Origin of the sequence: Nocardioides sp. Root190, assembly GCF_001428565.1 — a bacterium.
Classification (GTDB): Bacteria; Actinomycetota; Actinomycetes; order Propionibacteriales; family Nocardioidaceae; genus Nocardioides.
In genome coordinates this window covers 570,542-685,198 of sequence record NZ_LMIA01000010.1, presented here as the reverse complement: position 1 = coordinate 685,198, position 114,657 = coordinate 570,542, and the positions used below count along the sequence as shown (strand labels likewise).

Genomic DNA, 114,657 nt, shown 5'->3' with positions numbered 1-114,657 from the left:
AGGAGCCGCACGCCGATGGAGAGCTGGTTGCTCGCCACGAGGTACGTCGTGCCCCGCAACCGCAGCACGCCGAGGGCCTGCAGGGTGGCGATGTCATCGGCCCCGAGCTCGCGCCCGCAGCGCGCTTCGAGCTGGGCGCGGTCCATCTCGACGGGGAGGTCGGACTGCCAGGGCGCCAGCATGGTGCGGGCCAGGGCGATGTCCTCGGGCGATGCGTCGTCGGGGATCCCGGCGACGTACCTCTCGATCGCCGACAGCGTGAAACCGTGGCTCTGCAGCTCGAGGACGAGGTCGATCCGGGCGACGTGCTCGGCGGAGTAGTAGCCGGAGCGCCCGCGCCTGATGGGCGGCGGCACCAGGCCGCGTGAGGTGTAGAAACGCACCGTCCGCACGCTGAGCCCGACGCGCGCCGTGAGCTGGTCCAGGGTGAGCAGCGAGCCGGTCGGTGCGGCGTGCGTCACACCGCTGGTGGGACCCTCGCTCTTGACCATGACAGTAATAGTGTCACAATCGGTGGGTGGGGACAGAGTTCCCCCGTGGCGCGCCCTGCGATCGGACGCACCTCATCGCCACTGCAACCAGGCAAGAAACAAGGACGGTCATGGCAGAAGCATTCGTGTACGACCACCTCCGCACCCCCCGCGGTCGCGGCAAGGCCAGCGGCTCCCTCCACGAGTCGAAGCCGGTCGACCTCGTGGTCGGACTGCTCGACGCCCTCCAGGAGCGCAACCCGGGCCTCGACACCAACCGCGTCGACGACGTGGTGCTCGGCGTCGTCTCCCCGGTCGGCGACCAGGGCGGTGACATCGCCAAGACCGCTGCCATCGCAGCCGGTCTGCCCGACACCGTGGCCGGAGTCCAGCTCAACCGCTTCTGCGCCTCGGGCCTCGAGGCCGTCAACCAGGCCGCCAGTCGCGTCCGCGGCGGGTTCGAGGACCTGATCATCGCCGGTGGCGTCGAGTCGATGAGCCGCGTCGCCATGGGTTCCGACGGTGGCGCCTGGGCGTCCGACCCCGCCACCGCGTTCAAGGCCGGCTTCGTGCCGCAGGGCATCGGTGCCGACCTGATCGCCACCATCGAGGGCTGGAGCCGCGAGGACGTCGACGCGTACGCCGCCGAGTCGCACCACCGCGCCGCCAAGGCATGGGCCAACGGCTACTACGACAAGCCCGTCGTGCCCGTGAAGGACATCAGCGGCCTGGTCCTGCTCGACCGTGACGAGACCGTGCGCCCCGACACCTCCGTCGAGGGCCTGGCCGGCCTCAAGCCGTCCTTCGCCCAGCTCGGTGCCGACGCCGGCTTCGACGACGTGGCGCTGGAGAAGTACCACTGGCTCGAGAAGATCAACCACGTCCACCACGCCGGCAACTCCTCGGGCATCGTCGATGGCTCCGCGCTCACCCTGATCGGCAACGAGCAGGTCGGCAAGGACCTCGGTCTGACCCCGCGGGCCAAGATCATCGCGACCGCCGTGTCCGGCGCGGACCCGATCATCATGCTCACCGGTCCCGCCCCGGCCGCCCACAAGGCGCTGGCCAAGGCCGGTCTCGAGGTCGGCGACATCGACCTGTTCGAGATCAACGAGGCGTTCGCCGCCGTCGCGATGCGCTTCATGCGCGACATGGGCATCAGCCACGACATCACCAACGTCAACGGCGGCGCGATCGCGATGGGCCACCCGCTGGGTGCGACCGGCGCGATCATCCTCGGCACCCTCATCGACGAGCTCGAGCGCCGCGACCTGCGCCGCGGCCTGGCCACGCTCTGCGTGGGCGGCGGCATGGGCATCGCGACGATCGTCGAGCTGGTCTGAGCGCTCGCGCTCAGGACCAGCTCGCCATCGTCAATGGTGGTTGAGCAAGCGATCGCGACTGAGGAACGAAGGCGCGAAGAGCGCGTCGAAACCCGGTCGCTGACGCACCCAGATCTCTCCGAAACACGGACTTGAAGGAACAACATTGAGCACCGACACGCAGACCGCGGTCCGCTACGACCGTGACGCCGACGGCATCGTCACCCTCACGCTCGACGACCCGAACGCCAGCGCCAACACGATGAACGAGCTGTACATCTCCTCGATGGCCGACGCCGTCGAGCGCCTGTACGCCGAGCAGGACGACGTCACCGGCGTCGTCATCGCCTCGGCGAAGAAGACCTTCTTCGCCGGTGGCAACCTCAAGGGCATGGTCGTCGCGACCAAGGAGAACGCCCCCGAGGTCTTCGCGATGGCCGAGGGAGTCAAGAAGGCGCTGCGGCGCCTCGAGCTCTTCCCGAAGCCCGTCGTCGCGGCGATCAACGGCGCCGCCCTCGGTGGTGGCTACGAGATCACCCTCGCCGCCCAGCACCGGATCCTGGTGAACGACCCGAAGATCAAGGTCGGCCTGCCCGAGGCGACCCTCGGCCTGCTCCCCGGCGGCGGCGGCGTGACCCGCGCCGTGCGCAAGTGGGGCCTGCAGAACGCGCTGATGGACGTGCTGCTCCAGGGCACGCAGTTCAACCCGGCGTCTGCTCTCAAGAAGGGTGTCGTCGACGAGCTCGTCGAGACCCAGGACGAGCTGATCCCCGCCGCCAAGGCGTGGCTGAAGGCGAACCCCGAGGCTGCCCTCAACCCGTGGGACGCTCCCGGCTACAAGATGCCCGGTGGCAGCCCGAAGTCGCCGGCCCTCGCCGGCTTCCTCCCGGCCTTCCCGGCGCTCCTGCGCAAGCAGGTCAAGGGTGCCGACTACCCGGCTCCGCGCGCCATCCTCTCGGCTGCCGTCGAGGGAGCGCTCGTCGACTTCGACACAGCCTCGCGCATCGAGTCGCGCTACCTGGCCAACCTGGTCGTCAACCAGGGCTCGAAGAACATGATCCAGGCGTTCTTCTTCGACCTGCAGGCGATCAACTCCGGTTCGCTTCGCCCGAAGGGCATCGAGCCCTACAAGGCCAGCAAGGCCGTCGTCCTGGGCGCCGGCATGATGGGCGCGGGCATTGCCTACGTCCTGGCGAAGTCGGGTGTGGAGGTCGTCCTCAAGGACATCTCCGTCGAGGCCGCCGAGAAGGGCAAGGCGTACTCCGAGGCCCTGCTCGACAAGGCGATCAGCCGTGGCAAGTCCACGGAGGAGAAGAAGGCCGAGCTGCTCGGCCGGATCACCGCTTCCGCCGACCCGGCCGCCGCTGCTGGTGCCGACATCGTGATCGAGGCGGTCTTCGAGGACCCGGCCCTCAAGGCCAAGGTCTTCGCCGAGATCCTCCCGCACCTCGCGCCGAACGCCCTGCTGTGCTCGAACACCTCGACGCTGCCCATCACCGAGCTCGCCGCCGGCCTGGAGAATGACGCCGACCGCTCGCGGTTCGTCGGCCTGCACTTCTTCTCGCCCGTCGACAAGATGCCGCTCGTCGAGATCATCTCCGGCAAGGAGACCTCCGACGAGGCGCTGGCCAAGGCGTACGACGTCGTCCAGCAGATCCGCAAGACGCCGATCGTCGTCAACGACAGCCGCGGTTTCTACACCTCGCGGGTCATCGGCTTCATGGTCAACGAGGGCATGGCCATGCTCGCGGAGGGCGTGGCGCCGTACTCCATCGAGCGCGGCACCACCTCGGCCGGCTACCCGGCTCCGGTGCTGCAGCTGTCCGACGAGCTCAACCTCGAGCTCATGGGCAAGATCGCCAAGGCCACCAAGGACGCCGCCGAGCGCGACGGCTCGGACTACGTGGAGCACCCGGGCATCGCGGTCGTGCAGAAGATGCTCGACGCGGGTCGTTCCGGTCGCCTCCGCGGCGCTGGCTTCTACGACTACACCGACGGCAAGCGCGGCTCGATCTCGGCCGAGCTCGCCACGCTGTTCCCGGTCGCGGAGGAGCAGCCGCCGATCCAGGACATCCGGGACCGGATGCTCTTCGCCGAGGCGCTCGAGACCGCGAAGACCTTCGAGGAGGGCGTCATCACCTCGGCGGCCGCCGCGAACATCGGCTCGATCATGGGCATCGGCTTCCCCCCGAACACCGGTGGTGCCGCGCAGTTCATGACCGGCTACGAGAACAAGGTCACCGGCGAGATCGGCCTCTCGGCCTTCATCGCCCGCGCCGACGAGCTCGCCGCCACCTACGGCGAGCGGTTCTCCGCCACGCCGTGGCTGCGTGAGCTCGCCGCGTCCGGCAAGGGCTTCCCCGCCTGATCACCGCCTGACGCACCTGTTCCACAGCACCGGCCCGACTCGCTCGCGAGTCGGGCCGGTGTCATTTCCCGCGAAGTGCGTGGGTTTCTCCACCGAGGTGCCTGGTTTTCTCCGTCCAGTACGGACACCTCGGCGGAGAGAACGGCGCACTTCGGCGGAGAGAACGGCGCACTTCGCGGATCACCCGGCGCGGACGGCCTCGGCCAGTGCAGCCGCCACCTCACTCGCGTCGTCGGGCGAGACGAGGCCGGTCGTGACGCGGATGTAGGCGGTGCCGTCGCGCTCGCCGGCGAGGAACGGGTCGCCGCCGGCGACGCGGATGCCGGCGGCGGAGAGGTGGACCAGTGCCGCGCGCTCGTCGCGGACCGGGAGCCAGAGGTTGATGCCGTCGGGTGCAGGGACGTCGATGCCGTGGGTGGCGAGGGCGGCGACGAGGGTGCGCTGGCGGGCGAAGTACTGGCGTCGGGCCTCGCCGACCTCGTCGAGGGACGGCGAGGAGGTGAGCAGGTCGAGCAGGATGGTCTGCACCATCCGGGAGGTCCAGGCGGGCCCGAGCATCCGGCGCGCCACGATCCGGTCGACGAGCTCGGAGGGGCCCGAGAGGGCGGCGATCCGCAGGTCGGGGCCGTGCGACTTCGAGAACGAGCGGATGTGGATGACGCGCTCGGGGAGCCAGGTGGCGAGGGTGACGTCGGGCGAGGTGCTGATGCCAGCCGAGTGGTCGTCCTCGATCACCCACGGGACCTCGGTGCCGGCGCGGCGCAGTGTCCGGACCAGCTGCTGGGCGCGGGCGGAGTCGACCGCGACGCCCGTCGGGTTGTGCGCCCGGGGCTGGACCAGGACGGCGCGGGGTCGGGTGGCGAGGGCGCGGCGCAGGGAGTCCGGCCGCATCCCGCTGCCGTCCAGCTCGACCGGGACGACCTCGCCGCCGAGGGTCTCGACCAGGTCGAAGAAGGGAGGGAAGCCGGGGGACTCGAGGACCACGCGGTCGCCGTACCCGATGATCTGCTCGAGGGTGCGGGCCACGCCGTCGGTGGCGCCGTCGACGACGGTGAGGGCCTCGGCGGCGTACGGCCACGACGCCGTCAGCACCTCGCGGAGCTCGGGCAGGACGGGTTCGTCCTGGTAGGTCAGCGTGCCGGCCCGTTGCGAGACCCGGTGCAGGGCGGGGCCCAGGGACGGCAGGAGCTGCGGGTCGGGGGTGCCGCGGGACAGGTCGAGACGCAGCCCGTCAGGGCCTGCGCCGACCAGCCCGCGCTGGCGTGGCGAGAGCCACGGGGTGGGGCTGTCCTTGACGAAGGTACCGGCGCGGCCGCGCGACACGACCACGCCCGTACGACGCAACGCCTGCCAGGCCGCGGACACGGTGGCGGGGGAGACCCCGAGCTCGGCAGCGACCTCGCGCACCGTCGGCAACCGGTCGCCGGGAGCGAGCTCCCCGGACCGGATGGCGCGGCTGAACACGCCCGCAATGCCGGCCGGCGAGCGGTCCTCGAGGTCACCGAACATGCGACACCTCTTGACAACGGAGAAATCGGAGCGAAATGTTCAGCCTGAAAGATAACAGTTCTTCGAGGAGCCCCATCACCACCTGAAGCAACCCCCCCGGGAGGGATCCGTGACGATCGTTCGCGCCGCCATCAGCCAGACCACCTGGACCGGCGACAAGGAATCCATGCTGGACCGGCACGAGAAGTTCGCGCGGGACGCGGCCGCCCAGGGAGCCCAGGTGATGTGCTTCCAGGAGCTCTTCTACGGGCCCTACTTCGGCATCACCCAGGACCAGAAGTACTACCGCTACGCCGAGCCGGCCGACGGTCCGATCGTGCAGCGGTTCGCCTCCCTGGCCAAGGAGCTCGGCCAGGTCATGGTGCTCCCGATCTACGAGGAGGAGCAGACCGGCGTCTACTACAACACCACCGTCGTGGTCGACGCCGACGGCACGATCCTCGGCAAGTACCGCAAGAACCACATCCCGCACGTGGAGAAGTTCTGGGAGAAGTTCTACTTCCGCCCCGGCAACCTGGGCTACCCCGTCTTCGAGACCGCGGTCGGCCGCGTCGGCACCTACATCTGCTACGACCGGCACTTCCCCGAGGGCTGGCGCGAGCTCGGCCTGGCCGGCGCGCACATCGTCTTCAACCCGAACGCGACCAAGCCGGGTCTCTCCAACCGGCTGTGGGAGGTCGAGGGTCCCTGCGCCGCCGTCGCCAACGGCTACTTCGTGCTGCAGCCCAACCGGGTCGGGCGCGAGGACAACGAGTACGGCGACGAGGCGGTGACCTTCTACGGCACCAGCCAGGTGATCGATCCCCGCGGCAACTTCGTCGGCGACGTCGGCTCCAGCGAGGGCGAGGAGCTGCTGGTGCGCGACCTCGACCTCGACATGGTCCAGCAGATGCGCGACGACTGGCAGTTCTACCGGGACCGCCGCCCCGACTCGTACACCGCGATCGCGAAGCCCTGAGGGGAGGCACGATGACCATCCTGATCAAGGGCGGCACGGTCGTGAACGCGACCGGGACCGTCGAGGCGGACGTCCTGGTCGACGGCGAGCGGATCGTCGCGCTGCTCGCTCCCGGCGACGCGGCGCTCGGCCCGATCAACGCCGACAAGGTGATCGACGCGACCGGGAAGTACGTCATCCCCGGCGGGATCGACGCGCACACCCACATGCAGCTGCCCTTCGGAGGTACGCAGGCCAGCGACACCTTCGAGACCGGGACGACCGCTGCCGCGTGGGGCGGCACGACCTCGATCATCGACTTCGCCGTGCAGAAGTACGGCGAGCGGGTCGAGGACGGGTTGGCCCACTGGCACGAGCTCGCGGCCGGCAACTGCGCGGTCGACTACGGGTTCCACCAGATCGTCGGCGGCGTCGACGAGGAGTCGCTGAAGGCGATGGAGAACCTCGTCGACGAGGGCATCACGTCGTACAAGCTCTTCATGGCCTACCCCGGCGTCTTCTACAGCGACGACGCGCAGATCCTGCGAGCGATGCAGAAGGCCCGAGAATTGGGCCTCCTGACGATGATGCACGCCGAGAACGGACCGGCGATCGACGTCCTCGCGGCGCAGCTCGCCGAGTCCGGCAAGACCGCGCCGTACTACCACGGCATCGCGCGGGCCTGGCAGATGGAGGAGGAGGCCACGCACCGGGCGATCATGCTCAGCGACCTCACCGACGCGCCGCTCTACATCGTCCACATGAGTGCGAAGCAGGCGGTCGAGCAGGTCGCCTGGGCGCGGGACAAGGGCAAGAACGTCTTCGGCGAGACCTGTCCGCAGTACCTCTACCTCTCGCTGGAGAAGCAGCTCGCAGCGATCAGCGAGGAGTGGGGCGACTTCGAGGGCGCCAAGTGGGTCTGCTCGACACCACTGCGCTCCGAGGAGGAGGGCCACCTCGACGCGATGTGGCAGGGCCTGCGCACCAACGACCTGCAGATGGTCTCGACCGACCACTGCCCGTTCTGCATGAAGGACCAGAAGACCCTCGGCAAGGACGACTTCCGCGCGATCCCCAACGGGATCGGGTCGATCGAGCACCGCGTCGACCTGCTCTACCAAGGTGTCGTCGACGGCCGGATCTCGCTGTCGCGCTGGGTGGAGCTCATCTCCACCACGCCCGCCCGGATGTTCGGGTTGTACGGCCGCAAGGGCGTCATCCAGCCTGGCGCGGATGCCGACATCGTCGTGTACGACCCCCGCGGGCACACCTCGATCGGCATCGGCGAGGGCCGTTCGCACCACATGAACATGGACCACTCCGCGTGGGAGGGGTTCGAGATCGACGGACACGTCGACGTGACCATCTCGCGCGGCACGGTGCTGGTCGAGGACGGCCAGTTCCACGGGACCAAGGGTCACGGCCGGTTCCTCAAGCGCGATCTCACGCAATACCTCGTCTAGGAGAGACAGATGGATTTCGGCGTCGTACTGCAGACCAATCCGCCCGCCTGGCGCACCGTCGGCCTCGCCAAGCAGGCCGAGGAGCACGGGTTCGACTACGTGTGGACCTTCGACTCGCACCTGCTCTGGCAGGAGCCCTACGTCATCTACTCGGCGATCCTCGCCGCCACCCAGCGCGTGATCGTCGGACCGATGGTGACCAACCCGGCCACCCGCGACTGGACCGTGAGCGCCTCGGTGTTCGCGACGCTCAACGAGATGTACGGCAACCGCACTGTCGTCGGCATGGGCCGCGGTGACTCCGCGGTCCGCGTGCTCAACGGCAAGCCGTGCACGCTCAAGGAGGTCCGCGACGCGACCCACGTGATCCGCGAGCTCGGCAACTGCCGCCCGGTCGAGCACAACGGCGCCACCCTGCAGTTCCCCTGGGCGCGCACCTCCTCGCTCGAGGTCTGGATCGCCGCCTACGGACCGCTCGCGCTCAAGACGGCTGGCGAGGTCGGTGACGGCTTCATCCTCCAGCTCGGCGACGTCGACGTCACCCGCTGGATGATCGAGCAGGTCAAGACCGCGGCGTCCAACGCCGGCCGCGACCCCGAGTCGCTGACGTTCTGCGTCGCCGCTCCGGCGTACGTCGGCGCGGACACCCCGGAGTCGTGGGAGCACATGCGCGGCCAGACCCGGTGGTTCGGCGGGATGGTCGGCAACCACATCGCCGACATCGTCACCAAGTACGGATCGTCGCCGGACCCGAGTGGGAAGGCTCCCTTCCCCGAGGTGTTGACGGACTACATCAAGGGGCGCACCGGCTATGACTACAACACCCACGGCAAGGCCGACAACGACCACGTCGACTTCGTGCCCGACGAGATCGTCGACCGCTTCTGCATCCTCGGCACCCCCGAGCAGCACGTCGAGAAGCTGAAGGAGCTCAAGGACGTCGGTGTCGACCAGTTCGCCGTCTACCTCCAGCACGACAACAAGGAGGAGACCCTGCGTGTCTACGGCGAGTCGATCATCCCGGTGATGCGCGAGCACGTCGTCGCGAAGGCCTGACGTTGGCCCTCGTCAACGTCGTCCTCACCCGGTCCCGCGCCATCGTGCTGGGGCTGCTCGGAGTCGCGGCCGTCGTCGCCACCTGGGACGTCTACAAGGCCCTGGGGCCCGAGCAGGGCGTGCTGATCGGCACGACCCGCGTGCTGCCCCGCACCACCGACCTCGCGATGCCGCACTCGTGGGAGATGCTGCAGCGCTTCGGTGAACCGGTGACCGCGCGGATCGGTGCGCCCGATGCGTTCTCCGCCGTCTTCGACGCGAGCATGTTCTCGCTCGGTCTGGCGGCGCGCGGCTGGCTGATCGGTGTGGTCGTCGGGCTGCTGCTCGCGCTGGCGATGAGTCGCTTCCGGATCGTCGAGTCCGCGCTGCTGCCCTGGGTCGTGCTGAGCCAGACCGTCCCGCTGATCGCGATCGCTCCGCTCGTACGCCGCTGGGGCTCCGAGATCGAGATCGGCTCCTACGTCTGGACCAGCCAGGACTCGGTGGCGGTGATCGCGGCGTACCTCGCCTTCTTCCCGGTCGCCGTCGGCGCACTTCGTGGACTGAAGTCACCCGACACCACCCACCTCGACCTCATGCACGCCCTCGGCGTCGGATGGTGGCGCACGTTGCTCACCCTGCGCCTCCCGGCGAGCGTGCCGTTCGTGCTGCCGGCGTTGCGGCTGGCCGCCGCCAGCGCGGTGATCGGCGCGGTCGTCGCCGAGGTCTCGATCGGCCTCAAGGGCGGTCTGGGCCGGATGGTCATCGACTACGCGGTCGCCGCCAGCGGCGACCCCGCCAAGCCGTGGGCACCGATCTTCGGCGCCGTTGCGATCGGGCTCCTGGCCGCCGGCGCCGTCGGCCTCCTCGGTCTTGCGCTGCGCCCCTTCCGACTGACTGGAGTTCCACGATGAATCACCCCACCCGATTCTTCACCTCCTCCGCTTCGCTCCCCCGGCAAACAATCGATCGGGGACCCCGATGACGAACCCCCTGATCCAGCCTGAACCGCTGGGCCAGCCAGCGATCCAGGTCCGCGGCGCCCACCGGGTCTTCGGCAAGGGCCGCAAGCAGGTCGACGCGTTGAGTGCGGTCGACCTGACGGTCGCCGACGGGGAGTTCGTCTCCCTGATCGGACCGAGCGGATGCGGCAAGAGCACCCTGCTGCGGCTGGTCGCCGACCTCGACAGCCCGACCTCCGGTGAGGTGTTGGTGTTCGGCAAGTCCGCTCGCCAGGCCCGGCTCGACCAGGAGTACGGCATCGCGTTCCAGCAGTCCGGCCTCCTGCCGTGGCGCACGGTCGCGGGCAACGTGGAGCTCCCGCTCAAGCTGCACGGCATCAACTCCGAGATCCGGCGGCGCCGGGTCGCCGAGCTGCTGGAGCTGGTCGGTCTGACCGACTTCGCCAGGAGCCACCCCGACCAGCTCTCGGGCGGGATGCAGCAGCGGGTCGCGATCGCCCGAGCGCTCGCAGAGAGCCCGCGCCTGCTGCTGATGGACGAGCCCTTCGGGGCGCTCGACGAGATCACCCGCGAGCGGATGCAGAACGAGCTGGTCCGGATCTGCGCCGAGACCGGTGCTGCGGTCCTGTTCGTCACCCACTCCATCCCCGAGGCGGTGTTCCTGTCCGACCGCGTCGTCGTGATGTCGCCGCGACCCGGCCGGATCGCCGGTGTGGTCGACATCCGTGCCGACGGCCTGGCCGCTGCGCACGACCGCTCGGCCGGCGTACGCGAGGAGGAGGGCTTCTTTCGCGCCGTCGGCGAGGTCCGCTCCCTCCTGCACGGCACGCCCGAGACCGCTGCCGTCGCCCGGGGGGTCGACCACAGATGACCACCGTCGCCGACGCCGGCCCGGCCAAGGACACCCGCGCCCGGCTCCCCATCGCCGAGGTCCGGTGGAGCACCGTGCTCGCCCCGCTGGTCGTCGGCGTGGTGGCGATCGCGGCCTGGGAGAGCGTCGTCGAGGCCTTCGACATCGAGCCCTTCGTCCTGCCGGCGCCGAGCGCGATCTGGGAACAGGTGCGCCTCCACGGCGACAGCATCGCCAGTGGAGCGTCCGTGACCGGGCGCAACGCCCTGATCGGCACCCTGCTCGGAGCGGTGCTCGGCGTGGCCGGGGCGATGCTCGCCGGGTCCTTCCGCGTCGTCGACCAGATGGCGGCGCCCGTCGTGGCCGCCCTCGCCGTGATCCCGATCGTCGCGCTGGCGCCGGTGCTCTACTCGATGTTCGGTGCGGCGGTCGACACCGGCCGGATCATCGTCGCGGCCGTCTCGGTCACGATCCCGGTCTACCTCAACACCCTGCGCGGGTTGCGCCAGGTGCGTCAGGTCCACCTCGACCTGATGACGGCGTGTGCGGCCAAGCGCTGGCAGGTGGTGCGCACCGTGACGCTGCCGACCGCGACGCCGTACGTCTTCACGGGCCTGCGCGTGGCGTCCTCGCTGGCCGTCATCGCTGCGCTGATCGCGGAGTACTTCGGCGGCCCGATCGGCGGTCTCGGCAAGTCGATCACCTCGTCGGCCGCGAGCAGCAACTACCCGCTGGCATGGGCCTACGTCAGCGGAGCGATCGTGCTCGGCCTGCTGTTCTACATCGTCACCCTGCTGGTCGAGCTGTGGTTCTCGCGCCACCTCCGGCCCACCTGATCCGTTCTGGACCACCCGATCTCGGACACCCACCCCCGAGGAAAACAGGAGAATCGAATGAAGAGAACACTGAAGCTGGGCGCCGCCGCTGCCGCCCTCGCACTGGTCGCTTCCGGATGTGGGAGCGAGGACGACGGCAACGACTCGGAGGTCGACGTCGCCGCCAACGAGGACTGCGCAGCACGCACGACAGAAGCACGGGACGCCGGTGACCTCACCGAGGTGTCCCTCCAGCTCCAGTGGGTCTCCCAGGCCCAGTTCGCCGGCTACTACGCCGCCGTCGCGGAGTGCTTCTACGTCGACGAGGGCCTGGACGTGAAGATCGTCGAGGGTGGTGTCGACATCGTGCCGCAGGACGTCCTCGCCTCCGGCGACGTCGACTACGCCATCTCGTGGGTGCCGAAGGTGCTCGGATCGATCGAGCAGGGCGCCAAGATCACCGACGTCGCGCAGATCTTCGAGCGCAGCGCCACCACGCAGATCTCCTTCAAGGACAAGAACATCACCTCGCCCGCCGACCTCAAGGGCAAGGCCGTCGGCAGCTGGGGCTTCGGCAACGAGTGGGAGCTGTTCGCCGGCATGCAGGAGGCCGGTGTCGGGGTGGGCGACATCAACCTGGTCCAGCAGGCGTTCGACATGAACGCCTTCCTGGCCGGTGACATCGACGCCGCCCAGGCGATGACCTACAACGAGTACGCCCAGGTCCTCGAGACCGTCAACCCGGAGACGGGCGAGCTCTTCACGCCCGACGACCTCAACGTCATCGACTGGAACGACGCCGGCTCGGCGATGCTCCAGGACGCCATCTGGGCGCAGACCGAGAAGCTGTCCGACGCGGCGTACGAGGAGCAGACCGTGGCCTTCATCAAGGCCTCGATCAAGGGCTGGGCGTTCGTCCGCGACAACCCGGAGGAGGCCGCGACGATCGTGGCGGAGTCCGGCTCGGAGCTCGGCACCAGCCACCAGCTCTGGATGACCAACGAGGTCAACAAGCTGCTGTGGCCCTCCACCAACGGCGTCGGCCTGATCGACGAGGCCGCGTGGAAGCAGACCGTCGACATCGCTCTCAACACCAAGAACGAGACCGGCGCGTCGATCATCAGCAAGGAGCCGCCGGCCACGGCGTACAGCAACGAGTACGTCGAGAAGGCGCTCGCCGAGCTCGAGGCCGACGGTGTCGACACCCTCGGCAAGGACTACGAGCCGATCACGGTCGAGCTCAAGGAAGGCGGCAAGTAGCTCATGGACCAGGACCGGGACACCCTCGCGGCGCAGCTCGACAGAGAGCACGTCTTCCATTCGTGGAGTGCCCAGGCGGCGCTCGCGCCACTGGTCGTCGCGGGGGGTCTCGGTTCCCGGGTCTGGGACCACTCCGGGCGCACCTACCTGGACTTCTCCAGCCAGCTGGTCAACGTCAACATCGGCCACCAGCACCCGTCGGTGGTGGCCGCGATCCAGGAGCAGTCCGCCATCCTGGCCACGATCGGGCCGGCCACGGCGAACCTCACCCGCGGTGAGGCCGCGAAGCGGATCGCGGCGCGTGCGCCGGCCGGTCTGAACAAGGTGTTCTTCACCAACGGCGGCGCCGATGCCAACGAGAACGCCATCCGGATGGCGCGGCTGCACACCGGTCGCGACAAGGTGCTCTCGACGTACCGCTCCTACCACGGGAACACGGGAGCGGCGATCGTCTCGACCGGCGACTGGCGCCGGATGCCCAACGAGTACGCCCGCGGCCACGTGCACTTCTTCGGGCCCTACCTCTACCGCTCGGAGTTCTGGGCGAGCTCGCCCGAGCAGGAGGGGGAGCGGGCCCTGCAGCACCTGCGCCGGATCATCGAGAGCGAGGGACCGTCCACGATCGCGGCGATCCTGCTCGAGACCGTGCCCGGGACCGCCGGCATCCTCGTGCCCCCGCCGGGCTACCTCGCGGGGGTGCGTGCCCTGGCCGACGAGCACGGGATCGTGCTGATCCTCGACGAGGTGATGGCAGGTTTCGGCCGCACCGGCGAGTGGTTCGCCTTCGATGCCCACGACGTCACGCCGGACCTGATCGTCTTCGCCAAGGGTGTGAACTCCGGCTACGTGCCGGTCGGCGGTGTCGTGATCAGCGATGCGATCGCCACGACGTTCGACGACCGGGTGTTCCCGGGCGGCCTGACCTACAGCGGGCATCCGCTCGCGGCCGCCTCCATCGTCGCCTCCATCGACGCGATGGCCGGCGAGGGGATCATCGACAACGCGAAGAAGATCGGCGCCGAGGTGATCGGGCCCGGCCTGAGCGAGCTCGCCGAGAAGCATCCTGTCATCGGCGAGGTGCGCGGCACGGGCGTCTTCTGGGCGCTCGAGCTGGTCGCCGATCGCGCCACCCGGGCGCACCTACCCGCGGCGCTGATGGGCAGGGCCAAGGCCGAGATGCTCGGCCGTGGCCTGATCCCCTTCATCTCCGACAACCGGATCCATGTCGTCCCGCCCTGTGTCGTGACCGCCGACGAGGTGGCCGAGGCCCTGGCGACGTACGAAGCCGTACTCACCCTGCTCGACGAGGAGCTCTAGAGATGACCACCGAAACACTCGACCACTGGATCGCCGGCGCCACCAACCCCGGCACGTCGACCCGCACCGCACCGGTCCACGACCCCGCCCTCGGCGTGGTCACCAAGCAGGTCCGGCTGGCGTCGGCCGCCGACGTCGACACCGCCGTGGCGGCCGCGACGGCCGCCTTCGCCGACTGGGGCCGCTCCTCGATCGCGCGTCGTCAGCAGGTGCTGTTCAAGTTCCGCGAGCTGCTGAACGCCCGCAGCGGCGAGCTCGCCGAGATCCTCACCTCCGAGCACGGCAAGGTGCTCTCCGACGCGGCCGGCGAGATCGCCCGTGGCCTGGAGGTCGTGGAGTTCGCGTGCGGGATGCCGCACCTGGCCAAGGGCAGCTACTCCCTCGGCGTCTCGACCGACGTCGACGTCTACTCGCTGCGTGAGCCCATCGGTGTCGTCGGGGTGATCACGCCGTTCAACTTCCCGGCGATGGTGCCGCTGTGGTTCCTGCCGATCGCGATCGCTACCGGCAACTGCGTGGTCCTCAAGCCGAGCGAGAAGGACCCGTCGTCGTCGAACTGGCTGGCCGAGCTGTTCCACGAGGCGGGCCTGCCCGCCGGCGTGCTCAACGTCGTCCACGGTGACAAGGAGGCCGTCGACGCCCTGCTGACCCACGACGACATCGCCTCCATCTCCTTCGTCGGGTCGACCCCGATCGCGCGCTACATCTACGAGACCGGAACGGCCCACGGCAAGCGGGTCCAGGCCCTCGGGGGCGCCAAGAACCACATGCTGGTGCTGCCCGATGCCGACCTCGACCTGGTCGCCGACTCCGCCGTCAATGCAGGGTTCGGCTCCGCCGGCGAACGGTGCATGGCGATCTCCGTCGTCGTGGCGGTCGAGCCGATCGCCGACGACCTGATCGCCAAGATCAGTGACCGGATGGGCAAGCTGGTCACCGGGGACGGCCGCCGCTCCTGCGACATGGGACCGCTGATCACCCGCGAGCACCGCGACAAGGTCGCGGGCTACCTCGACGTCGCCGAGGCCGACGGAGCGACGGTCGTGGTCGACGGCCGGGAGGTCGAGGTCGACGGTGCTGCCGAGGGCTTCTGGCTCGGCCCGACACTGCTCGACAAGGTGCCGACCACCTCGACGGTCTACACCGACGAGATCTTCGGCCCGGTGCTGTCGGTGGTGCGCGTGGCGTCGTACGAGGACGGGGTCGAGCTGGTCAACAGCGGTCCCTACGGCAACGGCACCGCGATCTTCACCAACGACGGCGGCGCGGCGCGGCGCTTCGTGCTCGACGTCGAGGTCGGGATGGTCGGCGTCAACGTCCCGATCCCGGTGCCCGTCGCCTACCACTCCTTCGGAGGCTGGAAGGCGTCGCTGTTCGGGGACGCGAAGGCGTACGGCCCGCAGGGTGTCGACTTCTTCACCCGCGAGAAGGCCGTCACCTCGCGCTGGCTCGACCCGTCGCACGGCGGGATCAACCTGGGCTTCCCGCAGAACAGCTGACGCGGCCCGTTGGTCGAGGAGGTCGCGCAGCGACCGGCGGCCCGTTGGTCGAGGAGGTCGCGCAGCGACCGGCGCCGGAGGTCTCGAGACGGCCGCGGGCGGCCTCCTCGACCAACGGGTGCACCGTGCCCGGAGGTCTCGAGACGGCCGCGGGCGGCCTCCTCGACCAACGGGTGCACCGTGCCCGGAGGTCTCGAGACGGCCGCGGACGGCCTCCTCGACCAACGGGTGCACCGTGCCCGGAGGTCTCGAGACGGCCGCGGGCGGCCTCCTCGACCAACGGGGGTCCTGGTCCCAACGGACTACCCGATCGTGGCGGTCCGGCGGTGTCGTGCGGCCGGCGCGCCGACCACGATGGACCGATGACGGGGGATCATTCGTTCCGGGGCGTCCTGGTGGACGACCTGAGGGTGCAGTTCGGCACGGTCGAAGCCGTGGCCGGGGTCGACCTGCGCGTCGACCAGGGCCAGGCGATGGCGTTGCTCGGGCGCAACGGTGCGGGCAAGTCGACCACGATGCGAGTCCTGGCGGGCGTCGTACCTCCGAGCGGCGGCTACGCCGTCGTCGGCGGGCACGACGTGCGCGAGGAGAGCCTCGACGCGAAGCGGGTCGTCGGCTACTGCCCCGACGTCGGCGGGCTGGTGCCCCGCGCGACGCCGTGGGAGCACCTGCAGCTCAACGCCCGCCTCCGCGGCCTCGTCGACTGGGAGGCGCGGGGTCGGGCCCTGCTGGAGCGATTCGACCTCGGTGACGTCGCGCACCGGGTGACCGCCGGCTTCAGCCATGGCATGTCGCGACGGTTGAGTGTGGTCCTCGCCGCCTTGCACGAGCCCGCGGTCCTGCTGCTGGACGAGCCGTTCGACGGCGTCGACCCGGTCGGCGTCGAGGCGACGTTCGAGGTGATCCAGGACGCCCGCGCCGGTGGTGCGGCCGTGATCGTCTCGACCCATTTGCGCGACCTCGCGGTCGAGGTCTGCTCCGAGGTGGCGGTGCTGCGCGGAGGAACCCGCATGGCCACCATCTCGTCGGGCTTCATGGCCGGTGACGAGGGTGCCCGTGCCTACCGCGCACTCCTCGCCGGCTGAGTTGTCGGCTGAGGCGGGACCGTCCGAGTTGCGCCGGGCGGTTCGCGACGTCCGGCACCTGCTGTGGTTCCGCGCCGCGACGGTACGACGCCCGCGGGCTGCGCTTGCTGCGCTGGTCGCCATGGCCGCACTCACCGTGCTCGCCGCCCTCGCCCCCGCCTGGATCCACCTCGACCGTGACCTCGCACCGCTGCTGCCGGCCGGGCTGGCCGCGCTGGTCGTGGTGGGCGTCGGTGGCGCAGTCGCAGGGGCCGGTGGTCGCGAGCTCCTGGCCCGCGACCCGGCCTCGATCCACCCGATCAGTCCGATGACCGACCACCTCGGGGCCCTGCTGCTGGCGCCGCTGAACACGGGCTGGCTGATCCAGACCTGGGCGTTGCTCGGCCTGAGCGCGAGCATCGCCGGACCTGGCCGGCTGCTGGCCGCCCAGGCCGTCACCCTGGCCTGGATCCTCGCCGCGACGACGCTCGGCCAGGCCGTGGCGTGGGCGGTGGAGTGCGTGCGCCGCGGGCCGCGCGGGCTGGCGATCGTGCGCGGCGTCGTGGGTGGCCTGGTCGCCCTCCTCGCCCTGGCCGGAGCCCTGCCTGAGGGCCGGCGCCTGCTCGTCGGCGGACCTGCCGGTGCGGTGGCGGACGTGGTCGCGTCGCCGCGCGGCCTGCCCGTCGCTCTCGCCCTGGTGCTCCTCGTGGGCGCGGCGGTCGGCTGGACCGTGATCGGCGGCAGGTTCGCCCAACTGGCGTCCCGGCGCATGCCCCGTGACGAGGGCCGACTCGAGACCCGGACCCATGAGGCGCGCCCCGACCCGCGCTCCGACCTCGCCGTGCTCCGCCGGATCGACCGCGCCTCGGTGTGGCGCAGCGTCCCGCTGCGCCGCGGGACCTGGCTCCTCGCGATCGCTCCGGGGGCGGTGGCCCTCGCCGGGGGACTGGACTGGAGCGGACTCGTGCTCCTCCCGGGCCTGGTCGCCTCGGGCTGCGTGCTGCTGTTCGGCGTCAACCTCTGGTGTCTCGACGGTCGCGGGATGCTCTGGCGCGAGACCCTGCCGGTCGCACCGCGCACGGTCCTCCTCGCCCGGGCCTGCGTGCTCGGTGAGGTGCTGCTCGGCGCGGGCCTCGTCACGGTGGTGCTGGGGGCCGTGCGCGCGGGAGTACCGTCGTTCGCGGAGCTGGCGGGCGTCGTGCTCGCGCTGCTGGTGGTGGTCGGCCAGGCCGTCTCGGCCGGTCTGCGCTGGTCCGCCGCGCGCCCGCACGCGGTCGACCTGCGCTCGGCCCGGGCCACGCCGGCGCCACCGCTGGTCATGGTCGGCTACTCGCTGCGTCTCGCGATGGCCACCACGTTCACCAGCCTGCTGCTCGGTGCGCTCGCCGCTGGCGGGCGGACCGACCTCCTTCTCGCCGCGACTGCGGCGTTCCTGCTCGTGTCGGGGCTCCGGGTCGCTCGTGCGGTGCGCCGCTGGGAGGATCCGGTGCGTCGGGCGGTGGTCGTCGCGGTGGTCGCGGCGTAGTCGCACCCCAGTCGCTAGTCTCGGCCGGGTGAACGATCGATCGGTTCGAGTCCTGATCACTGGCGCCGGCTCCGGCCTCGGCGCCGCCCTCGCCCGCGCCTGGGAGGTGCGGGGGGCGACGGTGCTGCGCACCGACCGCACGCCGGGGGAGGGCATCCATCCCCTCGACATCACCAGCGACGCCGACTGGGCCGCGGTGCGCGATCACGTCGCGCAGACCTGGGGTGGGCTGGACGTGCTCGTCAACAACGCCGGCATCGCCGGCGGCGGGCGCCTCGACGTGGCCGGCATCGACGAGTGGCAGCGGCTGGTCGACATCAACCTCCTCGGCGCGGTGCGGGGTACGGCGACCTTCACTCCGGTCTTCAAGCAGCAGGGCAGCGGCCGGATCGTCAACGTCGCCTCCCTCGCGGGACTCGTGCACCCGGCCGGGATGGCCGGCTACAACGCCACCAAGGCCGCCGTCGTCGCACTGACCGAGACCACCGGCCACGAGCTCGCCGCCCACGGGGTGAGCGCGCACGTCGTGTGCCCCTCCTACTTCCGCACCAACCTGATGGCCGGGGTCGAGGGCCGCGACGCGGCGCTGCAGTCGGTGATGAGCAAGCTCGTCGAGGACAGCCCGATCAGCGCCGACGACATCGCCGCTGCGGTGCTCGACGCGATCGACGTCGGCACCGAGGTGATCATCCCGGACGACGCGGCTCGCGGAGCGGTCCAGCTCAAGCAGACCGACCGGGCGTCGTACGACGCCGTCATGCGGGCCCAGGCGCGCAAGCTCGACAAGATCGCGGAGCAGGCATGAGCGACGAGTCCCGTCCGGTCCGCGGTGAGGACGCCTTCGACGTGGCCGCGGTGGCCGCCTGGCTGGACCGCGGCCCGATCGCCGAGGTGCGCCAGTTCCCCGGCGGCGCATCGAACCTGACCTACCTGTTGCGGATGGCCGAGGGTCCGGAGCTGATCCTGCGCCGCCCGCCTGCGGGCACGAAGGCGAAGGGCGCCCACGACATGGGCCGGGAGTTCCGGATCCAGGACGCGCTCAAGCCGGTCTTCTCCCAGGTGCCGACGATGGTCGCGTACGCCGACGAGGCGAGCAGCCCGATCGGCAGCGAGCTCTACGTGATGGAGCGCCTCGAGGGGCTGATCCCGCGTCGCGGCTTCGGGTTCGCGATCACCCCCGAACAGGCCGGCGACCTCTGCGACGCCGCGGTCGACACCCTCGTCGCGCTGCACTCCGTCGACGTCAGTGCCGCGACCGGGGTGCCCGGACTGGCCGCGCTCGACAAGGGCCAGGGGTACGTCGCCCGGCAGGTCGGCGGGTGGATCACCCGGCTGGCCAACGCGCGCACCGACGACACGGGCGACTGGTCGGACATCACCGGGTGGCTGGACGCGAACCAGCCGGCCGACGTGCGCTCGGCGATGATCCACAACGACTACCGACTCGACAACATGGTCCTCGCGCCCGACGACCCGACCCGGATCATCGGCGTCCTGGACTGGGAGCTCTCGACGGTCGGCGACCCGCTGATGGACCTCGGCTGCACGCTGGCCTACTGGGTCCAGGCTGACGACGACGAGTTCTTCCAGATGACGCGGCGCCAGCCCACCGCCGACCCCGGCATGTGGACCCGCCAGCAGGTCATCGACGCCTACCTCGAACGCAGCGGCCTGGCCCTCACCCCCGAGGAATGGCGCTTCTACGAGGTCTTCGGGCTGTTCCGCTTCGCCGTGATCGCCCAGCAGATCTGGTACCGCTACGTCCACGGCCAGACGACCAACGAGGCCTACGCCGCCTTCGGCCCGGCCGTCGCCGGCTTCGAGGCGCGCTGCCGCCGCATCCTCGCGGGGATCGACGGCTGATGGGGATCCTGCTGCTGGTCCGCCACGGCCAGGCGTCCTTCGGGACCGACGACTACGACGTGCTCTCCGAGACCGGTTGGGAGCAGGGCAGGGTGCTCGGCCGCTGGCTCGCCGAGCACGGTCCGGTGCCCGCCTCGGTGGTGCACGGCGGGATGCGTCGGCACCGCGAGACGTGGGAGGCCCTCGCCGAGGGCGCCGGCCTCGATGCCGCTCCGGGCATCGACCCGGGCATCGACGAGGACTGGGCTGAGTTCGACCACCTCGCGATCCTGGCCCGTCACTCCGAGATCACCGGTGTCCCCCTCGACCACGGCATCGACCGCCGGGCGTTCCAGGAGCAGTTCGAGGTGTCCACCGAGCACTGGGCCGCGGCCGGGGCGGAGAGCGGCTACCCGGAGCCGTACGACGGATTCGTCGCCCGGTCGAGGGCCGCCCTGGAGCGGCTCGCCGCACTCCCCGGGCCCGCGCTCGTCGTCACCTCGGGTGGCGTGATCGCAGCGCTGGCCGCCGCGCTCGTCGTACCCGACGGGGCAGAGCTCGGACCCGTGTGGGCCCGCTTCAACACCGTCATCGCCAACTCCTCGGTGACCCGGGTGATCGTCGGCGCGACCGGTGCGCGGCTGCTGACCTTCAACGAGCACCCGCACCTGCCGCGCGAGCTGGTCACCTACCGCTGAGCGGGCGTTACGGGCAACAACTGGGTAAAGAACGAGTCCTCCTGTCGCAAGAGCCTTGACGCGGTGGATCTTCGTGGGTTGGCTGAGCCTGGCGGAATGATCTTCCGCCACGGCGCGGTCGCTCGGGCCCGCCGCCTTCTCGGACCGGAGGACCATCCATGCACGTCCTTTCCGCGGGCGCAGATCGCGCCCGTCGTCTCTCCTCGATGCTGATGGTGGCCCTCGCCGCCGTCCTCGGGATCACCCTCACCCTCGCGGCACCAGCGCTCGCCGACCCCGACCCGGGTCCCGGAGCAGCGGACGGTGCGGGCCTGTCGGCCGACAAGGCCGACCTGACCCGCTACAAGGCGGGTCGCTACGTCGTGATGCTGGCGGCTCCGCCCGCCTCCACGGCCGACGCGACGCGGGCCGACGCGGGCCAGCAGTTCGACGCGAAGAAGGCCGGGGTGGCGTCGTACACGACCAAGCTGCGGGCCTCGCACGACCGCCTCGGCAAGGACCTGGGCTTCAAGGTGACCAAGCACTACACGATCTCGGCCAACGGCTTCGTCGCGGACCTGACCGCGAAGCAGGCCACCGAGCTGGCCACGGACCGCAGCGTGCTGACCGTCCAGAAGGACTCGCTGGTCTACGCCGACACGTGGAACACCCCCGACTTCCTCGGCCTCAGCGGCAAGAAGGGCGTCTGGAAGCAGGTCGGCGGCCAGAGCAGGGCAGGCGACGGCATCGTCGTCGGCATCATCGACTCCGGCATCTGGCCCGAGTCGAAGTCCTTCAAGGGCAGCAAGCTGACCAGCGACCCGCAGGGGAGGTGGAAGGTCAAGATCAGCGGCTCCATCACCTCGATGAAGAAGTCCGACGGCAACCTCTTCCGCGGTGAGTGCGAGACCGGCGAGGAGTTCACCCTCGCCAACTGCAACAGCAAGCTGATCTCGGCCCGTTCGTTCGTCGACGGGTACGGCGAGGCGCGCACCGTCGAGGAGGACTTCATCTCCCCGCGTGACGGCAACGGCCACGGATCGCACACCGCGTCGACCGCTGCCGGCAACCCGGTCAGCGACGTCGCCACCGAGGGCGTCGAGTTCGGCGACATCAGTGGTGTCGCGCCGGGCGCGAAGATCGCGTCGTACAAGGCTCTGTGGGCCACCGCTGACGGCCGTGCGTCGGGCACCACCTCCGACCTCGTCGCGGCCATCGAGCAGGCCGTCACCGACGGCGTCGACGTCATCAACTACTCGATCTCGGGTCCGACGGACACCGTCCTCGAGGCCGCCGAGATCGCCTTCGAGGGTGCTGCCGAGGCGGGCGTCTTCGTCGCCGCATCGGCCGGCAACGAGGGCCCGGGTGCCTCCACGGTCGCGCACAACAGCCCGTGGGTGACCACGGTCGCGGCCAGCACGCACACCAGCTTCGAGAACACCGTGGTGCTCGGCAACGGCCAGCAGCTGGTCGGTGCCTCGATCAGCAAGACCCCGCTGCCCGCGACCAGGCTCGTGGACGCTGCCACGGCCGGCAACGGCTCGGAGAGCGAGGGCAACACGGCGCTCTGCGCGCCCGACAGCCTGGACCCCGCCAAGGTCACCGGTGCGATCGTGGTGTGCCAGCGCGGGACCTACGACCGGGTGGTCAAGAGCGAGGAGGTGCTCCGCGCCGGTGGTGTGGGCGTCCTGCTCGTCAACATCACCGAGGGCAGCCTGGACGCCGACTTCCACGCCGTGCCGACGATCCACGTCGCCGACACCGATGCGCCGAAGGTCTACGACTACCTCGACTCCGCAGGTGCCAACGCCACGGCGCAGTTCAAGCTCGGCAACCTGTCGGGCAAGGTCACCCCGGTCCCGCAGATCGCCGGCTTCTCCTCGCGTGGCCCCGCGGCCTCCGACGACAGCGACCTGCTGAAGCCGGACATCTCGGCCCCGGGCGTGAGCGTCCTCGCAGCGGTCGCCCCGCCGACCAACCACGGCCGGGACTACGACCTCTACTCCGGTACGTCGATGTCGGCTCCGCACATCGCCGGTCTCGCCGCGCTCATCCAGGGTGAGCACCCGCGGTGGGCTCCGATGCAGATCAAGTCGGCGATGATGACGACGGCCACCGACCTGAAGACGGCAGACGGCAAGGCGTCGAAGGACCTGTTCGCGCAGGGCGCCGGGCACGTGAACGCGAAGGCGTTCCTCGACCCGGGTCTGTTCGTCCTGTCCGACTGGGAGCAGTGGTACGGCTACATCACCGGCCTCGGCCTGGACACCGGAGTGCCGGCGCTCGCGCCCAACGCGGTGAACCTGCCGTCGCTGGCCGAGGGCCACGTGATGACCTCGACCACGCTCTCGCGCACCTTCACCTCGGCCCGCAAGGGCTCGTGGAAGGTCAAGGTCGACGTGCCGGGCTTCAAGAGCAAGGCCAGCAGGTCGACGGTGTCGGCCAAGCGGTCCGGCCAGGACACGAAGATCGACTTCACCTTCGAGCGCACCACCGCGCCCCTGAGCCAGTGGGCCTTCGGGCACATCACGCTCACCGGGACGACCACGGTGCGTCTGCCCGTCGCGCTGCGTCCGGTGTCGGTCAAGGCGCCGACCGCGGTCGACGGAACGGGCGTGGAGGGTTCGCTGGAGGTGCCGATCACGGGGGGCTTCAACGGCGACCTCGAGGTCTCCACCGCGGGTCTGGTCAAGGGCCAGGTCGCGGAGGGCTCCATCGCCGTGGGTGACTACACGCTCGAGTGCGTGACGATCGGCGAGGGCAGCGAGCTGGCGCAGTTCGACCTGGTCGCTCCCGACGCGACGAGTGACCTCGACATGTACGTCTACGCCTCGGGTTCGTGCGATCCCGGCTCGATCACCGCGGTCGCAGGCGAGGTGGCCACCCCCTCGCCGGGCGAGACGTTCTCGCTCGAGGGCGCTCCGGCCGGCACCTACATCGTCGAGGTCGACGCATTCTCGGCCGGCAGCCAGGGCGATCCGGTGCCGTACTCGCTGCGGGTCTACGACCTCGGCGGCTCGCCGTCGGTCGGCAACCTGACCGCCGTACCCAACCCGGTCCCGGTCACGACCGGGGGCGACACGTCGTTCGACCTGACGTGGAGCGGACTGGAGGCCGACGCGCACTACTTCGGCCTGCTGGGCTACGACGGAGCACCGAACTCCACGTTCGTCTACGTCGACACCACCCCGTAGTCAGCCCGTTCACACTGGGGAGCGGCATCTGTGAAGTGCCGCTCCCTAGCGTGGACCCTGTCGCACCCGGGGGGATGTGGGCCGGTGGTGGAACCCCCCCTTCCACCGCTGGGCCCTCCGGGTGCGTCAGATCAGCTTCTTGAGCACGCCGAGCGGAGCGTGCTTCATCACCGGCGCCATCGCGGCCCACGGGAGGGCTGGCACGCAGGCGTCGCCGACCTCCTTCTCGATCGCGGAGACCATCGCCTGCACGCCCTTCTCGGTCGAGGACATCAGCGGGGTGGACTGCTCGACCTGGTCGTTCATCTCCGAGCGGATGTAGCCGGGGTAGAGCACGGTCACCTTGATCTTCTTCTGCAGCGGCGTGCCGTGCAGCTCGGTGCGCAGGCCCTCGGCCAGGTGGGCGACGCCGGCCTTGGTGGCGGCGTAGGTCGTCATCGCCGACGGCATGCCGCGCATCGCCGACATCGAGGACACCATCACCAGGTGCCCGGACTCCTGGGCGCGGAAGATCTCCATCGCCGCCTCGGTCTGGGCCAGTGCGCCGACGAAGTTGGTCATCGCGGTCTCGAGGTTGGCCTCGAACCGGCCGGTGCCGAGCCGGGCGCCCTTGCCGAGGCCGGCGTTGACGACCACCCGATCGAGCCGTCCGAGCTCGTCGCGGAGCTCGCCGAAGACCCGGAAGACCGCGGTGTGGTCGGTGACGTCCAGGGCACGGACAGCGATCCGGGTCGTGGGGTGCGCGGCGGTGATCTCGTCCCTCAGCTCCTCCAGCCGTTCGGTACGACGGGCCGCGAGCCCGAGGTCGTGCCCGCGGGCCGCGAACTGCCGTGCCATCTCCGCGCCGAGGCCGCTGGAGGCACCGGTGATCAGGATCGTCGTCATGCGTCCAGTCTGGTGCATCGGTCGGCTCGACATGGCCGGGCATACCGGGTATACATGTCCATACCCAGTATGTACTTCCCTCGGAGGAACGATGTCCGTCAAGCACGCACTGCTCGCCCTGCTCGAGCAGCAGCCGATGTACGGCTACCAGCTGCGCACCGAGTTCGAGCAGCGCACCGGCACGACCTGGCCGCTCAACGTCGGGCAGGTCTACACGACCCTGACCCGGCTCGAGCGGGACGGACTCGCGTCTGCGCAGGGGGAGGACACCGAGGGGCACGTGATCTACCGGATCACCGATGCCGGTCGCGAGGAGGTCGCCACCTGGTTCACCACCCCGGTGGCGCGCACCCAGCCGCCGCGCGACGAGCTCGCGATCAAGCTCGCACTCGCGGTCACCGTTCCCGGCGTCGACGTCGGCACCGTGATCCAGCAGCAGCGCAGCGCGACGATGGCGGCCCTGCAGGACTACACCCGTCTCAAGCGGCAGGCCGGCACCACCGGCCTCGAGCCCGCCGAGCTGGCCTGGTCCCTCGTCCTCGACTCGCTGGTGTTCGCCGCTGAGGCCGAGATCCGCTGGCTCGACCACTGCGAGGCCCGGCTGCGACGGGCCGCGGTGGAGGGGGCGCGGCAGGGCAGCCCGGCCCAGACCGCCCAGACCACCCAGCCGGGTGCGCCCGTCGAGCGGAGCCCCCGATGACCACGGCCGATCTCGACCACGCCCGCCGCCTGGCCCACGCCGAGCGGCGCTGGCTCGCCGAGGCCCGCGACCGGCTGCGGACCACCCGTCCCCGTCCCGAGCAGGCCCAGGTCCCCACCGATGCAAGGAGTGCGCGATGAGCGCCGATGCCGTCCTGCGGCTCAGTGACGTGACCCGTGTGCACGGCACCGGCCCGCACCAGGTGCACGCCCTGCGCGGCATCTCCTTCACGGCGTACGCCGGCGAGCTGGTCGCTGTGATGGGGCCGTCCGGCTCCGGGAAGTCGACCCTGCTCACCATCGCGGGCGGGCTCGACCAGCCGACCTCCGGGTCGGTCGCCGTCGAGGGCACTGACCTCACCACGCTCAGCCTCGACGCCCGCGCCCGGATGCGGCGGACCTCCATCGGCTACGTCTTCCAGGGCTTCAACCTGATCCCCGCGCTCACGGCGGCCGAGAACGTCGCCCTCCCGCGCGAGCTCGACGGCGTCTCGGCCCGCCAGGCGCGGGCCGAGGCCCGCAAGGCACTGGAGGAGGTCGGCATCGCCGAGCTCGCCGACCGCTTCCCCGACGACATGTCCGGCGGCCAGCAGCAGCGGGTCGCGATCGCCCGCGCCGTGGTCGGCGATCGCCGGCTGGTGCTGGCCGACGAGCCGACCGGTGCGCTCGACACCGAGACGGGCGAGGAGATCCTGCGTCTGCTCCGGGCCCGCTGCGACGCCGGCGCAGCCGGCGTCCTGGTGACCCATGAGGCGCGTCACGCGGCCTGGGCGGACCGGGTGGTGTTCCTGCGCGACGGCGTCGTGGTGGACGAGACCGGCGCCGACCCGGTCGACGTCCTGACCGACCACGCCGTCCGATGAGCCGTTCGACGGGCCGCACCGCGAGCACGCGGGGCGGCTGGCGGATCGCGCTGCGCCTGGCCCGCCGCGAGGCCATGCGCCGCAAGGGCCAGACCCTCCTGATGCTCGTCCTCATCTGCCTCCCGGTCGTCGCCGTGGGCGCGGCGTCGATCGTGTGGCGCACCCAGGACGTCTCCTCCGTCGAGGGCCTCGACCGGCGCATGGGCGCGGCCGATGCGTACGTCGAGACCTCCGGCTTCGGTGAGGTGGTGCAGGCCTTCGACCCGAGCGAGAACTACGGCGTCATCGGCGAGGACGACGTGTTCGGCGGACCGGACACCCTGGGCACCGCGGACCTCGACGCCGTGCTGGACGTCATCGGTGCCGACCGGCCCGCCGTACCCCTCCGGACCAGCTCGCTCTCCTACCGGACCGACGAGGGACTCGGCAACCTCGAGACCCTCACCTCCGACCTCGCCAGCTCGCTGACCGACGGGCTCCTCACGAAGGTCCGTGGCACCTACCCTCCCGGCCCCGGCGAGGTCGTGGTCAACCAGGCCCTCGCCGACCGGGGCCCCGGCATCGGCGACACCCTGACCGTCGTACGCCAGACCGGAGAGGGTGAGCAGCAGATCGACCTGCGCATCGTCGGGATCGCCGAACGTACGACGACCCGCGGCTACCCGATGGCGGCCGGGCTGCCCGGTGCCTTCGGCGCGGACGGGCCCGACGAGATGGGCCAGTGGCTGATCGGCGGTGGCCCCGTCTCGTGGGACGAGGTCCAGGCCCTCAATGCCGTCGGCGTGCTCGCGTCGTCGCGGGCGGTCCTGACGGACCTGCCGCCGGCGTCCGAGCTCTCCCCTGAGCTGCCCGTGATGGACAGCGGCATCGACGAGGTCACCCTGACCGTCCTCGCCCTCGTCGCGGCGATGGTGCTGCTCGAGGTCGTGCTCCTCGCCGGACCCGCGTTCGCGGTCCGGGCCAAGGCCCAGGCGCACTCGCTGGCACTCGTCGCCGCTGCCGGCGGCACCCCGCGCCAGGCTCGGCGCACGGTCCTCGCCTCCGGCGTGGTGATCGGGGTCGTCGGTGGCGTGCTCGGCGTCGCGCTCGCCGTCGCGGTCGGCACCGTCGCCGTACCCGTCGCGCAGCGCTTCGACTCCACCCGCTTCGGGCCGTTCGAGGTGCCGTGGCCGCTGCTGGCCCTGGTGGCGGCATTCGGCTTCCTCTCCGCCGTGCTCGCCGCCGTCGTCCCGGCCTTCTCGTCCTCGCGCCAGGACGTCGTGGCGGTGCTCGCCGGCCGCCGCGGCGAGGGCAAGGCCTCCGTCCGCTCGCCGATCCTCGGGCTGGTCCTGCTCGGCGTCGGCATCGCCGGCGCCGTGGCCGGTGCCGGGGCGGGCGGTGACGGAGGCGGCAGCGCCGCGATCCTGATCGCCGGGTCCGCGATCGTGTCGGTGCTGGGCATGATCCTGCTGGTGCCGATGGCCGTGGGCCTCGTGGCCCGCATGGCGGGGCGCCTGCCGCTCGCGCTGCGGTTCGCCGCCCGTGACGCGGCCCGGCACCGGACCCGCACCGTGCCCGCCGTCGCTGCCGTCGGCGCGACGGTGGCCGGCGTGGTCACGCTGGGCATCGCGCTGGCGAGCCAGGAGGCCGCCAACGAGGACAGGTACGTCCCGATGCTGCCCGCCGGCTACGGCTCGGTCACCCTCGGCGACTCCGACCAGACGACCGTGATGGCGATCCTGGACCGCAACCTGCCGGAGGGTCGTTCGGTCACCGTGCGCGGTGCGCTCACCTCGACCGATGACGGCGAGCTGGAGATGGAGTTCCGCGACGGCGAGGACGTCCTGTCCCTGTCGTACTGGTCGGCACTCAGCACGCCCTACGTCGTCGTGTCCGAGGTGCCGGACTACCTGGAGATCATCGGTGGCGATCGCGCCGAGCTGGACGCCACCCTCGCCGCGGGCGGCATGGTGCTGCTCGACGACGAGAACCAGGACGACCTGGGAGCGATCCCCGACGTCGGCCGACTCGCTGTCGACGTACGCCGGTGGGACCCCGAGGGTGGGGAGCCCGAGCTGGTCGGCACGACCGAGGTCGATGCTGCCGTCGCGAAGGTCGAGGGCACCTCGCCGGCCGTGGCGTTCCTGTCGCCCGAGGTCGTCGAGCAGCTCGGCATGGAGGTCGGCGACGTGGGGGCGATCATCCCCGGTCCGATCAGCAGCGAGGCGCAGCAGGACATCGACGAGGCGCTGGCCGCGCTGGGCACCTCGCCGTACTTCTACGTCGAGCGCGGCTACCAGACCGACCCTGCCGTGCGGATCATCCAGGCCGTCCTCGCGCTCCTCGGGGGCATCCTGATGCTCGGCGGCACGCTGACCGCGACCTTCCTCGCGCTCTCCGACGCCCGCCCCGACCTGGCCACCATGGCCGCCGTCGGTGCGCGACCCCGGACCCGGCGGGGTGTCGCGGCGTCGTACGCGCTCGTCGTCGGAGGCGTCGGTGCCCTGCTGGGTGCGCCCGTCGGCCTGATCCCCGGCTTCGCGATCAGTCGACCCCTCACCCGGCACTGGGAGACAGGAGCGACCAGCCTCGACGTCCCGTGGCTCCTCATCGCGGTCGTCGTGATCGGTCTGCCGCTGCTCACCGCGGGGGTGGTCGCGGTGTGTGCCCGCGGGCGGCTGCCGTTGACGGCGCGGATCGACTAGGGCACGCGGTAGGGGCTGCTCAGGTCCAGCGGGTCCGGACGTCCTCGAAGTCGCGGACGACGGAGTCGTCGGTCACCAACGTCAACCCTTCGAGCTGGGCCTGCGCCACGAGCATCCGGTCGAACGGATCGCGATGGGTCCACTCCATGGAGCCGGCGCGCCGCATGTGGTCGACCGTGAGAAGGAGCTCGGTGACGCGCAGGTTGCGCAGGAGCCGCTGCCAGCCGTCGAGGACCGAGGCCCCGCCGGGCAGCGTGCCACGTCGCGTCTTGAGCGCGATCTCGTGGGCGGAGGCAGCCGAGACGTGCCGGGTCGCGGCGGCGGACAGCATCGCGCGGGTCTCCGGTCCCACGCGGGGGCTGTCGGCAGCCAGCCACAGCAGGACGTGGGTGTCGAGCAGGAGGTTCACCGCGCGGAACCCTCCCAGGCAGCCAGCTCCTCCTCGGGAAGCGGCGCGAAGAAGGCGTCGTCGACCTCCACCTCGAAGCCGCCGAACACGAGGTCGACCTGGTGCAGCGGCCGCAGCTCGGCGATCGGCTTCCCCGCACGAGCGATGATCACCGACTCCCCGGCCTCGACGTTCTTGAGGAGCTCGGAGAGCCGGGTCTTGGCGTCCTGCACGTTGACGGTCACGGTCATGGGGGGAGTCTACGTCGGTCAGACCAATCAGACCAGACCAACCTGACCAACCTCGCCTACGGAGCTGGCGTCAGCGCTCGAGCCGCAGCGCCGCCGGTGACCCCGGCGTCGGGAACCACCGACGGATGACGGCGGACTGGCCGCAGGTCCACACCGCGCTGCAGACCCAGTAGGCGAGCAGCGCGACCGGTACGACGCCGCCGGCGACGAGCATGCCGCCGGCCGAGATCAGCGGCACCAGCTGTTGGGCGCTCAGCATCGCCTCGGGAAGGTCGTCGGTGACGGTGGTGGGCAGGATCAGGAACCGCTGGGTGAGGTAGCCGAGCAGGGCGGCGGTCCCGGCCAGGCCGGCGACCACGACGAGGTGGAGCCCGCCGCCGGCGTACCCGTGGGCCGCCAACGGCACGCCCGCGAGCGTCGCTGCGCCGAAGGATGCGACCAGCGTCGGGGTGAGCGCGCCGACGGCCGTGCCAGCGCTCACGTGCGCGAGCAGGTGGTAGAGCGCCATCCAGATCGGGACCTGCGCCAGGGTCGGCAGGCAGCCGAGTCGCGAGACGCCGTGCTCGGCACCGAGCTGGCGCCGCTCCGCGAGGTAGGCGCGCATCGTCTCGGGGTCGCGTCGGTCCGGGTACTTCGCGGCGAGGCGTTTCAGGTGGGGCCGTGCGCGGGCACCGGCATGGGCCTGGCGCACGCCCCGCACCACCAGGGGCAGCAGGGCGAGGCGGACCAGGACGACCACGGCGGCGATGCTCAGCAGCCAGGTGGCGCCGCCGTCCGGGTCGGCGCCGACGGCGGTGACGGTGCTGTGGGCGGTGGCGACGACGGCCGCCAGGGCATGGGACAGCGGGTCGAGAAGGGACATGCGGGAACTCCTGGGGACGAAGGGACGAAGGTGGTCGTGGCGCTCGCCGGATGGCGGGCGTCAGACCGTCCCAGGAGCGCGCGGGCGCGCAGGGTGCCGGACGGGATCCGCGACGCGGGCGGACAGGCAGGGCGCCGGCTGGCGGGCGTCGGGCCGGGTCACCGACCGGAGGACGAGCAAGCCGCCGGTCGTCGTACGGACCAGCGCGGCGGCGGCCACGGCCAGCATCGCGATGCCGGCGGTGAGGGGCGCATCGGAGCTGAACGCCAGCACCGAGGTCGGGAGCGCGGCCACCAGGGCGACCAGGACGCCGGTCACGAGCACGGAGATCCGCGCCGAGTGACGGTGGTCGGTCCCGGTCATGGGCTGATCGTAGCGCCGCCTCGAGCACACAAACAAACAGTCATGCTTGACTGTTTGTTCGAGGCGGGCCATGCTGGCCCCGTGACGACGTCCGCTGCCCGCGTTCCCCAGGAGGAGCGCACCCGGGTCATGCGGGCGCGGCTGATGGAGGCCACGGTCGAGCTGCTCGTCGAGCGGGGCTTCGGGGGGACGACGACCACGTTGGTCTCCGAGCGCGCCGGCGTCAGCCGTGGAGCCCAGCTGCACCACTTCCCGACAAAGAACGACCTCGTCGTCGCGGCCGTGGCCCACCTGACGGAGATCCGCGGCTCAGAGCTCGAGGCCGCGGCGAGCCGTCTGCCGAAGGGTCCGGCCCGTACCGAGGCCGTCGTCCAGATGCTCGGTGACCACTTCGGCTCGCCGGTGTTCACCGCCGCGCTCGAGCTGTGGGTCGCGGCCCGCTCCGACGCCGCACTGCAGGAGGCGGTCGCGCCACTCGAGCAGCGGGTCGGTCGCGAGACGCACCGGTTGACCGTCGAGCTGCTCGGCGCCGACGAGTCGGTCGCCGGCGTCCGCGAGCTCGTCCAGGCCACGCTCGACCTCGTCCGGGGCCTCGGCCTGGCCAACACGCTCGGCGACGACGCCCGACGTCGCCGCCGGATCCTCAAGGAATGGGCGCGGACCCTCGACGCCGCGCTGGGCTCGACCACCACCACGAAGGAGTCCTGATGAGTGTGCTCGATGGCGTGATCGCCGACCTCGCAGCGGAGGGCGACCAACTCCGCGGTGTGGTCGCGGGACTCGACGAGGCGGGCTGGCGCAGTCCCACCCCGGCCGAGGGATGGGACGTCGCGACCACGATCGCCCACCTGTTGTGGACCGACCAGGTCGCCGTCCTGGCCGCCGGCTCGCTGGACGGCGACGAGGGCAAGCACGCCTGGGACGCCGTCGTGCTGCAGGCCCTGGAGGACCCCACCGGGTTCGTCGACCAGCACGCGCTCGAGCTGGGCGCGCTCCCGGGCGCGGAGATCATGGCGCGCTGGGACGACGCGCGCCCGGCCCTGCTGGCGGCGCTGCGGACCGTCCCCGAGGGCGCCAAGCTGCCGTGGTTCGGTCCGCCGATGTCGCCCACCTCGATGGCCACGGCGCGCTTCATGGAGACCTGGGCGCACTCGCTCGACGTGTACGACGGCCTGATCCGGCTCAGCCTGATCTCCGAGCCGCCGCCGGTCACCGACCGGATCCGGCACGTCGCCCACATCGGGGTCCGCACGCGCGGGTTCTCGTTCGTCAACAACGGCCTCGACGTCCCTGTGGACCAGCCCCGGGTCGAGCTCGTCGCGCCGAGCGGCGACACGTGGACCTGGGGTCCCGAGGACGCGACGCAGCGGGTCACCGGGCCCGCTGTCGAGTTCTGCCAGCTGGTCACGCAGCGCATCCACCGCGACGACACCACCCTGGTCGCCCACGGCGAGGAGGCCGAGCGCTGGTTGCGCATCGCGCAGGCGTTCGCGGGACCTGCCGGTGGCGGTCGCGAGTCGACGGGAGGGGTCGCATGACGGGCTCCTCGGCCAGCGGTGCACTGCGGATCGCGAACTGCTCCGGCTTCTACGGCGACCGGATGTCCGCGCTGCGCGAGCAGCTCGAGGGCGCCAGCAACGGCAGCGGCGTCGACGTGGTCACCGGCGACTACCTCGCCGAGCTGACCATGCTGATCCTCGGCATGGACACGCTGCGCGACGCCGACCTCGGCTACGCCCGCACCTTCGTCCGCCAGCTCGAGGACACCCTCGGCCTGGCGCTGGAGAAGGGCGTGAAGATCGTCAGCAACGCCGGCGGTCTCAACCCCGCCGGGCTCGCCGCCAAGGTCCGTGAGGTCGCGACCGGGCTGGGGCTGGACGTCAAGGTCGCCCACGTCGAGGGCGACGACCTGCGACCTGCCGGCCTGTTCGAGGGTGCGCTGACGGCCAACGCCTACCTCGGAGCCTTCGGCATCGCCTCGGCCCTCACCCGGGGCGCCGATGTCGTCGTCACGGGCCGGGTCACCGATGCCTCCGTCGTCGTCGGTCCCGCCATCGCCCACCACGGCTGGACGCCGACCGACCTCGACGCCCTCGCCGGCGCGGTGGTCGCCGGCCACGTGATCGAGTGCGGCACCCAGGCCACGGGCGGCAACTTCTCCGGCTTCGTCGACCTCTTCAAGGCGGGTGCGCCGATGACGACCTCGCTCGGCTTCCCGATCGCCGAGGTCGCCGCCGACGGCAGCAGCGTCATCACCAAGCACGACAGCACCGGCGGGGCGGTCACCGTCGACACCGTCACCGCCCAGCTGCTCTACGAGATCCAGAGCACGCGCTACCTCAACCCCGACGTCACCACCCGGCTCGACTCGATCCGGCTGCGCCAGCTCGGCCCCGACCGGGTGGAGATCTCGGGCGTCACCGGCGCGGCGCCCGCCGAGCAGCTGAAGGTCGCCGTCAACACCCTCGGCGGCCACCGCAACCAGGTCGAGTTCGTCCTCACCGGCCTCGACATCGACGCGAAGGCCGAATGGCTGCGCTCGCAGCTCGACGGGCAGTTCACAGCGGCTGACGTCACCTGGACGCAGACCCCTTCCCGGGTCGGTGACGCCGACACCGAGGAGGGCGCCTCGATCCTGCTGCGCTGCATCGCCAAGGACCCCGAGGCCGGTCCGCTCGGCAAGCCGTTCACCGGGCCCTGCGTGGAGCTCGCCCTGGCGTCGTACCCCGGCTTCACGATGACCACCCCGCCGCAGAAGCCGTCCCCGTTCGGCATCTACCGGCCCGAGTACGTCGACCGCAACGCCGTCGAGCACACGGTGGTCCACCACGACGGGACCCGGGAGGTGATCGCCGACCCGACCGACTTCGTCGACGCCGGCGAGCTGGACCCGGCGCTGGGGAGCCGGCCCTCGCCGTACCCCGCGCCGTCGGACACGATCACCCGACGGATGCCGCTCGGCTCGTTCGTGCACGCCCGCTCCGGCGACAAGGGCGGCAACGCCAACCTCGGGCTGTGGGTGAAGAACGACGGATCACCCAAGTACGAGGCCCGCGTGCAGTGGCTCGCGAAGATGATCAAGGCCCGCAAGGTGCGCGAGCTGATCCCCGAGGCGAAGGACCTGGACGTCGACGTCTACGTCCTGCCCAACCTCGGCGCGGTCAACATCGTCATCCACGGCCTGCTCGGCGACGGCGTCGCCGCGTCCACCCGGTTCGACCCACAGGCCAAGGGCCTGGGCGAGTGGGTCCGCAGCCGCATCGTCCACATCCAGGAGGACCTGCTCTGATGCGTTGGAACGAGGAGCGCGCCGCGCTCAAGGAGTCGGCTGCGCAGTTCGCGCGCCGCGACATCATCCCCGGCCTGCAGGAGTGGGAGGACGCCGGCGAGCTGCCGCGCAGCCTCACCGAGGCGGCCGCGAAGGCCGGCATGCTCAGCGTCGGCTACGGCGAGGACTTCGGCGGTGACGGCGGCGACCTGCTCGACGCCTGCGCGCTGCAGGAGGGCCTGATGGAGGCCGGTGTCTCCGGTGGCCTGATGGCCTCGCTCTACACCCACGGCATCTCCGTGCCGCACATGATCGCCCACGGCTCGCCCGAGCTGGTCGAGCGCTACGTCCGACCGACGCTGCGCGGCGAGCGGATCGGGTCGCTGGCCATCACCGAGCCCGACGGCGGCTCGGACGTCGCCGGCCTCACCACGCGCGCGGTCCGCGACGGCGACCACTTCGTCATCAACGGCGCCAAGACCTACATCACGTCCGCGGTGCGCGGTGACTTCGTCGTGACCGCCGCCCGCACGGGTGGTCCCGGCCACGGCGGGCTCTCGTTGATCGTGGTCGACAAGGGCACACCCGGCTTCACGGTCAACCGCTCGCTGAAGAAGATGGGCTGGCACTGCTCGGACACCGCCGAGCTGTCCTACGAGGACGTCCGGGTGCCCGTGGCGAACCTCGTCGGCGAGGAGAACCATGCGTTCTACTACATCGCCGAGCAGTTCGTCGTCGAGCGGATCTTCCTCGCCCTCATGGGCTACGGCCACGCACTGCGCTGCGTCGACCTCGCGGCGCAGTACTGCCGCGAGCGGGAGACCTTCGGCAAGCCGGTGATCAAGAACCAGGTCGTGCGCGCCAAGCTGGTGGAGATGCGCCGCCAGGCCGAGGTCGCGCGGACCTACACGCTCGACGTCGCCGCTCGGCACGTCGCCGGCGAGAGCGTGATCGCCGAGGCCTGCATGGCCAAGCAGACCGCAGTCGAGACGGCCGTCGCGGTCGCCGACATGGCCGTCCAGCTGCACGGCGGCTACGGCTACATGCACGGCACCGAGGTCGAGCGGCACTACCGCGACACCCGACTCCTGCCCATCGGCGGCGGCGCGACCGAGGTCCTCACCGACCTCACCGCCAAGCTGCTGGGCTACTCCTGAAGGGACGACGATGAACCTGCTCAAGCCGCTCGGCGGCGAAGTGACCGTGCACATGAAGGCCCCCGTGGAGGAGGTCTGGGCACTGGTCAGCGACGTGACCCGGATCGGTGAGTTCTCGCCGGAGACCTTCGAGGCGCAGTGGACCCACGGCGCGACCGGCCCCGCTGCCGGTGCGCGCTTCAAGGGCCACGTGAAGCGCAACGGTGTCGGGCCGACGTACTGGACGCCCTGCACCGTCACCGCTGCCGTGCCGCACGAGGTCTTCGAGTTCGCGGTCGGTCTCGAGGGCAACGTGATCAACACGTGGGGCTACCGGATGCAGACGGAGAACGGCGGCACCAGCGTCACGGAGTACTTCAAGCTCACGCCCGCCTGGTACATCCGCGGCTACTGGCTCCTGCTGGGCCGGCTCCGCACGAAGACCAACGAGCGCGGCATGCGCACCACGCTGGAGAAGATGAAGGCGGTGGTGGAGGCATGACCGCCACCGACGACATCGGCCTGGACGAGCCCACCGTCGAGGAGCAGCGCCGCGCCTCGATGGAGGCCAAGCTGGCCGACCTGCACGCCGAGCAGACCAAGGCGGTCGAGGCCGGCGGCAAGTACATCGCCCGCCACCGCGAGCGCGGCAAGCTCACCGCCCGCGAGCGGATCGAGCTCCTCGTCGACGAGGGCTCGGCCTTCCTCGAGCTGATGCCGCTCGCCGGCTGGGGCAGCGACTTCGCGGTCGGTGCCTCGCTCGTCACCGGCATCGGCGTGGTCGAGGGTGTCGAGTGCATGATCATCGCCAACGACCCGACGGTGAAGGGCGGTGCGCTCAACCCGTGGTCGCTGAAGAAGTCCTTCCGGGCCGGCGAGATCGCGGAGAAGAACAACCTCCCCTCGATCAACCTCACCGAGTCCGGCGGCGCCGACCTGCCCACGCAGAAGGAGATCTTCATCCCGGGGGGTCGCGGGTTCCGTGACCTGACCCGCTCCTCGGCGCGCAAGCAGCCGACGATCTCCGTCGTGTTCGGCAACTCGACGGCCGGCGGCGCGTACGTCCCCGGCATGAGCGACTACGTGATCATGGTCAAGGAGCAGGCGAAGGTCTTCCTGGCCGGTCCGCCGCTGGTGAAGATGGCCACCGGTGAGGAGTCCGACGACGAGACCCTCGGCGGCGCCGAGATGCACTCCAGGGTCTCCGGACTGTCCGACTTCCTCGCGGCCGACGAGCGCGATGCCATCCGGCTCGCCCGCCGCGCCGTGGCGCGGCTCAACTGGCGCAAGAAGGGCAACCCGCCCACCGGTCGTGCGCTGGAGTACGCCGAGCCGGACCTCGACCCCGAGGACCTGCTCGACCTGATCCCGACCGACCTCAAGGAGCCGTTCGACCCGCGTGAGGCGATCCTGCGCATCGTCGACGGCACCAGCCCGGAGAACGAGCAGCCCTTCGACGAGTTCAAGCCGCTCTACGGATCGGCGTTGTGCGTCGGGTGGGCGCAGCTGCACGGTCACCCGATCGGGGTGATCGCCAACGCCCGCGGGGTCCTGATGAGCGAGGAGGCGCAGAAGGCCGCGCAGTTCATCCAGCTCGCGAACCAGAAGGACACCCCGCTGCTGTTCCTGCACAACACCACCGGCTACATGGTCGGTGCGGAGTACGAGCAGGGCGGGATCATCAAGCATGGCGCCCAGATGATCAACGCGGTGAGCAACTCCTCCGTGCCGCACCTGACGGTGATCATGGGCGCGTCCTACGGCGCCGGCAACTACGGCATGAACGGCCGCGCCTACGACCCGCGCTTCCTCTTCACCTGGCCGTCCGCGAAGTCCTCGGTCATGGGTCCGGCGCAGCTCGCCGGTGTCCTCGAGATCGTCGCGCGCGAGTCCGCGGAGAAGAAGGGCCAGGTCTTCGATGCCGAGGGCTTCGTCGCCGTGAAGCAGATGGTCGAGGCCCAGATCGAGGAGCAGTCCCTGCCCTACGTCCTGTCCGGGATGGTCTACGACGACGGCGTCATCGACCCGCGGGACACCCGCACCGTGCTCGGCATCTGCCTGTCCGTCATCGACAACCAGCCCATCGAGGGCGCCATGAACTTCGGGGTGTTTCGACTGTGATGAAGCGAGCAGCGGCATGCGAGGAACGAGCATGACGCGTCGAAACCCATCCGCTGAAGGAAGAGGACCCGCCTGATGGCCATCCAGCGACTGCTCGTCGCCAACCGTGGCGAGATCGCCCGCCGCGTCTTCCGCACGGCCCGCCGCCTCGGCATCGAGACGGTGGCGGTGCACTCCGACGCCGACGCCGGGCTGCCGTTCGTGCGCGAGGCGGACGTCGCCGTACGACTGCCGGGGAACACGCCCGCCGAGACCTACCTGCGCGGCGACCTCGTGATCGAGGCCGCCCGCAAGGCGGGTGCCGACGCGATCCACCCCGGCTACGGCTTCCTGTCGGAGAACGCTGCGTTCGCCCGCCAGGTCGCCGACGCCGGACTGGCGTGGATCGGACCGGACCCGGACTCGATCGACCGGATGGGCTCCAAGATCGAGTCCAAGAAGCTGATGGAGGCCGCGGGCGTCCCCGTCCTCGGCAACCTGGGTGTCGACACGGCGACCGAGGCGGACCTGCCGCTGCTGGTCAAGGCATCGGCCGGTGGCGGTGGCCGCGGGATGCGCGTCGTCCGCGCACTCGCGGACCTGGCCGACGAGGTCGAGAAGGCCTCCTCCGAGGCGGCGTCCGCCTTCGGAGACGGCACCGTGTTCGTCGAGCCCTATGTCGAGCGCGGCCGTCACGTCGAGGTCCAGGTGGTCGGTGACCGCGCGGGCGCCGTCGAGGTCTTCGGCACCCGCGACTGCTCGCTGCAACGCCGGCACCAGAAGGTCGTCGAGGAGGCGCCTGCCCCCGGTCTGTCCGCTGCGGTGCGCACCGCGATGCACGACGCGGCGCGAGCCGCGGCTGCGGCGGTCGACTACGTCGGCGCGGGCACCGTGGAGTTCCTGTACGACGCCGACACGGAGCGCTTCTTCTTCCTGGAGATGAACACCCGCCTCCAGGTGGAGCACCCCGTCTCGGAGCTGATCCACGGCGTCGACCTGGTGGAGCTGCAGATCGCCGTCGCCGAGGGCCGCGGTCTCGAGGTGACCAGCGGCGACCGGGTGCCGGTGGGTCACGCGATCGAGGTCCGGCTCTACGCCGAGGACCCGTCCGCCGACTACGCCCCGCAGACCGGCCGACTGCTCGAGCTCGCAGTGGAGCACGACGACACCTTCGCGCTCGACGGCTACGGCATCCGGCTCGACACCGGCTTCGAGTCCGGTGACGAGGTCGGCACCCACTACGACGCGATGTTGTCGAAGGTGATCGCCTGGGCGCCGACCCGTGAGCAGGCGGCGCGCTCCCTGGCCCGGACGCTGGAGAAGGCCCGGATCCACGGGCTGGTCACCAACCGCGACCAGCTCGTTGCCTCCTTGCGGCACCCGGCCTTCCTGGACCTCACGGGCCTCGCGACGTCGTTCTACGGCGAGTTCCCCGAGACCCTGGCCGGGCCCGGATCCGACGACCTGGTGCCGTTCGCCGGGGTCGTCGCGCTCGCCGAGCACCGCCGGCTTGCGGCGCGTGTGCAGTCCCGCATCCCAGCGGGCTTCCGCAACGTCGTGGCCGGTCCGCGCACGACCACCTTCGCGATCGGTGCCGACGAGGTCGTCGTGCCGTGGTTCGGCGGGGTGGGCGGCTACACGCTCGCCGAGCCGGATGCCGGGCGTCCGGTCACCGTCGTGACGGCCTCGCCCACCGAGGTCGTGCTCGACGTCGACGGTGTCACCCGTCGCTACGACGTACGGGTCCTCGGCGAGGCGGTCCTCGTCGACGGACCGCGGGGTGGCGCGACGCTGCGGATCGTGCCGCGCTTCGTCGACCCGTCGACCCAGGTCGCCGCCGGCTCGTTGCTGGCGCCGATGCCGGGCAGCGTGATCGCCGTGCGAGCCGCGGTCGGCGACGTCGTCCGCGAGGGCCAGGCACTGCTGGTCATGGAAGCCATGAAGATGCAGCACACCATCACGGCGCCGTACGACGGCACCGTCACCGAGCTGTCCGCTGCCGCGGGCCAGCAGGTCGAGGCGGGCACCGTGCTCGCCGTCGTCGAGCCCGCGGGCTCGGAGGAGGAGAACTGATGTCCACCGCCACCACGATGTTCACCGAGCCCGAGGAGCGCCTCGCGCTGCGCGAGGCGGTCAAGAAGCTGGCCAGCAAGTACGGCCGCGAGTACGTCGAGAAGCAGGCCCGCGAGGGCGGCAAGATGACCGAGATGTGGCTCGAGATGGGCCAGAACGGCTTCCTCGGCGTCAACCTCCCCGAGGAGTACGGCGGCGGGGGCGGCGGCATGGCCGACCTCGCGGCGGTCCTCGAGGAGTCCGCGGCGGCGGGTGCGCCGCTGCTGATGATGGTGGTCTCCCCGGCGATCTGCGGCTCGATCATCGCTCGCTGCGGCACCGAGGAGCAGAAGCAGCACTGGCTGCCGAGCATCTCCGACGGCACCCACCTGATGGCCTTCGGCATCACCGAGGCCGACGCGGGCTCGAACTCCCACCAGATCACCACCACCGCCACCCGCGACGGCGACAGCTGGGTGATCAAGGGCCAGAAGACCTTCATCTCCGGTGTCGACGAGGCGCAGTCGGTGCTCATCGTGTCGCGCACCGAGGACGCGAAGACCGGCAAGCTCAAGCCGGCGCTGTTCGTGGTGCCCACCGACGCGGAGGGCTTCACCAAGCAGCCCATCCCGATGTCCTGGCAGGCCCCGGAGAAGCAGTTCACGCTGTTCCTGGACGACGTCCGGGTTCCCCTCGACGCGCTGGTCGGCGACGAGGACGGCGGCCTCTGGCAGCTGTTCGCGGGCCTCAACCCCGAGCGGATCATGGGCGCGGCGTTCTCCTGCGGCATCGGCCGCTACGCGCTCGAGAAGGCGACGGCGTACGCCAAGGAGCGCTCGGTCTGGAAGGACCAGCCCATCGGCGCCCACCAGGGCATCGCGCACCCGCTCGCGAAGGTGAAGATCGAGCTGGAGCAGGCCCGCCTGCTGTGGCAGAAGGCGGCCGCCCTCTACGACGCCGGCGACGACTTCACGGCCGGCGAGTACGCCAACATGGCCAAGTACGCCGGCGGCGAGGTCGCCTGCAACGCGACCGACGTCGCGGTGCACACCCATGGCGGCAACGGCCTGACCCAGGAGTACGGCCTCGGCAACATGCTCGTCGCCGCCCGCCTGGGCCGGATCGCGCCGGTCAGCCGGGAGATGATCCTGAACTTCGTGGCGATGCACAGCCTGGGGTTGCCGAAGTCGTACTGAGCCTGACGGGCGATCACCACGGGAATTCGCCCACGGGCAGCCGTCAGGACCGGCATGATCACGCCATGATCAGGCTGCTGCCCGGGCTGTTGATCCTCATCCTGTGGATCTACTGCCTCGTCGACGTCATCGGTGCCCGTGAGGACGGGGTCCGCCACCTCGCCAAGACGTGGTGGGTCCTCATCGTGCTGTTCTTCCCCCTCGCGGGCTCGATCGCCTGGCTGGTCGCCGGGCGGCCGACGCCGGAGCGGCCGCTGACGCGCGACCAGGGAGCGGCGCCGGACTTCCCGGAGTACGAGCGCCGCGGCCGGTTCGCCGCCGCTGACCCGGCGAAGGACGAGGAGTTCCTGCGCAAGCTGCGCGAGCGGGCCGACGAGCAACGACGTCGCCACGACGAGCAGCGCCGTCAGCACGACGAGCAGCGCGACGAGGGTGAACGCGCTCCGGAGTGAGACCCGCTCCCGTGAATGTCGAGTAAGTCTATGTAGTATTTCGCCTCATGACTCGGCAGACCCTTCCCGCGACCCGTCGTACCGTCCTGCGAGGTGCTGCGGTGGGGGGAGCGGCCGCTGCGGTGCCGTTCGCCGCGGGTGCCGTCGGGTCGGCGGGCGAGACCAGAAGGGCTCCGCGGGCCGCCGGGCGTCGGCCCAACGTCATCGTCGTCTCGATCGACGACCTCGGGTGGGACGAGCTCGGCTGCTACGGCAACACGTTCAACGAGACGCCGCGGATCGACCAGCTGGCCGAGGAGGGCACCCGGTTCACCCAGGCGTACGCCGCCGCACCGCTGTGCTCCCCGAGCCGGGCCGCGCTGGTGACCGGCCAGTTCCCGGGGCGCACCGGCATCACCGACTACCTGCGCGGCGAGGGCGCGGCCAGCGACCTGCACCTGTCCACCGACCTCACCACGATCCCGGACGTGCTGCGTCCGCGCGGCTACACGACCGGTCTGATCGGCAAGTGGCACCTGACCGAGACCTACAGCGGCGACTACCGCTCGCGGCCGGGCAACCCGTTCGCGCACGGCTTCGACGAGGTGATCGCCTCCGAGCAGCTCTACATCGGCGGCGGCGACTACTTCCATCCGTACTTCTTCATGCCCTCTCTCCCTGCCCGCGCGCCGGGCGAGCACCTCACCGACCGGCTCGCCCAGGAGGCCGTCGACTTCGTGCGCCGGCACCGGGACGAGCCCTTCTTCCTGCACGTGTCCAACTACGCAGTGCACACGACGCTGGACGGCAAGCCCGGACTGGTCGCGAAGTACGACGCCAAGCCGGGCGCCGGCGGCCCGGGCGCGCGCCCCCAGCTCGCGGCGATGCTGGAGAGCGTGGACCAGCAGGTCGGCCGGATCGTCGACGAGCTGCGCACCCAGGGCATCGCCCGCAACACCCTGCTCCTGGTCACCAGCGACAACGGTGGCCCGAACCGCCCGGCCAACCAGCCGCTGCGCGGCGTCAAGGGCCAGCTCTACGAGGGCGGGATCCGGGTGCCGTTGATCGCGTGGTGGCCGGGCACCGGTGCGGCCGGTCAGGTCTCCGACGAGCTGGCGAGCACGATCGACGTCCTGCCGACAGCGGCAGCCCTCGCCCGCGTACCGACGCCCCGCCAGGTCGACGGGATCGACCTCTCCCGGGTCATCCGCGGCGGCAGCAGCGACCGGGACACCCTGTTCTGGGCCTACCCGCACCACATCGGCGCCGTCCATCCGCATGCCGCCGTGCGCCGGGGCCGCTACAAGCTGGTGCGACACCTGCGCGATGACCGCGACGAGCTCTACGACCTGTCGACCGACCCGTCGGAGACCACCGACCTGGCCGAGGTCGAGCCGGTCCGACGTGCCCGCCTCGGCCGGCTGCTCACCGAGCACCTCGCCGAGCTGGACCTGTTCGCCCCGGCCCCCGGCCCGGACGACTACCGGTCCGTCGCGCTGAGCGCCCCGCTGGCCGTGGTGGCGTCCGAGCCGACCCACACGATCCTGCGCAGCCAGGAGCCGGTGCGCTCGCGGCGCTTCGCGGCATCGGTGCGCACGGACCTGCTGCTCGCCGGCGGGGGCAACCGGCTCTTCCTGGGCGTCGCGCAGGACGCCGACAACCACCTCCTGATCCGCTACAACCACCGGCTCCGTCGGGTCGGCTGGGACCTGCGCTCCGGCGGCCTGGACGCGACCGGCGTCACCGAGCCGCTCGGTTCCCTGGACGGCACCCTCGACCTCTCCGGTCCCGGCTCACGCCTCGGCTTCGCGCTGCGTGGGAGCCAGGTGACGGCGTACGCCGCGCAGGCCTCGGGTGAGTGGGAGAGGCTCTTCCGCTTCGATGTCGGCGGGGTCCTGGACTTCGCCGATCGTGACGTGCGTCGGCGGTTCGGGTTCGCCGTCGGCGCCGAGGTGGACCCCGGCGCGACCCTCGTCGAGGGGTTCGAGGCGTGGCGCCGGTAGCGGCGCCGGTGGGCGCAAGATGCCGCCCCTCCCCGGATCGGCGTGGGCGATGTCATAGGTTGCGCCTGTGGGAGTTGTCGGAGACATCGATCGCGGGCAGCGCCGCCGCGCGGTCTTCGGCTTCCCGCTGGCGGTCATCTACAAGTTCTTCGACGACCAGGGCAACTACCTCGCAGCGATCCTGACGTTCTACGCGTTCCTGTCGATCTTCCCGCTCCTGCTGCTCGGCACCTCGATCCTCGGGTTCATCCTCGAGGGCCGTCCGAACCTCCAGGAGCAGGTGCTCGACTCCGCGCTCGGACAGTTCCCGATCATCGGTGACGCGCTCGGTCGTCCGGAGGGCCTGCAGGGCTCGACGGGCGGCATCATCGTCGGTGCACTCACGGCTCTGTACGGCGCGCTCGGCCTCGGTCTCGCCCTGCAGAACGTGCAGTCGGCGGCCTGGGCCGTGCCGCGCAACAGCCGCCCGCACCCGGTGATGACGCGGGTCAACAGCCTCTTCCTGCTGGCCGTCGCGGGGACCGCGATCCTGGTGATCTCGATCGGCTCGGCGGTGCTCGTCGAGACCGATGTCGTCGGCGAGCTGTCCCGGCACGGGTGGTTCCACTGGCTGGTCCGGTTGATCACCGTGGTGATCCTGGGGCTCGGCATGACGGCCCTGCTGCGGTTGGCTGCGGCCCGGGCGATCCGGGACCGTGGCATCCGGGCAGCGCCCGGTGGCTTCACCGTCGCGGTCCTGTGGCAGTTCCTGCAGTACATCGGCACCGTCTACGTCACCGGCGTCATCGCGAGCGCCGAGGCCAACTCGATGACCCAGACCTTCGGTGTGGTCCTCGGCCTGATGGGCCTGCTCTACATCGGCGCGATCATGGGTGTGCTGGGCATCGAGGTCAACGTGGTGCTGGCCCGCAGGTTGTGGCCGCGCGCGCTGCTCACGCCGTTCACCGACTCGGTCGACCTGACCGAGGCCGACCGCCGCGCCTACGCGATGTACGCGCAGATGCAGCGCCACAAGGGCTTCGAGACCGTCGCCGTGCGCTTCGACGGACGCGACGGTGACTCGCACGAGATCGTCCTCGACCCGGTCACCGAGGAGATCATCAAGCAGCACATCCCCGGCCGGCCGCCGCGCCCCGAGGCCGCCGAGGAGCCGACCCAGGCGATCCAGCTGGACCAGCTGGACCAGCTCCCGCCGGGGTAGCCGCTGGCGGATGTCATGCGAAGTGGCTGCTCCGGCGACCACATCGCATGACATCCCGGGGCGTTCTCCACAGGGAGGAGATCGAGGGTTCGACCGTGCCCGCGCCAGGGGACAGGTGATTCCCATGACCTCGCCACGAGCCGACCCGCCGCCGTCCTCCGCGTCGCTGATCCGTCTGGGACCGCTGGCCGCCCCTCGGTGGGACGAGGTCTACGCCATCGCCGGACGCCAGGGCGGTGTGCTCCTCAGACAGGTGCTGTACCTCCACGGCGTGACCCGGGCCGAGGTGCGTGGGCACGTGCGGGCCGGGCGGTGGCGGCTGCTGACCGATCAGGTCGTGGTGCTCCACAACGGCCCGATGGACCGACAGGCGCACTTCTGGGCGGCCGTCGTCCAGGCAGGACCTCGTTCACAGCTGGACGGCGCTGCCAGCCTGGTGGCGTCCGGACTGGAGCGGTTCGCCGTCGACCGCATCCGGGTCTCCGTGCCACGGGGAGCACGAGTGCGTCGTACCTCCCTCTACGACATCAGGCAGACCCGTCGCTGGTCGGCCAAGGACGCCGCGCCCAGTGGCATCCACCGGACGAGGGTCCCGGTCGCCGCCGTCCGGGCGGCGCTCTGGGCCGACAGCGACCGTCAGGCGGCGCTCGTCCTGACGATGGTGGTCCAGCAGGGGCTGGCGACGGCGTCGCAGGTCGGCGTCGAGGCACTCCGGATACGACGGGACAAGCGGCGGACCCTGATCCACCTCACGATCGGCGACCTCCTCGACGGCGCGCGGGCCCTGGGCGAGCTCGATGTCGCTCGGGAGCTGCGTCGGCGGGGCCTTCCGCTGCCGGCCAGGCAGGTTCTTCGCAAGGACAAGCGGGGGAACTACTACCTGGACCTGGGCTGGCCCGAGCTGGGTGTCGTCGTCGAGATCGATGGGATCCACCACGGGTGGGCCGAGAATGCCATCGGCGAGGCTCTTCGCCAGAACTCCCTGGCGATCAGCGGAGACATCGTGGTGCGGTTGCCCCTTCTGGGACTGCGCCTTCAGCCCGATGACTTCTTCGACCAGATCGCCGAGGCCCTCTCGGCGGGTCGTGCTCGGGCGTCGGCCGCGTGATCGGCCGCTCCTCCCGGGGAAGTCATACGATCTGGCGGCCACAGCGACCACTTCGCATGACATCCGCCGGGGGCGGCCCCCGCTCAGTCGTCCCGCAGCAGGCCCCTCAGCCGACTGACCACGGTGTCGTCGAGCCCGAGCCCGTCGCGGAGGTACGACGCCCGGTCGCCGTACGTCGCAGCGAGCTCCGCGAGCGCCGCCCGCAGGTAGGACGTGTCGACCACGAGGGTCGGCTCGAAGACGTCGAGGGCCTCGGGTCCGAGGTGCTTGGCGATCTCCGCCTCGGTGCGGGCACGGCTCTCGCCGGTGAGGGCGTTGGTGAGCAGGTAGTCGGCCTCGATGGTCGGGTCGTCGACCCCGGCGATGTGGAGCAGGAGCGCAGCGACCCATCCGGTGCGGTCCTTGCCGGCCGAGCAGTGGAAGAGCTGGGGTCCGCCGGTCGCGAGCTGGCGGAGGACGGCGCCGAAGGCCGCGGTCGACTTCGGGTGGGTGACGAAGCCGCGGTAGACCGCCTCCATCAGCTCCACCGCCGCTGCGCGGGAGGTGAGGCCGGCGACGCGCTCCATCGGGATGCCGATCGCGTCGAAGTGCAGCGCCTCGGCGCCGGGCACCTGCGGATCGGGGTGCAGCGCGATCTCGGTCGGCGAACGGAGGTCGAGCACGGCGCGCAGGCCGAGCGACTCGAGCAGGCCGTGGTCGGTGTCGGTGAGCCGCAGGTCGTTGGAGCGGAAGAACACCCCGGTCCTCAGGTGCGTGCCGTCGGTGGTGGCGTAACCCCGACCCTCGACCCGGCCGACCACGTCCCTGAAGTTGTCGACCGATGCCAGCCGGAGGTACTCCTCGTCGTCGCTCACGGGGACGAGGTTAGAGGAGACGCGGTCGCCGGAGCGGGCGAGCTCACGCCCGCCGCGGCGGCAGCGGGACGAAGAAGGACGTACGGGCGGCGTACTCCGGGTAGCCGGGGCGTTGCATCATCGTCTTCTCGATCAGGCGGGCGCCCGTGGCGTACACGAGGAAGAAGGTCATCGCGATGGGGGCCACGAGGGTGGCCAGGCCGGCGACCCAACCAGTCGCCAGGCCGCCGGCCAACCACACCCCCCACCACACACACGCATCCCCGAAGTAGTTGGGGTGGCGGGTGAACCGCCACAGTCCGGTGTCGAGCACCTGGGGGCGGCTCTCGCGGGGTCGGGCGCGGTAGGCCGCGAGCTGGGCGTCGCCGACGGACTCGAAGACGAGGCCGACGATCCACAGCACGCCGCCGAGGACGACGAGCGGCCACCAGCGGGTCTCACCGACCACACCGACGGCGACAGGAAGCGCAATGATGGTGAGCGCCACGCCCTGCACGGCGAACACCTTGCGTACTGCCCTGCCCATGCCCACCTGCGAGAGCGATCCCCCCAGAACCTTCTCGTATCGCGGGTCTTCATCGGTGTGGCCGGCGGTCCGGCGGTGGATGTGCCACGCCAGACGCGACCCCCAGACGGCAACGATCGCCGTCAGGAAGACGGTGCGGAGCGGGTCGCCCGTGTCGCGCAGCAGCGCCAGGAGCGCGCAGACCACGGCGACCAGGACGAAGCCCGAGCCCCAGGAGACGTCGACCACGGCCACCCGGCCCTGTCGCCGGGCGACCAGTGCGGTCGCGCCCATGACCAGCGCAGCGGTGACGGCCGCTGCGCTGATCGACCAGACGAGGTCAGCCCCCACGACTCACCACGCCCTGGTCCGCGGGAGGTCATGATCCCCGCCGGGGCGGACCAGGAGCACCTGGTCGACACCCATCCGGCCGTCACGGAAGGCCATCGAGCCCCCGACGAGGTAGAGCCGCCAGACGCGGACCAGCTCCTCGCCGACCAGCTCGGTGATGGCCTCGACGTTCTTCTCGAAACGTTCCAGCCACCCGGCCACGGTCAGGACGTAGTGCTCGCGCAACGCGTGCACGTCACGCGCCTCCAGCCCGGACGCCTCGAGCATGGCGACGGTCTCGCCGACCGGGCGCATGTACATGTCCGGCGCGATGAAGGATTCGATGAACGGCCCGCCCCCGGGATGCCGGCCGGTCCGTGACATCTGCTGCACGAGCACTCGTCCGCCCGGACGCACCGCGTCGTGCAGGACCTGGGCGTAGGTCGGGTAGTTGCGCTGCCCGACGTGCTCACCCATCTCCAGCGACGCCACGGCGTCGTACTCCGCACCCCTGATGGGTACGGCGTCGCGGTAGTCACAGAGCTGGAGGTCGACGCGGTCGCTGAGTCCGCGGCGGCGAGCGGCCGCCTGGGCGAACTGTCGCTGCTCGGTCGAGATCGTCACGCCGGTCACGTGCACGCCGAAGTGCTCGGCGGCGTGCAGCGAGAGCGAACCCCAGCCGCACCCGACGTCGAGCATCCGCATGCCGGGCTCGAGGCCGAGCTTGCGGCACACGAGGTCGAGCTTCGCGTGCTGGGCCTCGGCGAGCGGCTGGTCCGCCGACGAGTGGTAGCCGCTGGAGTAGGCCATCGTCTCGTTGTCGAGGATCAGCGAGTAGAACTCTGCGGTCGTGTCGTAGTGGTGGCTGATCGACGCACGGTCACGGGCCTTGCTGTGCAGCCGTCCGCGGAGCACGGCCTGGGTGGCGGGCGGGGCGGGCGGTCGGCCGAGCAGGTCCATGCCGAGGGCCGCGCGAACGGCACCGACGACGGCCCGCGCCGAGGGACGGCGGCCGGAGAGGCCCCGCTCGGCGGCCACGGCGAAGGCGTGGGTCAGGGCGCGGTCCAGGTCGCCCGGCACGTCCAGCTCGCCGGTCACGTAGGCCTGCGCCGCACCGAGCTCGTTGGGGTGCCAGAGGAGACGACGCAGCGCGTCGGGGGAGCGGAGCTCGACGACCGGGGCGTTCTCCGGACCAGCCTCCGACCCGTCCCACGCCACCAGGCGGACCGGCAGGTCGCCGGCCAGGAAGGGCCGCAGTGCCTGCTCGAGCTTCGCGGCGATCATCACGACTCCTCGCCCGGGCGGGTGAAGGTCAGCTGGTGGTCGTCGATGTAGCCCGCGGCGAAGCCGCCACGGCAGTACTCCAGGTAGAAGTGCCACATCCGGACGAAGGTCTCGTCGAAGCCCAGGCCGTTGACCTGGGCGACCGACTCGAGAAAAGCCCGGTCCCAGCGCTGCAGGGTCGGCGCGTAGTGCGCACCGAAGCCGAACTCGTCGCTGACCCGCAGCGACGTGTGGGTGTCGACGACCTCGTGGATGGCCTCCACCGAGGGCAGGGCGCCGCCCGGGAAGATGTACTTGGTGATGAAGGTGTGCGTCGAGCGCGTCGCGAGCATCCGGTCGTGCGGCATCGTGATGGCCTGGATGGCCACGATCCCGCCCGGCGCGAGGACGTGGTCCAGGGTCTGGAAGTACGTCGGCCAGAACTCCCAGCCGACGGCCTCGATCATCTCGACGGACACGACGGCGTCGTACTGGCCGGCGGGCTCCTCGAGCAGTGCCCGGTAGTCGCACAGGTCGACCTGGACCTGCTCGGCATGGCCAGCGGCGGCGATCCGGTCGCGGGCGAGCTGCTGCTGCTCGACGGAGAGGGTGATGGAACGGACGACGGCGCCGCGCTCGGCGGCGCGGATGGCCAGCTCGCCCCAGCCGGTGCCGATCTCGAGGAGGCGGGTGCCCTCACCGACGCCGGCCTGGTCGAGCAGCCGGTCGATCTTGCGGTGCTGGGCAGCCGCGAAGTCCTCGGTCAGCGCGGTCTCGAGGTCCTCGAAGAGTGCCGCCGAGTAGGACAGCGTCGGATCGAGGAACGCCGTGAAGAGGTCGTTGGAGAGGTCGTAGTGGTGCGCGACGTTGGCCTGGGTGTTCTCGGTGGTCCCGCGGTGGCTGCGGGGCAGACGCGGGACGACGAGGGCGCGCAGCTTCTGCAGCGACGGCGGGACCAGCTGGGCGATGTCGGAGGCCATGACGGTGAGGAACTCGCCCAGCACGCCGTCCGCCGGCTCGCCGTCCTCGCTCCAGGCGCCGGTCATGTAGGACTCGCCGAACCCGATCAGCTTGTCCCGTCCGATCCGGGCGAAGAACTCGGCCGGACGGTGGACGACGATGGCGGGTCCGCCGAGGCCGAGCTGTTCGCTCGTGCCGTCGGGGTGGTCGAGCCGGACGCTCACGTGCAGTCGGGCGACGGCGGAGCGGAACAGGCGAGCGGCGATCTTCGCGGAGATCCCGTTGTGCGGCGCGGAGCGCAGGCTCTCCCACGGTGCGGCGGTGCGGGCGTCGGTGACAGTCATCGGTTGCTGCCTTCCTGATGGGCCGAGGCGGGTGTGGGACGGGGTTGGACGGGCAGGCGGCGGGCCCACAGGGCGATGCCGTGTGCCCGGATGAGGGCGGAGCCGCGCAGGCCAGCGAGCGGCAGTCGTGGCGCCGGGGCGGGAGTTCCGGTCACCGCGGCGTCGAAGCGGGCACCGTCCTCGGTGACCAGCCGGACCGCGATGCGCAGTCGACCGGAGACCGGGTCCGGCGGCGGCGCGACGACCTCGTAGTGGCCGTCAGTGCCGTGGAAGGGCGAGACGTACATCGCCTTGTCGACCTGTCCCCGCCCGTCCTCGTCGGCATCGAGCAGGTAGGCGTGTCGGTCGCCGTAGGTGTTGTGCACCTCGACGACGGTGGCTGCGGGACGGCCGGCACCCGTGCTCCCGGTCCAGCACCAGTGGACCGAGATCGGATTGAAGCAGTGGCCGAACGCCCGAGGCTGCGCAGCCATCAGCGCGCGGCCGCCCCGCAGGTCGATGCCGTGCCCGGCGAGGAAGCGGTCCAGGCCCTCGCGCACGGTGGTCGTGTCGCCGTCGAAGTGGTCCCGGCCCAGGAATCGACCGCGGGCGCCGTCGACGGTGCCCTCACCGCTGACCTGGTCGAGGTCGACGACGGCGAGGTGGGAGTGGATCACGAAGTCGTTGCGCAGGGGTGCGCGTCGGCGGTGGGTCAGGGTGGTGCGGTACGACGTCGCCGGGGCCGCAGGTGCTGACGGCGTACCGTCCGCCCAGCCGAGGCCGAGCCGCTCGGCGGCCTTCAGGCCGGAGCGCGCGCCGTCCTCGTGGAAGCCCCAGCCGTGGTAGGCGCCGGCGAAGGCGATGCGATCGGTGTCGATCTCCTTCAGCCGGCCCTGGGCGGCGACGGAGGCCGGTGTGTAGAGCGGGTGGGCGTAGTCGCGCCGGGCGATGACGGTGTCCGGGTCGACCAGGTCCTCGCCGCCCAGCGTCACGAGGTACGAGGTGCCCGTGGGCAGCCGTTGCAGACGGGTGAGGTCGTAGGTGACGAGCACTCCGGCCCGGGACGACGCGGGGCGCCGGAAGTTCCAGGAGGCCCGTGCGTCCTCGGCGCTCGGCAGGAGGCTGGTGTCGGTGTGCAGCAGCGCGGTGTTGGGCGCGTAGGGCATCGCGCCGAGCAGCTCCTTCTGCAGGAGCGTGGGCGCGACCAGCATCCCGAGCGCCTGCTCGGGGTGCGCGGCGATCACCACGGCGTCGTACTGCTCACGACCGCTGGCGGTCGTCACCTCGACGCCGTCCTCGGTCTCCTCGATGCCGAGGACCGGGCTGCCGGTGCGGATCTCGCTGCCCCTCTCGCGGATCGCGTCGGTGAGGGCGCGGACGTAGGTGCGCGAACCTCCGGTGACGGTGCGCCAGGTCGGCGATCCGAACACCTGGAGCATGCCGTGGTGGGACAGGAACGAGAACAGGTACGCGGCCGGGTATTCCAGCGCCGTCTCCGGCTCGCACGACCAGACCGCGGCGACCAGGGGCTCCATGAAGTGGCGGCGGAAGTACGGCGTGAAGCCGCCCTCGTCGAGGAAGTCGGCCAGCGTGGTCGGGTCGCCAGCGGGGTCCTCGGTCGCCTCGAGCAGCCGCCGGGCCTGCCGGTGAAAGCGCGGGATCTCGGTCAGCATCCGCAGGTAGGAGGGATTGCGGTGGTTGCGCTCCCCGGCGGGGAAGACGCCGGTCCTGCCCAGCGCGCCGGCCCACTCGAGGCCGGTCTGCTCGTCGCTGATCGACATCGACATCTCCGACTCCTGGGTCGGCACGCCGAGCTCGTCGAAGATCCGCAGGAGGACCGGGTAGGTCCGTCGGTTGTGGACGATGAAGCCGGTGTCGATCGCCAGCATCCGGCCGGTCGGGTCCAGGACGTCGTGCGTGTCGGCGTGGCCGCCGAGCCGGTCGTCGGCCTCGATCAGCGTGACGTGGACGTCGTGGTCGGGATGGGAGGCGACGTAGGCGGCGGTGAGTCCGGCGACGCCGGAGCCCACCACGGCGATACGCCGTGGTGTCGAGCTGTTCATCACGTGAGGGGGAAGTAGGCGATCGGCTCGGCCGAGGGCTGGTCCGATCCCCCTGCCGGCTCGACGGTGATCCCGACGCCGACGGCACGTGAGCCGTCGCCCTCGAGGGGGAAGGTCTGGTCGCGCAGCGGCGGCATCAGCCCGGCCCGGACCATCTCGCCGGCGGGCGTCTGGAACCAGAGCTCGTAGACCTTGCCGGCGGGGGCCGGGGGCATGTCCTCGGTCTTGATGAGCGCCCTGCCCAGGCTGCGCGAGTGCACGATCGTGGCCACCGCGCCGTCGGGGAAGTGCTTCTCGACGCTGGTGGCGTCGGCCGCGGCGATGATCTGCTCGGCGGGGCTCAGCTGCGGGCCCTGGCCCGGGGTGGTCTCCTCGCTCCAGGGCCGGACCCAGGCGGTGCCGACGGCGAGGAGCAGGACGACGGCGGCGGCGACGAGCAGCGGGACCCGGGAGAGCAGGCGGCGCGTACGGCGCTCGGCGAGCTCGTCGCGGACCTCGGGCTCCTCGAGGATCGGCGGCAGGGGACGGATGTCCTTGATGCCGGCCAGCACCGCGGCACGGAGTGCGGGGGACGGCTCGACGGCGTCGATGCCGAGCAGGGCGGAGGCCTCACGGAGGCCGTCGACCTCGTCGCGGCAGTCGGGGCAGTTGCTCAGGTGCGCCTCGAACCGGGCGCGCTCGAGGTCATCGAGGGCGTCCACGGCGTATGCGCCCGACAGAGCGTGGTCCTGATCGGTCATCTTCCTACTCCGATCGTGTCGCGCAGCCTGATGAGTCCGTCGCGAATCCTGGTCTTGGCTGTCCCGACCGGTAGGTCGAGCAGTGCGGCAACTTCCGTGTGGGTGTAGCCGCCGAAGTACGCCAGCTCGATTGCCTCGCGCTGGACGGTGGTGAGGTGGGTCAGTGCGGCGCGGACCCGGCGTGCCTCGAGGGAAGCATGTGCTGCCTCGGCGGTGACGTCGTGGTCGGGCACCTGGTTGTGCTGTTCGTAGGCAACGTCGCGGCGGGAGGCCGCCTCTGCGCTGCGGACCCGGTCGACCGCCTTGCGGTGGGCGATGGTCATCAGCCAGGACAACGCGCTGCCCCGTTCGGGGTCGAACCGTCCGGACTGGCGCCAGACCTCGAGGAACACCTCTTGGGTGACCTCTTCGGCCTGGGCCCGGTCGCGGACGACGCGGACGACGAGCCCGTGGATCCGGGACGCCGTCGCGTCGTACAGCTGCGAGAAAGCGACCGTGTCTCCCCGGGCGGACAGCTTCAGCAGCCCACCCAGGTCAGGCCCGGCCGCAGCCGCCGCCCCCGCGAGGGGGGCGCCGGCTGCGGCGTCAGGGACCGGTTGCATGTCGGTCACTCTCTCGTGTTTCGGAGGTCCTGCAGGATCACTTGACCCCGGTCATGACCTTGTCGATCACGTAGACAGTAGCGTTGGCGGTCGGGATGTTGCCGCAGAGCACGTTGGCGGTCACGGTGCCGTCGGTGACCGTCATGCCGGACTCGGCGTCGCCCTCGATGGTGAGCTTGTCGCCCGCGAGGGTGTCCTGGCCACCGACGATGCCGTCGGCCTTCTCGTTCGCGCCGACCACGTGGTGGGCGAGGATCTTGTAGAGCATGCTGTCCTGGCCGTCGGCCTTGCCGCCCTCGACGAGACCGTTCAGGTCCGCCTCCGGGATCTCGGCGAACGCGTCGTTGTACGGCGCGAAGACGGTCAGCGCGGGGGCGCCGTTGAGGGTGTCGGCGAGGCCGTCGATGCTCGTGACGGCGGTGACCAGCGTGCTCAGGAGCGGGTTGTTGCTCGCGGCGGTGGCGACCGGGTCCTTGACCATGCCGTCGAAGGAACCGGCACCGGAGGTCGGGATGGCGGAGCAGCCGGGACCGAACGTCTCGGCGGCAGCGCCCTCCTCGGCCATCGGGCTGTCGGACGTGTCGGAGCTGGTGTCGTCGCTGCCGCTGGTCTCCGGCTCGTCCTCGCCACAGGCGGCCAGGGAGACAGAGAGGGCGAGCACGGCGGTCGCGATGCCGGCGTTGCGGCGCAGGGTCTGGAGCTTCATGGTGATGCCTTCCGTTGTTTGGTGCTTGGTCTTGCTTCGGTGGTGATTCGGTGTGCTGGTCCGGCCGGATTGGGTCCGGATCGAACTTTTCTTCCGGACTTTCTGAAGCCGTCCAGAAGGGTCTGTGAAAGCGGTCAGCCGACGTTGACGATGAGCTCGTGGAGCCCGCTGGCGCCGTTCGGGAAGGGCTCGGCACGCACAGCGGTCTGTGCCTCGTCGTTGCCGGCGACAGCGCGTACGGCGATCCGGTGGGAACCGGACTCGGCAGGCCACTTGTAGAACCACTGACGCCAGTAGTTCTCGCCCGCGTTCGGGCCCAGCTCGGCGTCCTTCCAGCCCGCACCGTCGATGCGGACCTGGACCTTCGCGATGCCGTCCCGCTCCTGGGCCCAGGCGACGCCACCGATGATGACGTCGCCCGCATCGATCTGCGCCAGTGCCTTCGGGGTGTCGATGCGCGCGGAGATCTTGATGGGGGCGTCGGTCGCCCACTCCCGCTCGGTCCAGTAGGCCTTCTGATCGTCGTACGTCGTCAGGGTGAGCTTGGTGAGCCACTTGGTGGCGCTGATGAAGCCGTAGAGGCCGGGGATCAGCATCCGTACGGGGAAGCCGTTCTCACGTGGCAGCTGCTCGCCGTTCATGCCGACGACGATCATCGCGTCGCGTCCGTCGGTGGCGAGGTCGAACGGGGTGCTGATCGTCATGCCGTCGAAGTCGGTCGAGAGGATCTGGTCGGCCTTGGTGTTCTTGATGCCGGCCAGGTCGAGCACGTCGGTGAGCCGGACGCCGAGCCAGCGCGCGGAGCCGAGGTAGGGGCCGCCGACGCTGTTGGACACGCAGGTGAGCGTGATGTCGCGCTCGATCATGGGCATCTCGAGCAGCTCGTCGAAGGTGATCGTCACCTTCTTGTCGACATCGCCGTCGATGGTCAGCGTCCAGTCGTCGCTGCTGACCACGGGCGTGTCCAGCCGGGTGTCGACGCGGTAGAAGTCGGCGACGTCGGTGCGGAACTTGGTGATGCCGGGGACCTGGTCGTCGAGTCCGCGAGGGAACGACGGAGCAGGCTCCACGGGGTCGGGGAGCGCGATGTCCTCGGGGCGGGCGCGCAGCTGGGTCACGACGCGACCCGCGAGACCTCCGACCGCAGCGGCCGCGCCGAGCGCGGAGACGGTGAGGAGCAGGGTGCGGCGGGTGCCGTCGGTCTCGGCCTTCTCGTGCGTGCGGGACAGGAGGCGCAGGGAGAGCGGCCCGGCGATGATGGCGACGATGCTGGGCAGCAGGTCGATGACGCTGGCGGAGGGACGGGTCATCACGGCCACGCCGGCGACGGCCACGAGGCCGGCCAGCAGAGCGGAGCCCGCCATGAGGTTCTTGCGCGCGATGATCCCGGCGACCGCGGCGAGGAGCAGCACGCCGACCATGACGGAACCGACCAGGATCACCTTGTCGGCGCTGCCGAAGGTCCGGATCGCCCATTCCTTCATCGGGGTCGGGGTGAGGTCGATGACCGTCGAGCCGACGGCCAGCACGGGCGAGGACGCTGGGTCGGTCACTGCCGCGGTGAGGTGGGCGAGTCCGATCCCCACCAGGGTCGCCAAGACGCCGTACCAGGCCCAGAGCAGTCGCAGCTTCATGGAGGTGCTTCGTAGCCGAGCCCTCGGCGGATTGGTCCGGTCAGACGGGACTGGCTGGGTCAGACGGGGGTGGCGATGTGGATGAGCGCGTCGCCTGCATTCACCAGCGGTGCCCGGGTCAGCCCGATCACGATCCCTGGGCGATCGGCGTGCACGAGGCGCACCCGTCGGCCGAAGGTGTCGGACAGTCCGCCCAGCCGTTGGCCCTCCTCGACGCGGTCGCCCAGGTGCACCTCGAGGTGCAGGATCCCGGTGCCGCGTGCGCGGACCCAGCCGCTGGTCCGGGCCTCGGCAGGCGGGGTCTCGCCCTCAGGTGCGGGCGGCAGCGGATCGATCATGTCCAGCGCAGCCAGCACACGGCGTACCCCCTGGACGCCGACGGCGATGGGCTCCTCCTCGAAGCGCAGCGCCTCGCCGGCCTCGTAGAGGAGCACCGTCGCGCCGCGGTCGCGTCCGGCCTGGCGCAGCGAGCCGTCGCGCAGGCGGGCGTGCAGCATGACGGGGGCACCGAACGCCTCGGCGAGCTCGCGGGTCCGTGGATCGTCGAGGTCGGCGCGGATCTGGGGGAGGTTGGTACGGCGGTCCGCCGCGGTGTGCAGGTCGATGCCGACCTCGCACTTGCTGACCACCTCGGTCATGAACAGGTGCGCGATCCGGCTTGCGAGCGAGCCGCGTGCCGAGCCGGGGAAGGAGCGGTTGAGGTCCCGGCGGTCCGGCAGGTAGCGGTCGCCGGTCATGAACCCGAGCACGTTCACGACGGGTACGGCGAGCAGCGTGCCCCGCAGCGTGCGGGGCGACAGCGTCGCGACGGCCTGGCGGATCACCTCGACCCCCATCACCTCGTCGCCGTGGATGGCGGCGTTGACCCAGACCGTGGGGCCGGGCTCGCGTCCGTGCACGACCCGGACAGGCAGGCTCACGTCGCCACCGGTCACGAGGCGGGTGATCGGGAGCTCGACCTCCTTGGTCGATCCGGCGCGGACCCGGACGTTGCCGATCGCGAAGGACTCACGCGCCACTGCTCACCCCACGGTTGCGACGTCGTACCTTCCTCGGCGGGCGCCCGCCGAGGTAGGAGCGGCCGGAGTCGACGAGGAACCCCCGGCGCAGGGCCTCGCGGCCCACCAGCATCCGGAAGCCCATCTCGTCGCGGCGCGTGAGCGTGACCTCGGTCGTCACGGTCTGGCCGAGCAGCTCGATCTCGGTGAGGACCACGACGCGTTCCTGCTCGTGACCGGTCGAGGAACGGATGGTGCGGCGGTCGTGGACGGGGCACTCGACGAGGACGGCGTCCTGGTTGGACCGCTGCCACGGGTGCACAGAGAAACGGACCCAGTCGACGCCGTCGCGCTCGAACTCGACGAGGTCGAACGCATGAAGTGCCGAGGTTCGGGCACCGGTGTCGAGTTTGGCCTTCACGGGGCCGACGCCCATGCCCGGCAGGCGCACCCATTCGCGCCAACCGGCGGTCACGGCCGCATGGGTTGGCCTGCTTGAATGAGAGCTGGGCACGACTGACATCCAATCAGGCACACCAACTTCGGCAACCCAGGTCAGGTATGAAGCTCGCGATCCTCTCCCGCGCTCCGCGGTCCTACAGCACGCAGCGCCTTCGCACGGCGGCACTCGACAGGGGCCACCAGGTGAAGGTGCTGAACACCTTGCGCTTCTCGATCGACCTGTCCGGGGACCTCCCCGACCTGCAGTTCCGCGGCAAGCAGCTGTCCGACTACGACGCGGTGCTGCCGCGGATCGGCAACTCGATCACGTACTTCGGCACCGCCGTGGTGCGCCAGTTCGAGCAGATGGACGTCTACACGCCCAACACCGCCAACGGGATCTCGAACTCCCGTGACAAGCTCCGCGCCTCGCAGATCCTGTCGCGCCACAACATCGGCATGCCCGCGACCACCTTCGTGCGTGACCGCGCCGACGTGATTCCCGCGATCGAGCGGGTCGGCGGCGCGCCCGTGGTCATCAAGCTGCTCGAGGGCACCCAGGGCATCGGGGTCATCCTGGCGCCCGACATCAAGGTGGCCGAGGCGATCATCGAGACCCTGCAGAGCACCAAGCAGCAGGTGCTGATCCAGCGCTTCGTGGCCGAGAGCCGCGGCCGCGACATCCGCGCCCTCGTCGTCGGGGACCGGGTGGTCGCCGCGATGCGCCGCGTCGCCCAGGGCGACGAGTTCCGCTCCAACGTGCACCGCGGCGGCAGCGTCGAACGGGTCGACCTGGACCCCGAGGCCGAGCAGATCGCCGTACGCGCCGCCCAGATCATGGGCCTCAAGGTCGCCGGTGTCGACATGCTCGAGGCCGACTCCGGTCCGCTGGTGATGGAGGTGAACTCCTCGCCCGGCCTGGAGGGCATCGAGCAGGCCACCAAGCTCGACGTCGCCGGTGCGATCATCGACTACATCGACAACCAGGTCGCCTTCCCGCAGATCGACGTGCGTGAGCGGCTCAGCGTCTCGACCGGGTACGGCGTCGCCGAGCTCGTCGTCCACGGTGACGCCGACCTCGTGGGCAAGACCCTCGGCGAGTCGGGGTTGCGCGACAAGGACATCACCGTGCTCACCCTGCACCGCGGCACCACCGTCATCCCCAACCCCTTCCCCCGGCACGTCCTGGAGGCCGAGGACCGGCTGCTGTGCTTCGGCAAGCTGGAGGAGATGCGGTCGATGATTCCGGCGCGGCGCAAGCGGACCCGGGTCAAGAAGCTGCCCAAGCAGCCGATTCACACGGACTGAGAAAGTGCTGCGGTTTGGGACCAAACCGCAACATCTCGTCCGGGAAACGTGCGGTCTGTGACCAAACGACGTGTCTCGGAACGCGGCCTCCGAAGGCCTGTGGAAACGGACCGGGCAGGATGGCGATCATGACTGACGCACCGGCCGAGCTCGTCCACCTCGACGTCGCGGACGGCGTCGCGACGATCACCCTGGACTCGCCGCACAACCGCAACGCCCTCTCCCGCCAGCTCGTGACCGAGCTGGTCGACCGACTCGAGCGCGTCGAGGCGGACGACGACGTCCGCGTCGTGAAGCTCGTGTCCTCGGGCCGGGTGTTCTGCTCGGGCGCCGACCTGTCCGAGGCGGCGACCGTGCCGATGCAGGAGGGTGCCCGCGCCATCGTCGGTGTGCAGCGGCAGATCGTCGCGTCCACCAAGCCGGTCGTCGTGGTCGTCGTGGGTGCGGCGCGCGCGGGCGGGATCGGGATCGTCGCGGCGGCCGACGTCGTCGTGGTCGCCGAGGACGCGACGTTCGCCCTGACCGAGGTCAAGCTCGGCCTCACGCCGGCCGTCATCTCGTTGACCGTCTTCCCGCGCCTCACGCCGCGCGGGCTGGCGCTCACCGCGCTCGGCGGCGAGGTGTTCAACGGCGTCCAGGCGGCCGACTACGGCCTGGCCACGATCGCCGTCCCGGCCGAGGAGCTGGACGCGAAGGTCGACGAGCTCGTCGGTCAGCTCGCCACCGGTGCCGCCCAGGGGCTGCGCGAGACCAAGAAGCTGCTCTCGGCGGACCTGCTGGAGCGGATCGACACCAAGGGCGAGGAGCTCGTGGAGCTCAGCGCGCGGCTGTTCGGGTCCGACGAGGCGCGGGAGGCGATGACGGCGTTCCTGAGCCGCAAGAAGGCCTGACCCAGGGACTCGCTCAGAGGCCCGCGACGAGCTCGGCCGCGTCGGCCGTCGCGCCGCGGATGAGGGCGATCCCGGCGGCGTCGCCGACGATCCGTGTCTCGACTCCGGGCAGCCCGGCTGACAGCTGGTCCGCGACCTCGGTGCTCGCCACGACGTCGCCCGCCAGGACGACGGCGTCGGCCGGGAGCTCCCGGCGAGTGCCGTGCGCAGGGGTCCAGGTGACACCGGTCGCGGTGAGGGACTCCACGGTGCACGAGGCGTGCACCGTGACGCCGAGCCGGTCGAGCCGGTCCATGTGCTCGGTGCGTCGCTTCGGGCCGAACTCCGGCGCGATCTCGGCGCCGGGGCAGAGCAGCGCGACCATGCGCCCGGCGCGGGCGAGGGTCTCGCACCACTCGACCGCGGCCATCCGGGCGCCGACGACGACGATCCGTCGGCCCTCGGGCAGGTGTGCGGGGTCGATACCGCGGACGACGTGGGGCAGGTGGTCCCCGTCGAGCACGGGTACGTCGACGCGCCCGCCGGTCGCGACCACGACCAGGTCAGGGGCGAACCCGGCGACGGTCGCGGGAGTGCCGGGGACGCCGAGGTGGACGTCGACGCCCGAGGCGGCGATCTCGCCGAGGAGCCAGTCCAGGTAGGGCTGGTTCTCGGAGTGCACCGCGCAGGCGTCGTGCAGGGCGCCGCCGAGCCGGTCGGTCGCCTCGAGCAGGACCACCTCGTGGCCGGCAGCGTCGGCGCGGACCGCGGTCTCGAGCCCGGCGGGGCCACCGCCCACCACGACCACCCGACGGGCCGTGCCGGTGCGCGAGGTCCGGTCCAGCTCGTGCCCGGTGAGCGGGTTGACGGCGCACTCGGTCGCGAGCTTCTCCTCGAGCGTGTCGATGCAGTTCTCGCACGAGATGCAGTGCCGCACGCGGACGGCACCGCCACCCCAGCCGGCCAGCTTCCGCGGGAGGTCGGGGTCGGCGAGCAACGGCCGGCCCATCGCGACGAAGTCGGCCCGTCCGTCGGCCAGCGCCCGCTCGGCCAGGGCCGGGTCGTGCAGCCGCCCGACGGCGATCACCGGGACGTCGACCGCCTGGCGCACCGCCGCCGCGGCGCCGAGGTTGAGCCCGTCGCCGTCGTCGGCCCCGTTCACCATCCCGGTGACCAGGCGGTCGATCACCCCGCCGCTGACGTGGAACGCGTCCACCCCGGCCTCGACCAGGAGCGGTGCCATCGCCGCCGTGTCGTGGATCGGCCGCCCGCCCGCGACCCGTTCGTGGCCCGAGATCCGCAGCGTGACCGGGAAGTCCGGGCCGACCTCGGAGCGGATCGCGCCGAGCGCCTCGAGCACGACGCGGATCCGGCCCTCGAGCGACGACCCGCGGTAGCGGTCGCCGCGCCGGTTGCGCTGGGGCGCCAGGAAGGAGCCGAGGAACATGTAGCCGTGCGCCGCGTGGAGCTCCAGGCCGTCGTACCCCGCCTCGCGGACGCGGACCACCGCAGCCCGGTAGAGGTCGAGGATCTCGCGGATCTGCTCCTTGGTGACCTCCGCGGAGGGGCGGCCGGTCAGGTAGGACCCGATCACCGACGGGCCGAGCGAGGTCACCCCGAAGATCTCCGGGCCCAGTCCGTCCGGCCCGGCGTGCACGATCTGCGGCTGGATCCTCGCGCCCCCGGCGTGCACGGCCTCCACCAGGCGCCGGTGGGCCGCGACGGCCGCGTCCTCACCGATCTGCAGCCCTCCCGGGGTCTCGGGGTGCTGCGGATCGATCCCGGTCGCACCGACCGTGATCAGTCCGGCGCCGCCGACCGATCGTGTCGCGAAGTGCGCGACGGTGCGCTCCGACGGGTGACCCTCCGGCGTGCCGTACATCGTCTCCATCGGGGACATGACGATCCGGTTGCGCAGCTGCATCGAGCCGATCCGGCCGGGTGCGAGCAGGTGGGGGAACACGTCGCGACCCTAGAACGTGTTCTATTTCTTGACTAGGGTGCGGGCGTGGACTTTGCGATGGTGACTGCCTACCAGCCGATCGACCAGCTGGTCCCGCTCGCGCGTGCTGCCGAGGAGGCCGGCTTCCGGGCCCTCAGCGTCGCCGACCACGTCGTCGACCTGGAGACCGTCACGACGCCGTACCCCTACACCTCGAACGGTGAGCGCCGCTGGGAGCCCGACGTCGACTGGCCCGACCCGTGGGTGACGGTGGGCGCGCTCGCGCAGGTGACCACGCGCCTGGAGTTCTTCACCTCCATCTACGTCGCGGCGATGCGCAATCCGTTCGTCGTCGCGAAGGCCATCGGTACGGCGGCCGCCCTGGCCGGTGGCCGGGTCTCGCTGGGCGTGGGCGTGGGCTGGTGCCGCGACGAGTTCGAGCTGCTGGAGGCGGACTTCGGGACCCGGGGTCGTCGTACCGACGAGGGCCTGGACCTGATGCGGGCGCTGTGGTCGCCGGGCTGGACCGAGTTCGCCGGCGAGTTCTACAGCTGCGAGCGACTCGTGATGAAGCCCGAGCCGCCGGGCCCGATCCCGGTCTGGGTCGGCGGACTGTCCGACGTCGCGATGCGCAGGGCCGCCCGCAACGACGGCTGGGTCGGCGACATGGCCACGGTCGACGAGGCGATCGACATCGCCGCACGGCTGCGCACGATGCGGATCGAGGCCGGCCGCGACCCCGAGGCGCCCTTCGACGTCGTCCCGGCCCTCACCGACGCCTTCCGTCCCGAGGACTTCGAGCGCGCCCGGCTCGGCGGCGTCACGATGTGCATGACGATGCCGTGGATGTACTACTGCGGGCCCGACGCCACGCTGGAGGAGAAGCTCGCCGGCGTCGCCCGCTACGGCGCCGAGGTGATCGATCCCGTCCGGGCGCTGACGGGACAGCCCTCCGACCAGCCCGCGAACTAGCCCTCGAGGTACGCCGTCAGCGCGATCACCAGGGTCCGGTGCGCGCGGTCGACGTCGATCGTCGTCCCGAAGACCTGGTCCAGGCGCAGTCCGCGCATGGCGCTGGGCAGCAGCTCGGAGACGTCATGGGCCCGCTTGGCGTCGTGCTCCTGCTCGAGACCCTCGAAGAACTTCTTGAAACCCTTCTCCCACAGGGTGTCGAGGTGCGCCAGCGAGGCCGCAGTGTTCGGGTGCGTCTCGGCCAGGACGGTGCGCGGGCGCGGCAGGCCGGACCTGATGGTCTCGACGGCCACGCCGTGCGGGGACTCCAGCACGCCGCGGTAGAGGGTGACCAGCTCGGTGATCCGTCCCGCGACGGTGTCGCTCGTCGGCTCGGCCCACATGCCGGGGCCGGCCTCGACCATCAGGTCGACGACGGCCGACCAGAACCCGTCGGAGTCGCCGAAGAGGTTCTGCACCGAACCCCAGCTGAGCCCGGCTTCCTTGGCCACGAGGTTGATGGAGACGGCCTCTGGCCGTCCGTCGCTCAACAGGCGCAACGCTGTGGACAGCAGCTGCTCCCGGGCCGCCACTCCTCGGCGGTTCGGTTTGCGCGTCGATGAAACTGGCGTCGTACTCATCTGCCCCCCCTGGCTTGTGCGTCGACTCTCACCATTGAAGCACTCCCCGGACCTGTAGGCTTGATTGCTTGCCGCTCGGACTTCGAGATCGTGCCGGGCGGTGTCAGGACAACAGGGGATGGCAGGGGCGCACACGGTGGTGGACGAGCTGGTGGAGCGCGAGGTCGCGGCAGAACAGGCCTTCGTCGACCGGGTCTATCGACAGCTGGAGGTGGCGGGTGAAGCCGCCCAGCAGCTGGCGAAGGAAGGTCATTCGCGGGCGCACCTCGGGCACGAGGGCGGCTTGGTCGAGCGCGACGCGATGGTGTTCCAGGCGGCGAAGCGGATCGCGCAGCTGGACGCGGCCCACGAGGGTCTCGTCTTCGGGCGCCTCGACATGGCCGCCAGCGTCGACTCCGAGCCGCGGTACGTCGGCCGGATCGGTCTGCGCGACGACGACCGCGACTCGCTGCTGATCGACTGGCGGGCCCCGGCTGCAGCCGTGTTCTACCAGGCGACCGCGGCCGAGCCGCAGTCCGTGATCCGCCGTCGGGTGCTGCGCAGCACGGCCCTTGCCGTCATCGGTGTCGAGGACGAGCTGCTCGACGCCGAGGCGCTCGCGACCGCCGAGGCCGAGGGCCGCGACCTGCCGATCGTCGGCGAGGGCGCGCTGATGGCGCAGCTCTCACGTGCCCGCGACCGCTCGATGCACTCGATCGTCGCCACCATCCAGGCCGAGCAGGACAAGGCGATCCGCGCGCCCTCCAAGGGCGTCGTGAGCATCTCCGGCGGCCCCGGGACGGGCAAGACGGTCGTCGCGCTGCACCGCGCGGCGTACCTCCTCTACAACGAGCGCCAGCGCTACGAGCGCGGCGGCGTCCTCGTCGTGGGTCCCTCGGGCGTCTTCATGCGCTACATCGAGCGGGTGCTGCCGTCCCTCGGCGAGACCGCGGTCGCGCTCCGCAGCCTCGGCGAGGTCGTCAACGATGTCCGCACCGCCCGCCACGACGAGCCGGCCGTCGCCGACGTCAAGGGCTCGGAGCGGATGGCCGAGGTCATGCGCCGGCTCGCGCGCCAGCAGGTGCCGGGCAGCCCGACGGAGTACCGCGTCTTCTACCGTGACGACCGGCTGCTGCTCGACCGCGGCCGACTCGGACAGATCCGTCGCCAGCTGATGTCCCAGGGGGTGCGCAACAAGCAGCTCCCGCGGGTCTCCAACGCCCTGCTCGACGCCCTGTGGCGCCAGGTGCGGGGGGAGCGCGGTCGTGAGCAGGGCCGGGAGAAGTTCAACGACGAGATGCTCTCGCGTCAGGACTTCCTCGACTTCGCGCTGGGCTGGTGGCCGCCGCTCGACGCCTCCGCCGTCCTGTGCTGGTTGCGCGACCCCGAGCTCGTCGCGCGGATCGCCGACGGTGTGCTGTCCGGCGAGGAGCAGCGCCTGGTCGTGAAGTCGTGGGCCGGGCTCGACCCGAACCGTCCGATCAGCGGCCAGATCTCCATCGAGGACGTCCCCCTGCTCGACGAGCTGCGCTACGCCCTGGGCGACCTGCCGCAGAAGGCCGACGACGACCGTGACGACCCGATGACGCTGATCGAGGGCGGGGTCGACATCCAGGAGCTGCTGACCAGCTCCGACCGCGAGTACGCCACCGGCCGGGGCTGGACGCCGCCCACCCACAGCATCGAGGACGACGGCTACGCCCACATCCTCATCGACGAGGCGCAGGACCTGACCCCGATGCAGTGGCGCATGGTCGGGCGCCGTGGTCGTACGGCGTCGTGGACCATCGTCGGCGACCTGGCCCAGTCCTCGTGGCCGATCCCGGCGGAGTCCGCTGCCGCGCGGGCGGCTGCCCTGGAGCGCAAGCAGCTCCACGAGTTCCACCTGTCGACGAACTACCGCAACTCCGCGGAGATCTACGCCCACGCCGCGTCGTACGCCGAGCGGGTGGGCCTCGGCGCCGACCTGCCCGAAGCGGTCCGCCGCACCGGGGAGGAGCCGCGCGAGATCGTCCTCGCCTCCGGCGCCGACCTCGAGTCCGCCACCCGTGAGGCCGTGCTCGACCTCGCCGGGCGCGTGTCCGGCACCGTCGGCATCGTGGTCCCCGTCGCCCGGCGCTCCGAGGTGAACGCCTGGCTCGCGTCGTGGCCCGAGCTCGCTGCGGACGCCGCCGGCGCCCGCGCGGCCGTCGACTCCGCGGTCGCCCCCTCAGGCGAGGACCGCGTCGTGGTGCTGACCGGCCTGGACACCAAGGGCCTCGAGTTCGACGGGATCGTTGTGGTGCGTCCCCAGGAGATCGAGGACGAGTCGGTGACCGGACGGGCCACGTTGTACGTCGTCCTCACCCGGGCGACGCAGCTGCTCACGACGATCAACTGAGGGTTTCGGCGGGGTCCGGGGAAGGGCAGAATCCGTCCATGACCGACTTCGGATCGCCGTACTCCCCGCCTCCGCCGCCCACCCGGTCCGACGAGGCCGCGAGGTACGACCAGTCGAACCAGCACGACCAGTCGGGTCAGATCGGGCAGTTCGGCCAGTCGGGACAGCCCGCCCCGGACGGCGGTCGTGTGGTGCGCAAGTCGATGATCGGGCGGCACGTCATGGGCGTCCTGTTCGCGCTCGTCGCTGCTCCGGTGGGGGTGCTCGTCTTCGACTACGGCTCGGGGGAGTACCTCCGCGAGCGGATCGTGAACTTCGACCAGACGGGCGCCGTGGGCGAGATCCTGCTGATGTTCCTGGGTGCGGCGATCCTGATGACGGTCGCCCTGTCGGCCCGGCTCTCCGGCCTCGGGCCGATCCTGGCCGGCCTGGTCTGGGGTGTCGTCCCGATGGTGTGGTTCATGGCCGACTTCGCGAGCTTCGCGAAGTTCTCCCGCGACCTGCCCTCGTCCCACTTCTGGTTCTCCAGCCCTCCGGTGCTCTTCCCGCTCGTCGCGGCGCTGCTCATCGGCGCCGGGCTGGCCGGCCGCTGGCGCGGTCGCGTCGTCCCGGCCCCGAGCTGGCAGTAGCCGGCGTAGCATCGTGGCGTGAACGATCGCGACCGGTGGGAGGACGGGGAGGCCGACGAGGCCGCCCCCGGCGAGGTGCCCTGGGAGCACGATCCCGCCATGCCCGGCGACGCCCGCCGGATGGGCCTGAGCCCCAACGTCCCCGACGGCGCCATGCTGCAGTTCGCCGGTGCGCTGGACAGCTCCAAGCTCGGCCACCGGGTCGTCGCGTGGGTGCTGCTCGCGGCTTTCCTGTTCCCGGTCCTCATGACGCTGCTGCGGTTGCTGGGCTAGGCCTGTGCACGTCTACATCCTCCCCGCGCAGCGGTTCCTGTCCTGCCACGTCTGCGAGGGCAACGTCTTCGCCCAGCGCGAGATCAAGATGAACACGACCGGCATGTCCTTCTTCGACCTCGACTGGCTCAACAAGTCCGCCGATGGGGTGATCTGCGTGCGGTGCGGCTTCGTGCACACGTTCATGGGTGGCGCGCACCAGTGGGTGCCGATGGACCAGGTGAAGCCGGAGGACCTGCCGGCGGATCCACTGGATGGCGCGGCGCCGTCAGCCGAAGGTCCCGTCTAGCGACGACCTGGCGCGGTGGTGCTCATCGAGAGGATGCCCATCAGGTGTCGTACTCCAAGCCGTCCCAAGGCGCGTAGTAGGCGATGAAGTCACCGGGCAGGATGCCGATCCAGTAGGTGCCGTCGTCGTAGCTGTCGACCTTCCACCCGAAGATCACTCCGTCCACGGTCGTCGTGAACGGCTCCACGACGATCGGTTCGATCTCGTAGTCGCCGAGCTCGCCGAGGCGTCGCTCGACCAGGTCGTCGGCGCCGGCGCTGGACGCCTGCCCCGGCGGCAACCCCTCGGCCCTTCCGACCGTGTCGACGCGGACCTCGGCGAAGGTGCCGTCCGCGTTCCACAGGTACAGACCCACGAATCCGACGATGTCACCGGTCGTGGGGTCCTCCCCGAAGAGCTCGTCGCTCAGGAAGAACTTGCGGCCGTCCTCGGCAGTCCCGGCGTAGGGCACGTGGTAGTCGTCGGGCGCGATGGTGAACCGCTCGGGGCGCACCAGGGGATCGGTCTCGAGACCGCTGTCGTCGCTCGTCGTCGTGCAAGCGGAGGTGATCGCGCTGACAGTTGCGACGAGAACGGAGAGAAGGAGGCGCACGCGAGGATCCTCTCAGTCGGCGCGGTGACAGGCGGACGTGTCAGGCGGCGTCGTCGAGGGTGAGCTCGGTGTTGAAGTAGATGTCGGGGCGTGGTCGTGGCCGCTCGCGGGGTTTCGTGAGCTTGCGGGTTCCGGTCGCATCGACCAGGTAGTGGGCCCCGTGGGGATCTCGCCAGAGGATGATCCCGGGGAAGGGTTGTCGACACTCCCACCATCGACCAGGTAGTGGGCCCCGTGGGGATCTCGCCAGAGGATGATCCCGGGGAAGGGTTGTCGACACTCCCACCCGGCATGGGTCTTGATCCGGTGGTGGGTCCGTGTCATCGGTCCGAGGTTCCCGGCTTCGGTCTTCCCGCCTTCGGAGTAGGGGATGTTGTGGTCGAGGTCGACCCGGCGGCCGGTGTTCGGTGCGTAGGGGAAGATGTCGCCGCCGTGGATCAGGTGGACTGCTTGTCGCATCGCGTTGGGGATCTCGTAGGCATCCACGGGTGCCTGGTTGGCGAGGTTGACCACCGGAAGGACGGTGACCTGCCCGGCGACGTGGGCGATCATCTGCCTCGCCCAGGCGATGGTGACGGGTCCGTGGTCCTCCATGCGGGCAATCTCGGAGTCGGGTGTCAGGTGCAGGTCGATCCTGACCTTGGGCTTGATGGGTCCGACTGCGAGGTCGAGGTGGGCTTCGGGGTTGGTGAGCATCGCGAACGCGGCGAGCTTGCGGTCACGCAGATCAACCTCGGGCATCGTGTCTTCCAACGACTTGGCGACTGCGGTGATGGCGATGTCGGTGGCCATCAGGGTCGTGATGTGGTCGCGGATGGTGAGGGTCGCGACACCGTGCTTGTTGATTCGGGTCATCCGGATCCCACGCTCCAACGCCGCGGCACGCTCTTTGGTCTGTGCGAGCTCGGGGGACGCGGCGGCGACCTTGCCGTCCAGGACCGCGAGGAACCGCATCCACGCGAGCCTGCCGTCGGCGATCTCGTGGACCTCGGCGTCGACCCACGCTGCTTGGGACTCGGTGAGTTCCCGGGTCGCCTCGGCGACGCGGCGGGAGTGCCCGGCACGGGTGGTCCCTGCCTTCAACCCCGCAGCCAGCCTGGGGAGGCGGTGGTGGATGTCGACGGCGTCCGCGATCAGCTTCTTCGCCCCGTACGGAGAGGTCTGGATCCGGGCTGCGAACGCTGAGGCGGCGTACTCGGTGATCAGCGGTGTCCCGACCGCGCCTGCCGGCATTGAGCGGTCGCGGGCTCGTTTCGACACCGACGCCGACCTGTCGGGGTGGTGCAACAGAGCCCACTGGTACGCGGCCGCCACGAGGTTGCGCTCGGCCTGCAAGCGGTGGGCGTGCTCGGACTCGGCGTAGTCCAGGACCTCGGTCCTGGACATGTGCTCGAGCACCCGCGTGTTCATACGAGTATTGGACCAGAGGGGTCCGACTGAAAGGGGCACCAACGAACAGGGCTGTGGAAAGCGCCCGCCCCAGGGCCCGTTGTGGATGGGGAGTGGCTGGTTCCGGCACCGGGTCACCNGGTCCGACTGAAAGGGGCACCAACGAACAGGGCTGTGGAAAGCGCCCGCCCCAGGGCCCGTTGTGGATGGGGAGTGGCTGGTTCCGGCACCGGGTCACCAGGTCTCGAGACGGCCGCGGGCGGCCTCCTCGACCAACGGGCCACGACAGCGCAACCCGCCCTCCGCCGTACCTCCTCGTCGCTGCCCCTTTCGGAACGGAATCACCGACCGACCGCAGCCCACGGGCAGGTCCCGGTAGCACGGCCAGAGGTCTCGAGACGGCCGCGGGCGGCCTCCTCGACCAACGGGGGTTTGTGCAGGCTGACAATGCCCACCGTCCGCCTTGTGCACCTCGCCCGAGACCCCCGCCCGGCCGCGGAGCCACTCTGGAGGAGTAGTCAGCGACGACGTCGTCGCACCACCCGAGGAGGCACGATGGCCAGGTACGCAACACGAGGAGCCGACGGCACGACCGTTCCGTGGCGCGACAAGAAGCGCTACCTGTGGGTCCTCGGGCTCGTCGTCCCGCTCACGCCGATCGTCGGCATCACGTTGTTCGAGGCGACCGACCAGGCGCTGTTCTTCTGGCTGACGCCGGTGGTGTTCTTCGGGCTCATCCCGCTCCTCGACCTGGTCGCCGGCTACGACAGCACCAACCCGCCCGACGACGTCATCGACGCGCTGGAGAACGACAAGTACTACCGCTGGGTGACCTACCTCTACCTGCCGGTGCAGTACGGCGGGTTCGTCGCGGCGATCTGGTACCTCGCGACCACGGACATGTCGGTGCTCGCCAAGGTCGGCCTGGCCGTGTCCGTCGGCGTCGTCGGTGGCGTCGCGATCAACACTGCCCACGAGCTGGGCCACAAGCGGGAGTCGGTGGAGCGCTGGGCCTCGAAGATCGCACTGGCGCAGACCTTCTACGGCCACTTCTACATCGAGCACAACCGCGGCCACCACGTCCGGGTGGCCACTCCGGAGGACCCCGCGAGCTCCCGGATGGGCGAGAGCGTCTACCGGTTCTGGCCGCGCACGGTGCTGGGTTCGCTGACGAGCTCGTGGGAGCTCGAGGCCAAGCGCTACCAGCGCAAGGGCACCCACCCGTTCCACCTCGGCAACGACGTCCTCAACGCCTGGCTGATGACCGTCGCCCTGTGGGGTGGCCTGATGCTGTGGCTCGGTCTGGCGTACGACGTCAACCCGCTCGGCCTGTTGCCGTACCTCGTCCTCCAGGCGATCGTCGGCTTCTCCCTGCTGGAGGTCGTCAACTACATGGAGCACTACGGCATGGTGCGCCAGAAGGTCGGAACGCCCGGCAAGATGCGCTACGAGCGGGTCTCCCCGGCGCACTCGTGGAACTCGAACAACATCGCGACCAACGTGCTGCTCTACCACCTGCAGCGCCACAGCGACCACCACGCGAACCCGACCCGTCGCTACCAGACCCTGCGTGACTTCAAGGACGCTCCGGTGCTGCCGACCGGCTACACCGGGATGATCGTGGTCGCGATGTTCCCGCCGCTCTTCCGGGCGCTGATGGACAAGCGGGTCGTCGCCCACTACGACGGCGACCTGCGCCTGGCCAACCTGCAGCCGGCGAAGAGGGAGAAGCTGCTGCGGAAGTACCCCGTGCCGGCCGAGCTCCTCGCGCAGGAGGCCGCGCTGCGCGCCGACGCCAGTGCGCACGAGTTCGCGGCCGAGGTCCTGGCCGCCCAGTGCCCCGGGTGCGAGTACACCTACGAGGTCGCTGAGGGCAACGAGCTCGAGGGCTTCGCGGCAGGGACCGCCTGGAAGGACATCCCGGACGACTGGTGCTGCCCCGACTGCGGCGTGCGCGAGAAGATCGACTTCACGGCCGTCGAGCCGCGGCGCACCAGCAAGGTCGGCGCCTGAGCCCGACGGGGCTGAACGCCCCGTTGGTCGAGGAGGTCGCGCAGCGACCGTCTCGAGGCCGCCGGCCGGGATCCCACAACCCCGCCACCGGGTTCCGGCGCCAGCTCGCCGGCACTCCTCGACCTTCGGCCTTGCTCCGCGCCTTCGTCCCTCAGCGCGGCGGCCTCAGTGGAACAGCTCGTGGTGGTGCAGGGCGACCGACAATTCCCCGCTGATCTTGGCGATCGGGCGGCCGAGCAGCTCCTCGGCCTGACCCAGCCGGTAGCGGATCGTGTTGCGGTGAACGACCAGCATCCGGGAGGCCTCCTCGGCGCTCCCGCCGCTGCTGAGGAACGCCGCGAGGGTCTCGCGGATGCGTTGCATCGCCTCGCCCTCACCCACCAGGGGCCCGAGCTGACGGGCCATGAACCGGTCCACCTCGGGTGAGCAGCCCAGCAGCACGGGCAGCTCCACGGCGTCGTACGACGTGAGCCAGCCCGGGGTGCCGGGGGCGGCCACCCGCAGCGCACCCTGCGCCTCGCGGTGGCTGGCGACGAAGCCGGCCACGCCGAGACTGGCGGTGCCGACCCCGACCGCGACCCCGTCCCGGCTGGTGCCGTCGGCCAAGGCTGAGGTGTCGGGTGCGTCGCGGGTGCCGAACCACACCCAGAGCTGGCGGCCTCCCGGCTTGACCACGAGCGGGTTGGTGGCGCCGACGGCTCGGACGAGATCGGCCGCGATGGCCTCGAGGGAGCCGGCCCGTTCGGCGTCGTCGACGGAGAGCACGAGCGCCGTGTGGTGGACCGAGATCGGGTAGCCGCCGAGTGCCGCTGACGCCTCGCGGGCATCGGCGAGCTCGCCCGCGAGGATGGCGCGGACCGATTCGTACCGCTGTGCGGCGGCGCCGGCGAGCACCTTGGTGCGCGCAGCCTGGTAGATGTCGATCGAGGCGGTGATCGACCTGTCCAGCCAGACACCGGCCCGGCTCCAGAAGTACAACAGCAGGTCGGCCCGGTCGAGGTCCCCGGACGGCAACGCCCGGATCACCTCGCTGACGTAGTCCCACACCTCCTGCTGAGCGACCCGGTAGAACTGGATCAGGCGCTCGAGCGGGATCTGCAGGTCGGCGAGCAGACCGGAGAGGCGGGCGGCCGCCTCCACCAGGTGGAAGTGCTGCGCGGGCTGGGCGAAGTCCGCGAGGAAGGCCACCCAGTGCTCGCCGACGGTGGTCCGCAGCAGGCCGTCGATGCCGTCGACGGCCCGCATGTCCGGCATCTGGTCGAGGATGGCCTCGGTGACCCGGTCCACCCAGGCGTCGACCGATCCGGGCTGCGCCTGCTCGGCGACATAGGCGAGCAGCCAGGGCTCGAGTCCGGTCGGCACGGGATCGGTCGTCACGGGTTCACCGTAGCCACACCCGGCCCCGGGACCGTCCCTTTGTGCAGGACGACAACCAGCCCCGGGATCTTTGGACCGCAGCCACGAGAAGGTGACTGCCGTCACCCGATGAGATGGGTCCTTCACCGGATGTGGCGTCCGAGCAGGCGGACGCTGCCCGGACTCCTTGGCAGGAGCACTCTCATGGGCAGGGAGATGCGCACCGGCGACAGCGACGTCGAGCACGACTACGACGTGGTCGTGGTCGGCTCGGGCTTCGGCGGTTCGGTGACGGCGCTGCGCCTGACCGAGAAGGGCTACCGCGTCTGCGTCGTCGAGGCCGGTCGCCGGTTCGAGGACGAGGACTTCGCGAAGACCTCGTGGGACGTGCGCAAGTTCCTCTTCGCTCCCCGGCTGGGCTGCTTCGGCATCCAGCGGATCCGGCTGCTCCGCGACGTCGTCGTGCTGGCCGGTGCGGGCGTCGGCGGCGGCTCGCTCGTCTACGCGAACACGCTCTATGAGCCGGCCTCCGACGCGTTCTTCGAGGACCCCCAGTGGGCGCACATCACCGACTGGAAGGCCGAGCTGGCGCCGTACTACGACCAGGCCAAGCGGATGCTCGGCGTGGTCGAGAACCCGACCGTCACGCCGTCGGACGAGGTCATGCTGGCCGTTGCCGAGGACATGGGCATCGCGCACACCTACCACCCGACGCCGATCGGTGTCTGCTTCGGTGCGGACGGCGCCAAGCAGCCCGGCAGTGCCGTCCCCGATCCGTACTTCGGCGGTGTCGGGCCCGAGCGTCGCGGCTGTCTCGAGTGCGGCGAGTGCATGACGGGGTGTCGCCACAACGCCAAGAACACCCTGCTCAAGAACTACCTCTACCTCGCCGAGAAGGCCGGTGCCGAGGTCCGCGAACGCACCACGGTGGCCGCGATCAGCCCCCGCACCGACGGAGGGTACGACGTCACGACCCACCGCTCGGGTCGCTCGGCCCGTGGCGGGCGGGTGATCACGGCCGGTCAGGTGGTGATGGCCGCCGGCACGTGGGGGACCCAGGAGCTGATGCACGCGATGAAGCGCTCTGGCGACCTGCCTGAGCTCTCGGAGCGGCTCGGCGAGCTGACCCGGACCAACTCCGAGGCGCTGTGTGCGTCCAGCACGAAGATGCGCAACAAGGGCAAGCACGACTTCCACCACGGCGTCGCGATCACCTCCTCGATCCACCCCGACCCGGTGACGCACATCGAGCCGGTCCGCTACGGCAAGGGATCAGGCCTGATGGGCCTGCTGCTCACGCTGATGACCGACGGTGGCGGACGCGTGCCGCGGTGGCTGCGCTGGCTCGGTCAGGCGGTCCGCCACCCCGCGCGTCTGCTGTCCGTCTACGCCGGGCTCGGGAGCTGGCCGGAGCGCACGATCATCGCGCTCGTGATGCAGACCAGCGACAACTCGATCACGGTGTTCCCCAAGAAGGGCAAGCCAGGCCGCCGCGCCCGACTCACCTCGAAGCAGGGCCACGGCGAGCCGAACCCCACCTGGGTCCCGGTCGGCAACGAGGTCGTGCGGCGGATCAGCGACAAGATCGACGGCGGCTCGTTCAGCACCGCCGGGGAGATCTTCAACATCCCGATGACCGCGCACTTCCTGGGCGGTTGCCCGATCGGCGACTCCGCCACCGCGGGCGTCATCGATCCCTACCACCGGGTGCACGGCCACCCGGGGCTCCACGTCGTCGACGGGGCCGCGATCTCGGCCAACCTCGGTGTCAACCCGAGCCTGACAATCACCGCCCAGGCGGAGCGGGCAGCGTCGCTGTGGCCCAACCGCGGCGAGCAGGACCACCGTCCGGAGCCCGGTGCGGCCTACGTCCGCCTGTCCCCGGTCGCACCGGTGCGACCCGTCGTACCCCCGAGCGCGCCGGCGGCGCTGCGTCTTCCGTTGTACGTCGTGGAGAGCGCGCCGAGCCCGGCCCTGAAGGAAGCCACCGCATGACCCTCGCCCCCGAGCGGCCCACGGCAACGCCGAAGGGCCCGGGTCCTTCCGGCATGTCCCCGGAGTCGCGCCAGATGGCCCGCGACGCGATGCGTGCATCGGTGCCGTTCACGGCGCTGTCGACCTTCGGTGCGTTCTACACGTTCGCCGGCAAGGTCTTCCGGACCATGTTCACGACGCGGTTCCGGTTCTCGGAGTTCGTCTCGCAGGCGTGGTTCATCACGACCGTGTCCTTCGGGCCGGCGCTCCTGGTGTCGATCCCGTTCTGCGTCGTGATCATCTTCCAGGTCAACCAGCTGCTCATCCAGATCGGCGCGGTCGACCTCGCCGGTGCGGGTGCGGCGGTCGCGGTGGTCCGCGAGATCGGTCCGATCGTGAGCGTGCTGGTCGTCGCCGGCGCGGGGGCGACCGCGATCTGCGCCGACCTCGGGTCCCGCAAGATCCGCGAGGAGATCGACGCCATGGTGACCCTCGGCATCGATCCCATCGAACGACTGGTCGTGCCGCGCGTCGTCGCCTCGACCCTGGTCGGTGTCGCGCTGAACGGCATGGTGACCGTGGTCGGTCTGGTCGGCGGCTACTTCTTCTCGGTGGTCCTCCAGGGGGCCACACCGGGCCTCTACCTCTCCGACCTCACGCTCCTCGTCGGGCTGCCGGACTTCCTCGCCTCGCAGGCGAAGGCCGCCGTCTTCGGCCTGCTCGCCGGGCTGACGGCCTGCTACCTCGGGCTCAACGCGAAGGGCGGACCCAAGGGAGTCGGCGAAGCCGTCAACCAGACGGTCGTCTTCGCGTTCATGCTGCTCTTCGCCGCCAACAGCGTGATCAGTGCCCTGTTCCTCCAGATCAAGTTGGGAGCCTGACATGGCCATGGACCGGGCCCAGGTGAGCCGTCACCTCGCCAGGCCGACCACCGCGCTGCGCAACCTCGGCGACCAGCTCGCCTTCCACGGCAACGCCTACTCCCACATGCCGCGGGTGCTGCGCCACTACCCGAAGGAGGTCGTCCGGCTGCTCGCCGAGGTGTCCCTCGGCACGGGAGCACTGGCGCTGATCGGCGGGACGGTGCTGGTGATCGGGTTCCTCACCGCCGCCTCCGGCATCGAGGTCGGCCTGCAGGCCTACACGTCCTTCGACAACATCGGCGTCTCGACGCTGTCGGGCTTCTTCTCGGCGTACTTCAACACCCGGGAGGTCGCGCCGATCATCGCCGGAATCGCACTCACCGCGACGGTCGGCGCCGGCTTCACCGCCCAGATCGGCGCGATGCGGGTGAGCGAGGAGATCGACGCGCTCGAGGTGATGGCCGTGCACCCGGTGCCCTTCCTCGTGACGACCCGGATCATCGCCGGACTGATCGCGGTGATCCCCCTGTTCGCGATCGCCTTGATGATGTGCTGGCTGGCGACGTACCTCGTCGTCACGGTCGGCTACGACCAGTCGCCCGGCACCTACATGCACTACTTCGAGACCTTCCTCGTCCCCAGCGACCTGTTCCTGGCGATGCTCAAGGTGATCCTGATGGCGCTCGTCATCGTGTCGATCTGCTGCTACCACGGCTTCCGGGCCTCCGGAGGTCCCGCGGGAGTGGGCAAGGCGGTCGGTCAGGCCGTGCGCTCGGCCCTGATCTGCACGATGTTCATCGACCTGATCTTCGCCATCGCCGTCTGGGGTGGACCATCGGTCCACATCGCGGGGTGAGCGGGACATGACCACCACGAGCGCACACCGCATCGACCGCCAGGTCGTCTACGGGTTCATCTTCCTGCTCCTCATCGTCGGCCTGATCGCCGGCACCATTGCGAAGTACCAGGGCGTCTTCGACGACACCGTCCGGGTGAGCGTCGAGTCGGACCGGGCCGGGCTCACCCTCGCCTCGGGCGCGCCGATCAAGTTCCGCGGTGTCGAGATCGGGACCGTCGGCGAGATCGACGTCGACGGTGATTCCGTCACCATCGAGCTGGACATCGACTCCGACGAGTTCGCCAAGGTGCCGGCCGACGTGACGGCCCAGATCGTGCCGCCGACGGCCTTCGGCGCGAAGTACGTCCAGCTCACACCGGTCACCGACGACGGCGCGCGGATCACCGCAGGTGCGGTCATCCCGGCCGACAAGGTGACGGTCGAGGTCGACGAGGCCTTCGAGAACCTGACCCGGGTGCTCGACGTCGCCCGCCCGGCCGAGGTGAACTCCGCGCTGACCGCGGTGGCCGGCGCGCTCGACGAGCGCGGCGAGCTGATCGGCGACCTGATCTCGCAGACCGACGCCTACCTCGTCTCCCTCAACCCCTCGCTGCGCACCCTCAGCGCCGACCTGCGCGTCGCCGACGACGTGGCCGACGTGTACGACGTGGCCCGGCCCGACCTGGTCGCGACCCTCACCCAGGCCGGCGTCGTCTCGAAGACCCTGGTGCGCCAGCAGGCCTCGTTGCGGGCGCTGGAGCGGAGCCTCACCGGGTTCAGCGACCACGCCGACACCCTGCTGCGCGCCTCCGAGCGCAACCTGGTGACCACCCTCGAGCTGCTCGGCCCGGTCACCGACGTCCTCGAGCGCTACTCGCCCGAGCTGCCCTGCGTCGTCCTCGGTCTCGCGTCGGCCAACGAGCTGGCCGAGGCAGCGGTCGGCGGCACGCACCCGGGTGTCACCACGATCACCCGGCTCGTACCGGGCCGCGATCCCTACACCTACGAGGAGAACCTCCCGCTGATCGGAGACGACCGCGGACCCCAGTGCTACGGCCTCCCCTACGTCACCCAGGCCGAGGCAGAGCAGGAGCAGCCCGACTTCCGCACCGGCGCGAACCCGTACGTCGGCCCGCAGCCCACCCCCGACCAGGCGGTCCTCGACACCCTGCTCGGCCTGATCAAGGGAGGGACGCAACTCCGATGAGCCGCTCCTCGTCGATGAGTCCCGTCAAGCGCCGCGAGCGCAGCGACCTCATCAAGTTCAGCGCCTTCCTGGTGGTCGCCGCCGTGTTCGCCGTCTGGGTGGGCCTGGTGACCGGCGAGGTCCGGCCCGGCGACCGCGACGCCTACAAGGCCGTGTTCGCGGACGTGTCCGGCCTCGCGGTCGGCGACGACGTGCGCGTCGCCGGCGTCGACGTCGGCAAGGTCAAGGACATCGACGTCCAGGGCGACAACACCGTGCTGGTGAGGTTCGACGTACGCCGTGGCCAGGAGCTGACCGCCGGCACCCGCGCGACGGTGCAGTACCGCAACCTGATCGGTGACCGGGTGATCCAGCTCAGCCGTGGCGAGGAGGACAGCCCGAGCGCTGACGGTCCGGTGATGGCCGTCGGGTCCACGATCCCGGTGACCCAGACCGCGTCGGCGCTCGACCTCGACACGCTGCTGAACGGCTTCAAGCCGTTGTTCGCGGGCCTCAGTCCGACGCAGGTCAACGAGCTGTCCGGCCAGCTGATCGAGGTGCTCCAGGGCCAGCAGTCCTCGGTCGCGACCCTGGTCCAGCACGTCGCGTCGTTCACCACCACCATCGGTGACCGCGAGGAGCTGATCGGGCAGGTGATCCGCAACCTCAACAGCGTCCTCGGGACGGTCGAGGACCGAAAGGAGACGGTCGGGTTGCTGCTGGACCGGCTCGATGCGCTGCTCACCGGCCTCGACGGACAGGACACGCAGGTGCTCGATGCCGCCGAGCGGATCAGCGGATTCGCCGACCGGACCTCGACGCTGGTGCAGCGTGCCCGGGGCGACCTGCGGGCCGACCTCGAAGGACTCGCCGTCACCGCGCGCGGCCTGAACAAGAGCTCGGGCACGCTCGACGCCGTCCTCGGCAAGTTCCCCGGGCACTACGACAAGATCCAGAACACCGCGTCGTACGGCAACTTCTTCAACTTCTTCCTCTGTGGCGTCCGGGTCCAGACCGGCCTCACGGCCGACCAGCCGATCCTCACCCCGTGGATCTACTCCGACACCCCGAGGTGCAAGTGATGAGCCGGGAGACGAGTGCGGACCGGATGGCGGTCCGCGGGATCATCGGCACGCTGGTGATCGCGCTGGTGGTGCTGGCGGCGATGAACATCAACAAGCTGCCGCTGATCGGCAACAACGACGTGATCGAGGTCCAGTTCGCCGAGGCCGGCGGCCTCAAGGGCGGCGACTCGGTGATGATCTCCGGTGCCCAGGTCGGCAAGGTCCGCACCGTCGGCATCGACGGCGACCACGTCGTCGCCGAGATCGTGCTCACCGACGACTCCGTGCGCCTCGGGGACCGGACCGAGGCGCGGATCATCACGGTCACGCTCCTCGGCCGCGCCGCGGTCGAGCTCGAGCCGCGTGGCTCCGGTGACCTCGAGGCCGGCGACAGCATTCCGGTCGAGCGCACCTCGTCGCCGTACAACCTGACGAGCACGCTCAACGAGCTCACCGAGACCACCGCCGAGATCGACAAGGCCCAGCTGGCTGCGGCGCTGGACCAGGCGTCGAAGACGCTCAACGCGAGCAGCCCCGACCTCGGCCCGGCGCTCGAGGGCATCACGTCGCTGTCGCGGGCGGTGTCCTCCAACGACGACGAGCTCCGTTCCCTGGTGGCGCGGGCCAACGGCGTCACCGAGGTGCTCGCCAGCCGTGACCAGCAGATCGCATCGCTGCTCGGCTCGGGACGCTCGCTGCTCTCCGAGCTCGATGCCCGCCAGCAGGTGGTCGTGGACCTGCTCACCAGTGCCCGGACCCTGTCCTCCTCGCTCCGCGTGCTCCTGAAGGACACCGACGACGTCCTCGGCCCGGCGCTCGACGAGCTCGACGGTGTCGTCGACCTCCTGAACCGGAACCGGAAGAACCTCCAGGCGACCATCACCGGTCTGCGCGGCTACGCGACGGCCTTCGGTGAGGCGATCTCGAGCGGTCCGTGGTTCGACGCCTACATCCAGAACCTCACGTCCCCGGCGACCCTCGCCCCGATCATCTCCGGAGTCCTCCCGTGACCGCCCTCAAGCGCCTGCTGACCGGACGCCGCCTGGTGACGCTCGTCGTCGCTGCCGCCCTGGTGGTGGGCGCGTTCGCCTGGAACCGTGACGCCAGCAGTACGACGGTGCACGCCTGGTTCACCAGCGCAGAGGGGCTCAACGTCCGCGACGAGGTCAAGGTGCTCGGCGTCAAGGTCGGCGAGATCACCGCGATCGAGAACCGTCCCGAGGGCGTCCGCGTCACGATGAAGGTCGAGTCCGGGCAGCCGATCCCCGCTGAGGCGCACGCCGCCATCGTGTCGCCGAGCCTGGTCAGTGGGCGCTTCGTCCAGTTCGAGCCGGTCTGGACGGGCGGTGACGAGCTCGAGGACGGTGCCACCATCGCCCTGGAGAAGACCGCGGTCCCGGTGACCTTCGACGATGTGAAGCAACAGCTCACCGACCTGGCCACCACCCTCGGCCCGGACGCCGGCAAGGAGGACGGCCCGCTCGCCGAGGCGATCGTCGCGATCGAGCAGGGCCTGCGCGACGGCAACTCGACCGACCTGCGGCAGGCGATCTCCGAGCTGCAGGGAGCTGCGACCGCACTGTCCGACGGTCGGTCCGACCTGTTCGGCACCATCAAGAACCTCAACACCTTCACCCGCAACCTCGCGCTCAACGACGGTGCGCTGCGTGGCTTCACCACCGAGCTCGACGAGGTCAGCGGGGTGCTCGCGGCCAACCGGAACAACCTCGGAGGCGCGATTCGCGACCTGGCGACGGTGCTGGAGACCGTCGAGGCCTACGTGAAGAAGCACCGCGGCCGGATCACCGGGTCGGTGACCGACCTCAACACGCTCGCCGCGACGCTGGCCGACCGCTCCAACGAGCTCGCCGGGGTGCTGCACGTCGCCCCGCACGCCGTGGTCGACCTCAGCAACACCATCCAGGACCAGGCGATCACGGCGCGGGCCACGCTCAGCGGGCTCGACGACGTCGCCCAGCTCGTCTGCGGCGCGATCCTCGGCGCGGGTGGCACCAGCGAGCAGTGCACCAAGGCGCTGCAGCCGCTCCTGGGCCTGCTCGGACTCGACAAGGTGGGGGGCACGCAGTGACCGCACGATCACGCTGGCAGCACCGCGGTGCGGTCGCTGGCCTGCTCGCTGCTGCGCTCCTCGGAGCGGGCTGCGACATCCAGCCCAACGACAACACCCTGCCGGGCCAGGTGGCAGTCGGCAGCGACGGCTACACCGTCGAGGTGCACTTCGACCAGATCGAGAACCTCGTCCCCAACTCGACCGTCCAGAAGGACAACGTCGTGATCGGGACCGTCGGCGAGATCGACGTCGAGGGCTGGGAAGCGGTCGTCAAGCTGCACCTGCTGGACAGCGTCGAGCTGCCGGCGGACGTGACCTTCTCGATCGGTCAGAAGACCCTGCTCGGTGCGCAGTACGTCGAGGTGTCCGCGCCGGCAGCCGGCCAGCCCGGTCAGCCCGGTCAGCCGGTGCAGGCCGCCCTCGCCGACGGCGACGTGCTCGGTGTCGAGCAGACCGGTACCTACCCCGCGACCGAACAGGTCCTCGGCGCAGTGGCACTGCTGCTCAACAACGGCGGTCTCTCGCAGATCAGCACCATCACAAGTGAGCTCTCCACCGCCCTGCGGGGCAAGGTGCCCGACACCAGGAACCTGATCCGCCATGCGAACGAGCTGCTGGCGGTGCTCGACGCGAACCGGGGCGAGATCGTGGCGGCCCTCGAGTCGATCAACGGCCTGGCTGCGGGGCTGCGGTCGGACGAGAAGGCGATCGCGACCGCGATCGACCGCATCACGCCGGGCCTCGAGGTGCTGGAGACCGAGCGCGCCCGGCTGGTCAAGGCCGTCACCGCGACCGGTCGCGCCGGCGACCGCGCCGTACGCGTCGTCAACGCGAGCGAGAAGGCACTCCTGGCCAACCTCGACTCGCTCGGGCCGATCCTCACCAACCTCGGCCGGGTCAGCGAGTCGCTGCCGGACGCGCTCAAGATCGCGATCACCATCCCGTTCCCGGTGATGACGTCCTCGAACGCGCTCAAGGGCGACTACGCCAACCTGTTCGCGACCATCGACCTCAGTGCGTCGGCGTTGACCACGAGCTGGCTCGGCGGCCTCGCCCCTGCCCTCCAGGCCGGCGACCCGGTGCAGGACCCGCTCTCGCCCACGCCGCAGGACACCGACGAGACACCGGACGAGGAGGGCCCCGCCCCCGACCCGGGCGAGAAGCCCGCGGACAAGCCGGCACCACCGACACCGACCGAGCAGCCACGCGGCTGCCTCCTGCAGATCCTGGGGCTGTGCTGATGCTGCTCACACCGTTGATCAAGCGCCAGCTGCGCATCTTCGCCGTGCTGGCGATCGTCTCGCTCGGCCTGGCGTTCATCCACTACGCCCGGGTGCCCGCGATGGTCGGGGTCGGCGTCCACGACGTCACGGTCGACTTCGAGGACGCCAGCGGCCTGTACCCCCGTGCCGCGGTCACCTACCGCGGCGTCAAGGTCGGCGTCGTCTCCGGCCTGGAGGTCACCGGCAACGGTGCCCTGGCCACGCTGCGAATCGACGACGGCACCGACATCCCGGGCGGCGTCTCCGCTGAGCTGCACAGCACCTCGGCCATCGGTGAGCAGTACATCGACCTGGTCGACCCGGCCGGCGAGGGATCCGCGGGGGGTGACGTGCTGGCCGACGGCGACGCGATCCCGCGCGACCGGGCTGTCGAGATGCCCCAGATCACGCCCGTGCTCGACTCGGTGAACCGACTGCTGGAGTCCGTGCCCAAGGAGGAGACCAAGGCCGTGCTGGCGCAGATCGACGAGGGTCTCGGTGGCTCCGGCCCCGAGCTCAACGAGCTGGTGACCTCGGCCGGCAGCCTGCTCACCGAGGCCCAGTCACAGATCGAGGCGACCACCTCGCTCATCTCCGCCCTCGAGCCGGTGCTGAGGACCCAGACCGACCTCGGACCGCGCACCCGCTCCTACGCCGCGGCCCTCGACGACGTGACCGCGGTGCTGGCGCGCGACGGCAGTGCCGACCTGAACGCCTTGCTGGAGAAGGCTCCGGACGGACTCGACGCAGCCACCGCCCTGGTCACCGACCTGCAGCCGGTGCTGCCGATGATGCTGGCCAACCTGACCACCAACGCCCAGGTGCTCTCCACCTACCTGCCGCAGATCAAGCAGACGCTGGTCGTCTACCCGGCCCTCGTCGCCAAGCTGCAGTCGGCGGTCAACCCGCGCGCCGACCAGGGCGACGTCCAGCTCGATCTCCGTGCCGCGCTCAACAACCCGCCCACCTGCCAGACCGGCTACCTGCCGGCGAAGCAGCGACGCAGCCCGCGGGTCACGACCACCCGCGAGGTCGATCGGCTGGCGCACTGCGACCTCGAGCCGGACAACCCGACCGCCATCCGTGGTGCCCGCAACCTGCCGTGCCCGGACTCGACGACCCGGGGTCCGCTTCCCTCCTCCTGCGGGATCAGCTTCCGCGGCGGTGTCTGGCCGGAGACCGATGGCACGGTCGCCTACGACCTCGCGGTCGGCAGGGGCGACGACTCTCTCCCGCTCGACGACGACCCTGACGAGCTCTGGAAGATCCTCGTCCTGGCCCCGCTGGGGACCCGATGAGGGCCCGGCTCTCCTGGCGGGCCGCGGCCGTCGGACTCGTCATCGTGGCGCTGCTCGCGGTCGCCGCCGAGCGAGGCCTCGCGTGGCGCGACCAGCGTGACCGGGGCGCGGACGAGAAGGCCGTGGTCGCCGCTGCGCAGGCCGAGGTGGAAGGACTGATCGACATCAGCGGGTCGACCTCCGAGGACGACATGGCGCGGCTGCTCGACGGCGCCACGGCCGACTTCCGCAAGGAGCTCGAGTCCCAGGCAGACCGTCTCCGGAAGGCATTGGCCGACAACGCGGTGGAGGCCACGGGCGAGGCGGTCTCGAGCGGTGTGGTCAGGCTCGATGGCGACCGCGCGACGGTGATCGTCGCCGCCGTCGGCACCGTGACCAACAAGCAGACCGAGGCGCCCGAACCGCGCAACTACCGGCTCAAGGTCGACCTGCTGAAGACCGATGACGCGTGGCTCGTGTCGGGACTGGAGTTCGTGTCATGAGTGGAGACCCCACCCCCGACAAGGGTCGTCGGACTGCCGTGATGGCGGGTGTCGCCGTCCTTGCCGCGTTGGCGATCGCGGTGTTCTGCGGTGTCCAGGCACAGCGTGCCGATGCGGGAGCCGACGCCCGCACGGAGGCGCTGGCGGCCGCCGAGAAGCGGGTGCCCGACCTGCTGAGCTACGACGCTGCGACCCTCGACGAGGACCTGCGTCGCGCCCGGTCGCAGACCACGGGCGACTTCACCTCCGACTACGGCCGGATCCTCGACGACGTCGTGGCACCCCAGGCGAAGGCGCGCGGGATCAGCACCCGTGCGGTCGTCGGTGCAGCGGGTGTGGTGCGCGGCGACGGCGACGAGGTCGTCGTACTCCTCTTCCTGACGCAGACCACCACCACCGAGGCGGCCGGGGACAACGGCACGTCGGTGGCCGGCAGTCGGGTCGAGGTGACGATGGTCCCGGCCGATGGTGGCTGGAAGATCGGTAGTCTGGAGCCGGTGTGACAGGGGGAGTGATGACGGTCGACGGGCAGCTGCGCGCATGGATCGCCGAGTTCGTGGCCGCGGAGTCCGAGAGCCCGGCGGTCGAGCGATGGGTCGGCAGCGTCCTGGGCCGGATCGTCGACCAGGTGGCGCAGGTGCGCGACGACCCGGCCCTGCAGAGCGCGGTGCGTGACGCCTGCGATGCGCACTGGCGCTCCTTCCTGGCCAACCTCGGCCAGCCCGAGCAGACCTTCCACTTCGTGCAGGAGGCCCGCGAGGTCCCGCTGGCGGTGGCCCAGCACGGGTACCCGCTGCCGGTGATCTTCGAGATCTACACCGCCGGCGAGCAGGCGGTGTGGGAGTTCATCACCCGCGCGATCCGGGTCGACCGTGCCGAGGGCGTGTCCGAGGCCGATGCGCTGGTGCACTTCTGGACCCGCTCGAGCACGTGGTTCGACCGCTCCGTCGAGCAGTCGGTCGCGATCTTCTCCGAGGAGCTGGAGCGGATCCGGCAGGGCGATGCGGCGCGTCGCCTGGAGGCCGTCCGCGCCGTGCTCTCCGGTTCGCTCGCCGATCCGCGTGAGGCCTCGGCCCGGCTCGGTGGTCACCCGGTGTCGGCGTACCAGACCGCCGTCCTGCTCCACACCGCCGACGACGCCCGGATCGCCGACCTCCCGCAGGCGGCGCAGACGATCACCTCGACGCTCGGTCTGCGCCAGCCGCTCGTGGTCCACCCCGGTGGCCGCGACCTGTGGGCGTGGATCAGCTCGGCCGAGGTGCCGGACCTCGGTCGTCTCGACGGGTGCGGGGGGTGGCTCAGCGAGCGTCACATCATCGCCGCGATCGGGTCACCGTCATTGGGCATCGACGGCTTCTGCGCCTCCCACAGCGAGGCGCTCGCGACCCAGCGGATCGCCTTGGCCGGCCACCGGCCGGAGCCGATCACCTTCTTCGCCGACGTCGAGCTGCTGACCCTGGTCGGTGAGGGCGAGGCGATGCGTCGCTTCGTGCACCGGATCCTGGGACGGCTCACCTCGACCGACGAGCAGGTCGCCCGGCTGCGTGCGACCCTGCGAGCCCTGCTCGCCTGCGGCAGCGTGGACGCCGCCGCCAAGCAGCTCCTGGTCCACAAGAACACCGTGCGCTACCGGATCGAGCGGGCCGAGGAGCTGATGGGCCGCCGCATCGCGGACTCGCCCACCGAGATCGACGTCGCGCTCCGTTGTCACGAGACCTACCTGGTGCCGGTGGCTGCGCAGCAGGACTGACCACCGGATCGGGTCTCGTGTCGTCGGTGCGAGGGTCCAATCAGGTGGCGGGGTTCTTGGCGTCGTGACCAAGGTGCGGCACCGCCTCGCGGACCTACGGTGAGGCCATGGAGACGACCGTGCCCCCGACCGCCTCGGCCCGCAGCGAGCTGCGCCAGTCGGTGACCGGACTGCCCGACCCGGGGGAGCGGGTGCCGCGGATGGCGTGGCCCACCGCTGCCCTGTACGTCGGCACGGCTGCCCTCTTCGCGCTGGCGCTGGGTGGCGCGCTGGCCTGGGACTGGTCGCGCTGGGTGACGGTCCCGATGGGCGGTGCGGTCACCTTCCTGATGTTCAGCGTCCTCCACGAGGCGACCCACCACGCGGTCAGCACCAACACCCGCGTCAACAACGCGTTCGGGCACCTGTCCGTGCCGCTCGTGGTGCCGTGGGCGACGTACCCACTGGTGAAGTTCCTCCACATCGAGCACCACCGCAACACCAACGAGGGCATGGGCGTCGACCCGGACGCGTGGTGCGACGAGGGACCCAAGGTGCTGCTCCCGCTGCGCTGGGCGAGCATCGACCTCTACTACGTCGCCTTCTACCTGCGGCGGATCGGGCAGCGGCCACGGGCCGAGGCGGCGATCGTGCTGGTGTGGTTCGTCGCGGTCGTCAGTGCCTTCGCGGGTGTGGCCGCCGCCGGCTACGGCTCCGAGCTGCTGTGGGCGTGGTTCATCCCGCAGCGCCTCGGGATCCTCGCGCTGGGCTGGTGGTTCGACTACCTCCCGCACCACGGACTCACCGTGACCCAGCGCGAGGACAAGTACCGGGCCACGCGGGTCCGGGTCGGCGGGGAGAGGATGCTGACGCCGTTGTTCGTCTACCAGAACTACCACCTCGTGCATCACCTGCACCCGAGCATCCCGTTCTACCGCTACGTGCGCGCCTGGCGCCGCAACGAGCAGGCCTACCTGGACCGCAACGCCGCCATCTCCACGTGGTTCGGGCGCTCCCTGACACCCAGTGAGTACCGCACCTGGCGCCGGCTGACCGACCAGCTCACCGACTCCCCGAACGCCGGCGCGGTGCAGCGTCCGGTCCTGCACCCGCTGCGGGTGCGCTCGGTCGAGCCGCTCACCGCGGACAGCGTCGCCGTCACCTTCGACGTGCCCGCCGACCTCGCCCACGAGTACGCCTACGCCCAGGGTCAGCACGTCACCCTGCGGGCCGTCGTCGACGGGCAGGACGTGCGGCGCAGCTACTCGCTCGTCGAGCCCGTCTCGGCGCGGACCCTGCGGGTCGCGGTCAAGAAGATCGAGGGCGGCGTGTTCTCGACGTACGTCAACGAGCACCTCTCTGTCGACGACATCCTCGACGTGATGACGCCGACCGGTGGCTTCCACGTGCGCCTGGACCCCAGCGCCTCCCGCCACCACGTGGCAGTCGCAGCCGGGTCCGGGATCACGCCGATGATGTCCACGATCGCGACCACGCTCGAGGTCGAGTCGGCCAGCCGGTTCACCCTCGTCTACGGCAACCGGACGGCTGAGTCGACCATGTTCGGCGAGCGGATTCCTGCGCTGCAGGGGACGTACGGCGACCGGCTGCGGGTCCACCACGTCCTGTCCCGGGAGCCCGATGCAGCGCTGGCCGGGCGGATCACACCGGAGCTCGTCCTCGGCCTGATCGGTTCGGACGAGGACATCGCCGGTGTCGCGGCGTGGTTCCTCTGTGGACCGCAGGAGATGGTCGACGGCGTCGGGTCGGCGCTGGGCGAGCTGACCGATCCTGGTCGGGTGCTGACCGAGGTGTTCCACGTCGCCGCTGGCGATCCCGCCGCCACCGCGGTCCAGGTCGATCTGGTCAGCGAGGTCACCGTCGCCATCGACGGGATCGAGACCACGATGGCGCTGTCCTCGAACGGCGACACGATCCTCGACGCCGCGATGCAGGCCGGCATCGATCCGCCGTACTCCTGCGCGGGTGGCGCCTGCGGCACCTGCCGGGCGAAGGTCCTGCTGGGCCGCGCGGTCATGGACCAGAACCACGTGCTCGACGACGACGAGATCGCCGACGGCTACGTGCTGACCTGTCAGGCGCACCCGGTGACCGAGGAGCTGCGGGTCGACTACGACGCCTGAGGGGGATGAGACGCGACCGCGGACCTCTGGGTCGGTTCAGTGGTTTCGGCGGTTTCGGGATACCTGCTGAAGAGGGGATTCCTGCGCGCCGCCCGCGCCGGTCAGCCCGCGCCGATGTGATCGGGCTGGGGTGCGGGGTGTCGGCTGTCGAGGTGACGCTGGACCTGCTCGCACGCCACCAAGCCGATGAGAGCGCCGATGACCCAGAGACCGGCCGTGTCCATGTCCTCCCAGCGGATCGACGTGCGAGTGACCATCGCCCCGGCCAGCCCAACAGCCACGAGCGCGGCCGGCACGGTCAGGCGCGAGACGAGGTCTCGGCGGTAGAGCCACTGCCAGGCGAATCCGCCGGCGAGACCGGCGGCGAGCCACCACGGGCGCGAAGCGGCTCCCTCGACATCGATCATTTTCACGGCGACAAAGGAGGACCACGCCACGAACCAGGCTGTGCCCTGCCACGGCTCGCGGTTCAGCGCTCGTCCCTGCATGGCGCGATGATGCCATCTCGCGGCGCTACTGCGCGGCGAAAGCCTCGACGACCGTGAGGTCGTAGGCACCCGCATCCGTGCCGAGCCCCTGTGCCACCTGGGCCGCCGTCGCGCAGCCGAGCCGTGCGGCGTCCGCGGGGGTGCGGCCGAGGGAGAGCCCGCGCAGGAAGCCGGCGGAGAACGCGTCGCCGCACCCGGTCGTGTCGACCAGGTCGTCGGCGTCGATCGGGAATGCCGGCACCTCGACGACCCCCTCGGCGCTCACCACCAGCGCACCCTTCGCGCCCTGGGTGACGGCCACGCACCCGACGCCGTGCTCGAGCAGGGCGCGGGCGCCGTCGGCGAGGGTGGTCGCACCGGTGAAGCCGAGGACCTGCTCGTCGTTGGGCAGCAGGAAGTCCGTGTGCGGCAGGGCCGCCGCGATCCAGGCCAGCATGTCCGGGTCACCCGGCGCCAGGATGTCGACGGAGGTGGTGATGCCCTGGCTGCGGGCGCGGGCGAGGAGCTCGCCGGCGGCGTCGCCGCCGAGGAACTCGGGTCCGCCGAGGTGCAGGTGCGTGACACCGTCGAGGACGTCGTCCGGCAGGTCGGTGAGCGCGAACGCACCGTTGGCGCCGATGCAGTGCCAGGCCGGCCGGTCGCCGTTCGGCCGCACGGGCAGGACCGAGGCCGAGGTCTGGTGCTCGTCCTTGCGGACCAGACCGGTGACGTCGACGCCCTCCCGCGCGAGCAGGGCGAGGAGGGTGTCTCCGACGGGGTCGGTGCCGACGGCGCCGTACGACCTGACGGTGGCGCCGAGTCGGCTCAGCACGACGGCAGTGCCGCCGGCGGTGCCGGCGGGCGACATGCGGATCGTCTCGACGAGCTGGCCCTCGGATCCCGCCGGGATCGACTCGATCCCCAGGACGTGGGTGTCGAGGACGTGGACGCCGACGGCGGCGACGGTCATCCGGTTGCTCACGGGTTCTCCTTCGGGGTGCCGTAGTCGCGCTCGATCGCGACCCGGATCACGTCGAGCTGTTGCTCGTCGGTGAGGACGCGGGGGGTGCCGAGGGCGCTCGCACGGTGATGCAGCTGGCAGAGCCACTCGAGGAGCAGCGCGTTCTCGACCGCGGCCCCCAGGCTGCTGCCGACGGTCACGGAGCCGTGGTTGGCCATCAGCGCGGCACAGCGCCCGTCGAGCGCGGCAAGCACACCGGCGGCGAGCTCGTCAGTCCCGAAGGTCGCGTACGACGCCACGCGGATCGCGCCGCCGAGGGAGAGCTGCTGGTAGTGCAGCACCGGCAGCTCGTCGAGCACGCACGCGATGGCCGTCGCGAACGGGGCATGGGTGTGCACGACGGCGACCTCGCTCGGGCGGGCGTCGTACACGCCGAGGTGCAGGGCCAGCTCGGACGTCGGGGCGAGCCGTCCCTCGACGACCTCGCCGTGGCGATCGACGACGGTCACGTCGTCCGGCGTGCAGCGGCCGAGCACGACGCCAGTCGCGGTGACGGCGACGAGATCACCCTCACGGGCACTGACGTTGCCGGCGGTGCTGACCAGGAGGCCGGCGTCGGCGAGCTGACGGGCAGCGTCGGCGACGGACGCGCGCAGCGCAGCTGCACCGCTCAACGCGTGATCCGCTCGAGGTAGCCCGTGACGAGCTCGATGGCCTGGTCGATGAGGAAGTCGTCGCCGCGCGGGTCGCGCTCGAAGGCGAGCTGGAAGGCCCGGTCGCCGAGCTCGACGGCGAGCTCTCCGATGGCCAGCAGCTGGGCGTCGGTGTAGTCGCCCTGGTCGACCAGTCCCGCGTCGGCGGCGAAGGCGAGGAGGTTCTCGGTGATCCGCTTGTTGTGGTGGCGGCCGTAGTCGTAGACGGCGGAGTTGGTGCGCCCGCGCATCCAGATCTGCATGAAGGCCGGGCGCCGGTGGTAGACCTTCACGAACGCGCGCATCGAGGTGTCGACGAGGGTCGCGATGGTGATCTCGCGCAGCTGGCCGAGGTCGGTGGCGACCTGGTCGTCCATCTCGGCCATGTCCCGCTCGCAGAGCGCGAGGAGCACGGCTTCCTTGTCGGCGAAGTACTGGTAGAGCGAGGCGACGGGGAGTCCGGCGGAGTCGGCGATCGAGCGGGTGCTCAGGCCCTCGACGCCCTCGGTCACGACGAGCTCGGCCGCTGCGTCGAGGATCCGCTCGACCCGTTCGCGCGAGCGTGCCTGGGTCGGCAGGCGGCGACGGCTCGGGCCGACAGCACCCGGCGGGGTGTCGCTCGTTGAGCCGTCGACGGTGGCGGAAGACATGAGGCCAGTGTAGCCTCCGAAGCCGAAACTGACACAGATTCACTTTCCTGTCTGGTGAAAGGTGTTTCCCATGGGCCCGACCCTCCCGATGCTGCCGCCCGAGGCACTCACCCTCGGTCGCCGCGGCCTGATCGCCGGCGGTGCTGTCGCACTCGGTGCGCTGGCCATCGATGCGCTCGAGGCCGAGGTCGGCGCCGCGACGCTGCGCGGCCCGCTCCCGCGCAAGGTCGACGTGGTCGTCGTCGGTGCGGGCATCTCCGGCCTGATGGCGGCCTACCGGATCGCCCGCAAGGGCCGTTCGGTGCTGGTCGTCGAGGCCCGGGACCGGGTCGGCGGCCGGGTGCTCAACCACACCCTGCGCACCGGCGGCACGATCGAGGCCGGCGGCGCGTTCATCGGGCCGACCCAGAGCCACATCAAGGCGCTGGCCGACGACCTCGGCATCGGCACCTTCAAGGAGTACGCCACCGGCAAGAACGTCTACGTCTCCTCCAACCCGCTCCTCGGTCGGCAGGAGTTCACGGGAACCGTCCCGCCGGACCCGCTGATCCTGCTCGACGCGGCCCTCGCGCTGCAGAAGCTCAACGACTTCGCGGCGACGATGCCCGTCGACGCGCCGTGGGAACACCCGAAGGCCGTCGAGTGGGACCGGATGACGCTCGGGGACTGGATCCGCAAGAACACGCTGAACAGCAAGGGGATCGAGGGGCTGATCCGGGCCTGGACGCAGCCCGGCTTCGGCGCCGACCCCGACCAGCTCTCGCTGCTCTTCGTCATCCACTACATCGCCTGCTCCGGCAACGAGACCCACGTGGGCACGTTCGAGCGCAACTCCGACACCGTCGGCGGCGCGCAGGAGAGCCGTTTCGTCGGCGGCTCCCAGCGGATCCCGCTCCACCTCGCGCAGCGACTCGGTGACCGGGTCGCGCTCGGTGCGGCCGTCACGAAGATCGAGCACCTCGACGGCAAGGCCGTGGTGCGTACGACGCGCGGGAACGTCGCCTGCCGCCGGGTGATCGTCGCCGCCCCGCCGCGCCAGGTGCTCGGCATCGACTTCGCGCCCGGCATGCCGGCCGGTCATCACGCGCTGCTCACCAGGCTGCGCATGGGCCGGTTGATGAAGTGCGATGCCGTCTACGAGAAGCCGTTCTGGCGCACCGACGGCCTCACCGGCTTCGGGCTCTCCGACAGCGGCGCCGTGCGGGTCGCCTTCGACAACGGCGTGCGCAACACCGGGCACGGCATCCTGCTCGCCTTCGTCGGCGGCTCGACGTGGAACCAGTACGGCACGCTCTCGGTCGCCGAGCGGCGCAAGGCCGTGCTCGAGGGCTTCGCCTCGATGTTCGGCCCGAAGGCCCTGAAGCCGATCGAGTACACCGAGCACGACTGGGTCGGGGAGCGCTGGACCCGCGGCGGCCCGGTCGCGATCTACACGCCCGGCGTGATGTCGACGTACGGCCGCCACATCGCGCGCCCCTTCGGGCGCGTGCACTGGGCCGGGACCGAGACCGCGACCTACTGGAACGGCTACATGGACGGTGCCGTGCGCGCCGGCAAGCGGGCCGCGATCGAGGTGCTGGAGAAGCTGTGAAGCGTCCCGTCGTCGTGATCCGGCTCGCCCTGCTGGCGCTGCTGGTCCTGGTCCTCCTCGGCCCGGCCTCTGCTGCTCCCGCCGTCTCCGCTGCTGCGAAGCCCGGCACCACCAAGGTCTTCGCGAAGGTCCAGTCGCCCGGCTTCCCGGCGTACGTGCACGTCCACACCAACGGACGCGTGTACGCCGGCACCTACACCAATCCCACCGGCGACTCGATGCGCTCGCGGGTCTTCGAGTACACCGCCGGCGGCACGCTGCTGCGCTCGTGGACGGTGCCGGGCCAGGACCTGGCCACGGCGCGCGGCGTCCAGGTCGCGGCCTCCGACGCCCGCGGGCGCCTCGTCCTGCTGGAGAAGTCCCGCGGCCGGGTGCTCACCCTCGACGTGCGGACCGGCCGGTTCCAGGTGCAGGCGACGATCCCGGACCTGCCCGGCGGCGGCCACCCGATCCCCAACTACGCGACCTGGGGGCCGGGCGGCGCGCTGTTCCTGAGCGACTACGGCCAGGACGTGATCTGGCGGATCCCTGCTGCAGGCGGCACCCCGACAGTGTGGTTCCGCTCGAAGAAGCTCGCGGGCGTGGCCGGCTTCGGCACGACCGGCCTGGTCTACGAGCCCGCCACCCGCTCGTTCCTGATCAGCCAGCAGACGACCGGCGACGCGCTCGACCTGTTCCGCGGCCACCTCTACCGGCTGAGGGTGGGGGCGGATGGCAGGCCGGGCACCCTCGTCTCGCTGTGGCGCTCCTCGACGCTCGACCTGCCCGACGGCTTCGGGATCGCCCGCTCCGGCAACATCTACCTCGCGCTGCTCGGCAGCAACCGGATCCTCAAGCTCAGCCCGAGCGGCAAGGTCCTCGCGCGGTACGCCGCCAGCGGCTCCGCCGTACCGTTCGACAGCCCGTCGAACGCGACCTTCCAGGGCACCCGGGTGCTGGTGGCCAACCAGTCGGCGATCCTCGGCGACACCAGCAGGCACGTGATCCTCGCGACGGAGGTCGGCGAGGCCGGGCGCCCGGTCGTCATCCCGACGCGCTCGACCCTGCGCTGAGGGTGAGCGCGGCGAGGTGGCTCATCTCGAGGACCATGGTCGTGCTCAGACGGGCAGCACGGGGCCGCCGCGGAGCAGGCGGCGACGGGCGTGGGAGACGGCGGTCGGCATCGGCGCGACGAGTCGCGCGGTCAGGTCGACCCCGGCGTCGGCCTGGGCGAGGATTGCCAGGATGCCCGCGTGGGTGCGGCGCAGGCGGCGGTACGACGCCTCCACCTCGTCCTCGGGGACGCGGTCGTCCAGCTGGGCCTCGCACATGTGCTGCCACCGGGCCCGAAGGACGGCGACCAGGCCGGCCGGGCTGGTGAAGTACTGCGCCCACTCCTCCCGCCAGGGGAGGGCTCCGCTCATGTCGGCGGCCGCGGCGGCCTCGACCTCGCGGATGATGCGGGTGCGCTCGTGGGTCTCGTTCCAGGTCATGACGGTGTTCCTTCCGGGGAGCTCGCAGCGGGAGTGCTGCTTCGGCTTGACGGGAGGAGGACCAGCGGGCCCCGGTCGGTGATACACACGATTTCGAGGTATCACCGGGGTGGCCCCGCGGATCAGGAGTACGGGACGATGCACGCGTGACGGAACAGCTGTCGACGCTCGTCCCCGCAGCGCGAGGAGGGGACCAGCATGCGTGGGACACCATCGTCGACCGCTTCCTCCCGCTCGTGGGCGCGATCATCCGCGGCCACCGGCTCTCGGAGGCCGACGGCGACGACGTCAGCCAGACCGTGTGGCTGCGCCTGGTCGAGCACCTCGGCGACCTGCGCGAGCCGGCCGCCCTGCCCGGCTGGATCCGCACGACCACCCGCAACGAGTGCCTGCGCCTGCTCGCCGCGCGCGGCCGGGTCCGCCCGGTCGACCCGCAGGAGGACGACGGCCTGCGCCTCGACGCGGTCGAGGACGACGTCGCCGATGCCGGGCTGCTGGTCGTCGAACGCCGCCAGCTGCTGCGCGAGGCCCTCGCGGAGCTGCCCGACGCGCGTCGCGCGCTCCTGCTGCTCCTCGTCGAGGTGCCGCCGATCGCCTACGAGGAGATCAGTCGCCGCCTCGGCATCCCGATCGGCAGCATCGGCCCGACCCGGGCGCGAGCGCTCGAGCAGCTGCGTCGTACCCGGGCCCTGCGCGGGTTCGGACCTGATCTCGTGGGAGGGATGAGCTGATGAGTGAGTGGGACGAGCTGAGCGACGACGAGCTGGTGGCCCTGGTGGGTGAGGCCGTCGCCGAGACCGATGCGGTCTCCGACCGTCGGCGTGAGGCGGCGCGAGGCGCCTTCGCGTGGCGCTCGGTCGACGAGGAGCTCGCTGAGCTGCTCCACGACTCCGCGCTGGAGGCGAGCGCTGCGGTGCGGTCGTCGGCAGAGGGGCCGCGCACGCTGTCGTACGCCGGCGCAGGACTGACCCTGGAGCTGGAGATCGACGGCGCCGACGTGCTCGGCGAGGTCGTCGGCGCGGAGGTCGGGGCAACGGGCGTGTCGGTCGCGCTCCAGCGACCGGGCGTCGACGAGGTCACGGCACCGGTCGACGCAGCGGGCTTCTTCCGCTTCGCGGCCGTCGGCCAGGGTTCCGTGCGGTTCGTCGTGAGCGCCGGGGAGTCGTCGTTGACGACGCCCTGGGTCACCCTCTGAGCCCACCCGTCGGTCGAGGAGGTCGCGCAGCGACCGTCTCGAGACCTCTGGCTCCGGTGCCGGGACTCAGGTCAGCGGACCGACGGTCGGTGCCGATCCCGCCTTCGGGTCGTTCGACGCGGTGCCCGCGCCGACGACCGCCTTGAACGCCGTGAGGGCGCTCTCCCCGGTGGCACTCATCCGCGCCGCGACCAGTCCGGTGACGATCGGTGTCGAGAAGGACGTGCCACTCCACCGGGCGAGGCCCTCGAAGGTCCGGACCTGTCCGACGTTCGGCGGTTCGTAGCAGGTGTACCTGCCGGTCGGGAAGGCGTTGACGAGGTCACGGCCGCGGGCGAACACGTCCACCCAGGGGCCGTGGTTGGAGAAGTCGGAGACCTTGGCGTCGCGGTCGACCGACCCGACGGCAGCCACCCACGGGAAGGCGGCCGGCCAGAACGGCTCCTTGCTCCCGTCGTTGCCGGCGGCCGCGATGATGAGGGTCTGCTCGCCGTCGTCGAGGCCGTACGTCGAAGCCAGCATCTCGAAGGACAGCAGGGCGAAGCCGTTGCGGGTGTGGCTGCCCGCGGAGATGCTGATCAGGGCCGGGTGGTCCTCCTCCTTGAGCGCCTGGTCGAGCTGCGCGACCAGCTCCGACTCGTGGACGGCACCGCCCTTGGTCAGCGCACCCTCGACCTCGACGCGTGCTCCCGGCGCGAGGCACTTGACGACACCCGAGACGAAGGTGCCATGACCGGCGTAGGGGTGGATGGCCTGCGGGTCGATCACCTCGAGGTCGTCCTGGTCGGCGACCACGCCCTTCATCCACGGGGACTTCTTGCTGGTCACGGCCTGCTTCCACAGGCCGGTGTCGACGACCGCGATGTTCACGCCGGCGCCGACCTGCGCGTCGGTCCGCGGCACGGGGAAGACCGTCGCGGAGCGGCCGTCCGGGATGAGGGGTTCGGTCGCGGGGCAGAACTTCGATCGGACCGCGACGTAGAGGATGTGGTCGGGGGTCGCGATGCCCGTGCCGAGCTCACGATCGATCTGGTCCAGCGTGGCGAGGACGTCGTCGGCCCGATCGGTACGCCGGGGGAGGCTGATCAGCAGCAGGCCCGGCGTGGGTTCGGCGACCCGGTCCGGCCCTCCCTCGAACTCGCGAGGGCGTTCGTCGAAGAACCGGACCAGCCGGTCGAAGTCCTCGGCCCGGACCAGTGCGCAGCGCGGGCGGAACAGGTAGTGGACGTCGGCCCCGTCACGTGGGGAACGGTTGCCGGTGCTCGGAGCACCCCGGGCGCCGTCCCGTCCGAAGGCATCGAGGATGACGCGCACCTGTGCCCGGGCGATCGCGGCGTCGAGGTCCCGTCCGCTGGCCGGCCGGGGCGTGGGCAGCAGCCGGCGAAGGCGGCCGAGAAGCGTGAGACGGGATTCGTCTGGTGCTGACATGGCCACTCCTGGAGCACGGCAGTAGCGAGAGACCCCGAGGTGGGGACGGCGCTACCGTAGTGCTCGTCGGGAATCCCGGTAAAGCAAGGGATCCGCTGGTTCGGAGCGAGGTTGGCGTGGAGGACCTGATCGCGCTGGCCGTCGACAATCCCCCCGCCGCGCGACGACGTGCGGAGCAGGTCCTGGCGGCCCGGCCCGACGCAGCGGCCCTGTCCACGGCCCACCAGTGCCTGGGCATCGTTGCCCGCGACGAAGGTCGCACCGGACCCGCCCTCGCCCACTTCCGCAAGGCGATGCGGGCTGCCGAGGAGCTCGGGTCCCCGGACCGCCATCACGACATCCGGGCGTCGTACGGCGTGGCGCTCTTCCTCGCCGGGCGGACCCGGGCAGGTCTGGTCGAGCTCGATGCCGCCCTGCGGGGCTCGAGCGGTGAGCTCGCCGCCAGGGTGGGGATGCGCAAGGCCAACGTGTTGGCGGTCCTCGGTCGTCATGGTGAGGCGCGCCCGGTCATCAGCGCGGCGCTGCGCGACCTGGCTGGCAAGGACGATCTCTGGGAGGCCCGTGGCCGGATCTGCCTGGCCGACATCGAGATCAACCTCGGTGACCTCGAGTCCGCGGAGCGCGAGGTCCGTGCCGCCGACCGCTTGTTCGCCCAGGCGGGGGCCACGGGAGAGCGGGTCGGTGTCCTCGAGAACCTCGCGGAGATCGCCGTCGCCCGCGGAGACGTGGCCACCGGCCTGCGCCACTACGCCGGGGCGGAGGCCGCCTATGCCGCGGCAGGCCTCGAGCCGCCCGACGTGATGATCGAGGTGTACGCCGCCGGCCAGCTCGCCGCGGGACTGGCGGACGAGGCCGTCGCGCTGCTGGAGCGACGGGTGCGAGCCACCGGGGTGATCACTGTCGACCGTGCGGACCTCCTCCTCCAGCTCGCGTCCGCGCACCTCAGCGCGGGGGATCCGCGCGCAGCGTTGGACGCAGCCGTGACGGCGCGGACCGCCTACCGTCGCCAGCACCGCGACTGGTTCGAGCTGCGCGCGCGGCTCGTCACCGTCCGGGCCCACGCTTCCGCCGGAACAGCGCTGCGGAAGCGGGGCGAAGTCGTCGCCGTCGCGACCGCGCTCCACGAGGAGAGGGCACACGAGGCGCCCCTGGCCCTCGTGCTCGCGGGTGGGCTGCTGGCGGCTGCGCAGGGCGTCCCGCTCTGGGAGCAGGCGGCGTCGTACCGGCGCCACCCGAACGCCCTCGTCCGCGCCGCCGCCTGGCACGCCCGTTCCCTGGCCGGCGAGGCGAAGGGGGACCGCGGCGGGGTCCTGCGCGCTGCCGCCTCCGGCCTCGACGCGATCGACGAGCACCGCCGCCTGATCGGGTCCTCCGAGCTGCGCGCGCTCGCCACGACGCACGGTCGCGAGCTCACCACGATCGCGCTGCGCCACGCCGCGACCGACCCGCGCACCCTGCTCCGTTGGAGTGAGCGCACCCGGGCCACCGCGTTGGCCCAGCCTCCCGCGACCTCCGACGCAGCCACGATCCCGGCTCCCCTCGCAGCGCTGCGCGACAACGGTCGCCGGCTCGCCGAGGCGCGACAGGAGGGCGAGGCGACCGACGCCCTGGAGCGCGAGCGACGACGGCTGGAGCGGGCGGTGCGGGCGGAGAGCCACACATTGTCCGCGAGCGCAGACGAGCAGCGACCGCCTGCCGCGGACGAGGTCGTCGCCGCCGTCGGTGACGGGTGCCTCGTCGAGCTGGTCGACGTCGACGGTGTGCTGCACGTCCTCGTCGTCCACGACGGAAGGGTCCGTCGCCGGATCGCGGGTACGACGGCGGAGGTGGCCGCGCTGCTCGGGCCGGCCGGGATGCTGCTGCGTCGCATCTCCCGCGGTCGCGCTGCCGACACGACCGGGCTCGGCCGCCAGCTCCAGGACGCGGTCCTCGGCGAGGCCGCCGGGCTGCTTCCCGACGGTCCGGTCGTGCTGGCCCCGACGGCCCGGCTGCACGGGCTCGCCTGGTCGCTGCTCCCGTCGCTCGCCGACCGACCCTTCTCCGTCGTACCTTCCGCCGGGCAGTGGCTGCGCGCGTCGGCGACACCGCGGCCGCCCGCGCCCCGCCGTCGGACGATCCTGGTCAGCGGCCCCGGGCTGGCCACCGGTGGCGCGGAGGTGCCGGTGCTGGCCGACCGCCACGTCGGCGCCGCCCTGCTCACCGGCCCGGACGCCACCCTCGAGCAGGTGCTCGCCCAGCTCGACGGCGCCGACCTGGTCCACCTCGCCGCGCACGGCCACTTCCGCGCCGACAGCCCGCTGTTCTCCTCCCTCGACCTGGCGGACGGCCCGTTGACGGTGCACGACCTCGAGCGGGTGCGCCGGGCGCCGTACCGCGTCGTGCTCTCGGCCTGTGAGTCGGGCGTCCTGGCCCCCGTCGGGGCGGAGGAGCTGCTGGGCCTCGCCTCCGCGCTGTTCTCGCTCGGCACGGCCGGGCTGGTCAGCAGCGTCGCCGAGGTCAACGACGCCGCCACCGCGGACCTGATGCTCGTCCTCCACGACGCGCTCGCCGCCGGGAAGGACCCCGCCACGGCCCTCCTCGACGTCCGTCGGGCAGCGTCCGGGGACCCGGTCGCCCCCGGGACCGCCGCCGCCTTCCTCGCCCTCGGCGTCTGAGCGCAACGAACCACTTCTCAGTGTTCTTCAGTGAAGAACACTGAACTACACTGAGAAGTAAGAATATTCACTGAGACGGATCGGAACTCGTGTGATGACCCCCGAAGCACTGACGGCGACCGTGCGCCGCCTTCGTTTTCAGTGCAATGACGACTCACTGTGCGAAGTCAAGGCATGTTCTGTGGGCTTGGGCGCGAGTGTGTGGGACACCGTCAGCGCCTTCGCGAACACTGCGGGAGGAGTTCTCCTGTTGGGCCTCAGTGAGGAAGCGGGGTTCGAGCCGATCCACGGCTTCGATCCAGATCGAATTCGCGACCAGTTCGTCGAGGGCATAGGGGATGGTGGCGGTGCTGGGCGACTCGTCAGCGCACCGACCTATGTCATCAGCCGGGGGGAGGTGGAGGGCGCACCGATTCTCGTCATCGAGATTGCGGAGAACGACCTCGGCAGCAAGCCGTGCTACGTGCGCGCCAAGGGGGTGCAGGGCGGCAGCTACAAACGAGTGGACGACAAGGACATCCGGTTGTCTCCTACCGAGATCTTCGAGATGCAGGTCGCCCTCACATCCCAGAACACGGACCGACGCTCCGTACCTGAGGCCGATGTCGACGACTTGGAAGAAGGCTTGATTGAAGCACTGCTCTCACGGCGGAAGGGCTCCAAGGCACTCCGTGGCGCCGCTGGTCGAGCAGAGCAGCTTGCCCGACTCAATGTCCTCACGAAGGACGGTCAGGTACGGCTCGCTGGACTGCTGGTGGTGGGTTCTTACCCACAGCAGTTCTTTCCTCGGTTCATCATCGACGTCGCAGTGCACCCGAGCAACGAGAAGTCGGCTCCTGGGGAGAGATTTCGTTTCCTCGACAGAAGCCTGTGCGACGGCCCCTTGGCAGAAGCGATCGACCAAGCTGTCACGGCGACCGCGCGGAACCTCCGCGTGTACTCGACGGTCGACGGCAGCGCGCGTGTCGATCACCTGGAGATCCCGCAGGAGGTCCTCCGTGAGGCGATTGCGAACGCCGTCGTCCATCGGGAGTACCACGAGATGTTCCAAGGACAGCCCGTGACTGTCGACGTGTATCCGGACCGGGTGGTTGTCACGAACCCCGGAGGCCTGTGGGGTGGCAAGACTCTCGAGAGCTTGGACGACGGCATTTCGAGATGTCGTAACCAGACCCTGATGCAACTCCTCCAGGCGGTACCCGTTGCAGAGGGCGCGGGAGTCACCGTCGAAGGTCAGGGAGGCGGCATCAAGATGATGGTTCATGAGATGGAGGCGCACGCCCTGGATCGGCCGCGCTTCCGCGTCACTCCCGATCAGGTGAGCGTGGAGCTGCGCCGTCACGGAACTGAAGTCCCTGCGCTGCGTTCGTGGTTGGCTGAACTCAGCAACGGCCCGTTGAGTGCCTACGACGATGCTGCTCTGTTGGTCGCTCGAAGGGAGGGTCGAGTTGGCGTCGCGGGAATCCGAACGCTTCTTCGAATCGATTCGGACGAGGCGCGAGTGCTTCTGAACGACCTTGCCAACAGGGGACTGTTACGGCAGGTCGATGTCGAAGACTACGAGTTGTGGAGCGACGAGCCGACGCTTCGTCGCTCGGACACCGACATCATCGAGGCATTGTCCTTCGACAACCCCATCGACATTCATGAGTTGGCAGCAACACTCGGGCGTACCCCAGGAGGCCTTCGGCCAGTGCTCCGCCGACTGATTCGCGACGGTTACGTGGACGCGACGGCCTCGGCCACGAGCCGCAGCCGGAAATACCTGAAGGCCCGGTAGCGTCGGCTGCTCGCGGGCCGAAGGATTCTGAAGGGCGAAACTGCCCGGCGCCTCAGGTACCTCGCCGAATAGGCTGCGCCCATGACTGAACAGCGCCTCACTGCCCGGGAAGCCATCGCGGCCATCCAGGGGCACGAGGCGTGGGCGATCATCCGGCGCTCCACGCGGGCGGGCGATCGCGACACCGTCGGCGTGCTCGGCGGGACCCGCAGCGTCGTCGAGTCGATCCTGGACATCCCCCTCGAGACGGGCGTTCCCGAGCCGGGCCACCTCTGCGACCGACTGGTCGCGGTGCCCTTCCGTCAGGTCAGCGAGCGCGGGTTCGAGGCCCACGACGACGGCACCCCGCTCGTCGTGGTCGACGTGACCGAGGAGCACGAGTTCTCCGTGGCCGACGTCGTCGCGGCGATCGACGAGGTGCCGGTCGAGTTCACCGACCGCGGCGCCTTCGAGACCGACGACGACGAGTACGCCAAGATCGCCGCCTCGATCATCGAGGAGGAGATCGGCCAGGGCGAGGGCGCCAACCTCGTCATCGGCCGCAACTACCGCGCGGTCGTCGCGGACTTCGGCGCCGACGTCGCACTGTCGGTGTTCCGTCGACTGCTGGAGCGCGAGCGCGGCGCCTACTGGACCTTCGTGTTCTTCACCGGCGACCGCTTCCTGATCGGCGCGAGCCCCGAGCGGCACGTGTCGGTCCACGGCGGCGACGTACGCATGAACCCCATCTCCGGCACCTTCCACCTGCGCCCGCCCGCCGGCGAGACGCGCAGCACCGAGGCGCGGATGCGGGAGTTCCTCAAGGACGAGAAGGAGATCTACGAGCTCTTCATGGTCGTCGACGAAGAGCTCAAGATGATGTGCGACATCTGCACCGAGGGTGGCCAGGTGCTCGGCCCGTTCCTCAAGCCGATGACCCATCTCATCCACACCGAGTACCTCCTCGCCGGCCGCACCAGCCGCGACGTCCGTGAGGTGCTGCGCGACACGATGTACGCCGCCACGGTGACCGGGTCGCCGGTCGAGAACGCCTGCCGGCTGATCAAGCAGTACGAGCCCGAGGGTCGCGGCTACTACGCCTCTGCACTGGCCCTGTTCGGACGCGACGACGCCGGTGAGCCGGTCCTCGACAGCCCGATCATCCTGCGCACCGCCGACGTCGACCTCGACGGCAACCTCAAGGTCACCGCAGGTGCCACGCTCGTACGCGACTCCGACCCGGTCTACGAGGTCGCCGAGACGCACGCCAAGGCCGGCGGCATCCTCTCCGCCTTCGGACTCGTGCCCCCGGCGCCCGTGCCGAGCGCGGACATCGCCACCCTCGTCGCCGACGAGGAGGTCCTGATCAGCCTCGGCAGCCGCAACAACCGCCTCTCCGGCTTCTGGCTCGCCGACCAAGCGGGCACGCCGGTCGACCCGCGCCTGATCGGGAAGTCCGCCGTCATCCTCGACGGCGAGGACGACTTCGTGAACATGCTGCGCCACATGCTCACCCGGATGGGCATGAGCAGCCGCGTCGTGCGCCACGAGGAGTACGTCGCCGGGGCGCTCGACGGCGACGACCTCGTCATCGTCGGCCCCGGTCCCGGCGACCCGCGCGACGACACCGACCCCAAGATGGCCAAGCTGCGCGCCGCCGTCGCGAGCCTGCTCGCCGACGAGCGCCCGTTCCTCGCGATCTGCCTGGGCCACCAGGCGCTGTGCCACAACCTCGGCATCCCGCTCGCCTACAAGGACATCGTCTTCCAGGGCACGCAGGCCTCGGTCACGCTCGAGGGTCGGCCGCAGCGGGTCGGCTTCTACAACACCTTCGTCGGTCGGGTCGCCGACGGCGATGCCCTCCCCGACGGCGTCACCGTCGACGCCGATCCCGGGACCGGCGACATCAACGCACTCGCCGGCCCGCACTACCGCGGCGTCCAGTTCCATGCCGAGTCGATCCTGACCGAGCACGGCTTCGAGATCATCCACGACCTGGTGTCCGCGGTCCTGCTGTGACCTGGCCGGACGTCGTGGTCGTCGACCACCACGACTCCTACACCTGGAACCTCGTCCACCTCGTCGCCGGCGTGACGGGCGTGCTCCCCACGGTCGTCCAGCACGACGAGGTGTCGGCGGCCGAGGTGCTCGCCCACGACTTCGTCGTCCTCTCGCCCGGGCCCGGGAACCCCGCCGTGGAGCAGGACTTCGCGGTCGGGCGTGAGGTGATCCTCGCGGGCACCCGCCCGGTGCTCGGGGTCTGCCTCGGCATGCAGGGCATCGTCACGGCGTACGGCGGGACGGTGGACCGGGTGCCGCCCGGGCACGGCGTCACCGCCGAGATCAGGCACGACGGGACCGGCCTGTTCGAGACAGTCCCGGACGGGTTCTCCGCAGTCCGCTACCACTCGCTCGCGGCGCTCGAGCTGCCCGACGTGCTGCGGCCGACGGCACGCGACGCGCACTCCGGGTTGACCATGGCCGTGGAACACGTGACGCTGCCCATCATGGGCGTCCAGTTCCATCCCGAGTCGGTGCTCACCGAGCACGGTGCCCGGCTCGTCGCGAACTTCCTCGGTCACCGCTGATGGTGACGCCGTGGTGACCCAGGGCGATCCGGCCGAGGCGTTCGCCCGGTTGCAGTCGCGACACTCCCGCTGCGTGTGGCTCGATGGCGGTGGCGCACGGGACTGGTCTCGCCGTCGCTCCATCCTGGGCTGGCTCGAGGACGACGACGTCTCGATCAGCTACGACGCGGCCGCCCACGAGGTGACGCGGCACAGCGGGGGCACCTCGGTCGTGGTCGGCGACGACCCGTTCGTCGTGCTCGAGGCCGAGCTCGCCGCGGGCCGACGCAGCGACCAGTGGTTCGGCTACTTCGGGTACGCCGCGAGGCCGGATCTCCCGGCCCGTCCGGACCCCGACCTCCCCGACGCCGTGTGGCTGCGCCCCTCGCACCTGCGGGAGTACGACCACCCGGTGCTCGCGCCGGCGGCGACCGGGGCGACGACATCGGTCGGCGAGATCGACACGCCTGCCGACTACGCCGCTGCCTTCGACCGCGTCCAGGAGCACCTCCACGCGGGCAACTCCTACGAGGTCAACCTGACCTACCGCACCAGGACGCCGAGCACGCTCAGCCCGGCGGCCGCCTACCTCCGGCTCCGGGCGGTGAATCCCGCTCCGTATGCGGGTTTCCTGCAGCACGACGTCGACGGTGCCCGCGCCTGGCTGCTCAGCTCCTCACCCGAGCGCTACGCCCTGGTCACCGAGGACCGGATGCTCGAGACGAAGCCGATCAAGGGCACGACCCCCCGTGGCGTCACCCCGGCCGAGGACGACGCGGCCCGCGACCGGCTGGCCGCCGACCCGAAGTACCGCTCCGAGAACCTGATGATCGTCGACCTGCTCCGCAACGACCTCGCGACGGTCTGCGAGGTCGGGTCGGTCGACGTCCCCACGCTGATGGACGTCGAGTCCTACCCCTCGGTCCACCAGCTGGTCTCCACGGTGCGCGGACGCCTGCGCGACGACGTCTCGACGCTGGGTGCCCTGCGCGCGCTCTTCCCCGCCGGCTCGATGACGGGCGCGCCCAAGCTGCGCACGATGCAGATCATCGAGGAGGTCGAGGCGACACCCCGCGGTGCCTACAGCGGAGCCTTCGGCTGGATCTCCGGCGACGGGCGGGCCGACCTCGGCGTCATCATCCGGTCGCTGCTGAGCGCCGGCGAGGACTACCTGCTCGGCACGGGCGGTGGCATCACCGTCGCCAGCGACGCCGACGAGGAGTGGGACGAGACCCGCTGGAAGGCCGCTCGCCTGCTGCAGGCCGTCAGCCCGTAGGGGTCGCGGCCGGATCGCCGGCACTGTTGTCGTCGGCGTGAGCCGAGAGTGCCGCGAGGGTGGCCTCGGTGCCGCGCACCGCGAGCTCCACGTCGTACGGCGCCGGGTCGACGACGTTGACGACCTCGAACAGTGCGCCGTTCTGCACGAACCCGGTGACGTAGAGCTGGTCCTTCTCGGCGGCCACGACGATCCGGGCGTCGTCGGCGCCCGGCACCTCGGGAGTGCGCACGTCGGCGTCCTCGGTCTGCCCCATCTGCTTCCAGAAGTCGTCGAGGGTGCCGCTGAAGAGCTGGTAGTTGGCCGTCAACGCGGGTTCGCCCGAACCGGCGGCCGGCGCGAACCGGCAGTCGGGGGCGGTCAACGAGCCGGTGTTCTTGGTGGTGGTCGCGCCGAACTCCTTCTTGACGAAGTCCGTCGAGAGCGCGTCGCACGGGTTCCACAGCGCCGGTGGCTCGGTCGGGAGGTCGGGCTTCGCGCCGACGTCCTCGCCACCGCAGGCGGCGAGGAGCAGTCCGCAGGCCGCGACGGCGGAGCCGGCGATCAGGGGTCGGTGGGACCTCGTGGTCAGCAGTGTCCTAGGCAAGGGGGCTCTCCCTTCCGGGCAGGCGGAGCACGAGCCGCGCTCCGCCGCTGGCGTTCTCGGTGGCGTGCACGGACCCGGAGTGGCGCTCGGCGACCTGACGGACGATCGCCAGGCCCAGGCCCGAGCCGGGCATGGTGCGGGCGTCCGGGGAGCGCCAGAACCGGTCGAAGATCCGCGGCCGGTCCGCGGAGGCGATCCCGCTGCCCTGGTCGTCGACGGTCAGGACGCCGTCGCTGAGTCGCACGGTCACCTGACCTCCCTCCGGGCTCCACTTGGCAGCGTTGTCGAGCAGGTTGGTCACCGCCCGCTCCAGCTCCGCATCCTCGCCGACGACCCACCACGGACGCGTGAAGACCTCGAACGTGAGACCGGGCGCCCGGCGGCGTACGCGCTGCACGGCGTGGTCCACGACGTCGGCGAGGTCGAGGGGCTCCACCTGGATCCGGACCGGTTCGTCGCGGGCGAGCGCGGTGAGGTCCCCGATCAGGGTGGTCAGCTCCTCGATCTGGGCCTGGACGTCGTCGAGCAGCTCGTCGCGGGCGTCGATCGGCAGGCTTGCCATGCCGTCGTTGCGCACGCTCATCGTGAGGAGCTCGACGTTGGTGCGCAGGGCGGTCAGCGGGGTGCGCAGCTCGTGGCTGGCGTCGGCCACCAGCTGGCGCTGGCGGATCCGGCTGGCGTCGAGGGCGAGCAGCATGTGGTTGAAGGCCGTGGCCAGCCGGGCGACCTCGTCGTCACCCTCGACCGCCAGCGGGGTGAAGTCCTCGGTGCGCGCGATGTGCTCGACCGAGTCGTTCAGGCGTCGTACGGGACGCAGGCCGTTGCTCGCCACCGTCCATCCCGCGAGGCCGGCGGCGAGGACGCCGAAGATGCCGAACGCGACCGTGACCCAGCCGAGCCGGGCGAGCGTGCGGTCCTGGTCCTCGAGCGGCTGCGCGATGACCAGCGCGATGCCCTTCTTCTGGGTCGGCACCGCCACCACCCGGTAGCGCTCACCGGCGATCACGATGGTGCGCAGGCTGTGCTCGTGCTTGCCGCGCGCCACCCCGAGCTCCTGGGAGCCGAGCTCGATGGTCGGCCCGCGGTCGAGGATGGCGGGCGTGCCCTCGTAGTCGAGGAAGGCGATGCGTACGTCGCCCGCGCCGAGCGCCCACGAGGGGATGCCTGCCGAGCCGACGGCCAGCAGGCTGTCGGACGCGGCGGCCTTGTTGGCCCGGTCGACGAGCGCGTTGTCGAGGGTGTCCTGCATCTGGACCCGGGCGGTGATGTAGGCGCCCACGGCGACCAGGGCGACCGACATGCCGACCGCCATCGTGGTCAGCCAGATGACCCGGCTGGCCAGCGAGCGGCGGTAGTGCCAGCGTCCGTCGACACTGGCGCCGACCGCGCGGTCCTTCTCGTCGCTCACGACCGGGTCGCCACGTGTCAGGACCCGATCAGGACTCGGTCGCGCGCAGGACGTACCCGATGCCGCGGACCGTGTGGATCAGGCGGGGCTCTTCCTCGGCCTCGGTCTTGCGGCGCAGGTAGCCGACGTAGACCTCGAGCGAGTTGGCGGTCGTGGGGAAGTCGTAGCCCCACACCTCCTCGAGGATGAAGCTGCGGTCGAGGACGCGGCGGGGCCGGCGCAGGAACATCTCGAGCAGCGTGAACTCGGTGCGGGTCAGCTCGATGAGCCGCACCCCGCGGCGCACCTCGCGCGTGGTGACGTTCATGGTGAGGTCGGCGAAGGAGAGGACCTCCTCCTCGGCGCCGTCCTCGACAGGAGTGGCCCGGCGCAGCAGCGCACGGATCCGGGCGAGGAGCTCCTCGAGGGCGAACGGCTTGGTGAGGTAGTCGTCGGCCCCGGCGTCCAGGCCTTCGACCCGGTCGCCGACCGCATCCCGGGCGGTGAGCACGATGACGGGGACGTCGTTGCCTGCGGCGCGCAACGCGCGGGTCGCCTCGAGCCCGTCCAGCTTGGGCATCATCACGTCCATCACCACCACGTCGGGCGCGACGGCGCCGATCCCGGCGAGGGCCTCGGCTCCGTCGGAGGCCAGGTGGACGTCGTACCCGTTGAAGGCGAGGGAGCGCCGCAGCGACTCCCGCACGGCGCGGTCGTCGTCGACGACCAGGACGCGGGCAGGCGGGACAGGACGGGACACCCTCCCATCATGGCTGATGGGCCTGAGCGGGTGCTGAGAGTGCGGTGTCGGCGTCAGAGGCAGGCGTCGTGCACCCACGGGAGGCCGAGACCGAGAAGTCGCCTGTCGGCGGTGACGAAGGGCAGATGCTCGACGTCGGCCTGTGCGAGCAGCATCCGGTCGAACGGGTCGTGTCGGGCGAGGTCATCGAAGCGGGCCACCGCGCGAGCATGATCATCGGTGAAGGCCAGGGGGTGCAGACCTTGTTCGCGCACCCCGCTGACGAAGTCGTCGGGCAGCTGGACCCTCCCGATCATCTGCTTGATCGTCAGTTCTGCATGGCTGATCGCGGAGTCGAAGACCCGTGGGGCTGCGGTGATGGCGCGACGGGCCAGCTGGCCGAGGCGTGGGTTGTCCTCGAGCAACCACAGCAGGACATGGGTGTCGAGCAGGGAGGTACGGCGTGCGCGTCAGAGGTAGCGCTGGGCGAGCCGGGCGGCCCGCGCGGCGTACTGCCCGCCGAACAGGCACGCGTGGACCAGCAGTGGGAACAGCTGGTGGAACGCGAGGCGGTCCTCCCAGCCGTCGGCGAGCGGCGTGAGCTCGTCGTAGGCCGCCATCGCCTGCGGGAGCTGGGGGAGGCCGAAGAGCGCGAGCATGGCCAGGTCGACCTCGCGGTGGCCGCCGTAGGTCGCCGGGTCGATCACCACGGTGCGGTCCTCGCCGGCCCACAGCACGTTGCCGTTCCACAGGTCGCCGTGCAGTCGGGCGGGCGGTTCGTCGGGGACGATCGAGGGTCCTCGGGACACGGCGGAGTCGATGGTCGCGGCGTCCTCGAGGCTGATGAGGTCCTTGTCGCGCAGGACCTTGAGGTAGGGCGCGATCCGCCGCTCGGCGTAGAACTCCGGCCAGCTCGGGAGGGTCCGGTTGAGCAGGGGAAGGCGGCCGATGTAGCCCTCCTCGGTGGCGCCGAAGGCGTCTGCGCCGGCGGCGTGGGTCCGGGCGAGCGCACGGCCGAAGGCGCTGGCCGCCTCGGCACTCGGCCGAGCCGGCTCGACCCACGCCAGGATCAGGCAGTCGTGGTCGACCGCGAGGACCTCGGGCGTCGTCACGCCACCGTCGGCACTCGTCTCCGCAAGCCAGGCCAGACCGGCGGCCTCGCGCTCGAAGAAGCCGGGAGGGGCGCTGGTGAGGGTCTTGAGGAACGCGGTGCGCCCGCTCGAGAGGCGCAGCTTGACGGCGGTCGAGACGTCGCCGCCGGCTACGGGCGCGGTGGCGACCACGGCCGAGCCCAGCAGCTCCTCGGCTCGCCCGGCGACGACCGGTTGACGCGCCATGTCCGCCCCTTTCCGGTCGATCAGGTCAAGCGATGGGTCAGGCCTTGCCCTTGAGGGCGCGTGGGATCTCGCGCCCCTGTTCGATCGCCTTCTCGGGTGCCTTGACCTTCTTGAAGCTGCGTACTGCCAGGAACAGCAGCAGGCCAGCCAGCAGGACGTAGAACCCGAAGACGATCAGGAAGGCCCAGTGCAGGTCCAGCCCGGAACCGTTCCAGTGGATCAGGTAGGCGATGGCGACCGACAGCATGATGACGGCGAGGACCAGCAGGAAGCCCGCGGCGGCGACGAGGCCGAGGCCCACACCGCCAGCGGTCACGCTGACCTTCAGCTCGCTCTTGGCGAGCTGGATCTCCTTGCGCATGATCGTGGAGAAGTCCGTCTGGGCGTCCTTGATGAGGCGCCCGATGGTCGGCTCTTCGCGGAGCTCTTCGATGGCCATGCGGTCGACCTTACCGATAGCGATAGGCTGACTGCAGGTGAGCCGGGAAGTCTGGTCGGCATGTGACCGCCCCTGCCCTCTCGACCATCGGATTCCGTCGTGACCGACACCCCTCCCACTCCTGACGACCTCTGGCGTCATGGCCCTGTCTTCACCGCCAGCGACCGGCCCCTGGCGCGGTACGTCGCCCGCCCGGTCCGGGAGTTTCTCCACGTCGAGTCGGCGGGATCGGTCCTGCTGCTGGCAGCGACGCTGGTGGCACTGCTCTGGGTGAACCTGCCGTTCGACGGATGGGCGTCGGGCTACGACCACTTCTGGCACACGCCGATCGCGATCGACATCGGTGACTGGCGCCTGGAGGAGTCCCTCCAGCACTGGGTCAACGACGGCCTGATGACGCTGTTCTTCTTCGTCGTCGGCCTCGAGATCAAGTACGAGCTGGTCCACGGTGACCTGCGCGACCCGCGCACTGCAGCCCTGCCGATCGTCGGCGCCCTCGGCGGCATGGTCGTCCCGGCGCTGGTCTACGTCGCGATCGCAGGGGGACCGGAGACCGGCGCGGGCTGGGGAATCCCGATGGCGACCGACATCGCCTTCGCCGTGGGGGTCCTCGGGGTGCTCGGGCGACGGATCCCCTCGGCGGCGCGACTCTTCCTGCTGACCCTGGCGATCGTCGACGACATCGGCGCGATCCTGGTGATCGCGGTGTTCTACACCGCCGACCTGTCGCTGGGCTGGCTCGCGATCGCGATCGGGTTGCTCGTCGCGATGGTGGTCCTGCGTGCTGCCCGGGTCTGGTCGATCCCGCTCTACGTCCTGCTGGGGATCGCGACCTGGTTCGCGATGCTGCAGTCAGGCGTGCACGCCACCCTCGCCGGCGTCGCGCTCGGTCTGCTCACGCCCGCCGTCGCGCTGCTCCGTCCCGCGGTGGCGACCGAGTACGCCGCCGACGCGCTCCGCGACAACGAGCTGGACGCCGAGGAGATGCACCGACTGCGGTTCCTCGTGGTCGAGTCGGTGCCCGTCGTCGAGCGGCTGCAGGCCCGGCTGCACCCCGTCTCGGCGTACCTCGTGCTGCCGGTCTTCGCGCTCGCCAACGCAGGTGTCGTGCTGACGGGCGGCGCGCTCGGCGAGGCCCTCACCTCGACGGTGGCCCTCGGGATCGGTGCCGGCCTGGTCCTCGGGAAGCCGATCGGGATCGGGCTCGCGTGCCTCCTCGCCGTGCGCCTCGGCCTGGCGCGGCTGCCGTCGGGCACGAGCTGGGCGCAGGTCATCGGCATCGGCTTCGTCGCCGGCATCGGGTTCACGGTCTCGCTCTTCATCGCCGGACTGTCGTTCCCGGGGGAGGAGATCCTGACGGCGGACGCCAAGGTCGGGATCCTGCTCGCGTCCGTGGTGGCGGCGGTCGTGGGTGTCGCCGTGCTGCTCGCGGTGGGCAGGTCTGTCGTCGAGCCGACGGAGCAGACGTCGGATTCCTGACGTCGCGACGAGCGGGTGCGGACGAGGGTGGGGACATCCACTCCCGGACCTGAAAGGCCGAAGTCATGAACCTCTTCCGCAACCTCACCCCGACCAAGATCGTCGGCTCGGTCGCCCTCGTCACGCTCCTCGGAGCGATGCTCGGCGCCTCGCTGCTCGTCGAGACCGCACCGGGCTACTACTGCTCGTCGGGATCCTGCACCAGCAAGGCGGACGTCATCGGCGCGATCTTCGGCATCCACGAGACGGGCACCGTGATCAGCAACCCGGAGCTGCTCGTCGTCTTCCAGCTGGTCGCCGGCATCGCCCTGATCGCCGCGATCGCCAACAAGGTGGTCGACAAGACGCTGACCCGGTGAGGCCGGGTCAGGCGTCGGACAGCACCTGGGTCGATCCGAGGACCCGGTCGATCGTGATCCGGATCGCGACCCGTTCCGGGTTCGGGGACGGCGTGCGGTAGCGGGAGGCGTACATCTCGCAGGCCCGGGCGACCGACCCCTCGTCCTCGAGGACCTCCGCGGTGCCGACCAGGGTCGACCAGCGGCCCCGGTCGACCTGGCTGATGGTGAGGCGGGGGTCGCGACGCAGGTTGGTGACCTTCTGCGATCCGCGTCGGGTGATCACCCAGGCGCACTGCTCCTCTGGATCGAGGATCGCCCCCACCGGTACGGCGTGCGGAGCGCCCTCACGATCCAGGGTGCTCAGGATGCAGAGGTGGTACTCGGTCCAGAAGTCGGCGAGGGTCGCAGGCAGGTCCGAAAGGTCGACGGGCGTGAGAACGGGCACCCGTGAACAGTAGTCGCGGGTGCCCGTCCAGAGCGGCTGAGGGACTCAGTCCTCGGTGGTGGTGGCCTGGGCGCCGGAGATGAGGTCCATGATCGAGGCGTCGGCCAGGGTCTGGGTGTCGCCGACGGCGCGGCCCTCGGCGACGTCGCGGAGCAGGCGGCGCATGATCTTGCCCGAGCGGGTCTTGGGGAGCTCGGGGACGATCATGATCTGGCGGGGCTTGGCGATCGGCCCGATCTCCTTGCGGACGTGGTCGGAGAGCTCCTTGATGATGTCGGGCCCTCCGTCGCCTGCCTCGTTGCGCAGGATGACGTAGGCCACGACGGCCTGCCCGGTGTCGGGGTCGGTGGCGCCCACGACGGCGGACTCGGCGACCTTGGGGTGCGAGACCAGTGCGGACTCGATCTCGGTGGTGGAGAGGCGGTGGCCGTCGGTGTCCTTCTTCGCGCCGTCGCCGGCGAAGTAGTAGGCCCCCCTCTGATCATTTGCCTTGAAGCGGGACCAGTAGGTGTCGACGTAGCGTTCGTCGTCGCCCCAGATGGTGCGCAGCATCGAGGGCCACGGCGAGGTGATCACGAGGTAGCCACCGGATCCGTTGGGGACGGGCTTGCCCTCGTCGTCGACGACCTCGGCCTCGATGCCGGGGATCGCGGTCATCGCCGAGCCGGGCTTGCCCGCGGTGACGCCCGGCAGGGGGGAGATCAGGACCGAGCCGGTCTCGGTCTGCCACCAGGTGTCCACGACCGGCGTACGGTCCCCACCGATCACGTGGCGGTACCAGACGTAGGCCTCGGGGTTGATGGGTTCGCCGACCGAGCCGAGGATCCGCAGCGAGGACATGTCGAAGGAGTCGGGGACCTCGCTGCCCTGCTTCATGAAGGAGCGGATCGCGGTGGGTGCGGTGTAGAACAGCGAGACCTTGTAGTCCTGGATGATCTGCCACCAGCGGCCGGGCTCGGGGGAGTCGGGCGTGCCTTCGTAGACGACCTGGGTGGCGCCGTTGGCCAGCGGCCCGTAGACGATGTAGGAGTGTCCGGTGACCCAGCCGATGTCGGCGGTGCACCAGTACACGTCGGTGTCGGCCTTGAGGTCGAAGATCGAGTGGTGGGTGTAGGCGGAGCCGACCAGGTAGCCGCCGGTGGTGTGCAGGATGCCCTTGGGCTTGCCGGTCGTGCCGGAGGTGTACATGACGTAGAGCGGGTGCTCGGCGTCGAAGGCCTCGGGGGTGTGCTCGGTCGAGGCGGTGTCGACCACGTCGTGCCACCACACGTCGACCGCGTCGTCCCATGCCACCTCCTGGCCGGTACGACGTACGACCAGGACCTTCTCCACCACGTGACCGGCAGCGGCGGTCTTGGTGCGGGCCTCGTCGACAGCGGGCTTGAGGGCCGCGGCGGCCCCCCGTCGGTAGCCGCCGTCGGCGGTGATGACGACCTTGGCCCCGCAGTCCTCGATGCGGGAGGCGAGGGCCTCGGAGGAGAAGCCACCGAAGACCACCGTGTGCGGGGCGCCGAGACGGGCGCAGGCGAGCATCGCGACGATCGCCTCGGGGATCATCGGCATGTAGATCGCGACCCGGTCGCCGGAGCCCACGCCGAGGTCACTCAGCGCGTTCGCGGCCCGGGACACCTCGTCCTTGAGCTCGGAGTAGGTGATGTCGCGCTTGTCGTCGATCGGTTCGCCGACCCAGTGGATCGCGACCTTGTCGCCGCGGCCGGCCTCGACGTGGCGGTCCACGCAGTTGTGGGCGGCGTTGAGGGTGCCGCCGACGAACCACTTCGCGAACGGCGGGGTCGGCNGTAGGTGATGTCGCGCTTGTCGTCGATCGGTTCGCCGACCCAGTGGATCGCGACCTTGTCGCCGCGGCCGGCCTCGACGTGGCGGTCCACGCAGTTGTGGGCGGCGTTGAGGGTGCCGCCGACGAACCACTTCGCGAACGGCGGGTTCGACCAGTCGAGCACCTGGTCCCACTTCGTGGCCCAGGACAGCCGCTCGGCCTGGGTGGCCCAGAAGCCCTCACGGTCGGCCTTCGCGGCGTCGTAGGCGTCGGCCTTGAGGTTGGCCGAAGTGGCCAGCTCGGCCGGCGGCTCGAACCGACGGTCCTCCTTGAGCAGGTTCGCGATGGTCTCTGCGGTCGACGAGGTGTCGGTCACGACGTTTCCTTCCAACGGGGTGGGACGGGTGCCACTGGTCACATTAGGGCTCGGCATCACTGTGCCGACAAGGGGTTGCAGGTTGGTTGCGTCGAGGCGGCCCGCACAGCGCGGGCCGCCTCGACCAACGGGCGGACTAGTGCTTGACGGCCTGCTCGGCCCCGGCGCCGGTGAGCGCGCGGACCTCGAGCTCGGTGAAGCGCTCCTCGGCCTCCGGCTCCTTGGACGTCACTGTTCCGAGCCAGCCGAAGAAGAAGCCCAGCGGGATCGAGATCAGGCCGGGGTTCTCCAGCGGGAACCAGTGGAAGTCCACGCCGAGCGGGAAGAGGGCCTTGCTGATGACCTCTCCGTCGGCGTTGACACCGGTCTTGCCGGAGACGACGGGGGAGAAGAACACGAGCGTGATGCAGGAGATCAGGCCGCCGTAGATGCTCCAGGTGGCGCCACGGGTGTTGAAGCGCCGCCAGAACATGTTGAAGACGATCGACGGCAGGTTGGCCGACGCGGCGACGGCGAAGGCCAGGGCCACGAGGAACGCGATGTTGAGGTTGCGGGCCGGGATGGCCAGCAGGATCGCGATCACGCCGAGCCCGGCCGCGGCGTACCGGGTCACCCGGATCTCCTCGGCCTCGGTCGCCTTGCCCTTGCGGATGACCGAGTTGTAGATGTCGTGCGCCACCGACGTCGACGAGGTCAACGTCAGACCGGCCACCACCGCGAGGATGGTCGCGAACGCGACGGCGGAGATCAGCGCGAGCAGGATGGCGCCGCCGGTGGATCCGGCTCCACCTCCGACGGCTTCGGCCAGCAGGGGTGAGGCCAGGTTGCCGTCACTGTTGGCGACGTCGCTCCCGGCGCCGGTGTTGAGCAGCGCCGCGGCACCGAAGCCCAGGACCAACGTGAAGAGGTAGAAGACACCGATCAGGCCGATCGCCCAGAGCACCGACTTCCGCGCGTCACGCGAGGTCGGCACGGTGTAGAAGCGGACCAGGATGTGCGGGAGGCCCGCGGTTCCGAGCACGAGGGCGATGCCCAGGCTGAGGAAGTCGAGCTTGGTGGTCGCGTTGAGCCCGTACTTCAGGCCCGGCTCGAGGAAGCCCTCCTTGCCGGAGGCGCTGGAGGCGGCGCCGAGCAGGTCGGAGAGGTTGAAGTCGAACTTGGCGAGGACCAGGACCACGATCAGCGCGGAGCCGGCCATCAGCAGCACGGCCTTCACGATCTGCACCCAGGTGGTGCCCTTCATGCCGCCGACCGTGACGTAGACGATCATCAGGGCGCCGACGCCGGCGATGACACCGCTGACGGCGAGGGTGTTCTCCTTGTCGATGCCGAGCAGCAGCACGACCAGGCTGCCCGCGCCGACCATCTGCGCCAGCAGGTAGAAGATCGAGACGGTGACCGTCGAGGCGGCTGCGGCGGTGCGTACGGGCCGCTGCTTCATCCGGTACGCCAGCTGGTCGGCCATCGTGAAGCGACCGGAGTTGCGCAGCATCTCCGCCACCAGCAGCAGGGCGACGAGCCAGGCGACGAGGAAGCCGATCGAGTAGAGGAAGCCGTCGTACCCGGCCAGCGCGATCGCGCCGGAGATGCCGAGGAAGGACGCGGCGGACATGTAGTCGCCGCCGATCGCCAGGCCGTTCTGGATGGGGGAGAAGGAGCGGCCGCCGGCGTAGAAGTCGGCGGTGCCGCTGCTCGATCGGCTGGCCCGGATGGTGATGTAGAGGGTCAGCGCGACGACGGAGAGGAAGAGGATCGCGGTGAGGAGCTGGTCGTCCATCAGTGGTCGCCCCTTCCGCGGGAGGACTTGCCGGCGAGCTCGATGAAGCGCTCGTCGAGCTGGCGCGCCAAGGGGTCGAGCTTGGCGGTGGAGTAACGGCTGTAGACCCAGGCGAGCCCGAAGGTCGTCAGGAACTGGAGCAGGCCGAAGACGAGCGCCACGTTGATGTTGCCGATGACCTTGTTGCCCATGAAGTCGCCGCCCCAGTTGGAGAGGACGACGTAGAGCAGGTACCAGGAGAGGAAGGCGATCGTGGCGGGGAAGACGAAGGCGCGGTAGCGCCGCCTGAGCTCGGCGAACTCGGGTGAGTCGTGGAGCTGGTCGTAGACGGGATCGTGGCGTGCGGCCGCGTCGTGCGACTGATCAGGCGACGGGGGCGTGGTGTCGGGTGTCACGGGCTTCCTCCTTGGCTCGAAGCAGATGTGACCGGGGTCACGGACGTCTCCGACGCTAGGAGTGACGGGGGTCACGCCGGGAGGGGTGCGGTCCGGCTTCGCGCCCAGTGGGCCGCGCCCGTCGGTGAGCGGTCGGTGTGGCGCGACGAGCGGCACCTGGACAGCGTGTGACCCGCTGCACAGGATCCGGGGGTGACGGCACCTCTTCGGTCTGATTAGGTAAGCATTACCTTATCTCGGAGGAGAGTTCTGTCGTGTCACAGCTCCCGCTGCACCACCTGTTCCACCCCGACCACGCCGATCACTACGCCGACTCGATCGGCAGCG

Annotated in this window: 105 protein-coding genes and 2 pseudogenes (2 of these 107 only partly in view); 67 read left to right on the top strand and 40 right to left on the bottom strand. The window is 70.7% G+C overall.

The window, feature by feature from the left end; translation table 11 throughout:
* On the bottom strand, window positions 1-491 hold the 5' portion of the coding sequence (locus tag ASE01_RS16060; RefSeq protein WP_056754145.1) for a MerR family transcriptional regulator. 247 nt of this gene lie to the left of the window's left edge; 491 of the gene's 738 nt are visible here — the first part of the coding sequence; its start codon is at window positions 489-491; its stop codon lies off the left edge, out of view.
* A gap of 110 nt (window positions 492-601) precedes the next feature.
* Between ASE01_RS16060 and ASE01_RS16055 the strand changes: the two genes are divergently transcribed.
* Window positions 602-1,813: an acetyl-CoA C-acetyltransferase gene (locus ASE01_RS16055; RefSeq protein ID WP_056754143.1), complete on the top strand. Its 1,212-nt coding sequence runs from the start codon at window positions 602-604 to the stop codon at window positions 1,811-1,813.
* Window positions 1,814-1,958: 145 nt separating this feature from the next.
* Window positions 1,959-4,160 carry a 3-hydroxyacyl-CoA dehydrogenase NAD-binding domain-containing protein gene (locus tag ASE01_RS16050; RefSeq protein WP_056754140.1) on the top strand — a complete coding sequence of 734 codons (2,202 nt, stop codon included), beginning with the start codon at window positions 1,959-1,961 and terminating at the stop codon, window positions 4,158-4,160.
* A gap of 180 nt (window positions 4,161-4,340) precedes the next feature.
* On the opposite strand, the gene ASE01_RS16045 is transcribed toward ASE01_RS16050, so the two are convergent.
* Window positions 4,341-5,669 carry a PLP-dependent aminotransferase family protein gene (locus ASE01_RS16045; protein ID WP_056754135.1) on the bottom strand — a complete coding sequence of 443 codons (1,329 nt, stop codon included), beginning with the start codon at window positions 5,667-5,669 and terminating at the stop codon, window positions 4,341-4,343.
* A gap of 109 nt (window positions 5,670-5,778) precedes the next feature.
* On the opposite strand from ASE01_RS16045, the gene ASE01_RS16040 reads away from it, so the two are divergent.
* The 15 genes from ASE01_RS16040 (at window position 5,779) to ASE01_RS15970 (ending at window position 24,109) form a co-directional block, all read left to right on the top strand.
* Window positions 5,779-6,627 (top strand): nitrilase-related carbon-nitrogen hydrolase, encoded by an 849-nt coding sequence (locus ASE01_RS16040; RefSeq protein ID WP_056754132.1) that lies wholly within the window; start codon window positions 5,779-5,781, stop codon window positions 6,625-6,627.
* Window positions 6,628-6,638: 11 nt separating this feature from the next.
* Complete coding sequence (gene hydA, locus ASE01_RS16035; RefSeq protein WP_056754129.1) at window positions 6,639-8,069, top strand: dihydropyrimidinase; 1,431 nt, start codon at window positions 6,639-6,641, stop codon at window positions 8,067-8,069.
* Between the two features lie 9 nt (window positions 8,070-8,078).
* Entirely contained in the window at window positions 8,079-9,125 is a 1,047-nt protein-coding gene (locus ASE01_RS16030; protein WP_056754126.1) for a TIGR03842 family LLM class F420-dependent oxidoreductase, read from the top strand.
* Window positions 9,126-9,127: 2 nt separating this feature from the next.
* Window positions 9,128-10,018: an ABC transporter permease gene (locus ASE01_RS16025; RefSeq protein WP_235536048.1), complete on the top strand. Its 891-nt coding sequence runs from the start codon at window positions 9,128-9,130 to the stop codon at window positions 10,016-10,018.
* 67 nt (window positions 10,019-10,085) lie between these two features.
* Window positions 10,086-10,937, top strand: coding sequence for an ABC transporter ATP-binding protein (locus tag ASE01_RS16020; RefSeq protein ID WP_056754121.1), 852 nt, complete (start codon window positions 10,086-10,088; stop codon window positions 10,935-10,937).
* Complete coding sequence (locus ASE01_RS16015) at window positions 10,934-11,752, top strand: ABC transporter permease (RefSeq protein ID WP_082606103.1); 819 nt, start codon at window positions 10,934-10,936, stop codon at window positions 11,750-11,752. Before ASE01_RS16020 ends, ASE01_RS16015 begins: the two co-directional genes overlap by 4 nt.
* Before the next feature lie 57 nt (window positions 11,753-11,809).
* Complete coding sequence (locus tag ASE01_RS16010) at window positions 11,810-12,991, top strand: ABC transporter substrate-binding protein (RefSeq protein WP_056754118.1); 1,182 nt, start codon at window positions 11,810-11,812, stop codon at window positions 12,989-12,991.
* Window positions 12,992-12,994: 3 nt separating this feature from the next.
* A complete protein-coding gene (locus ASE01_RS16005; RefSeq protein ID WP_056754115.1) occupies window positions 12,995-14,308 on the top strand; it encodes an aspartate aminotransferase family protein in 1,314 nt (437 codons plus the stop codon).
* 2 nt (window positions 14,309-14,310) lie between these two features.
* On the top strand, window positions 14,311-15,807 hold the full coding sequence (locus ASE01_RS16000) for a CoA-acylating methylmalonate-semialdehyde dehydrogenase (protein ID WP_056754111.1): 1,497 nt from the start codon (window positions 14,311-14,313) through the stop codon (window positions 15,805-15,807).
* Window positions 15,808-16,169: 362 nt separating this feature from the next.
* Entirely contained in the window at window positions 16,170-16,892 is a 723-nt protein-coding gene (locus tag ASE01_RS15995; protein WP_056754109.1) for an ABC transporter ATP-binding protein, read from the top strand.
* On the top strand, window positions 16,864-18,396 hold the full coding sequence (locus ASE01_RS25025; protein ID WP_056754103.1) for a hypothetical protein: 1,533 nt from the start codon (window positions 16,864-16,866) through the stop codon (window positions 18,394-18,396). The genes ASE01_RS15995 and ASE01_RS25025 overlap by 29 nt, the downstream gene beginning before the upstream one ends.
* Window positions 18,397-18,424: 28 nt before the next feature.
* The gene (locus ASE01_RS25020; protein ID WP_056754102.1) at window positions 18,425-19,201 is read left to right on the top strand and encodes an SDR family NAD(P)-dependent oxidoreductase; all 777 of its coding nucleotides are present in this window, start codon (window positions 18,425-18,427) and stop codon (window positions 19,199-19,201) included.
* Window positions 19,198-20,259 (top strand): phosphotransferase family protein, encoded by a 1,062-nt coding sequence (locus ASE01_RS15980; protein WP_056754099.1) that lies wholly within the window; start codon window positions 19,198-19,200, stop codon window positions 20,257-20,259. Before ASE01_RS25020 ends, ASE01_RS15980 begins: the two co-directional genes overlap by 4 nt.
* Window positions 20,259-20,936 carry a histidine phosphatase family protein gene (locus ASE01_RS15975; protein WP_056754096.1) on the top strand — a complete coding sequence of 226 codons (678 nt, stop codon included), beginning with the start codon at window positions 20,259-20,261 and terminating at the stop codon, window positions 20,934-20,936. Before ASE01_RS15980 ends, ASE01_RS15975 begins: the two co-directional genes overlap by 1 nt.
* 158 nt (window positions 20,937-21,094) lie before the next feature.
* Complete coding sequence (locus ASE01_RS15970) at window positions 21,095-24,109, top strand: S8 family serine peptidase (RefSeq protein WP_056754093.1); 3,015 nt, start codon at window positions 21,095-21,097, stop codon at window positions 24,107-24,109.
* 126 nt (window positions 24,110-24,235) lie between these two features.
* Here ASE01_RS15970 and ASE01_RS15965 read toward each other — a convergent pair whose 3' ends face one another.
* Window positions 24,236-24,994 carry an SDR family oxidoreductase gene (locus tag ASE01_RS15965; RefSeq protein ID WP_056754091.1) on the bottom strand — a complete coding sequence of 253 codons (759 nt, stop codon included), beginning with the start codon at window positions 24,992-24,994 and terminating at the stop codon, window positions 24,236-24,238.
* A 91-nt stretch (window positions 24,995-25,085) separates the two neighbouring features.
* Here ASE01_RS15965 and ASE01_RS15960 point away from each other — a divergent pair, with 91 nt between their 5' ends.
* From ASE01_RS15960 to ASE01_RS15950, 4 genes are read left to right on the top strand one after another with little or no spacing between them, the layout of a single operon-like run.
* On the top strand, window positions 25,086-25,694 hold the full coding sequence (locus tag ASE01_RS15960; protein ID WP_056754088.1) for a PadR family transcriptional regulator: 609 nt from the start codon (window positions 25,086-25,088) through the stop codon (window positions 25,692-25,694).
* The gene (locus tag ASE01_RS24445) at window positions 25,691-25,834 is read left to right on the top strand and encodes a hypothetical protein (RefSeq protein ID WP_157537391.1); all 144 of its coding nucleotides are present in this window, start codon (window positions 25,691-25,693) and stop codon (window positions 25,832-25,834) included. The genes ASE01_RS15960 and ASE01_RS24445 overlap by 4 nt, the downstream gene beginning before the upstream one ends.
* Complete coding sequence (locus ASE01_RS15955; protein WP_056754086.1) at window positions 25,831-26,556, top strand: ABC transporter ATP-binding protein; 726 nt, start codon at window positions 25,831-25,833, stop codon at window positions 26,554-26,556. The genes ASE01_RS24445 and ASE01_RS15955 overlap by 4 nt, the downstream gene beginning before the upstream one ends.
* Entirely contained in the window at window positions 26,553-29,240 is a 2,688-nt protein-coding gene (locus tag ASE01_RS15950) for an ABC transporter permease (RefSeq protein WP_056754083.1), read from the top strand. The genes ASE01_RS15955 and ASE01_RS15950 overlap by 4 nt, the downstream gene beginning before the upstream one ends.
* Before the next feature lie 19 nt (window positions 29,241-29,259).
* Here the strand turns inward: ASE01_RS15950 and ASE01_RS15945 are convergent, their stop codons facing one another.
* From ASE01_RS15945 to ASE01_RS15930, 4 genes are all read right to left on the bottom strand, one after another.
* Window positions 29,260-29,649 (bottom strand): type II toxin-antitoxin system VapC family toxin, encoded by a 390-nt coding sequence (locus ASE01_RS15945; RefSeq protein ID WP_056754078.1) that lies wholly within the window; start codon window positions 29,647-29,649, stop codon window positions 29,260-29,262.
* Window positions 29,646-29,879 (bottom strand): type II toxin-antitoxin system Phd/YefM family antitoxin, encoded by a 234-nt coding sequence (locus tag ASE01_RS15940; RefSeq protein ID WP_056754075.1) that lies wholly within the window; start codon window positions 29,877-29,879, stop codon window positions 29,646-29,648. The genes ASE01_RS15945 and ASE01_RS15940 overlap by 4 nt, the downstream gene beginning before the upstream one ends.
* Before the next feature lie 70 nt (window positions 29,880-29,949).
* The gene (gene yidC, locus ASE01_RS15935; protein WP_056754072.1) at window positions 29,950-30,741 is read right to left on the bottom strand and encodes a membrane protein insertase YidC; all 792 of its coding nucleotides are present in this window, start codon (window positions 30,739-30,741) and stop codon (window positions 29,950-29,952) included.
* Between the two features lie 60 nt (window positions 30,742-30,801).
* Window positions 30,802-31,104, bottom strand: a complete 303-nt coding sequence (locus ASE01_RS15930; RefSeq protein ID WP_056754069.1) for a hypothetical protein — start codon at window positions 31,102-31,104, stop codon at window positions 30,802-30,804.
* 81 nt (window positions 31,105-31,185) lie between these two features.
* Here ASE01_RS15930 and ASE01_RS15925 point away from each other — a divergent pair, with 81 nt between their 5' ends.
* The 12 genes from ASE01_RS15925 to ASE01_RS15870 all read left to right on the top strand — a co-directional run bounded on the left by ASE01_RS15925 (window position 31,186) and on the right by ASE01_RS15870 (window position 45,599).
* Window positions 31,186-31,812, top strand: coding sequence for a TetR/AcrR family transcriptional regulator (locus ASE01_RS15925; RefSeq protein ID WP_056754066.1), 627 nt, complete (start codon window positions 31,186-31,188; stop codon window positions 31,810-31,812).
* Window positions 31,812-32,642: a TIGR03084 family metal-binding protein gene (locus tag ASE01_RS15920; protein ID WP_056754063.1), complete on the top strand. Its 831-nt coding sequence runs from the start codon at window positions 31,812-31,814 to the stop codon at window positions 32,640-32,642. The genes ASE01_RS15925 and ASE01_RS15920 overlap by 1 nt, the downstream gene beginning before the upstream one ends.
* Window positions 32,639-34,393 carry an acyclic terpene utilization AtuA family protein gene (locus ASE01_RS15915; RefSeq protein ID WP_056754060.1) on the top strand — a complete coding sequence of 585 codons (1,755 nt, stop codon included), beginning with the start codon at window positions 32,639-32,641 and terminating at the stop codon, window positions 34,391-34,393. The genes ASE01_RS15920 and ASE01_RS15915 overlap by 4 nt, the downstream gene beginning before the upstream one ends.
* Window positions 34,393-35,529, top strand: coding sequence for an acyl-CoA dehydrogenase family protein (locus ASE01_RS15910; RefSeq protein ID WP_056754057.1), 1,137 nt, complete (start codon window positions 34,393-34,395; stop codon window positions 35,527-35,529). The genes ASE01_RS15915 and ASE01_RS15910 overlap by 1 nt, the downstream gene beginning before the upstream one ends.
* A 10-nt stretch (window positions 35,530-35,539) precedes the next feature.
* Complete coding sequence (locus ASE01_RS15905) at window positions 35,540-36,010, top strand: SRPBCC family protein (RefSeq protein WP_056754053.1); 471 nt, start codon at window positions 35,540-35,542, stop codon at window positions 36,008-36,010.
* Window positions 36,007-37,629 carry an acyl-CoA carboxylase subunit beta gene (locus tag ASE01_RS15900; RefSeq protein ID WP_056754051.1) on the top strand — a complete coding sequence of 541 codons (1,623 nt, stop codon included), beginning with the start codon at window positions 36,007-36,009 and terminating at the stop codon, window positions 37,627-37,629. The genes ASE01_RS15905 and ASE01_RS15900 overlap by 4 nt, the downstream gene beginning before the upstream one ends.
* Window positions 37,630-37,704: 75 nt before the next feature.
* Window positions 37,705-39,681: a biotin carboxylase N-terminal domain-containing protein gene (locus ASE01_RS15895; protein WP_056754049.1), complete on the top strand. Its 1,977-nt coding sequence runs from the start codon at window positions 37,705-37,707 to the stop codon at window positions 39,679-39,681.
* Window positions 39,681-40,856, top strand: a complete 1,176-nt coding sequence (locus tag ASE01_RS15890) for an acyl-CoA dehydrogenase family protein (RefSeq protein WP_157537389.1) — start codon at window positions 39,681-39,683, stop codon at window positions 40,854-40,856. Before ASE01_RS15895 ends, ASE01_RS15890 begins: the two co-directional genes overlap by 1 nt.
* Before the next feature lie 65 nt (window positions 40,857-40,921).
* Entirely contained in the window at window positions 40,922-41,308 is a 387-nt protein-coding gene (locus ASE01_RS15885; RefSeq protein ID WP_056754046.1) for a PLD nuclease N-terminal domain-containing protein, read from the top strand.
* A 47-nt stretch (window positions 41,309-41,355) separates the two neighbouring features.
* On the top strand, window positions 41,356-43,290 hold the full coding sequence (locus tag ASE01_RS15880) for a sulfatase (RefSeq protein WP_082606101.1): 1,935 nt from the start codon (window positions 41,356-41,358) through the stop codon (window positions 43,288-43,290).
* 67 nt (window positions 43,291-43,357) lie between these two features.
* Window positions 43,358-44,491 (top strand): YihY/virulence factor BrkB family protein, encoded by a 1,134-nt coding sequence (locus ASE01_RS15875; RefSeq protein WP_082606100.1) that lies wholly within the window; start codon window positions 43,358-43,360, stop codon window positions 44,489-44,491.
* A gap of 124 nt (window positions 44,492-44,615) precedes the next feature.
* Window positions 44,616-45,599 carry a hypothetical protein gene (locus ASE01_RS15870; protein ID WP_056754041.1) on the top strand — a complete coding sequence of 328 codons (984 nt, stop codon included), beginning with the start codon at window positions 44,616-44,618 and terminating at the stop codon, window positions 45,597-45,599.
* Between the two features lie 83 nt (window positions 45,600-45,682).
* On the opposite strand, the gene ASE01_RS15865 is transcribed toward ASE01_RS15870, so the two are convergent.
* The 11 genes from ASE01_RS15865 to ASE01_RS15815 form a co-directional block, all read right to left on the bottom strand.
* Window positions 45,683-46,453, bottom strand: a complete 771-nt coding sequence (locus tag ASE01_RS15865; RefSeq protein WP_056754038.1) for a tyrosine-protein phosphatase — start codon at window positions 46,451-46,453, stop codon at window positions 45,683-45,685.
* Between the two features lie 43 nt (window positions 46,454-46,496).
* On the bottom strand, window positions 46,497-47,309 hold the full coding sequence (locus ASE01_RS15860; RefSeq protein WP_056754034.1) for a DUF1295 domain-containing protein: 813 nt from the start codon (window positions 47,307-47,309) through the stop codon (window positions 46,497-46,499).
* Between the two features lie 3 nt (window positions 47,310-47,312).
* Window positions 47,313-48,572, bottom strand: coding sequence for an SAM-dependent methyltransferase (locus ASE01_RS15855; RefSeq protein WP_056754032.1), 1,260 nt, complete (start codon window positions 48,570-48,572; stop codon window positions 47,313-47,315).
* Window positions 48,572-49,855 carry a class I SAM-dependent methyltransferase gene (locus ASE01_RS15850; RefSeq protein ID WP_056754029.1) on the bottom strand — a complete coding sequence of 428 codons (1,284 nt, stop codon included), beginning with the start codon at window positions 49,853-49,855 and terminating at the stop codon, window positions 48,572-48,574. The genes ASE01_RS15855 and ASE01_RS15850 overlap by 1 nt, the downstream gene beginning before the upstream one ends.
* Window positions 49,852-51,897 carry an FAD-dependent oxidoreductase gene (locus ASE01_RS15845; protein WP_056754026.1) on the bottom strand — a complete coding sequence of 682 codons (2,046 nt, stop codon included), beginning with the start codon at window positions 51,895-51,897 and terminating at the stop codon, window positions 49,852-49,854. The genes ASE01_RS15850 and ASE01_RS15845 overlap by 4 nt, the downstream gene beginning before the upstream one ends.
* On the bottom strand, window positions 51,897-52,637 hold the full coding sequence (locus ASE01_RS15840; protein ID WP_056754023.1) for an anti-sigma factor domain-containing protein: 741 nt from the start codon (window positions 52,635-52,637) through the stop codon (window positions 51,897-51,899). Before ASE01_RS15840 ends, ASE01_RS15845 begins: the two co-directional genes overlap by 1 nt.
* Complete coding sequence (sigK, locus tag ASE01_RS15835; RefSeq protein WP_056754856.1) at window positions 52,634-53,239, bottom strand: ECF RNA polymerase sigma factor SigK; 606 nt, start codon at window positions 53,237-53,239, stop codon at window positions 52,634-52,636. The genes ASE01_RS15840 and sigK overlap by 4 nt, the downstream gene beginning before the upstream one ends.
* Before the next feature lie 37 nt (window positions 53,240-53,276).
* Window positions 53,277-53,945 (bottom strand): fasciclin domain-containing protein, encoded by a 669-nt coding sequence (locus ASE01_RS15830; RefSeq protein ID WP_056754021.1) that lies wholly within the window; start codon window positions 53,943-53,945, stop codon window positions 53,277-53,279.
* 134 nt (window positions 53,946-54,079) lie between these two features.
* Entirely contained in the window at window positions 54,080-55,579 is a 1,500-nt protein-coding gene (locus ASE01_RS15825; protein ID WP_056754016.1) for a molybdopterin-dependent oxidoreductase, read from the bottom strand.
* Between the two features lie 59 nt (window positions 55,580-55,638).
* Window positions 55,639-56,598, bottom strand: a complete 960-nt coding sequence (locus ASE01_RS15820) for a succinylglutamate desuccinylase/aspartoacylase family protein (RefSeq protein WP_056754014.1) — start codon at window positions 56,596-56,598, stop codon at window positions 55,639-55,641.
* Entirely contained in the window at window positions 56,588-57,052 is a 465-nt protein-coding gene (locus tag ASE01_RS15815; protein WP_235536046.1) for an ATP-dependent zinc protease, read from the bottom strand. Before ASE01_RS15815 ends, ASE01_RS15820 begins: the two co-directional genes overlap by 11 nt.
* An 86-nt stretch (window positions 57,053-57,138) precedes the next feature.
* Here ASE01_RS15815 and ASE01_RS15810 point away from each other — a divergent pair.
* The 3 genes and pseudogenes from ASE01_RS15810 to ASE01_RS15805 form a co-directional block, all read left to right on the top strand.
* Window positions 57,139-57,999 (top strand): annotated as a pseudogene (locus ASE01_RS15810) (ATP-grasp domain-containing protein); the annotation flags it as partial.
* Window positions 58,000-58,026: 27 nt separating this feature from the next.
* Window positions 58,027-58,326, top strand: a complete 300-nt coding sequence (locus ASE01_RS25580) for a cation:proton antiporter regulatory subunit (protein WP_414858535.1) — start codon at window positions 58,027-58,029, stop codon at window positions 58,324-58,326.
* 128 nt (window positions 58,327-58,454) lie between these two features.
* The gene (locus ASE01_RS15805; protein ID WP_235536045.1) at window positions 58,455-59,216 is read left to right on the top strand and encodes an enoyl-CoA hydratase-related protein; all 762 of its coding nucleotides are present in this window, start codon (window positions 58,455-58,457) and stop codon (window positions 59,214-59,216) included.
* 13 nt (window positions 59,217-59,229) lie between these two features.
* Here the strand turns inward: ASE01_RS15805 and ASE01_RS15800 are convergent, their stop codons facing one another.
* Complete coding sequence (locus ASE01_RS15800) at window positions 59,230-61,158, bottom strand: FAD-dependent oxidoreductase (RefSeq protein ID WP_200958864.1); 1,929 nt, start codon at window positions 61,156-61,158, stop codon at window positions 59,230-59,232.
* 45 nt (window positions 61,159-61,203) lie between these two features.
* On the opposite strand from ASE01_RS15800, the gene ASE01_RS15795 reads away from it, so the two are divergent.
* The gene (locus ASE01_RS15795; protein WP_056754003.1) at window positions 61,204-62,109 is read left to right on the top strand and encodes a TIGR03619 family F420-dependent LLM class oxidoreductase; all 906 of its coding nucleotides are present in this window, start codon (window positions 61,204-61,206) and stop codon (window positions 62,107-62,109) included.
* On the opposite strand, the gene ASE01_RS15790 is transcribed toward ASE01_RS15795, so the two are convergent.
* Window positions 62,106-62,639, bottom strand: coding sequence for a TetR/AcrR family transcriptional regulator (locus ASE01_RS15790; protein WP_157537388.1), 534 nt, complete (start codon window positions 62,637-62,639; stop codon window positions 62,106-62,108). The genes ASE01_RS15795 and ASE01_RS15790 overlap by 4 nt on opposite strands.
* A 208-nt stretch (window positions 62,640-62,847) precedes the next feature.
* Between ASE01_RS15790 and ASE01_RS15785 the strand changes: the two genes are divergently transcribed.
* Genes ASE01_RS15785 through ASE01_RS15770 form a run of 4 tightly spaced genes read left to right on the top strand, consistent with a single transcriptional unit; the run spans window position 62,848 to window position 66,279 of the window.
* Complete coding sequence (locus ASE01_RS15785; protein WP_235536044.1) at window positions 62,848-65,088, top strand: HelD family protein; 2,241 nt, start codon at window positions 62,848-62,850, stop codon at window positions 65,086-65,088.
* Between the two features lie 38 nt (window positions 65,089-65,126).
* Window positions 65,127-65,717: a hypothetical protein gene (locus tag ASE01_RS15780; RefSeq protein WP_056753997.1), complete on the top strand. Its 591-nt coding sequence runs from the start codon at window positions 65,127-65,129 to the stop codon at window positions 65,715-65,717.
* 18 nt (window positions 65,718-65,735) lie between these two features.
* Entirely contained in the window at window positions 65,736-65,990 is a 255-nt protein-coding gene (locus ASE01_RS15775) for a hypothetical protein (protein WP_056753994.1), read from the top strand.
* 4 nt (window positions 65,991-65,994) lie between these two features.
* The gene (locus tag ASE01_RS15770) at window positions 65,995-66,279 is read left to right on the top strand and encodes a hypothetical protein (protein ID WP_056753991.1); all 285 of its coding nucleotides are present in this window, start codon (window positions 65,995-65,997) and stop codon (window positions 66,277-66,279) included.
* Between the two features lie 40 nt (window positions 66,280-66,319).
* Here ASE01_RS15770 and ASE01_RS15765 read toward each other — a convergent pair whose 3' ends face one another.
* Window positions 66,320-66,871, bottom strand: a complete 552-nt coding sequence (locus ASE01_RS15765; RefSeq protein WP_056753987.1) for a hypothetical protein — start codon at window positions 66,869-66,871, stop codon at window positions 66,320-66,322.
* A 12-nt stretch (window positions 66,872-66,883) separates the two neighbouring features.
* Window positions 66,884-68,281 (bottom strand): HNH endonuclease signature motif containing protein, encoded by a 1,398-nt coding sequence (locus ASE01_RS15760; RefSeq protein WP_056753984.1) that lies wholly within the window; start codon window positions 68,279-68,281, stop codon window positions 66,884-66,886.
* Between the two features lie 534 nt (window positions 68,282-68,815).
* On the opposite strand from ASE01_RS15760, the gene ASE01_RS25505 reads away from it, so the two are divergent.
* Window positions 68,816-70,273, top strand: a complete 1,458-nt coding sequence (locus ASE01_RS25505) for a fatty acid desaturase (protein ID WP_056753982.1) — start codon at window positions 68,816-68,818, stop codon at window positions 70,271-70,273.
* Between the two features lie 165 nt (window positions 70,274-70,438).
* Here ASE01_RS25505 and ASE01_RS15750 read toward each other — a convergent pair whose 3' ends face one another.
* Window positions 70,439-71,650, bottom strand: coding sequence for a PucR family transcriptional regulator (locus tag ASE01_RS15750; protein WP_056753979.1), 1,212 nt, complete (start codon window positions 71,648-71,650; stop codon window positions 70,439-70,441).
* Window positions 71,651-71,833: 183 nt separating this feature from the next.
* On the opposite strand from ASE01_RS15750, the gene ASE01_RS15745 reads away from it, so the two are divergent.
* The 13 genes from ASE01_RS15745 to ASE01_RS15685 all read left to right on the top strand — a co-directional run bounded on the left by ASE01_RS15745 (window position 71,834) and on the right by ASE01_RS15685 (window position 86,540).
* Window positions 71,834-73,624, top strand: a complete 1,791-nt coding sequence (locus ASE01_RS15745) for a GMC family oxidoreductase (protein ID WP_056753976.1) — start codon at window positions 71,834-71,836, stop codon at window positions 73,622-73,624.
* Window positions 73,625-73,713: 89 nt separating this feature from the next.
* On the top strand, window positions 73,714-74,484 hold the full coding sequence (locus ASE01_RS15740; protein WP_321164138.1) for an ABC transporter permease: 771 nt from the start codon (window positions 73,714-73,716) through the stop codon (window positions 74,482-74,484).
* Between the two features lie 7 nt (window positions 74,485-74,491).
* Window positions 74,492-75,322, top strand: a complete 831-nt coding sequence (locus tag ASE01_RS15735) for an MlaE family ABC transporter permease (RefSeq protein WP_414858534.1) — start codon at window positions 74,492-74,494, stop codon at window positions 75,320-75,322.
* A gap of 7 nt (window positions 75,323-75,329) precedes the next feature.
* Window positions 75,330-76,511: an MCE family protein gene (locus ASE01_RS15730; RefSeq protein WP_056753970.1), complete on the top strand. Its 1,182-nt coding sequence runs from the start codon at window positions 75,330-75,332 to the stop codon at window positions 76,509-76,511.
* Entirely contained in the window at window positions 76,508-77,572 is a 1,065-nt protein-coding gene (locus ASE01_RS15725) for an MCE family protein (RefSeq protein ID WP_082606096.1), read from the top strand. Before ASE01_RS15730 ends, ASE01_RS15725 begins: the two co-directional genes overlap by 4 nt.
* A complete protein-coding gene (locus ASE01_RS15720; protein ID WP_056753964.1) occupies window positions 77,572-78,564 on the top strand; it encodes an MCE family protein in 993 nt (330 codons plus the stop codon). Before ASE01_RS15725 ends, ASE01_RS15720 begins: the two co-directional genes overlap by 1 nt.
* Window positions 78,561-79,643, top strand: a complete 1,083-nt coding sequence (locus ASE01_RS15715) for an MCE family protein (protein ID WP_056753963.1) — start codon at window positions 78,561-78,563, stop codon at window positions 79,641-79,643. Before ASE01_RS15720 ends, ASE01_RS15715 begins: the two co-directional genes overlap by 4 nt.
* Window positions 79,640-80,866, top strand: a complete 1,227-nt coding sequence (locus ASE01_RS15710) for an MCE family protein (RefSeq protein ID WP_056753960.1) — start codon at window positions 79,640-79,642, stop codon at window positions 80,864-80,866. The genes ASE01_RS15715 and ASE01_RS15710 overlap by 4 nt, the downstream gene beginning before the upstream one ends.
* Complete coding sequence (locus ASE01_RS15705) at window positions 80,866-82,185, top strand: MCE family protein (protein WP_157537386.1); 1,320 nt, start codon at window positions 80,866-80,868, stop codon at window positions 82,183-82,185. Before ASE01_RS15710 ends, ASE01_RS15705 begins: the two co-directional genes overlap by 1 nt.
* Window positions 82,182-82,667 (top strand): nuclear transport factor 2 family protein, encoded by a 486-nt coding sequence (locus ASE01_RS15700; RefSeq protein ID WP_056753954.1) that lies wholly within the window; start codon window positions 82,182-82,184, stop codon window positions 82,665-82,667. The genes ASE01_RS15705 and ASE01_RS15700 overlap by 4 nt, the downstream gene beginning before the upstream one ends.
* Complete coding sequence (locus tag ASE01_RS15695) at window positions 82,664-83,170, top strand: hypothetical protein (RefSeq protein WP_157537384.1); 507 nt, start codon at window positions 82,664-82,666, stop codon at window positions 83,168-83,170. Before ASE01_RS15700 ends, ASE01_RS15695 begins: the two co-directional genes overlap by 4 nt.
* 11 nt (window positions 83,171-83,181) lie before the next feature.
* Window positions 83,182-84,417, top strand: coding sequence for a PucR family transcriptional regulator (locus ASE01_RS15690; protein ID WP_056753948.1), 1,236 nt, complete (start codon window positions 83,182-83,184; stop codon window positions 84,415-84,417).
* Window positions 84,418-84,524: 107 nt separating this feature from the next.
* A complete protein-coding gene (locus ASE01_RS15685; protein WP_056753946.1) occupies window positions 84,525-86,540 on the top strand; it encodes a fatty acid desaturase in 2,016 nt (671 codons plus the stop codon).
* A gap of 101 nt (window positions 86,541-86,641) precedes the next feature.
* On the opposite strand, the gene ASE01_RS15680 is transcribed toward ASE01_RS15685, so the two are convergent.
* Genes ASE01_RS15680 through ASE01_RS15665 form a run of 4 tightly spaced genes read right to left on the bottom strand, consistent with a single transcriptional unit; the run spans window position 86,642 to window position 89,310 of the window.
* Window positions 86,642-87,028, bottom strand: a complete 387-nt coding sequence (locus tag ASE01_RS15680; protein WP_157537382.1) for a hypothetical protein — start codon at window positions 87,026-87,028, stop codon at window positions 86,642-86,644.
* A 25-nt stretch (window positions 87,029-87,053) separates the two neighbouring features.
* A complete protein-coding gene (locus ASE01_RS15675; protein ID WP_235536043.1) occupies window positions 87,054-87,989 on the bottom strand; it encodes a carbohydrate kinase family protein in 936 nt (311 codons plus the stop codon).
* Window positions 87,986-88,642 (bottom strand): class II aldolase/adducin family protein, encoded by a 657-nt coding sequence (locus tag ASE01_RS15670; protein ID WP_056753942.1) that lies wholly within the window; start codon window positions 88,640-88,642, stop codon window positions 87,986-87,988. Before ASE01_RS15670 ends, ASE01_RS15675 begins: the two co-directional genes overlap by 4 nt.
* Window positions 88,639-89,310, bottom strand: a complete 672-nt coding sequence (locus ASE01_RS15665) for a TetR/AcrR family transcriptional regulator (protein ID WP_056753940.1) — start codon at window positions 89,308-89,310, stop codon at window positions 88,639-88,641. The genes ASE01_RS15670 and ASE01_RS15665 overlap by 4 nt, the downstream gene beginning before the upstream one ends.
* Window positions 89,311-89,380: 70 nt before the next feature.
* On the opposite strand from ASE01_RS15665, the gene ASE01_RS15660 reads away from it, so the two are divergent.
* Window positions 89,381-90,901 (top strand): flavin monoamine oxidase family protein, encoded by a 1,521-nt coding sequence (locus ASE01_RS15660; RefSeq protein ID WP_235536041.1) that lies wholly within the window; start codon window positions 89,381-89,383, stop codon window positions 90,899-90,901.
* Window positions 90,898-91,953, top strand: a complete 1,056-nt coding sequence (locus tag ASE01_RS15655; RefSeq protein ID WP_056753937.1) for an SMP-30/gluconolactonase/LRE family protein — start codon at window positions 90,898-90,900, stop codon at window positions 91,951-91,953. The genes ASE01_RS15660 and ASE01_RS15655 overlap by 4 nt, the downstream gene beginning before the upstream one ends.
* A gap of 45 nt (window positions 91,954-91,998) precedes the next feature.
* Here the strand turns inward: ASE01_RS15655 and ASE01_RS15650 are convergent, their stop codons facing one another.
* The gene (locus ASE01_RS15650; protein ID WP_056753934.1) at window positions 91,999-92,373 is read right to left on the bottom strand and encodes a hypothetical protein; all 375 of its coding nucleotides are present in this window, start codon (window positions 92,371-92,373) and stop codon (window positions 91,999-92,001) included.
* Window positions 92,374-92,519: 146 nt separating this feature from the next.
* On the opposite strand from ASE01_RS15650, the gene ASE01_RS15645 reads away from it, so the two are divergent.
* Both ASE01_RS15645 and ASE01_RS15640 read left to right on the top strand, forming a co-directional pair.
* On the top strand, window positions 92,520-93,104 hold the full coding sequence (locus ASE01_RS15645; protein ID WP_082606093.1) for an RNA polymerase sigma factor: 585 nt from the start codon (window positions 92,520-92,522) through the stop codon (window positions 93,102-93,104).
* Window positions 93,104-93,568, top strand: a complete 465-nt coding sequence (locus ASE01_RS15640) for a hypothetical protein (protein ID WP_056753929.1) — start codon at window positions 93,104-93,106, stop codon at window positions 93,566-93,568. Before ASE01_RS15645 ends, ASE01_RS15640 begins: the two co-directional genes overlap by 1 nt.
* Before the next feature lie 66 nt (window positions 93,569-93,634).
* Here the strand turns inward: ASE01_RS15640 and ASE01_RS15635 are convergent, their stop codons facing one another.
* Complete coding sequence (locus ASE01_RS15635; RefSeq protein WP_056753924.1) at window positions 93,635-94,996, bottom strand: S8 family peptidase; 1,362 nt, start codon at window positions 94,994-94,996, stop codon at window positions 93,635-93,637.
* A gap of 116 nt (window positions 94,997-95,112) precedes the next feature.
* Between ASE01_RS15635 and ASE01_RS15630 the strand changes: the two genes are divergently transcribed.
* The 5 genes from ASE01_RS15630 (at window position 95,113) to ASE01_RS15610 (ending at window position 103,252) form a co-directional block, all read left to right on the top strand.
* On the top strand, window positions 95,113-97,650 hold the full coding sequence (locus ASE01_RS15630) for a CHAT domain-containing protein (RefSeq protein ID WP_056753920.1): 2,538 nt from the start codon (window positions 95,113-95,115) through the stop codon (window positions 97,648-97,650).
* Window positions 97,651-97,744: 94 nt separating this feature from the next.
* On the top strand, window positions 97,745-99,430 hold the full coding sequence (locus ASE01_RS15625; RefSeq protein WP_056754831.1) for an ATP-binding protein: 1,686 nt from the start codon (window positions 97,745-97,747) through the stop codon (window positions 99,428-99,430).
* 81 nt (window positions 99,431-99,511) lie between these two features.
* On the top strand, window positions 99,512-101,428 hold the full coding sequence (locus ASE01_RS15620) for an anthranilate synthase family protein (RefSeq protein WP_056753917.1): 1,917 nt from the start codon (window positions 99,512-99,514) through the stop codon (window positions 101,426-101,428).
* A complete protein-coding gene (locus ASE01_RS15615; RefSeq protein WP_056753913.1) occupies window positions 101,425-101,997 on the top strand; it encodes an anthranilate synthase component II in 573 nt (190 codons plus the stop codon). The genes ASE01_RS15620 and ASE01_RS15615 overlap by 4 nt, the downstream gene beginning before the upstream one ends.
* Window positions 101,998-102,007: 10 nt before the next feature.
* Window positions 102,008-103,252, top strand: a complete 1,245-nt coding sequence (locus ASE01_RS15610; protein ID WP_082606092.1) for an anthranilate synthase component I family protein — start codon at window positions 102,008-102,010, stop codon at window positions 103,250-103,252.
* On the opposite strand, the gene ASE01_RS15605 is transcribed toward ASE01_RS15610, so the two are convergent.
* The 6 genes from ASE01_RS15605 to ASE01_RS15580 are packed head-to-tail and all read right to left on the bottom strand — an operon-like array spanning window position 103,242 to window position 107,740.
* A complete protein-coding gene (locus ASE01_RS15605; RefSeq protein WP_056753909.1) occupies window positions 103,242-103,838 on the bottom strand; it encodes a hypothetical protein in 597 nt (198 codons plus the stop codon). The genes ASE01_RS15610 and ASE01_RS15605 overlap by 11 nt on opposite strands.
* Window positions 103,831-105,246 carry a sensor histidine kinase gene (locus ASE01_RS15600; protein ID WP_056753906.1) on the bottom strand — a complete coding sequence of 472 codons (1,416 nt, stop codon included), beginning with the start codon at window positions 105,244-105,246 and terminating at the stop codon, window positions 103,831-103,833. Before ASE01_RS15600 ends, ASE01_RS15605 begins: the two co-directional genes overlap by 8 nt.
* Window positions 105,247-105,274: 28 nt before the next feature.
* A complete protein-coding gene (locus tag ASE01_RS15595) occupies window positions 105,275-105,985 on the bottom strand; it encodes a response regulator transcription factor (RefSeq protein WP_056753903.1) in 711 nt (236 codons plus the stop codon).
* Window positions 105,986-106,038: 53 nt separating this feature from the next.
* The gene (locus ASE01_RS15590) at window positions 106,039-106,416 is read right to left on the bottom strand and encodes a type II toxin-antitoxin system VapC family toxin (protein WP_082606091.1); all 378 of its coding nucleotides are present in this window, start codon (window positions 106,414-106,416) and stop codon (window positions 106,039-106,041) included.
* 18 nt (window positions 106,417-106,434) lie between these two features.
* Window positions 106,435-107,301 (bottom strand): fructosamine kinase family protein, encoded by an 867-nt coding sequence (locus ASE01_RS15585; RefSeq protein ID WP_056753896.1) that lies wholly within the window; start codon window positions 107,299-107,301, stop codon window positions 106,435-106,437.
* A gap of 37 nt (window positions 107,302-107,338) precedes the next feature.
* A complete protein-coding gene (locus ASE01_RS15580; RefSeq protein WP_056753892.1) occupies window positions 107,339-107,740 on the bottom strand; it encodes a phage holin family protein in 402 nt (133 codons plus the stop codon).
* Window positions 107,741-107,839: 99 nt separating this feature from the next.
* Here ASE01_RS15580 and nhaA point away from each other — a divergent pair, with 99 nt between their 5' ends.
* Complete coding sequence (gene nhaA / locus ASE01_RS15575) at window positions 107,840-109,219, top strand: Na+/H+ antiporter NhaA (protein WP_056753891.1); 1,380 nt, start codon at window positions 107,840-107,842, stop codon at window positions 109,217-109,219.
* 65 nt (window positions 109,220-109,284) lie between these two features.
* The gene (locus ASE01_RS15570) at window positions 109,285-109,578 is read left to right on the top strand and encodes a hypothetical protein (protein ID WP_056753888.1); all 294 of its coding nucleotides are present in this window, start codon (window positions 109,285-109,287) and stop codon (window positions 109,576-109,578) included.
* A gap of 7 nt (window positions 109,579-109,585) precedes the next feature.
* On the opposite strand, the gene ASE01_RS15565 is transcribed toward ASE01_RS15570, so the two are convergent.
* From ASE01_RS15565 to ASE01_RS15550, 5 genes and pseudogenes are all read right to left on the bottom strand, one after another.
* Complete coding sequence (locus tag ASE01_RS15565) at window positions 109,586-110,005, bottom strand: pyridoxamine 5'-phosphate oxidase family protein (protein ID WP_056753886.1); 420 nt, start codon at window positions 110,003-110,005, stop codon at window positions 109,586-109,588.
* A gap of 45 nt (window positions 110,006-110,050) precedes the next feature.
* Window positions 110,051-111,803, bottom strand: a pseudogene (gene acs, locus ASE01_RS15560) (acetate--CoA ligase); the annotation flags it as partial.
* A 1-nt stretch (window position 111,804) separates the two neighbouring features.
* A partial coding sequence (locus ASE01_RS24045) for an acetyl-coenzyme A synthetase N-terminal domain-containing protein (protein WP_321164132.1) occupies window positions 111,805-112,158 on the bottom strand: 354 nt, incomplete at its 3' end.
* Between the two features lie 136 nt (window positions 112,159-112,294).
* Window positions 112,295-113,935 carry a cation acetate symporter gene (locus ASE01_RS15555; protein WP_056753883.1) on the bottom strand — a complete coding sequence of 547 codons (1,641 nt, stop codon included), beginning with the start codon at window positions 113,933-113,935 and terminating at the stop codon, window positions 112,295-112,297.
* Window positions 113,935-114,330 (bottom strand): DUF485 domain-containing protein, encoded by a 396-nt coding sequence (locus ASE01_RS15550; RefSeq protein ID WP_056753880.1) that lies wholly within the window; start codon window positions 114,328-114,330, stop codon window positions 113,935-113,937. The genes ASE01_RS15555 and ASE01_RS15550 overlap by 1 nt, the downstream gene beginning before the upstream one ends.
* Before the next feature lie 254 nt (window positions 114,331-114,584).
* On the opposite strand from ASE01_RS15550, the gene ASE01_RS15545 reads away from it, so the two are divergent.
* Window positions 114,585-114,657: the 5' end (the start) of a pyridoxal phosphate-dependent decarboxylase family protein gene (locus ASE01_RS15545; protein WP_082606089.1), read on the top strand. Its footprint extends 1,394 nt past the window's final position; 73 of the gene's 1,467 nt are visible here — the first part of the coding sequence; its start codon is at window positions 114,585-114,587; its stop codon lies beyond the right edge, outside the window.

Excerpts from the sequence above, each read along its gene's own strand:
- ASE01_RS16055 (WP_056754143.1), top strand. The coding sequence starts at position 602 with ATGGCAGAAGCATTCGTGTACGACCACCTCCGCACCCCCCGCGGTCGC.
- ASE01_RS16045 (WP_056754135.1), bottom strand. The coding sequence starts at position 5,669 with ATGTTCGGTGACCTCGAGGACCGCTCGCCGGCCGGCATTGCGGGCGTG.
- hydA (WP_056754129.1), top strand. The coding sequence starts at position 6,639 with ATGACCATCCTGATCAAGGGCGGCACGGTCGTGAACGCGACCGGGACC.
- ASE01_RS16030 (WP_056754126.1), top strand. The coding sequence starts at position 8,079 with ATGGATTTCGGCGTCGTACTGCAGACCAATCCGCCCGCCTGGCGCACC.
- ASE01_RS16020 (WP_056754121.1), top strand. The coding sequence starts at position 10,086 with ATGACGAACCCCCTGATCCAGCCTGAACCGCTGGGCCAGCCAGCGATC.
- ASE01_RS16015 (WP_082606103.1), top strand. The coding sequence starts at position 10,934 with ATGACCACCGTCGCCGACGCCGGCCCGGCCAAGGACACCCGCGCCCGG.
- ASE01_RS16010 (WP_056754118.1), top strand. The coding sequence starts at position 11,810 with ATGAAGAGAACACTGAAGCTGGGCGCCGCCGCTGCCGCCCTCGCACTG.
- ASE01_RS16005 (WP_056754115.1), top strand. The coding sequence starts at position 12,995 with ATGGACCAGGACCGGGACACCCTCGCGGCGCAGCTCGACAGAGAGCAC.
- ASE01_RS16000 (WP_056754111.1), top strand. The coding sequence starts at position 14,311 with ATGACCACCGAAACACTCGACCACTGGATCGCCGGCGCCACCAACCCC.
- ASE01_RS15995 (WP_056754109.1), top strand. The coding sequence starts at position 16,170 with ATGACGGGGGATCATTCGTTCCGGGGCGTCCTGGTGGACGACCTGAGG.
- ASE01_RS15980 (WP_056754099.1), top strand. The coding sequence starts at position 19,198 with ATGAGCGACGAGTCCCGTCCGGTCCGCGGTGAGGACGCCTTCGACGTG.
- ASE01_RS15975 (WP_056754096.1), top strand. The coding sequence starts at position 20,259 with ATGGGGATCCTGCTGCTGGTCCGCCACGGCCAGGCGTCCTTCGGGACC.
- ASE01_RS15970 (WP_056754093.1), top strand. The coding sequence starts at position 21,095 with ATGCACGTCCTTTCCGCGGGCGCAGATCGCGCCCGTCGTCTCTCCTCG.
- ASE01_RS15965 (WP_056754091.1), bottom strand. The coding sequence starts at position 24,994 with ATGACGACGATCCTGATCACCGGTGCCTCCAGCGGCCTCGGCGCGGAG.
- ASE01_RS15960 (WP_056754088.1), top strand. The coding sequence starts at position 25,086 with ATGTCCGTCAAGCACGCACTGCTCGCCCTGCTCGAGCAGCAGCCGATG.
- ASE01_RS24445 (WP_157537391.1), top strand. The coding sequence starts at position 25,691 with ATGACCACGGCCGATCTCGACCACGCCCGCCGCCTGGCCCACGCCGAG.
- ASE01_RS15955 (WP_056754086.1), top strand. The coding sequence starts at position 25,831 with ATGAGCGCCGATGCCGTCCTGCGGCTCAGTGACGTGACCCGTGTGCAC.
- ASE01_RS15950 (WP_056754083.1), top strand. The coding sequence starts at position 26,553 with ATGAGCCGTTCGACGGGCCGCACCGCGAGCACGCGGGGCGGCTGGCGG.
- ASE01_RS15940 (WP_056754075.1), bottom strand. The coding sequence starts at position 29,879 with ATGACCGTGACCGTCAACGTGCAGGACGCCAAGACCCGGCTCTCCGAG.
- yidC (WP_056754072.1), bottom strand. The coding sequence starts at position 30,741 with ATGTCCCTTCTCGACCCGCTGTCCCATGCCCTGGCGGCCGTCGTCGCC.
- ASE01_RS15930 (WP_056754069.1), bottom strand. The coding sequence starts at position 31,104 with ATGACCGGGACCGACCACCGTCACTCGGCGCGGATCTCCGTGCTCGTG.
- ASE01_RS15920 (WP_056754063.1), top strand. The coding sequence starts at position 31,812 with ATGAGTGTGCTCGATGGCGTGATCGCCGACCTCGCAGCGGAGGGCGAC.
- ASE01_RS15915 (WP_056754060.1), top strand. The coding sequence starts at position 32,639 with ATGACGGGCTCCTCGGCCAGCGGTGCACTGCGGATCGCGAACTGCTCC.
- ASE01_RS15910 (WP_056754057.1), top strand. The coding sequence starts at position 34,393 with ATGCGTTGGAACGAGGAGCGCGCCGCGCTCAAGGAGTCGGCTGCGCAG.
- ASE01_RS15905 (WP_056754053.1), top strand. The coding sequence starts at position 35,540 with ATGAACCTGCTCAAGCCGCTCGGCGGCGAAGTGACCGTGCACATGAAG.
- ASE01_RS15900 (WP_056754051.1), top strand. The coding sequence starts at position 36,007 with ATGACCGCCACCGACGACATCGGCCTGGACGAGCCCACCGTCGAGGAG.
- ASE01_RS15895 (WP_056754049.1), top strand. The coding sequence starts at position 37,705 with ATGGCCATCCAGCGACTGCTCGTCGCCAACCGTGGCGAGATCGCCCGC.
- ASE01_RS15890 (WP_157537389.1), top strand. The coding sequence starts at position 39,681 with ATGTCCACCGCCACCACGATGTTCACCGAGCCCGAGGAGCGCCTCGCG.
- ASE01_RS15885 (WP_056754046.1), top strand. The coding sequence starts at position 40,922 with ATGATCAGGCTGCTGCCCGGGCTGTTGATCCTCATCCTGTGGATCTAC.
- ASE01_RS15880 (WP_082606101.1), top strand. The coding sequence starts at position 41,356 with ATGACTCGGCAGACCCTTCCCGCGACCCGTCGTACCGTCCTGCGAGGT.
- ASE01_RS15870 (WP_056754041.1), top strand. The coding sequence starts at position 44,616 with ATGACCTCGCCACGAGCCGACCCGCCGCCGTCCTCCGCGTCGCTGATC.
- ASE01_RS15855 (WP_056754032.1), bottom strand. The coding sequence starts at position 48,572 with ATGATCGCCGCGAAGCTCGAGCAGGCACTGCGGCCCTTCCTGGCCGGC.
- ASE01_RS15850 (WP_056754029.1), bottom strand. The coding sequence starts at position 49,855 with ATGACTGTCACCGACGCCCGCACCGCCGCACCGTGGGAGAGCCTGCGC.
- ASE01_RS15845 (WP_056754026.1), bottom strand. The coding sequence starts at position 51,897 with ATGAACAGCTCGACACCACGGCGTATCGCCGTGGTGGGCTCCGGCGTC.
- ASE01_RS15840 (WP_056754023.1), bottom strand. The coding sequence starts at position 52,637 with ATGACCGATCAGGACCACGCTCTGTCGGGCGCATACGCCGTGGACGCC.
- sigK (WP_056754856.1), bottom strand. The coding sequence starts at position 53,239 with ATGCAACCGGTCCCTGACGCCGCAGCCGGCGCCCCCCTCGCGGGGGCG.
- ASE01_RS15830 (WP_056754021.1), bottom strand. The coding sequence starts at position 53,945 with ATGAAGCTCCAGACCCTGCGCCGCAACGCCGGCATCGCGACCGCCGTG.
- ASE01_RS15825 (WP_056754016.1), bottom strand. The coding sequence starts at position 55,579 with ATGAAGCTGCGACTGCTCTGGGCCTGGTACGGCGTCTTGGCGACCCTG.
- ASE01_RS15805 (WP_235536045.1), top strand. The coding sequence starts at position 58,455 with ATGACTGACGCACCGGCCGAGCTCGTCCACCTCGACGTCGCGGACGGC.
- ASE01_RS15785 (WP_235536044.1), top strand. The coding sequence starts at position 62,848 with ATGGCAGGGGCGCACACGGTGGTGGACGAGCTGGTGGAGCGCGAGGTC.
- ASE01_RS15780 (WP_056753997.1), top strand. The coding sequence starts at position 65,127 with ATGACCGACTTCGGATCGCCGTACTCCCCGCCTCCGCCGCCCACCCGG.
- ASE01_RS15760 (WP_056753984.1), bottom strand. The coding sequence starts at position 68,281 with ATGAACACGCGGGTGCTCGAGCACATGTCCAGGACCGAGGTCCTGGAC.
- ASE01_RS25505 (WP_056753982.1), top strand. The coding sequence starts at position 68,816 with ATGGCCAGGTACGCAACACGAGGAGCCGACGGCACGACCGTTCCGTGG.
- ASE01_RS15745 (WP_056753976.1), top strand. The coding sequence starts at position 71,834 with ATGGGCAGGGAGATGCGCACCGGCGACAGCGACGTCGAGCACGACTAC.
- ASE01_RS15740 (WP_321164138.1), top strand. The coding sequence starts at position 73,714 with ATGCGTGCATCGGTGCCGTTCACGGCGCTGTCGACCTTCGGTGCGTTC.
- ASE01_RS15735 (WP_414858534.1), top strand. The coding sequence starts at position 74,492 with ATGGACCGGGCCCAGGTGAGCCGTCACCTCGCCAGGCCGACCACCGCG.
- ASE01_RS15730 (WP_056753970.1), top strand. The coding sequence starts at position 75,330 with ATGACCACCACGAGCGCACACCGCATCGACCGCCAGGTCGTCTACGGG.
- ASE01_RS15725 (WP_082606096.1), top strand. The coding sequence starts at position 76,508 with ATGAGCCGCTCCTCGTCGATGAGTCCCGTCAAGCGCCGCGAGCGCAGC.
- ASE01_RS15720 (WP_056753964.1), top strand. The coding sequence starts at position 77,572 with ATGAGCCGGGAGACGAGTGCGGACCGGATGGCGGTCCGCGGGATCATC.
- ASE01_RS15705 (WP_157537386.1), top strand. The coding sequence starts at position 80,866 with ATGCTGCTCACACCGTTGATCAAGCGCCAGCTGCGCATCTTCGCCGTG.
- ASE01_RS15700 (WP_056753954.1), top strand. The coding sequence starts at position 82,182 with ATGAGGGCCCGGCTCTCCTGGCGGGCCGCGGCCGTCGGACTCGTCATC.
- ASE01_RS15695 (WP_157537384.1), top strand. The coding sequence starts at position 82,664 with ATGAGTGGAGACCCCACCCCCGACAAGGGTCGTCGGACTGCCGTGATG.
- ASE01_RS15690 (WP_056753948.1), top strand. The coding sequence starts at position 83,182 with ATGACGGTCGACGGGCAGCTGCGCGCATGGATCGCCGAGTTCGTGGCC.
- ASE01_RS15685 (WP_056753946.1), top strand. The coding sequence starts at position 84,525 with ATGGAGACGACCGTGCCCCCGACCGCCTCGGCCCGCAGCGAGCTGCGC.
- ASE01_RS15680 (WP_157537382.1), bottom strand. The coding sequence starts at position 87,028 with ATGCAGGGACGAGCGCTGAACCGCGAGCCGTGGCAGGGCACAGCCTGG.
- ASE01_RS15665 (WP_056753940.1), bottom strand. The coding sequence starts at position 89,310 with ATGTCTTCCGCCACCGTCGACGGCTCAACGAGCGACACCCCGCCGGGT.
- ASE01_RS15660 (WP_235536041.1), top strand. The coding sequence starts at position 89,381 with ATGGGCCCGACCCTCCCGATGCTGCCGCCCGAGGCACTCACCCTCGGT.
- ASE01_RS15650 (WP_056753934.1), bottom strand. The coding sequence starts at position 92,373 with ATGACCTGGAACGAGACCCACGAGCGCACCCGCATCATCCGCGAGGTC.
- ASE01_RS15640 (WP_056753929.1), top strand. The coding sequence starts at position 93,104 with ATGAGTGAGTGGGACGAGCTGAGCGACGACGAGCTGGTGGCCCTGGTG.
- ASE01_RS15635 (WP_056753924.1), bottom strand. The coding sequence starts at position 94,996 with ATGTCAGCACCAGACGAATCCCGTCTCACGCTTCTCGGCCGCCTTCGC.
- ASE01_RS15625 (WP_056754831.1), top strand. The coding sequence starts at position 97,745 with ATGACCCCCGAAGCACTGACGGCGACCGTGCGCCGCCTTCGTTTTCAG.
- ASE01_RS15620 (WP_056753917.1), top strand. The coding sequence starts at position 99,512 with ATGACTGAACAGCGCCTCACTGCCCGGGAAGCCATCGCGGCCATCCAG.
- ASE01_RS15585 (WP_056753896.1), bottom strand. The coding sequence starts at position 107,301 with ATGGCGCGTCAACCGGTCGTCGCCGGGCGAGCCGAGGAGCTGCTGGGC.
- ASE01_RS15580 (WP_056753892.1), bottom strand. The coding sequence starts at position 107,740 with ATGGCCATCGAAGAGCTCCGCGAAGAGCCGACCATCGGGCGCCTCATC.
- ASE01_RS15570 (WP_056753888.1), top strand. The coding sequence starts at position 109,285 with ATGAACCTCTTCCGCAACCTCACCCCGACCAAGATCGTCGGCTCGGTC.
- ASE01_RS15555 (WP_056753883.1), bottom strand. The coding sequence starts at position 113,935 with ATGGACGACCAGCTCCTCACCGCGATCCTCTTCCTCTCCGTCGTCGCG.